This window comes from Sphingomonas sp. M6A6_1c, assembly GCF_053345135.1.
Window position 1 is genome coordinate 503160 of record NZ_JBKEZO010000002.1, and the last position, 108818, is coordinate 611977.

Here is a 108818-nt window from a genome sequence, read left to right on the forward strand (position 1 = left end):
GCGATGACGCCGGGGCAGACCCCCGCGGTCAGCCACGTCGCCGCGATGCCCAATCGCGCGGTGCTGGTGCGGCTGCTGCTCAACCAGGCGACGCGTGCGGAGGCGGCGGGCCAGGGCCGGCGCGCGCTGACGCTCTACCAGCGGATGACGGCGATGGCGCCGGCCTATGGCCATGGCTGGTGGGAGCGGGCGCGGCTCGAACTGGTCGACGGCGATGTCGCCAGCGCCCGGCGCAGCCTCACCGCGATGCTGGAGATCACCCGCGAACCGGGCCTGCGCGCACGCATCTCCGGCCTGCTGTCCTCGCTGGCGGCGGCGGCCTAGATTCGTCGGCGCCGCGACGTCGACACCTTCGGTCCGTCACCCCGGACCCGATCCGGAGTCCCGCTACGTCCTTTGAGGGTGCCGGTCGGGAGGAAGCGGGACCCCGGGTCGAGCCCGGGGTGACCAAAGGGCGGTGCGCCGCCGACCATCATCGTTCCGAAACGGGCGCGCGAAGGCGAGCAGGACGCCCCGTGGTGGCGGCAGTCGCGGCTTGCCTTTTCCGGGATGATGTAACATCGCGCGACGCAGAAGGAGCCTCGTTCTGCCAGAGACCGTTTCCGCGCGCGCCGCTGCCCCGGCGCGAGCGCCCCGCATCCTGTCGATCGACGCCCTGCGCGGTCTGGTGATCCTGCTGATGCTGGTCGACCACAGCCGCGAATTCTTCTTCCTGCACGCGCAGGTCGGCGATCCCATGGATCTGCGCACGACCGCGCCGGCGCTGGTCGCCACCCGGCTTGCCGCGCATCTCTGCGCACCGGTGTTCGTCGCGCTGACCGGGCTCGCCGCCTGGCTGTATGCCGCGCCGCGTGGCGGGCCGGCGGCCGCGTCCGCCTTCCTCGTCAAGCGCGGGCTGTTCCTCGTCGCGCTCGAATGGACCGTCGTCAGTTTCGCCTGGACCTTCGACGTCACGCCGGCGACCGTCTTCCTGCAGGTGATCTGGGCGATCGGCCTGTCGATGATCGCGCTCGCGGCGCTAGTCCATCTGCCGCGGGCGACGCTGGTCGCGGTCGGCCTCGTCATCCTGCTCGGCCACAATCTGCTCGATTCCGTCAGCATCGCGCCGGGACAGCCGGGACATGACCTGTGGGCGATCCTGCACGATCGCGGCTTCATCGACCTGCCGTGGGGCGGGCGGGCGCGGACCTCCTATCCGGTGCTGCCGTGGATCGGCGTGATCGCGCTCGGCTATGCGATCGGGCCGTGGTTCGCGCGCGACGTCGCGCCGGCGTGGCGGCGGCGACGCCTGCTGGCGACCGGGCTGGCGATGCTCGCCGGCTTCGTCATGCTGCGGCTGGTCAACGGCTATGGCGAACCCGTGCCGTGGCAGGCGGGCGACGACGCACTCGTCACCGCGCTGGGCTTCGTCAATCTGACCAAATATCCGCCGTCCGCCGACTTCCTGCTGCTCACCCTCGGCCTCGGCGCGGGGCTGCTCGCCGGGCTGGAGGCGCTGCCGCGGCGACCGGCCGCGATCCTGGCGGTGTTCGGCGGCGCGCCGTTGTTCTTCTACCTGCTGCACCTCTACCTGCTCCACGCCAGCAACCGCATCGTCGCGATCGCGATCGGGCAGGACGGGCTGGTCAGCGTGCCCGCGGTCGGCTGGCTGTGGCTGATCGCCGCCGCGGTCGCCGTGCCCTGCTGGTTCGCCTGCCGCCGCTTTGCCGCGGCGAAGCGGGCGAGCGACGCCTGGTGGATGCGCTACCTCTGATCTCTCAGCGCAGCGGCCCGTTCGCCACCGGCGGGTCGAACACCGGCGTGCCGTCGTCGCGATAGGTGATCGGCTGGATGCGGGTGTGGCGATTGGGGTCGAACAATGGATCGCCCTTGATCGCATCATAGTCGCGCGCATGGAACACCAGCATGTCGCGGCCGCGCTCGTCGACGGTGAAGCTGTTGTGTCCCGGCCCATAGACCTTGTGCGCGGGCGAAGAGGTCATCACCGGCACGGGGCTCTTGCTCCACGCCGTGGCGTCCATCAGATCGGCGTCGGCGCTGGCGGTCAACATGCCGAGGCAATAGCGTGCATCGGTGGCGCTCGCCGAATAGGTCATGAACAGCCGCCCGTGCCGCGCCAGCACCGCTGGCGCCTCGTTGACCCTGTAGCCGCGGGTTTCCCAGTCGAGTTCCGGCACCGACAACCGCACTGGCTTCGCCGCCAGCGTCAGCGGCGTGGCGAGCGGCGCCAGATAGAGGTTGGAATTGGTCGCGATCCCCGGCTCCTGCTGCGCCCAGGCGAGATAGCGCGTGCCGCGATGGACGAAGCTGGTCGAATCGAGGTTAAACGTGTCCCACGGCGTTTTGAGTTGGCCGAGCACCGACCAGCCGCCGGTCATCGGATCGGCGCCGTCGCAGACAATCGCATAGGTGCGGATATGGAAGACGTCGCCGCCGCCGCCGCTCGGCCCGGCGGCGAAATACATGATCCACTTGCCGTCGATCCGATGCAATTCGGGCGCCCACAGGAAGCCGGAGATCGCCCCGCTCGCCTGATGCCGCCACAGCACCTTCTCGCTGGCGGTCGACAGCCCGGCGAGCGTGCGCGACCGGCGCAGCACCAGCCGATCGTATTCGGGCACCGAGCCGGTCATGTAATACCAGCCGTCGCTATGCCGGAAGACCTGCGCATCGGCACGCTGGCGGACGAGCGGGTTGACGATCGGCGCGGCGGCGGCCTTCGCCAGTGCCGGGGCGGCGACCGCCAATGCGGCACCGGAGAGGAACAGGCGGCGGGACGGTTCGGTCATCGGGGCTCTCCTGGCGGCAGACGGTCCGGATCGCGGCACCCGCAAGCGCAGCATCGTCCGATCTGGACGGATCGTCGGGCACCGGCCCCATGCGTGTCAAGACGGCGACGGGCCGGTCATTCCGCCGCGCGCGTCCAGGCGTCGCGTTCGGCGAAGACGCGCGCCACCTCCGCCATATTCTCCGAACCCCAGACGCACAGAGGCGCCAGCGCCGCCGCCAGGCTGTGCCCGAGCGGGGTCAGCGTATAATCAACGCGCGGCGGCACCTCCTGATGATCGTGGCGCTCGACGATCCCGTCCGCCTCCAGCTCCTTGAGGTGCTGGATCAGCATCTTGTCGCTGACCCCGCGAACCGCGCGGCGCAGCTCGCCGTACCGGCTCGGCGACTGGCACAGGAAATAGACGATCAGCGGCTTCCACTTGCCCGCGATGATGCGCAGCGTCGCGTCGAGGCCGCAGGAGAAGGCGGGGGGCGAAGAAACATCAGTCATATCCGGGTACTTACCAAAAGGTGCATACTTGTCGATAGGTTTGCGCGCCGCCAGTTCTGCCGCACCTCGAATGGAGACACGCTATGAACAGATTGCAGGGCAGGACGGCGGTGGTGACCGGTGGCGGTAGCGGCATCGGTCTGGCATCCGCCAAACGCTTCATCGACGAAGGCGCGTTCGTCTATATCTTCGGGCGGCGGCAGGCGGCGCTCGATGCTGCGCTGGCGACGCTCGGCGAGAATGCGCGCGCGGTCCGCGGGTCGGTCGACGACCTCGCCGATCTCGACACGCTCTACGACACGATCCGGGCGGAACGCGGCCAGCTCGACATCCTGCTCGCCAATGCCGGCACCGGCGCCTTCGCCGCGCTCGGCGACATCACCCCGGAGCATTACGACCGGATTTTCGACGTCAACGTGAAGGGTCTGCTGTTCACCGTGCAGAAGGGCCTGCCGCTGATGCGTGCCGGCGGGTCGATCATCCTGACCGGATCGACCACCGGCGTGATGGGAACGCCGCAGTTCAGCGTCTACAGCGCCACGAAAGCGGCGGTGCGCAATTTCGCGCGGAGCTGGGCGCAGGACCTGCGCGGCAGCGGCATCCGCGTCAACGTGCTCTCGCCCGGACCGACGCGCACCGAACTGGCGCTGGACGTCGTCGGCGAGGCGGCGTTCGAGGCGATGGGCGCGACCACCCCGCTCGGCCGGCTCGGCGAGCCCGTCGAAACCGCGGCGGCGGCGGCGTTCCTGGCATCGGACGACAGCAGCTTCATGACCGGCAGCGAGCTGTTCGTCGACGGCGGCATGGCGCAGATCTGATTCCGCGCGGCCCGGGCGGGCTGCGTCCGGGCCGCGACATGCGGGCGATCGATATGCGCCGGCATGTCACACCCGCGCTGCCTGTCTCGTCTTTTCTGCGGCGCGATCCCGCGCCGAGGGAGATCGACGATGACACCGCGTATCCGCAACCCCCACGCTCTCGCCCCCGAGGCGGTCAAGGCGATGGTCGCGCTGGAACAGAGCCTGACGCACAGCGGGCTCGACCACAACCTGCTCGAACTGGTCAGATTCCGCGTGTCGCAGATCAACGGCTGCGCCTTTTGCCTCCACATGCATTCGGGCGATCTGCGCCGCCACGGCGAAACCGAATTGCGGCTCTACATGCTGACGGCGTGGCGGGAATCGACGCTCTACACCGATCGCGAACGTGCGGCGCTCGGCTGGGCGGAGGCGTTGACGCGCTTGCCCGAGACGCAGGCCCCCGATGTCGATTATGATGCGCTGGCGGCGGCATTCACGCCGGGCGAGCAGGTCTGGCTGACGATGGCGATCGGGGCGATCAACACCTGGAACCGCGTGCAGGTCGGCTTTCGCGTGCCGCATCCGGTGGACGATGGCTGACGCGACCGCGTTCGAGGCGGAACGGCCGCGGCTGCTCCGCCTCGCCTATCGCATGACCGGCTCGTTTGCCGAGGCGGAGGACGTGGTGCAGGACGCGTGGCTGCGCTGGGCGCGGGCGGATGCGGTGGTGGCGCCGGCGGCGTGGCTGACGCGGGTCGTCACGCGCCTGTGCCTCGATCATCTCAAATCGGCGCGGGTGCGGCGCGAGACCTATGTCGGCGCGTGGCTGCCCGAGCCGCTGCTCGGTGCCGCCGGGGCGGAGGACGTGGCGGGGGACGTTTCGGACGATCTCACGCTAACGCTGATGCTGGCGCTCGAACGCCTGTCGCCGCTGGAGCGGGCCGCCTTCCTGCTCCACGACGTGTTCGACGTGGCACTGCCGGCGATCGCGGAGACGCTCGACCGGACGCCGGCGACGGTGCGCCAGCTCGCCGCGCGCGCCCGCCGGCACGTCGCCGAGGCCCGCCCGCGCTATCCGCTCGATCCTGCCGAGGGCACGCGCATCGCCGGCGCCTTCTTCGCCGCGGCGCGCGACGGCGACGCGGCGGCGTTGTCCGCGCTGCTGGCGCAGGACGTCGCGATCCACGCTGATGGTGGCGGGCGGGTCCCGGCGTTCCGCAACGTGATCCGCGGGATCGATCGCGCGCTGCGGCTGTTCGCGGGGTTACGGCGCAAGTATCGCGATGCCCCCGTCGCGCTGCTGCGCCTGACGACGATCGACGGCCTGCCGGGCTATGTCAGCCGCGAACGCGGCGGCGTGCTGCAAACCACGGCACTCGACGTGCGCAATGGCCGGATCGCGGCGATCTACATCGTCCGCAACCCCGACAAGCTGCGCCACGTCGCCGCAGCCTTCCGCCAAGCGGCGGAACAATCAGGAAAAAATGGTGCTGCCGGTGAGGATTGAACTCACGACCTCAGCCTTACCAAGGATGCGCTCTACCACTGAGCTACGGCAGCACTCGACCCGTTCGGGCGAGGTGCGCCTAGAGACGACCCGGAACGCATTGTCAAGCGCTTGTCGTCGCGGCTAGGCAGATCGGCATGGCGGACAAGGACGAACGGGCGCAGCGGCTGGCGGCGCAATTGCGGGCGAACCTGCACCGGCGCAAGGCGCAGGCGCGCGCCGCGGCGCAAACCGCGCCTGCCGCCGATGCCCCGGAAAAACCCACGCAGCCCGACGAATAGCCGCTCAGCCGATCGGCGCGCATTTCGCCGCGAGCCAGCCGCGGTCGTCCGCGTCCAGCTCCGGGCCGATGCGGGCGAGCACCTCGGCATGGTAGACGTCGAGCCACTCGCGCTCGTCGCGAGTCAGCAGCGCCGAGTCGATCAGCGTCCGCTCGATCGGTGCGAAGGTGAGCGTCTCGAAGCCGAGCATGCGGCGATCGGGGTCGCCGCCGGCGATCTCCACCGGGATGACGAGCAGCAGATTCTCGATGCGGATGCCGTATTCGCCCGCCTTGTAATAGCCCGGCTCGTTCGAGAGCATCATGCCCGCGCGCAGCGGCTCGAGCGAGGCGCCGCCGGGGTAATTGGGCGCGGCGATCCGCTGCGGACCCTCGTGGACCGCGAGATAGCTGCCGATGCCGTGACCGGTGCCATGGCCGAAATCGAGCCCCGCCTCCCACAACGGCCGGCGCGCGAAGCCGTCGATCTGCGCGCCGCAGGTGCCGTCGGGGAAGATCGCGGTGGCGATCGCGATATGGCCCTTGAGCACGCGGGTGAAGCGGTCGCGCATCTCGGGCGTCGGCGCGCCGATCGGCATGACGCGGGTGACGTCGGTGGTGCCGTCGCGATACTGGCCGCCCGAATCGATCAGGAACAGCTCGCCGCTGCGGATCGGTGCGTTCGACTCCTCGGTAACATGATAATGCGGGCTGGCGCCATGCGCGCCGGTCGCCGAGATCGTGTCGAACGACGTGTCGAGCAGCAGGCCGGTCTCCGCGCGCAAGGCGAACAGGCGGGCGGCGGCGGAGAGTTCGGTCTCGCCGCCCTTGGGACATTCGGCCTCGACCCAGCGCAGGAAACGGGTGAGCGCGGCGCCGTCGCGGAGCGAGGCGGCGCGGTGGCCGGCGACCTCGACGGGGTTCTTGCGCGCCTTGGCGAGGACGACGGGATCGCGCAGCGGCAGCACCTTGGCGCCCGCCGCGCCGAGCGCGTCGAAGATCGCGGCGACGGCGCGTTCGGGATCCGCGGCGACGCGCTTGCCGGCATAGTCGCCCAGCGCCGCGGCGAAGGCGTCGCGATCGTGCAGGCGGACGGCGTTGCCGAGATGCTGGCGGACCGCATCGTCGATCTTGCCGGGCGCGACGAACAGGTCGGTGGTGCCGTCGCTGCCGACGATCGCATAGGACAGGGTCACCGGCGTGTGCGCGACGTCGCCGCCGCGGACGTTGAGCGTCCAGGCGATCGAATCGAGCGCGGTGAGCACGACCGCGTCGGCGCGCTGTTCGGCCAGCCAGTCGGCGATGCCGGCGCGTTTGGCGGCGGAGGATTCGCCGGCATAAGCGTCGTCGTGCGGGGTCAGCGGCGCGGGCGAGGGGGCAGGGCGGTCATGCCACACCGCGTCGATCGGATTGGCCTCGACCGGGACGAGCGCCGCGCCGCGGTCGGCGAGCGCGGCGGCGGTGTCCTTGACCCAGCCGCTGGTGTGCAGCCACGGATCGTAGCCGATCCGCGCGCCGTCATCGACATTGGCGGCGAGCCAGCCGGCGACGCTCTCCTGCGGCACCGGGACATAGGCCCAGTCGTCGCCGGACACCTGCTCGCGCACCTGCAACGTATAGCGGCCGTCGGTGAAGATCGCGGCGCGGTCGGCGAGCACCACCGCGCTGCCCGCCGAGCCGCCGAAGCCGGTCAGCCAGCCGAGCCGCTGCGCATAGGCGCCGACATATTCGCTCATATGCTCGTCGGTGAGCGGCACGACGAAGCCGTCGAGGCCGATGCGGGCGAGTTCGGCGCGGAGCGCGGCGAGGCGGGCGTTATGGGGCGTCATGGGTCTGTCCATAGGTTGGGGCATCTGGCCCTCCGCTGAAACGGCAAGGGGCGGCTGGGCGCGGCGAGCAGCGCTCAGGCGATCCGGTCGGGGACCTCGGCGGCATCGTCGGCGAGCGACTGCTGCGGCGCGACCGCTTCCCACGGGAAGACGAACCAGTCCTTGGTGTCGCGCCGGTCGATCGTGCGGGCGGCGTAATCGACGCACTCGGCCGAGCTGACATTGTCGATCAGCGTCGCGAAGCGCAGCACCGCCGCGGTCGCGCCGGCGTTCGCCAGCGTCGTGCGGATATGGCCGATCGTCCGGCCCGAATCGTTGATGTCGTCGACGAACAGCAGTTTCTCGCCGGCGCGTGTGCGTTCGGCGAGGCGGACCAGCGGCGCTTCGGCGAAATCCTCGACCTGGCTCGAATAATCGACCGAGAGCATCGGCAGGCCGGTGGCGTGGCTGAGATACACCGCCGGGGCGAGGCCGCCGCGGCCGATACCGATGATGAAATCGGGCGTCCAGCCGCCGTCGCGCACCGCGCCGGCGAGCGTATGGACCGCGGCGACGAACTCGTCATGCGGGATATGGGTGAAGACCGGCATCACTGCGCCGCCACATAAGCGTCGAGCGTGGCGAGATGCGCCGCCACCGTCTCGTCGGGCAGGAAGGAGCCGAGGAAGCTGTTGCGTGCGAGCAGCGCGAGGTCGGCGCGGCTGAGGGCGCGTGCCTCCGCGGCGGCCTGGTAATTGGCGGCGACATAGCCGCCGAAATAGGCGGGATCGTCCGAATTGATCGTCGCGCGCAGCCCCTCGCGCAGCATGCGGTCGATGGGATGATCGGCCATCGCGTCGACGACGCAGAGCTTGAGGTTGGACAGCGGGCAGACGGTGAGCGTCATGCCGGTGCGCGCCAGCCGTGCGGTGAGCACCGGGTCCTCGAGGCTGCGGTTGCCGTGGTCGAGCCGGTCGATGCCGAGCACGTCGAGCGCCTGATAGACATAGTCGGGTGGCCCCTCCTCGCCGGCATGCGCCACCAGCCGCAGCCCGGCGGCGCGCGCCGCGGTGAAGACGCGGGCGAATTTCTCGGGCGGGTGGCCGAGTTCGGACGAATCGAGCCCGACCGCGGCGATCCGGTCGAGCCACGGCTGCGCCGCCGCCAGCGTCGCGAAGGCGTCCGCCTCGTCGAGATGGCGCAGGAAGCAGAGGATCAGCGCCACGCTCATGCCATGGCGCGCCCCGGCGTCGGCGATGCCGTCGAGCAGGCCGGTGATCACCGTCTCGAACGCCACGCCGCGGGCGAGATGCGTCTGCGGATCGAACATGATCTCCGCATGGACGACCCCGTCGGCGGCGGCGCGGTCGAAATAGGCGATCGCGAGGTCGCGGAAATCCTCGCGCGTCAGCAGGACGTTGGCGCCCTGATAATAGATGTCGAGGAAGTCCTGCAGGCGGGTGAAGCTGTAGGCGGCGCGCACCTCCTCGACGCTGGCGAAGGGGATGGCGACGCCGTTGCGCTGCGCCAGCGCGAACATCAGTTCGGGTTCGAGGCTGCCCTCGATATGCAGGTGCAGCTCCGCCTTGGGCAGGCCGGTGATGAAGGTGGCGAGATCGGGCATCCGCTTATCATCGTGACATTGCCGCATCGGGGCAAGGCGGGTTCGGGAAGTCGAAATGGGAGATTCGCGCGAAGACGCGAAGGGGTTGCGCGCGCCGCGGGCGTGGCCCGTTCCCTCTTGGACGGAGAAAGTGAGGAAGCCTGGCGCAACCTCTTCGCGTCTTCGCGCCTTCGCGTGATTCCATTTTTGCGCAGAGGCGCAGAGAGCGCGCGCCCTCTGCGTCCTCTGCGCGCACCACTCTACGCGCCGCCGCGCGCGCCGGTCAGATCGCCGCGAGCGCCTGATCGAAGTCGGCGATCAGATCGTCGGCATCCTCGACGCCGATCGAGATGCGCACCAGATTGTCGGTGATGCCCAGCGCCGCCTTGCGCTCCTCTGGCACCGACAGATGCGTCATCGCCGCCGGGTGGCTGGCGAGCGTCTCGGTGCCGCCGAGCGACACCGCGAGCTTGGCGATGCGCAGCGCGTCGAGGAAGCGGAACGCCTCCGCCTCGCCGCCCTTGACGATCAGCGAGAAGGTCGAGCCCGCGCCGGTGCAATGGCGGGCGTAGATATCGGCCTGGCGCTCCATCCCCGGCGTGTCGGGCAGGAAGCCGAGATAGCCGACGCGCTCGACCTTGGGATGGTCGCGCAGGAAGGCGCAGACCTTGACCGCATTCTCGCCGGCGCGGCTCATCCGCAATTCCAGCGTTTCGAGGCTGCGCAGCAGCATCCACGCGGTATGCGGATCGCAGATCGTGCCGATCGTGTTGCGCATCGAGCGGATCGTGTTGATGTGCGCCTTGCTGCCGAGCACGCCGCCGGCGACGAGGTCGCTATGCCCGCCGGCATATTTGGTCAGGCTGTAGACGACGATATCGGCGCCGTGGCGCAGCGGCTGCTGCCACAATGGGCCGAGGAAGGTGTTGTCGATCGCGATCGGCGGCTTTTCGTCGGCATCGGCGAAGATCGCGTCGCGGCTCGCCGCCACCGCCTCGATATCGACCAGCGCGTTGGTCGGGTTGGCGGGGCTTTCGAGGTAGATCAGCGCGACATGGCCGGTCTTCGCCTCGGTCATCACCGCGTCGATCTCCTCGCGCGTCGCGCCGGCCGGGAAGTCGAGCCACTTGACCCCGAACTTGCCGAGGATGCGGCCGATCAGCGTCTCGGTCGCCGCATAGAGCGGGCCCGAATGGACGATCGTGTCGCCCGGCTTGGTCATCGCGAGGAACAGGGTGGCGATCGCCGACATGCCGCTGGAGAAAGCGAGCGCGTCCTCCGCTTCCTCCCAGATGCCGAGCCGGTCCTCGAGAATCTCCTGGTTCGGGCCGTTGAAGCGCGAATAGACCAGGCCGTCGGCGCCGCCCGGCCGCTTGCCGGTGACGCCCTCGAAATGGCGCTTGCCCGCGGCGGCATTGGGGAAGACGAAGGTCGAGGTGAGGAAGATCGGCGGCTTGAGCGCGCCTTCCGACAGCGCCGGGTCGAAACCGTGGCCCATCATCATCGTCGAGGGGCGCAGCTTGCGGTCGCCGATCTTCTCGACGCCGATATCGCTCGCGGCCGGGCTCTGGGTGCCGCCGGCGCCGGTCAGTTCTGCTTCGTCGGGCATGGTCTTCTCCTTGATGACCGGAGCATAGCCGCGGATCGTAACGGATGACACCAGTTTGCGGTTGGCGGTGAGGGATGGCGGGTGGCCGCCCCCCAGTTCGTTATCGCGACGAAAGTCGGGACCCATGGCACGGTGTCGCCGACGGTGGCGCGTATCATTGGCCGCCCGCAACCATGGGTCCCGGCGTTCGCCGGGATGACGACGGGGGGTGGGCGAGGGCATTAGAAACGTTACCCCAATCCGATCACGCTGATCTGCCGTCCGTAATCCGCCTCGCCGCGATGCGTCGCGCGGCGGAAGCTGTAGAAACGGTCGGCATCGGCATAAGTGTCGAGCCCCAGCGCCTCGATCCGCGTCACCCCTGCGGCCGCGAGCCGGTGCGCGACATAGGCTTCGAGATCGAACTGGTGATGGCTCGCGCGCCCATCGGCGAAGAAGCGCTCGTTCGCCGCATCCGCTGCGGCGAAAATGCGCAGGAAGCCGTCGTCCACCTCATAGGAGGCGCGCGCGATGCACGGCCCGATCGCGGCGACGATCCGCTCGCGCCGCGCGCCCAGCGACTCCATCGCCGCCAGCGTCGCGTCGGTGACGCCGCCGAGCGCGCCCTTCCACCCGGCATGCGCCGCGCCGACGACGCCCGCGTCGCGATCGGCGAACAGCACCGGCGCGCAATCCGCGGTGAGGATGCCGAGCAGCAGACCCGGCCGGTCGGTGACCAGCGCATCCGCCCGCGGTCGCGCGTCGTCCGCATAAGGCGCGGTGACGACCACCGCCTCGGCGGAGTGGATCTGGTAGAGGCCGAGCAGCGCCGCATCCGGCAGCACCGCGGCACCGGCGCGGCGGCGGTTCTCGGCGACCGCGGCGGGATCGTCGGCCGAGCCCAACCCGACGTTGAGCCCGGCGACCACCCCCTCCGACACGCCGCCGCGCCGGCCGAGGAAGCCGTGGGGCACGCCGTCGAAGCGCCGCGCCCGGATCGTCTCGACGCTCACCTCGACGCTCACAGCGCCAGCCGCATCAGATGATCCTCGTCGGCATGGTTGCCGACCATGAAGGTGTAGACGCCGATCTCCTCGAAGCCATAGCGTTCGTAGAAGCGCCGCGCGCGATGGTTGTCGACATAGACCGACAGGAACAGCTCGCCCGCCCCGCGTGCCCGCGCGGTGGCGATCACCCAATCCATCATCCGTGCCGCCAGCCCGCTGCCCTGCTGCGATCCGCGCAGGTACAATTGGCGCAGCTCGATCATCGCGCCGGCGGGCGTCACCGGCAACGAATGCGGCCCCAATTTGGCGAACCCCACCGCCGCGCCATCGTCCTCGGCGAGCAGGAAGGCGAAGGCGGGATCGGCCAGCTCCGCACGCCACCGCTCCACCGTCAGCGCATCGAGGAAGCTCGCGAGATCGGCGGGATCGTAGAGCGGGCCGAAGGTCGCGGTGAAGCAATCCGCCATCAGCGCGGCGATCGCCTCGGCATCGGCAACCGTGGGGTTGCGCAGCGTCGCGGTCATGCGCCGAACGCCGCCGGCGTCGGCCAGTCGTGGTGCGTCACCGCCAGCGCCTTGAACAGCATCCCCATCTCTCCCATCAACCGCGCGCGATCGGCGAGGATCGCCTCGGTCCGCTCCGGCGCATGGCGCGCGAGCGCGGTGGCGCGCCCATCGATGCCGAGCCCGCCCAACAGGTCGCGCTGCGTCACCGGCCTCCAGGCGACCGCGCCTGCCGCCTGCGCGGCGGCGGCGAGCGTGGTGAAGTCGACATGCGCGGACAGGTCGTTGTCGCCCGGCGTCTCGAACGGATTGGCGAAGCCGTGGCCGCGCACCGCCTGCAACGTCTCGCCGAGCGCCGGCCCCTCGTAACCGTAATCGACCGCGAGCATCGCGCCGCCCTGCGCGGCGATGCGGCGGCCGAGCGCCTGCATCACCGCAACGCTCGCCGGCGAAATCTCCAGCACCGATCCGGCGGGGGCGTCGCGCAACGGCTCGGGCAGCAGCTCGACCGGCACGGCCTTGCCCGCGATCGGCAGGAACAACGTGTCCTGACAGGCGACGAGCCGTTCGTGCCACCCCTCTCCGCGACGAACGAGCTGGCGGATCGGCAGCGCGTCGAAGAATTCGTTGGCGACGACGAGCAGCGCGGCGTCGGTGGGCAGCGTCTCGACGCCGTCGTGCCAGGTCGCGCCCGGTACGCGCTCGGTCTGCGCGGCGCGCAGCACCGGACTGGTCTCGACGAAATGTACCGCGGGGACGAGGCCCGCCTTGGCCATCGCGCGCAAGGCGTCGGCGGCGAGCGTGCCGCGACCGGGGCCGAGCTCGACCCAGGCGACCTCCGGCCGGCCGGCGCGGTCCCACAGATCGGCGCACCACAGGCCGATCAGCTCGCCGAACATCTGGCTGATCTCGGGCGCGGTGACGAAATCGCCGCGCGGGCCGAACGGATCGCGGGTCGCGTAATAATGCGCGTTGGCGGCGGCCATGAACTGCGACACCGGCATCGGCCCGGCAAGGGTGATGGCGCGCGCGAGACGGTCGGGGAGGGGGGCTTCGGTCACCCGCCCGAAATGACGGCGGGGGCGGGACGGCGCAAGGGTTTAGGGGGGGCGATCCCCCCAAACCCCATCGTCATCCCGGCGAACGCCGGGACCCATGGTCGCGAGCGGTCGATGGTACGTGCCAACGCCCGTTGCACCGTATCCATGGGTTCCGGCTTTCGCCGGAATGACGAGGGAAGGAAGGGGTGACGGGCCTACGCCACGCTTTGCGTCCCCGCGATCGGCTCCACCCGCGTCCGCCGCTTGGGCGCGGTCAGCACCAGATACAGGCCGCCGACGATCATCGGCATGCACAGCCACTGGCCCATATGGATATGCGTCGCCTCGATGAACGAGCCGCGGAACTGCGCATCGGGCTCGCGGAAGAATTCGACGATGAACCGCGCGACGCCATAGCCGAGCACGAAGAGGCCGACGAGCTTGCCCGGCTGGTAGCGCGCCTTGGTCCGCCAGAAGGCGAACCACAGGATCGCGAACAGCACGATCCCCTCCAGCCCCGCCTCGTAGAGCTGGCTCGGGTGGCGCGCCGGTTCGGGCACGTCGAACGGCACGGTCCGCTCGAACACGATCGCCCAGGGAACGTCGGCGGGCTTGCCCCACAATTCGCCGTTCACGAAATTCGCCAGCCGGCCGAAGAACAGCCCGAAAGGTACGACGCAGGCGATGTAATCGTGGACCCGCAGCCAATCGAGCTTGTGCTTGCGCGCGAACAGGATGATCCCGATCGACGTGCCGATCACCCCGCCGTGGAAGCTCATCCCGCCGTCCCACAACCGCAGGATGCGGATCGGGTGGAGCAGCATCTCGGGCGCGTAGAACAGCACATAGCCGATCCGCCCGCCGAGGATGATGCCGAGCGTCGCGTAGAAGACGAGGTCGTCGGCATGGCGCCGCGCCATCGGCGCGCCGGGCTGGGCGAGCAGCTTGAGCAGATACCACCAGCCGACCAGGATGCCCGCGATATAGGCGAGGCTGTACCAGCGCAGTGTGAAGAAGCCGATCGAGAAGATGTCGGGGTGCAGCCCCAGATCGGCGAAATGGATGTGGCCGCCGCCCGCCGGGACGGCGGTGGGGGCGGCAGCGGCGAGCAACGGCAGGATCAAGGCTTTCCCCCAGGGTTTGGCGTCTGCATAGTGGGCCAAAGGCACAAGACCAAGCGGAGAGAGATATGAGGACGACGCTCGACGAGCGCATGGACGCGACCATGGCGGCGCTGACCGCGCCCGGCGGCATGCTGCCGCTCGGCACCACGCAGCGCGACGGGCGCGACTATCCGATCATCACCGCCGCGCCGCCCTCGCTCCCTTATTATTTTGCCCATTATTGTCAGGAACATGCTGACAAGACCTTTCTGGTGTCCGGGGCCGAGCGGCTGACCTTCGCGCAGGTCCATGCGGTCGCCACCGGCGTCGCGCAGGCGCTGGTCGCCGACCACGGCATCGCCCGCGGCGACCGCGTCGGCATCGCGATGCGCAACTCACCGGCGTGGATCGTGCTCTACATGGGCGTGGTGATGGCGGGCGGCGTCGCCACCCTGCTCAACGGCTGGTGGCAGGCGGAGGAGCTGGCGGCGGCGATTCGCGAGGTGGATTGCGCCTTGGTCTTCGCCGATGCGCCGCGGGCGAAGCGGCTCGGCGGCGTCGACGCGCCGGTGGTCACGATCGACGACACGCTGCCGCTCGCCCAGGCGCTCGCCGCGGTGACCGCCGCCGGCCAGCCCGACATGCCGCTTCCGGCGGTCGCCGCGGAGGATCATGCGACGATCCTGTTCACCTCGGGCTCGACCGGCCAGTCGAAGGGGGCGCTGTGCGACCATCGCAGCGTCATCCAGGGCGTCTTCAACTATCTCGCGCAGGCGCTCACCATGCTCGGCATCGCCGCGCAGGACGGCAACGCGCCGACCGAACAGCCCTCGACGTTGCTGACGCTGCCGCTGTTCCACGTCACCGCCGAGGTGCCGGTGCTGCTGCAGAGCTTCGCGATGGGGCGCAAATTGGTGCTCATGCCCAAATGGGACGCAGGCGAGGCGATGCGGCTGATCGCGCAGGAGCGGATCAGCTATTTCGTCGGCGTGCCGCTGATGAGCTTCGAGATCCTGACCCATCCCGATCGCGCGCATTACGATCTGTCGACCGTCACCGATTTCGCCGCCGGCGGCGCGCCGCGGCCGGTGGAGCATGTGCGGCGGATCGATGCCGAGATGGGCGGCGGTGCGCCGCTGATCGGCTATGGCCTCACCGAAACCAATGCGGTCGGCACCGGCAATTGGCGGACCAATTATCTCGCCAAGCCCAATAGCGCCGGCCGCGCCTCGCCGCCGCTGGTCGATCTCGCCATCCTCGACGATGCCGGCGTTTCGGTGCCGCAGGGCGCGCGCGGCGAGGTCGCGATCCGCTCGATCTGCAATTTCCTGGGCTATTGGAACCGGCCCGAGGCGACCGCGGCCTGCATGACCGCCGACGGCTATTTCCGCACCGGCGACATCGGTTATCTCGACGCGGACGGCTATCTGTTCATCGTCGACCGCAAAAAGGACATCATCATCCGCGGCGGCGAGAATATCTCGTGCCATGAGGTCGAGGCGGCGCTCTACTCGCATCCCGCGGTGGCGGAGGCGGCGGTGTTCGGCCTGCCCGACGCGCGCTTCGACGAGGTGCCCGGCGCGGTCGTCCAGCCGCGCGACGGCGAGACGCTGACCGAGGGCGCGCTGCAGGCGTTCCTCGCCGACCATATCGCCGCCTTCAAGGTGCCGACGCGCATCTGGATCGCCGACGCGCCGCTGCCGCGGCTGGGCACGGAAAAGATCGACAAGGTCGCGCTGCGCGAGACGTATCGGGCGCTGGCGGCGACCTGAGCGGCCGCTCAGTCGGTCAGCCCATGCATCAGCAGCAGCGCGACGAAGGTCAGCAACGCCGCCCAGGCGAAGACGAGCAGCGCGGCGGTCCGCCACAGCGCCGACAGCGTGCGCAGCGTATAGGCGCCGCGTAGCTGGCGGTACATGTGCAGCGGCGGCAGCGCGAAGACCGCCAGCACGATCCAGCCGCTGCCTAGACCTGCGACGCCGAGCAGCATCAGCGCGATCACCATCAGCATCATGAAGGCGAGGCTGTAGGTGACGAAGATCGCATGGTCGTACAGGCCGAACCGCCGCCGCCAGAGGAACAGCAGCGCGACGAACGGCGTCGAGATCGGGATCAGCAGCCAGCTGTATTTGTACGCGCTCGATTGCAGCTTGTAGAGCGCGAGCCCCGGGTTCTTGCTCGCCTTCTGCAATCCGTGGTCGAGTTTTTCCCATCCCGTCTTCGCATTGGTCAGCGCGAGGGGGATGTCGCCGGTTCCGCCGCCGTCGACGCGCCTGAGCGCGGCGATCGCGGTGCGCAGCGAGGCGATGTCCTTGTCGACCTGCGCCGTCGGCCGGCCCGCGGCGACCAGCTGCGCGCGCTGCGCCTCCGCCCTGTCGAGCCCCTGCTGCGCCTTCTCGGCTCCGCGCGCCAGGCCGACGACGTTGCTGTTCATCCGCTCGGGCGTGACCAGTTCAGCGATGTCGCCGCCGAGCGCGCTGATCGCCGCGAACATCAGGAAGACGGTGAACAGGAACAGCGCGAGCGGCGAGACGAAGCGGGCGCGCTCGCCGGCGACGTAGCGGCGGGTGAGGTCGCCGGGCCGCCACAGCAGCATCGGCAGCGTCCGCCAGATCTTGCCCTCGAAATGGAAGACGCCGTGCGCGATCTCGTGGCCGATCGCGCCGACGCTGCGGTGGACATGGCCGCTCTGGCCGCAGGCGTGGCAATGCGCGCCGATCAGCCGCGTCCCGCAATTGAGGCACAGGTCGCCGGCATGCCCGTGCCCCGCGCCGTCCCCCGCATGCGGCTCGACCGCCCGTGCCCCGAGCGCCCCGGTGATGAGGTCGCCTGCTGCTGTGATATCCCCCGACATGGCATGGACGTAGCAAGAGTGCGATCGTGGCGCGAGGGGGCAGTTCGTGGTAACGAACCTGATGGCCGACGCAGAGAATCCGACCGAATTGATCGCCGAGATGGGCCGCCGCGCCCGCCGTGCCGCCGCCGCGCTCGCCGGCATGCCGACCGCGACCAAGGCCGCCGCATTGCGCGCCGCCGCCGCGGCGCTGCGCGATGCCGAAGCGCCGATCCTCGCCGCCAACGCGCGCGACATGGCGGCGGGCGCGGCGCGCGGGCTGTCGGCCGCGCTGCTCGACCGGTTGCAGCTCGACGCGGGCCGGATCGCCGGCATGGCCGCGGGGGTCGAGGCGGTGGCGGCGCTCGCCGATCCCGTCGGGCAGGTGATCGACCGCGCCGAACGCCCCAACGGCCTGCAGCTCAGCCGCGTGCGCGTGCCGATCGGGGTGATCGGCATCATCTACGAATCGCGGCCCAACGTCACCGCCGACGCGGCGGCGCTGTGCGTGATGGCGGGCAATGCCGCGATCCTGCGCGGCGGGTCGGAGGCGGTGCACAGCAACCGCGCGATCCATGCGGCGCTGGCGGCGGGCTTCGCCGCGGCGGGGCTGCCGGCGGATGCGGCGCAACTGGTGCCGACCACCGATCGCGCCGCGGTCGGCGCGATGCTGGCGGCGGACGGCGTCATCGATCTCGTCGTGCCGCGCGGCGGCAAGAGCCTCGTCGCGCGCGTCCAGGCGGAGGCGCGGGTGCCGGTGCTCGCGCATCTCGACGGCATCAACCACGTCTATGTCGACGGCTCCGCCGATGCCGCGATGGCGCGGGCGATCGTCGTCAACGCCAAGATGCGGCGCACCGGCATCTGCGGGTCGATGGAGACGCTGCTGATCGACCGTGCCTTCGCCGCGCCCGACGCGCTCGTCCACGCGCTGGCCGACGCCGGCTGTGCGGTCCGCGGCGATGCCGATATCGTCGCGGCGACCGGCGTCGCGCCGGCCACCGCGGAGGATTGGGACACCGAATATCTCGACGCGATCGCCTCGGTCGCGCTGGTCGACGGCGTCGAGGGCGCGATGGCGCATATCGCACGGCACGGTTCGCACCATACCGACGCGATCGTCGCGGCGGACGAGGCGGTGGCGGAGCGTTTCCTCGCCGGCGTCGACAGCGCGATCGTGCTGTGGAACGCCTCGACCCAATTCGCCGACGGCGGCGAATTCGGCCTCGGCGCGGAGATCGGCATCGCCACCGGCCGCCTCCACGCCCGCGGGCCGGTCGCGCTGGAGGGGCTGACGACGTACAAATGGATCGGGCGGGGGACGGGGCAGGTGCGCTGACGAGTTGAGAACCGGTCGCGCCGCGCCTATACTCGCGGCATGGCCAGCCTTCTGCCGATCACAACCGAAGTCGATGCCGATACGATGGCGCTGGTCGACAGCGTCGCGCTTCGCCGTGGTATGAGCAGCCGTGAATTCGCGGCCCAGGCAATCCGCCGTGCGGCGGAGAGCGACGCGGATTTCGACTCCTTCATTCGGGCCGGCATCGACTCGCTTGATCGCGGCGAAGGCGTGCCGCACGAACAGGTCATGGCCGAACTTGATGCGATGATCGCCAAGCATCGGGACCGATGCGGATAATCTGGTCGCCGCTCGCGCGCGACGATTTGGCGACGATCAACGGTTGGCTCACGCGCGAGGCGTCCCCGGCGGTCGCGTTGCGGATGCTCATCGCGATCCGCGACCGGGCGCGTTTCCTCGAGAATTTTCCCCTGAGCGGGCGGCCACATCGTCATGGCCATCGAATCCTGCGTATTTTCGACACGCCTTATTTGCTGCGTTACCGTATCCGCGACGAGCGGTCGCAGTGATCCGCGATCATCATGAGCGGGAAGATTGGCAAATCGAATTTTGACCCCCACCGGCATTCTCGGCGGGTCGTTCAACCCCGCGCATCGCGGACATCGCGCGATCACGCTCGCCGCGATCCGCGCGCTCGATCTCGACGAGACGTGGTGGCTGGTGTCGCCGGGCAACCCGCTGAAGGACGGGGCCGGCGACATGGCGCCGCTTGCGATGCGGCTCGCCTCGGCGAAGCGGCAGGCGCGCCGCGCGCCGATCCGCGCCACCGATATCGAGTCGCGGCTGCACACCCGCTATACGCTGGATACGCTGCGCAAATTGCAACGTCGCTACCCGCACCGGCAGTTCATCTGGCTGATGGGCGGGGACAATCTAGTGCAATTCCATCGCTGGCGCGGCTGGCGTGAGATCGCGCGTACGATGCCGATTGCGGTGATCGCGCGTCCGGGGTATGAGCGGGCCGCCCGGGCGAGCGTCGCCATGGGTTGGCTGCGGCGCTTCCAACGGCCCGCAAGCCACGCGAAGCATTGGACGATGTGGAGATTGCCGGCACTCGTGCTGTTGCGCTTCCGCCCCGACCCTACCTCCGCTACCGCGGCCCGTGCGGCCGATCCCGACTGGCACCGGCGCCACCCGGCCCAGCAACCCAGGAGTCCCCTTGGCGACTAACCCCCAAGCCGTGCGTCCGGCCGATCCGGCCGAAGTCGAGGCTCTGCACCGGCTGATCATGGCGTCCCTCGAAGACGATCAGGCCGAGGAAGTGATCACCATCCCGCTCGCCGGCAAATCGACGATCGCCGATCATATGGTGATCGCCAGCGGCCGTTCGACGCGCCAGGTCGCCTCGATGGCGAACAAGCTCGCCGAGAAGATCAAGGCCGAGTTCCGGCGCAGCGTGCGGATCGAGGGTCTGCAGACCGCCGACTGGGTGCTGATCGATGCGAACGACGTCATCGTCCACCTCTTCCGGCCCGAAGTGCGCACCTTCTACAATCTGGAGCGGATGTGGCAGTTCGGCGATACCGTGTCGTCGTCGCTGAAACCGCTGCCCGTCCCCCCCGCCTCGTCGACGCCAGAGGCCTGACATCCTTCTGCACGTCGTGGCGCGCGGACGGATCGGGCGCTCGCCCGAGGCCGATCTGGTGGCGCGCTACCTCAAGCGGATCGTCTGGCCGACGCGCGTCACCGAGCTGCCCGACACCGGCGGCAAGCTGCCCGCGCTCGAACCGCAGACGATCCGCGTCCTGCTCGACGAAAAGGGCGAAGTGCTGGGGTCGCTGGATTTCGCGCGCCGGCTGGAGCGCTGGCGCGACACCGGCACGCGCGAGGTACGCTTCCTGATCGGCGCGGCGGACGGGTTCGGCGATGCCGAGCGCGCCGAGGCCGATCTGCTGCTGTCGTTCGGCCGTGCGACCTGGCCGCACATGCTGGCGCGGGCGATGCTGGCGGAACAATTGTTCCGCGCGACGTCGATCCTCGCGGGGCATCCGTACCACCGGGAGGGGTGATGGCGGGCGTATCGCTCTCACCCTCACGTGCCCGCTTCGGCGACTTCTCCCTTTCCAGTCGGCAGAGGGGACGAGCCTCGCAGCCGCGAAGCGGAGAGGGCAGGGGAATCGCATTCTGCCTCGCGCTGCTCGCGCTCGCGCTTCCCGCCCACAGCCAGACCCTCCCCGATCAACGCCAGCGCCTCGCCGCCGCCCGGCGCGACGCGACGCTCGCCGCGCGCCGCGCCGACGATCTCGCCCGCGACGCCGCCGCCGAGCGCGACGCCGCCGACAAGGCGCGCGCCGAGGAGGCCGCGCTCACCGCCCGTGTCGCCGCCGCCGAAGCGAACCTCGCCGCCGCCCGCGCGCGGCAGGCGATCGTCGCGCATCTGCTCGCCGACCAGCAGGGCCGGCTCGCCGCGCAGCAGCAGCCCGTCGCGCGGCTGCTCGCCGCACTGACCGCACTTGCCCGCCGACCGACGCTGGTGGCGATCGCCCAGCCCGGATCGGTCGACGATCTCGTCCATGTCCGCGCGGTGCTCGGCGGCGCGCTGCCGGTGGTGCGCGCGCGCACCGATGCGGTGCGACAGGCGATCGCACGCACCCGCGCGTTGCAGGCCGACGCGGCGCTCGCCGCCACCGCGCTGCGCGACGGCCGGGTGCGGCTCGAAGCGGATCGCACCGCGCTCGCGCGCCTCGAGGCGACGCACCGCCAACGCAGCCAAACGCTCGGCCGCACCGCGATGAGCGAATCGGACCGCGCGCTGGCGCTCGGCGAGCGCGCCCGCGATCTCGTCGATTCGCTCGGCGCGGGCGATGTGGCGCGGGCGCGCGCCGCCGATCTCGCCGCTCTGCCGGGGCCGCTGCCGCGCCCGCTCGCACCGGGCAGCGTCGCGCCGGCGCGCGTCCGCGGCGTCTATCGCCTGCCGGTGCGCGGCCGGCTCGTCACCGGGCTCGACGAGATTTCCAACGCCGGCGTCCGCGCCCGCGGCCTGACCTTCGCCGTCGCCCCCGACGCGCTCGTGGTCGCGCCGGCGGGCGGCATCGTCCGTTACGCCCGCGCCTTCCGCGGTTATCGCGGCATCGTCATCATCGATCATGGCGATGGCTGGACCAGCCTCATCACCGGGCTCCGTGCGTTGCGGGTCCGCGCCGGCCAGCGCGTCGCCGTGGGCATGCCGCTCGGCTGCGCCGCCGCTGGCGAGGAGCCGCAGGTTACCGTCGAACTGCGCCGCCGCGGCCGGCCGATGGACATCGCCGGCCTGCTTGGCTGAGCCGTCCGCCAAGTCAGCCTGCGTTCAGCCGCGCTGCGCTTTGCTCCGGCCCGAGAATGCGGCTAAACGAGCCCTGTCTCTCCGCCTTCAGGATGTTCGATGGCCCGTCCGCTACTTACCGCGACTGCACTCCTCGGCTCGCTGTCCCTCATCCCGCTTGCGACGCAGGCGATGGCCGCGGTCGACACCGATACCTATCGCGAATTCGATCAGTTCCTCGACGTGTTCAACCGGATCAAGTCGGATTATGTCGACAAGGTCGACGACCAGAAGCTGATCAAGGGCGCGATCCAGGGCATGCTCGCCAGCCTCGATCCGCATTCGAGCTACGTCGACGCGCTCGATTATGACAATCTGCGCATCCAGACCGAGGGCAATTACGGCGGCCTCGGCCTCACCGTCCAGATGGAGGACGGCGCGGTCAAGGTCGTAGCGCCGCAGGAGGACGCGCCTGCGCAGCGCGCCGGGGTCAAGTCGGGCGATTACATCACCCATATCGACGGCAAGCTGATCTACGGCGAGACGCTCGACGAGGCGGTCGGTCTGATGCGCGGCAAGCCGGGCACCAAGATCAGCCTGACGCTCGTCCGCCCCGGCCAGGACAAGCCGGTCGAGGTGACGATGAACCGCGAGGTGATCACCCAGAAACCGGTGAAATGGGAGGTCCGCGGCGACGTCGGCTACGTCAATATCAACACCTTCTCGGAAAGCACCGGCGCCGACACCCGCGCCGCGATCATGGCGATCGACAAGAGCCTCGGCCATCGCCCGCTCGGCTATGTCGTCGACCTGCGCGACAATGGCGGCGGGCTGCTGACGCAGGCGATCGCGGTCAGCGACGCCTTCCTCGACCATGGCGAGATCGTCTCACAGCGCGGGCGCGAGAAGACCGATATCGAGCGCTATTTTGCCAAGCCCGGCGACGACGCGCACGGCCTGCCCGTCGTCGTGCTGACCAACCCCGGCACCGCCTCCGCCTCGGAGATCGTCGCCGGCGCGTTGCAGGACCATCACCGCGCGCTCGTGATGGGCGAGCGCAGCTTCGGCAAGGGCTCGGTGCAGACGCTGCTCCAGCTCGGGCCGCAGACCGCGCTGCGCCTCACCACCGCGCGTTATTACACCCCGTCGGGACGCAGCGTGCAGGAGGGCGGGATCGAGCCCGACATCAAGGTGCCGCAGATCAGCGACCCCGACTTCAAGTCGCGCCCGGTGTTCCGCGAGGCCGATCTGCGCCGCCATCTGATCAACGAGGTCAAGGCCGACAACAAGATCCTCGAGGAGGACACCAAGGACGATCCGCGCTTCGCGATGACCGCCGACCAGCTCAAGAAGCAGGGGATCGACGACTTCCAGCTCTATTACGCGCTGAAGACGGTGGCGCGGCTCGGCGGCGCGGCGCAGGTCGCCGCGGCGACCAAGCCCCGCCCGATCCCGGCGGCGACGCCGCAGCCGAAATGACCCGTCACGCGCGCCTCGCCCGCTGGATCGCGCTGCTGCTGCCCGCGGCGCTGCTCGCCGGCGCCTGGGGCTCGCAGCTCGTCGGCCATCTCTACCCGTGCGAGATGTGCCATTGGCAGCGCTGGCCGCATTATGCCGCGCTGCCCTTCGCGCTGCTCGCCTTCGTCGTCCCGCAGCGGAGCATCGCCAACGCCTTCGTCATCCTGGCTGCCTTGCTGATCGCGGTGTCGGGCGCGATCGGCGTCGCGCATGCCGGGGTCGAATATCATTGGTGGAACGGCTTCACCGCCTGCACGCAGACCGTCGACCTGCGCGGGCTGGGACCCGACGAGCGGCTGGCGGCGTTGATGAAGGCGCCGGTGATCCGCTGCGACGTCGCGCAATGGCGCCTGGCCGGCATTTCGCTCGCCGGCTTCAACGCGATCCTTTCGCTGGGCGGTGCCGGGCTTATCTTGTGGCTGATGAGGAAAGCGCGATGATGGCAGAGACGGCGACCCCGCAGCCCGCCCGCCGGTGGAAGCCCGGCGACCGGCGCGAACCGACCGAGGCGATGATCCGCGTCGATCAGGCCGGCGAATTCGGCGCGATCCGCATCTATGCGGGGCAGCTCGCGGTGTTCGGCGACCGCCATCCCGCAAGCCGCGCGATCCACCATATGGCGAGCCAGGAGGAGCGGCACCGCGCCTTCTTCGACGATCTGATCGTCAGGCGCGGCGTCCGCCCGACGCTGTTCCAGCCGTTGTGGGACAAAGCGGGGTTCGCGCTCGGCGCGATCACCGCGGCGATCGGCCCCAATGCCGCGATGGCCTGCACCGCGGCGGTGGAGACCGAGATCGACAAACATTATCAGGATCAGCTCGACGAACTCGGCACGACCGAACCCGAACTCTCCGCCGCGATCCTGGATTTCCAGGCGGAGGAACTGGAACATCGCGACCACGCGCTGGCCAACGGTGCCGAAAATGCGATCGCCTATCCGGTGCTGAGCGGGCTGATCCGGCTCGGCTGCAAGGTGGCGATCGCGGCGGCGAAACGGATTTGAGAGGAAGACCGATGCGTATCTTGATCGCGACCGCGCTGATGCTGGCCGCCGGCCCGGCGCTGGCGCAGCAGGCCGCGCCCGGTGCGGCGCGGATCACGCCGACCCCGGCCGGCCCCGCCGCCGCCAAGCCGGTGGTGATCGCCACGCCGGGCGAGGTCGCCAAGCGCGCGCCGGTCAACGGCGTCCTCGTCCTCTACGGCAACGAACGCTGCCCGACCAACAACGACGGGCAGGAGATCGTGATCTGCGAACGGCGCAGCGCGCGCGAGCAATATCGCGTGCCCAAGGAGCTGCGCGAATTCCAGGTGACGCCGCAGAACGAAAGCTGGGCGGCACGCGCGCAGGGCACGCTCGACGCCGGCGTCGGCGTCAACGGCACGGGCAGTTGCTCGACCGTCGGCGCGAGCGGCCAGACCGGCTGCTTCCTCCAGAGCGCCCGCGCCGCACGCAAGGAGAATCAGGCGCGCAAGGCCGAAGAGGCGCGCGTTCCCTGATGCCCGGCCGGCCGCAGCGCTAACCGGGCCTCACGCCGACCCATGCGCGACCTCCGCATCGTCCTGTTCGCGCTCGTCTGGTTTAGTTGCGCCTGGTTCGGCTCGTGGGAACTCAACCCCAATAATGCGACGCGGATGTTCGCCGCGATCAGCCTGGTCGAGGACGGCGACGCGACGATCGACCAGTTCGCCCCGCTGACGATCGACAAGGCGAGCTTCGACGGGCACGCCTATCTCGACAAGGCGCCGGGCATGACGTTGATGGCGCTGCCCGCGGTGTGGATCGCCGATGCGGCGACCGGGGTGCGCGCGTCGCGGTTCGGCACCGCCCCCGCCGGCCCCGATTTCGAACGCTACCTCCGGCTGCGCACGCGCATCGCCGCCGCGACCGGCCCGGCGCTGCTCACCGCGCTCGCCGCGGTGCTGCTGTTCGATCTCGCCGCCGCGCTGACCGGCAGCGCCGCCGCGGGCCTGTTCGCCGCGTTGGGCTATGCGCTGGGAACGCCGGTCTGGGGCTGGTCGACGACCCTGCTCGGCCATGCCGTCGTCGCCGATTGCTATGCCATCGCATTCTGGTCGATCTGGCGCGGCAGCCGGCCCGGCGCGCGCGGGGCGGGCGCGGCGGCGCTCGCCGGCGCGGCGCTCGGCTGGGCGGTGGTGGTCGAGCATCAGGCGGTGCTCGCCGCGCTGCCGATCGCCGGCTGGGCGCTGTGGCGATTGCGCGAGCGACCCGATCGCCTGCGCCTCGCCGCCATCGCCGTCGCCGCCGGGCTGATCGCGCTGCTCCCCCTCGCGCTCTACAATCTCGTCGCGTTCGGCACGCCGTTCCGCGTCGGCTATTCGGGCGTGGTCGGCTGGGAGGGGATGCATCAGGGGCTGTTCGGGCTCGGCTGGCCGCGGCTGCGCGTGATGCGCGCGGTGCTGTTCGGCTTCCAGGTCGGGCTGATCTGGGTCGCGCCGGTGCTGCTGCTGGCGCCGCTCGGCCTGTGGTATTGGCTCCGCCGTCCGCCGCTGCGGCCGGTGGCGCTCGCCGCGATCGCGACCGCGCTGATCGTGCTGCTGGTCAATGCGGCCTATATCTATTGGGACGGCGGCAACACCACCGGTCCGCGCTTCCTGATCCCGGCGGTCGCGCCGCTCGCGCTCGGCCTGGCGGCGGAGTGGATGCGCGCCGGCGGCCGCGGCGAGCGGATCGCGATGAGCGTCCTGCTCGGCCTCTCGATCGCGATCAACGCGGTGATCGCCGCCGCCGAGATCTTCGCGCCACCGCTCGTCGCCTTCCCGGTCTGGCAATGGGTCGGCCGGGCCTTCGCCCATGGCTATTTGCGTACGGTGCCGAGCGAATGGTCCGGCTGGAGCGCCTGGAGCGGCTTCACCCTCTGGGCGCTGCTCGCGCTGCCGGCGCTGGCCTGGCTTGCATGGCGGGTGCGCCGCCCTGCGGCTCAGGGGTGACGCTTCAGTCCGCGCACGCGGTGCCAGATGTAGAAGGCGACCAAGGCGATCAGGACGATGCCGATCAGCAGATCGGCCTGGTGGAAGGCAGCCTTGACGCGCGGGTCGCTGTTCCATTTGTCGCCGAGCTTCATGCCGACCCAGGCGAGGCCGAAGCACCACGGCCATGAACCGAGGAAGGTATAGACATGGAACGGCACCAGCCGCATCCGCGCGACGCCGGCGGGGAAGGCGATGAAGCTGCGGATCACCGGCAGCAGCCGGCCGATCAGCACCGCGAGGCTGCCCCAGCGCGCGAAGAAGCGATCGGCGGCGTCGAGCTCGCCCGGTCCGATCAGCACGTAGCGACCCCAGCGTTCCGCCATCGGCCGCCCGCCGCGCTTGCCGACCTCATAGCCGACGATCGAGCCGATGTTGCAGCCGATCGCCCCCGCGGTCGCGGCGAGGATCAGGTCGAACTGCCCGGTGGAGACCAGATAGCCGGCGAACGGCATGATGATCTCGGAGGGGAGCGGGATGCACGCGCTTTCGATCGCCATCAGGATCGCGATGCCGACATAGCCGCCGCTGGAGATCACCCAGATGGTGAAGGTGGCGAGAACGCCCAGGATTTTCTCGAACATGGGGCCGGGACTTGGCGGATCGCGGCGCGCAAGGGAAGGGGGAACCGGGCGGCGGCCCCATGCGCTCGTGCCATTATGGATGATCTCACCTTCAACGACGGCCGCACGATGCCGCGGCTCGGGCTCGGCACCTGGAAACTCCCCGACCCGCAGGCGCCGTTGGTGGTGCGCCGCGCGCTCGACCTCGGCTATCGGCTGATCGACACCGCCGCGATCTACGGCAACGAGCGCGGCGTCGGCGAGGGCGTGCACGGCAGCGAGGCGTTCCTCACCACCAAATTGTGGAACGACCGGCAAAGCGATCCCGCCGCGGCGCTCGACGAGAGCCTCGCGTTGCTCGGGGTCGATGCGGTCGATCTGTACCTCATCCACTGGCCGGCGCCGGGGCAGGGAGAATATGTCGATGCGTGGAAGGCGCTCGTCGGCTTGCGCGACGCGGGCAAGACGCGCTCGATCGGCGTGTCCAACTTCCTGCCCGAGCATCTCGACGCGATCATCGCCGCGACCGGCGTGACGCCGGTGCTCAACCAGATCGAGCTGCATCCCTATCACCAGCGCCGCGACGAGCGCGCCTATCACGACGCGCACGGCATCGTGACGCAATCGTGGAGCCCGCTCGGTCAGGGCGGCGACCTGTTGCGCGACGCGGCCATCGTGCGGGTGGCGGAGAAACACAGCCGCTCGCCGGCGCAGGTGGTGATCGCCTGGCACCTCGCCCACGGCCTGTCGGTGATCCCCAAGGCGGCGGACGCCGACCATATGAGCGACAATTTCGCCGCGCTCGACCTGACGCTGGACGAGGACGACGTCGCGGCGATCGACGCGCTGGAAACCGGCGCGCGCATGGGGCAGGACGCGCGGGCGATGTGATCCCAATTCCTCCCCCGCCAGGGGGAGGGGGACCGTTCGGCGCCAGCCGAATGGTGGAGGGGGAGGACAGGGCGGAGCGGTGTTGCAAGGCTCCCGCCCTGTCCTCCCCTCCGTCACCGCTTCGCGGCGCCACCTCCCCCTGGCGGGGGAGGAATTGCGGCATAGTCCTCCCCGGCACGGGGAGGTGTCACGGCGCAGCCGTGACGGAGGGGGCCTTCCGCGCGCGCAGCATCCGCGGCGATCCCCCTCCACCACCACGCCGACGCGTGGCGGTCCCCCTCCCCGTGCCGGGGAGGAGTTAGGCGCCCGCCGCGGCCTTCGCCTTCTTCAGATCCTCGACGAAGCGCGCGAATTCGTCCTCCTTCTGCGTCGGGTCGGGCAGGCGCAGCAGATAGCTCGGATGCACCGTGATCCACGCCTCGCCGCCCTCCGGCAGGCGCAGCGCCTGCCCGCGCTCGCGGCCGATCGTCACCGTCCGCCCGAACAGCGAGCGGCCCGCGCTCGCGCCGAGCGCCACCGTCACCTTCGGGCGGACCAGCATCTGCTCCTGCTCGATCCACCAGCGGCACGCCTGGATCTCGCCGGTGTCGGGCTTGGCGTGGATTCGGCGCTTGCCGCGCTGCTCGAACTTGAAATGCTTGACCGCGTTGGTGACGTAGACGCGCGCGCGGTCGATCTCCGCCGCCGCCACCGCGCGGTTGAACACCTGTCCCGCCGGGCCGACGAACGGCGTACCGGCGAGATCCTCCTGGTCGCCCGGCTGTTCGCCGACGAACATCATCTGCGCATCGACCGGCCCCTCGCCGAACACCGTTTGCGTCGCATGTTTGTAGAGGTGGCAGCGGGTGCACGTCGCCGCCTCGTCGCGCAGCGCCGCCCAGGCCGCCTGTACATTGTCGCCGATCGCCGGCGCCTCGCGCGATTGGGTGATCATCCCGCTCTCCCGTGCCTGCGCGCCGGCGATCAACTGCCCGACGAGCGCCGTCTCCGGCATGTTCTTCCAATATTTGCGCGGCATCTCCTTGAGCATCGCGCCGATCTTGACGCGCGCCGGGTTGAAGATGCTGGCATAATAGGTCTTCCACACCTCTTCGGTGGGATCGCCGTCGGGGGCGTCGCCTTTTTCCGCGCCGGGGCCTTCGGACAGCGCCTTGCCGTCCCAGTGCAGGGAGACCTCGGGCGTCAGGATCGACCAGCGCATGCTGGCGAAGCGATTGACGAAGAAGGCGGCGTTGGCGCGGACGATATGATGTTCGGGCTCGAACCAGGCGACGTAGCGGCTCGCGCCGTCATCGTCGGCGACCTCGCGGAAGCGCAGGAAGGCGCGCATCTTGTGGATGTCGCGGCGGACGTTCTTGGCGATCACCTCCAGCTTGCGGATCAGCGGATCGGCATGATCCTCCATCAGCTTGGGCTCGCGGCGCAGCCGGTGCAGCACGGTATAGAGCAAGGCGAACCGCTCGGGCTCCGCCGCCATCACCACGCTGCGCGCGAGATCGATGAACGCGCGCGGCACCGACAGCGTCCCGACCGGCGGCGGCGGGGCGGATTCCTCGGCGGCGGCGGCGAACAGGTCGGCGGGGGTATCGCCGACCTGCCACACCACGTCGTCAGGCGGCACGTCCCCCGCCGCGAGCGCCCGCGCGGTGTCGCGCCAGGCGTCGAAGTCGTCGGGCGCGGGGAGGGTCGCCAGCCGCATGCCGGATCAGTCCCGCTCGTCGCCGCCCGGGGGATTGTCCTTGGCGATCTCCAGTTCCTCGGGCTTGCGCTCCTCGTAGATCGTCGCCAGCTCCGCCTCGGTGGCGTCGTCGAGCTCCTCGGCGGCGGCGGGGAACATCTCTTCCTCTTCCTCGGTAATGTGATGCTCGTAGCGGCGGCGCATGTGGAAGAATTTCTCGCTCCACGCGTCCGAACCGAAGTCCTCGTCGGCCATCTCGCCGAGCAGGTCGTCGACCTCCTTATGCTCGCTGACCGAATGGCGCGCGTCGTCGCGCAGCTCGGGGTCGCGCAGCATCGTCGCGTACAGCGATTCCTCCTCGGCGGCGGCGTGGCTCTGGATTTCGAGGCGGAACGCCTCGAACAGCCGTTGCCGTTCGTCGCTCGCGCCCTGCAACTCGGCGAGCTGCTTGAGCATATCGCGTTGCTTGTCGTGATCGCGTTTCAGGTCCGCGTAGATCTGTGCCAGCGCCATGATCGTATCTCCTTCGCGGCATCCAACCGGCGAGGGGGCGCGGCGTTTCACCTGTGAGTCATTCTCATGCCGCGAACAGTTCGAGCTGCTGCCGCTTGGGCGCGACGAGCGGCTTGAGATCGGCGCGATCGGTGAGCAGCACGGGGCGCCAATCCTCCGCGACGATGAACGGCCGCACTTTCGTGACGCTCACCGTCAGCCGCGCGACATCGTCGAGCCGCAGCCGCCGCCACCGCCGGCTGGCGACGATCCGGTCGACCGCCTTCACGCCCAGCCCCGGCACGCGGAGCAGCATCTCGCGCGGCGCACGATTGACGTCGACCGGGAAACTCTCGCGAAATTTGAGCGCCCAGGCGAGCTTGGGGTCGATGTCGAGCGGCAGCATGCCGGTGGCGTCGTCCGCCGCAGCGACCACCTCGTGCGGGCTGTAATCGTAGAAGCGCATTAGCCAGTCGGACTGGTACAGGCGATGTTCGCGCATCAGCGGCGGGCGTTGCAGCGGCAGCACCGTGCTCGCATCGGGGATCGGGCTGAACGCGCTGTAATAGACGCGGCGCAGCCCGAACCGGTCGTAGAGCGTCGAGGCGCGGGTGACGATCTCGCCGTCGGTCGCGGCATCGGCGCCGACGATCATCTGCGTCGACTGGCCGGCGGGGGCGAAGCGCGGCGCGGATTTGTACTTCTTGCGCGCGTCGCCATTGTCGATGATCGACGTCTTGACGTCCTTCATCGCGCCCTCGATCCGCGCACCGTCCTTCTCGGGCGCGAGCCGCTTCAGCCCACTGACCGTCGGCAGCTCGACGTTGATCGACACGCGATCGGCGTACAGTCCCGCCTGATGCACCAGCTCGGGATCGGCGTCGGGGATCGTCTTGAGGTGGATATAGCCGCGGAAATGATGATCCTCGCGCAAGCTGCGCGCGACCTCGACCATCTGCTCCATCGTATAGTTCGATGACTTGATGATCCCCGAGGAGAGGAACAGCCCCTCGATGTAATTGCGCTTGTAGAAGGAGATGGTGAGGTTGACGACCTCCTGCGCGGTGAAGCGCGCGCGGCGGACGTTGCTGCTCTTGCGGTTGATGCAATAATGGCAGTCGAAGATGCAGCTGTTGGTCAGCAGGATCTTGAGCAGGCTGATGCAGCGGCCGTCGGGCGCATAAGCGTGGCAGATGCCCATTCCCTCGGTCGATCCCAGCCCCTTGCCGTCGCGGCTGTCGCGCTTGGCGGTACCGGACGAGGCGCAGGACGCATCGTATTTCGCCGCATCGGCGAGGATCGCCAGCTTTTCACGGGTGTCGAGCTGGGCCATCCGTTCGATATACGTTCCGCACCCATCCGCGACAAGGGGCGGTGGAAACACGATTTTCATCGCCGGCAACATCGCCGCAATCCGCGTCGTGCAGAACGGACGGGCAGGGGGATGGAAGAGGAACGCGCCATGACCCACGACGATACCCCCTATCTGTCCGACCGTTCGTTCGTCGAAGCGGTGCGCGCGATCCAGGCGGATCATCCCGCCGCCGCCGCGGTGCATCAGGAAATGTGTTTGCTCTACACGGGGCGGGTGCTCGCCGACCTGCTGCGCGGGTCACGCGCCTGACCGGGGAACGCGCGCCGCCTATTCCGCCGCGAGCAGCGACGTCGCGCCGCCGAGGTCGACCGACACCAGCCGGCTGACGCCGCGCTCGACCATCGTCACGCCGAACAAACGGTGCATCCGGCTCATCGTCACCGCATTGTGCGTGACGATCAGATAGCGCGTCCGGGTCTCCTGCGACATGCGGTCGAGCAGGTCGCAGAAGCGCTCGATATTGGCGTCGTCGAGCGGCGCGTCGACCTCGTCGAGCACGCAGATCGGCGCGGGATTGGTCAGGAACAGCGCGAAGATCAGCGCCACCGCGGTCAGCGCCTGTTCGCCCCCCGACAACAAGGTCAGCGATTGCAACCGCTTGCCCGGCGGCTGTGCGAGGATCTCCAGCCCCGCCTCGAGCGGATCGTCCGAATCGACCAGTTCGAGATGCGCCGCGCCGCCATCGAACAACGTCGTGAACAATCGCCGGAAATGGCCGTCGACCGCCGCGAAGGCGGCGAGCAGCCGCTGCCGCCCCTCGCGATTGAGCGTGCCGATCGAACCGCGCAGCCGGTTGACCGCCTGCCCCAGTTCGTCGCGCTCGGCGGCATTGGTCTTGCTCGCCCCTTCCAGCTCGGCGAGTTCGCGCTCGGCGACGAGATTGACCGGCCCGATCCGCTCGCGATCCGCGGTGAGCCGGTCGTGCGCCGCGGCTTCCTCGGCCGGGCCGCGCACCTCGGCGACCGCGAAGCCGAGCCGTTCGGGCAGCACCGGCGCCGGACATTCGAACCGTTCGCCGGCCAGCCGGCCGAGCTCGACCCGCCGCTGCGCGTGATTCTCCAGCCGCGCCGCGGTGCCGGCGCGCGCCTCGCGCGCCTGGCTGAGCGTCTCGATCGCGCGGCGCTGCACCTCTTCGGCGTGGCGTAGCGCCGCCTCGGCGTCGCGTTCGGCGGCGGCCGCGGTGTCGGCGGCGGCGCGCGCGGCGGCATGATCCGCCGCCTGTGCGACAATCGCCGCGTCGAGCGCCGCGGGGCGATCGGCGACCTCCGCCGCGCTGGCGGCGAGCGCGGCGTCGCGCTTGTCCATCTCGGCGATCCGCTTGGCCGCCTCGCCGGCGCGCGCGCGCCAGCTCCGTCCGTCCGCCTGCGCCGCGGCGAGCCGTTCGCGATCCGCCTGCACCGCGCGGTCGAGCGTCGCGCGGCGTTCGCGCGCCTGCGCCACCGCGGCACGCTGCTGGTCTGCGGTGCGGGCCAGCGCGGCGACCGCCGCGGCGCTGTCCCGCCCATCGGGCAGCGCATCGCGCGTGGCCTGCGCACGCGCCCGGTCGGCGACCGCCTCGGCCAGCTCGTCGGCGATCCGCGCGGCGCGTGCGTCGAGATCGGCACGCTGGCCGGCGAGCCGTTCGAGCGCGGTCGCCGCGCGGTCTTCGGCGCGCTCGGCGTCGCGTCCGGCGGTGTCCGCCTGTGTCAGCGCAATCCGCGCCGCCTGCGCCGTGGTCCGTGCCGCCGCGATCGCACGATCCACCGCCGCCCGCGCCGCCTCCGCCGTCTCCAGGGCCTCTACCGCCGCCGGACGCGCCGCGGTCAGCGCCTTCAACCGGTTGAGCCGTTCGAGCCGCTCCGCCGCCGCCGCGCCGTTGCCGCGGGCGACGAACCCGTCCCAGCGCCGCAGCCGCCCGTCGCGCGTCACCAACCGCTGCCCGACCGCGAGCGGCTGGCCGGAATCCGCGCCGACGAAGGTTTGCGTCAGCCGCCGCGCGAGCGCCGCCGGCGCCTCGACCCGCATCGCCAGCGCTTCGGTGTCGATGGGGGGGGGCGGGTCCGCCGGCTGCGCCGCCGCGCCCGTCCACGCATCGAGCCCGACTTCGAGATCGTCGCCCAGCGCCGCCGCCAGCGCGCGCTCGTAGCCCGCCGCCGGGGCGACATGGTCGAGCAGCCGGTCGCGCCCGCTGCGCTGCGTCGCCTTGGTCAGCGCCGCCGCCTCGCTGTCGAGCGCGGCGAGATCGGCGCGCGCCGTCGCCCGCGTCGCCTCGGCCGCGTCCCGCCCGGCGATCGCCTGCCGCTCCGCCGCCTCGGCTTCGGCCAGCGCTGCCCGCGCGCGCTCGGCGGCCTGTGCCGCGTCGCGCCGCGTCCCGGCCGCCTCGTCGCGCGCGGCGGCGAGCGGGGCGGGATCGCCGAGCGCCGCGATCGCCTGCGCGATCTGCGCCGCATCGCGCTGCCCCCGGTCCGCCCGCGTCCGCGCCGCGGCGAGCGCGGCGTCGGCGACGCGCGCCTCCGCTGCCTCGCTCGCCTGCCGCGCCATGCCCTGCGCCAGCGCCACCTCGGCATCGCGCGCGTCGCGCTCCGCGTCGGCGAGCGTCGCGGCCAGCATCGGCGCCTCCTCGGCGGCGGCGGCGATCGCGCGGTCGAGCGCCTTGCCCTCCTCGGCGAGCCGCGCCAGCGCCGCCGCGGCATCGGCGGCGAGCGTCCCCTCGCGCGCGCGATCCTCGGCGATCCGCGCGCGCGCCTCGGCGAGGTCGGCGACCCGCCGTGCCGCCGCATCCCGCTCGGTACGCAACGCGGCGAGCGCGTGGCCCGCTTCGCTCGCCCGGTCGCGCGCGGCCAGCGCCGCGGCGCGCGCGCCGGCGACCGCGGCGGCGGCGTCATGCTGCGCGGCGGCGGCGGTCCGTTCGGTGGCGGTGGCGGCGGCGACCGCCTGCTCGGCCGCTTCCGCCTCGGCGCTGGCGGCGTCCGCGGCGGCCACCGCTTCGCGCCAGCGCGCGAAGATCATCCGCGCCTCGGCGACGCGGATCTGCCCGGACAGCGTACGATAGCGTTCCGCCGCGCGCGCCTGCCGGCGCAGCGCCGCGGCGCGCGCGTCCTGATCGGCGATCAGCTCGTCGAGCCGGACCAGATTGGCCTCGGTCGCGCGCAATTTCTGTTCGGCGTCGCGGCGGCGGACGTGGAGCCCGGCGATCCCCGCCGCTTCCTCCAGCAACGCGCGGCGTTCGGCGGGCTTTGCGGCGATCACCGCGCCGATGCGGTTCTGGCTGACCAGCGCCGGGCTGTGCGCGCCGGTCGCGGCATCGGCGAACAGCAGGCCGACGTCCTTGGCGCGCACGTCGCGGCCGTCGATGCGATAGGCGCTGCCCGCGCCGCGCTCGATGCGGCGGACGATCTCGCGCTCCTCGCCGTCGGCGCCGTCGAGCAGGATCGAGACTTCGGCGAAATCGCGCGGCGGCCGCGTCGCGGTGCCGGCGAAGATCACATCCTCCATTCCCGCGCCGCGCAACGATTTCGCGCTGTTCTCGCCCATCGTCCAGCGCAGCGCCTCGAGCAGGTTGGACTTGCCGCAGCCGTTCGGCCCGACGACCCCGGTCAGCCCCTGCTCGATGGCGAGGTCGGCCGGATCGACGAAGCTCTTGAACCCGGCGATGCGGAGCCGCTTGATCTGCACGGCTGCGGGGTGCCGCTTATGGCGCGGCGTTGCAAGAGGCGCGCGAAGCCGTGAAGCCGCGAAGCGCAGTGGTTCACGCGGAGGCGCGGAGAAGAAGGTGGTTCGCGCAGAGGCGCAGAGGCGCAGAGAGGGCGCGCGCCGCGAAGCGTCCTCGATCTCCGCTTCCGTTTGCGAGGAGGGGGGGCGCTCCGCGCCGGGTGCGCGGCCTCCGCGCCTCCGCGTGAACCCACCTCTTCGCGCCTTCGCGTCTTCGCGCGAAAACAGAATGCCCCGACTCGCCTACGCGTGTCGAAGCGCAGGCGAGACCAAGGCCTTTGGGCGGGCGCGGCGCGGACCGGGGTGGGGCGCCCGCAGGAGCAGCCGACGCCTCGCCGCGCGAAAGGTTACGCCCCCGCCGCCTTCAGCAACGGCTCGAGCTGACCCCAGCTCAGCGCATCGATCTTCTTGCCGTTGAGGATCAGCGTCGGCGTGCCGGTGACGGTGCCGTCGGCGCTCTTGTCCTGCGTCTGCTTGGTCCAGCGGTCGATCTGCTTCATGTCGGCGAGGCAGGTGCGTGCCTTGGCTTCGGGGATGCCGCGCTGCTTGGCGAAATCGACCAGGCCCATCTGCTCGGCCATGATGCGGATCGCGTCGACCGGCTTGGCGGTCTGCAATTGCTGCTGCACCGGCTGCGGCATCGCCTGCAGCTTGGTGTTGAAGCCCTCCTGCGCCTGATACATCTGCTCCAGGATCGGGAAGAAGGTCGACGGATCGGTGCAATTGCCGAGCAAGGCCGGCGGCAGATCGGGCGCGCCGTGGACCAGGAACTCGCGATATTCGAAGCTGACCTTGCCGGTCTTCACATATTTGTCGAGCAGCGGCGCGAAGCCTTCGCGCGCCAGCGCGCCGCAGGTCGGGCACAGGCGCGAGCCATATTCGACGAGCTTGATCGGCGCATTGGGGTTGCCGACGATCGTCCCCTCGGCGGTGCGCGCCGCGGTTTCGGCCCAGCTCTGCCCGGTGGGCGCGGCGACCGCGGCGGCGGGGCTGGCGGGCGCGGTCGGCGTTCCCGCCTCCTTCGAACAGCCGGCCAGCGCCAGCGGAAGGACGAGAAGCGACGCAAGCATTTTCATCGGGTTACGCTCCATTTCTATGGCCACTTATCTGGCGCCTTTGGCGCGCAGGACGGGTTCGAGTTTGTCCCAGCCGGCGGGCGGCTGGAGGTCGCCGTTGAGGTAGAAGGTCGGCGTGCTGCGCACCTCGACCGGTGCGTCGCCGGTCATCGCGGTGATCCGCGCCACCTCGGCCTTGTCGGCGAAACAGGCGTTGATCTTCGCCGGGGTCAGGCCGCGCGCGCGCATCGCCGCGGTCAGCCCGGCGGCATCCATATAGCTGCGCGCCTGCACGATCAGCGGCTTGGCGTCGATGTCGGGATGCGCCTGCTGATAGCTGCCCACCTTGCCCAGCCACGTCGCCTGCGTCGCGAAGATCATCGCATGCGCCGCGCCGAAGCCGTGCGGCCCCGCGCAGCGCGCGAGGATCGCCGCGCCGAGATCGGCGGGATCGCGGATCAGATGGCGATATTCCAGGCTGACCTTGCCCGACCGGATCATCTGCCCCTTGAGCACCGGCGCGCTTTCGTTGGCGAAATCGGCGCAATGCGAACAGGTGTAGCTGCCATATTCGACCAGCTTCACCGGCGCGGCGGGGTTGCCGAAGACATAGGCGCCCTTGGCGGTCGGCCGCGCGACCTGGCTCCAGTCGGTCGCCGGCGCGGCGGCGAGCAGCAAGGCGGCGGCGGGGAGGTAGCGCAGGACGGAAGGCATGACGGGGCTCATCCTATCTTGGGGATGCCGCGGGTGGCGTGCACCCCGGCGGCGAGCGATTCGAGCACCGCGCGCAATTCGGGATCGGCGATGCCCTTCAACCCCTCGCCGATCTCGGCGGGCGCGGGCTTGAGCGCGGTGGGCGCGCTGCGCGGCATCGGCTTGGCGATCTCGCCCTGGCGGATCGTCAGCCGCGCCACCGCGGCATAGCCGAAGAAACGGTTGACCCGTTCGACGATCTCGGGCGCGATATGCTGCATCATCGGTGCATGCGCGCCGCGCACGACGATGGTCAGCACGCCCTCGGCCTTCTTGCCCGGCGGAAAGCGCAGCGATTCGGGCGCGGAGGCGGCGGCCCAGCGCGTGCCGACGATCTCCGGCCAGCGCGTCACCAAGGCGCTCTGCACGAAGCCGAATCGCTTGAAGGCGGCGCCGTGGATCGCGGGCAGCAGTTCGCTGACCGCGCGGGCACGGTTCTGGCGGGGGGGCTCGACATCGGGGGCGCGGACGCGCTTGCTCATCGCCGGGTCCATGCCATAGCCAAGTCGTGGACGCTACTCGCTCTTATCCCGATCCCGCGGCGATTTCGCCGGCGCTGCTCGCCTGGTACGATCGCCATCGCCGTACGCTGCCGTGGCGCGCGCTGCCCGGCGAAACGCCCGACCCCTATCGCGTCTGGCTGTCGGAGGTGATGCTGCAGCAGACCACCGTCGCCGCGGTGCGGCCGCGGTTCGACGCGTGGGTGGCGCGCTGGCCCGATTTCGCCAGTCTCGCCGCCGCGGAGGATGCCGCGGTGATGGCCGCCTGGGCCGGCCTCGGTTATTATGCCCGCGCGCGCAATCTGGTCGCCGCGGCGAAGGCGGTGGTCGCCGATCACGGCGGCGTCTTCCCGCAGGACGAGGCGGTCTTGCGCACGCTGCCGGGGCTCGGCGCCTATACCGCGGCGGCGGTGGCGGCGATCGCCTTCGGCCGGCGCGCGGTCGTGGTCGACGCCAATGTCGAGCGTGTCGTCGCGCGGCTGTTCGCGATCCGCACGCCCTTGCCCGGCGCGCGCGTCGCGATCCGCGCCGCCGCCGATCGCGTCACGCCCGACGCGCGCGCCGGCGATTTCGCGCAGGCGATGATGGACCTCGGCTCGGGCATCTGCACACCGAAGACGCCGTCGTGCCTGCTCTGCCCGCTCGAACCCGAATGCCGCGGCGTGCGCGAGGGCGCGCCCGAGGCGCTGCCGGTCAAGGCGAAGAAGAAGGCCAAGCCGCAGCGCTACGGCACGATCTTCTGGGTCGAGCGCCAGGGCAGGGTGCTGCTCGTCACAAGACCGGGCAAGGGGCTGCTCGGCGGCATGCGCGCGCTGCCGACCGGGCCGTGGATCGAGACGCCGCCGGGGCTCGCCGAGGCGCCGCTCGCCGCCGATTGGGAGATGCGCAACGTCACGGTGGCGCATGGCTTCACCCATTTCGACCTGCAACTGGCGCTTGCCGTGGCCCGGACGGACGCGCATCAGGCGGGCGAATGGTGGCCGATCGCGGAGCTCGACCGCGCCGGCCTGCCGACGGTGTTCGCCAAGGCCGCGGCGGCGGTGTTGAGGAGAGACGGATGACGCGCAAGATGTTCGCCGGACTGGGCTTTATCGCTCTGGCCGCCACCGCCGCGCTCGGCGGGCAGGTGCTGCGACAGCCCACCCCCGCAACGCAGACCGCAGCGCTGCCGCAGACGCAGGCGCTGTTCGACGGCTATGTCCGCGACGGCAAGATGCCCGGCATCGTCGCCGCCTTCGGCGTCGGCGACCGGCCGACCTGGTTCGTCTCGGCGGGCCGCCTGTCGACCGAGGCGGACGCCGCGCCGGCGACGCCGGACAGCCTGTGGCGCGTCTATTCGATGACCAAGCCGGTCACCGCGATGGCGGCGATGATCTTGATCGAGGAGGGCAAGATCGGCCTCGACGACCCCGTCGCCAAATATATCCCCGCCTTCGCGACGATGAAGGTCGCGACGAATCCGGAGGCGAGCCTCGCCAGCGTCCCCGCGCTGCGGCCGATCACCATCCGCATGCTGCTGACGCACAGCTCGGGCCTCACGTACAACATCATCGCCAAGGGCGCGCTGCTCAAGGAATACGAACGGCTCGGCATCCTCCCCGCCGAGGTCAGCGCGAGCATCGAGCCGGCGATGCGCCGCACCCGCCCCGCGACGCTCGCCGACTTCGCCGACCGCGTCGCGCAGGCGCCGCTGATCGCCCAGCCCGGCACCGCGTGGAATTATTCGGTCGGCCTCGACGTGATGGGCCGGGTGATCGAGATCGCCAGCGGCATGCCGTTCGACCGGTTCGTCGACACCCGCATCCTCGCGCCGCTGCGCATGACGTCGAGCTATTGGACCGTGCCGCGGTCGCAGGCGCGCCGGCTCGCGACCAATTACGCCTTCACCGGCGATGCGCTCGTGCCGCTCGATCCCGCCGCGACCTCGGTCTATCTCCAGCCGCCGAGCTTCCCCTACGGCGGCGCCGGGCTGGTGACCTCGGCGCGCGATTACGACCGCTTCCTCCACATGCTCGCCGACGAGGGCACGCTCGACGGCGTGCGGATCCTGAAGCCCGAGACGGTGCGGCTCGCCATGTCCAACCTGCTCCCCGCCGACGTCACCTACGGCGGGGTGGCCGGAGGGACCGGCGGCGGCGCCGCGCGCGCGACGCCGATGGGCTATGGTGCGGGCGGTTCGGTCTATCTCGCCGACGGGCCGGGCGGCATGCCGTCGAAGGGCACCTATGGCTGGGGCGGTGCCGCCGGCACGATCGCCTTCGTCGATCCCGTGAAGAAGGTACGTGGTACGATCATGGTCAATTATTTCCCCGCCGACCGCTGGCCGCTGCGCCAGGAGACGGTCGCCGCCTTCGTCGCCGACATGGCGCGGTTCCGCCGATGACCCCCGGCTTCACCGGCGGCACGTTCGATCGTGCCGATGCGCTGCGCCACGATCCCGCCGCGCTCGCCGCCAAGCTCGACGGCATTGCCCGCGTGCTCGCGCTCGACGGGCTGATGCCGGAGGTCACCGCCGACGGCCTGCTCGCCTGGACCTCGCTCGCCGCGCTGCCCGAGGGGGCGGAGACGATCCTGCTCGGCCTCGACGGCGCCGGCCGCGCGCATGTCGTCCTCGTCCCGCCGGCGGGGACCGAGGGCACCGCCCCGGCGATGCGCTCGCCCGCGCTGATGGCGGTGCTCGCCGCGTTGCAGCCGGGCGAGGCGGCGACCTATGCCGCGGCGCGCAGCCTGCTCGACTGGCACGCGCGCCATCGCTTCTGCGCGCGCTGCGGATCGACCACGCACCTGTTCCGTGCCGGCTGGGGCCGCCAGTGCGACGCCTGCGGCACCGAACATTTCCCGCGCGTCGACCCGGTCGTCATCATGATCGCCGAACATGACGGCCGCGCCCTGCTCGGTCGCGGCAAGGGCTGGCCGGAGGGGCGCTATTCGGCGCTCGCCGGCTTCCTCGAACCCGCCGAATCGATCGAGGAAGCGGTCGCGCGCGAAATCCACGAGGAGGCCGGCGTCCGCGTCGGCAACGTCCGCTACGTCGCCAGCCAGCCCTGGCCCTTCCCCTCGTCGCTGATGATCGCCTGTATCGGCGAGGCGGAGGACGATGCGATCACGCTCGACACCAACGAGCTGGAGGATGCGATGTGGGTCCCGCGCGACATGGTTCGCGCGGTGCTGGCGGGCGAGCCCGGCCCGTTCCTGCCGCCCCCGCCCTATGCGATCGCCCACACGCTGCTGACGGTGTGGGCCAACCCATAAGTCCTCCCCCTGGCGGGGGGAGGTGGCGCGCCGAAGGCGTGACGGAGGGGGCGGAAAGGGCGGAGCGTCGTAACCGCGCTCCCACCCTATCCTCCCCCTCCGTCAGCGCTTCGCGCTGCCACCCCCCCTGGCGGGGGAGGAATTGGACTCACCGCATCGCCGCGACCAGTTCGTCGAGCGACGCGACCGCGAAGCTCGTCATGTCGTCCGCCAGCGCATAGGGCAGCAGCAACGTCCGCCCGCGCACCAGCGCGCCGCAGGAATAGACGACGTTGGGCACATAGCCGTCCCACGTCTCGCCATCGGGCGCGATCAGCGGTTCGGGCAGCCGCCCCAGCACCTTGGTCGGATCGTCGCGGTCGAGTAGCGCGGCACCGATGCAATAGCTGCGCACCATGCCCACGCCATGGGTCAGCACCAGCCAGCCCTCCGCGATCTCGATCGGCGAGCCGCAATTGCCGATCTGGATGAACTCCCACGGATATTCCGGCGTCATGATCCGCACCGGATCGGCCCAGGCGAGCGGCGTGTCGCTCTTGGCGAACCACAGATTCTCGTTGTCGTGGCGGAACAGGGCGGCGAACTGGCCGCCGATCTTGCGCGGGAACAGCGCCATGCCCTTGCCGCTCGCCACCGGGCCGTCGACGGGGTGCATGTGGAACAGGCGGAAATCGTCGGTCTGCAACACCTCCTGCCGCGCGCCCTGGCCGCCGACCGCGGTATAGGTACCGATATAGGTTTCGCGTCCGTCCTCGTCGTGGAACCGGACGAGGCGCAGATCCTCGATCCCGCGATTCTGGCTCTCGACCACCGGGAACAGCACCGTCTCCGACGGCTCGCGCGCATCGCGGCAATTGAGCTGGACGAGCGCCTTGGCGCCGATCTCGCGGACCAGCTCGATCGACGGCTCCTCGATCACCGGCGGCACGCCCTGCCGGCTCGGCGTGTCGATGACGAGGTCCTCGTCCCCGGGTCCCCAGGTGCCGGTGCGGAAGGTGACCGACGACAGATGCCCCTCACCGATGCCGCGCAGCGACAGCACGAAGCGGATCGCGCCCTCGGCACAGCCGCTCTGGTCGGGATGCGGCACGATGCTGGGGTTGAACAGCGCCGCCGCCTCGAACGAATATTCGGCGCTGAAATAGGCACCGATCAGCATCTTGCGCGAATCGGCCAGTCCGGAATCGAGCTTCAGCGCGTCGGCGACCTCGTCGAAGCGGCGCAGCAACAATCCGGGAATCTCGCGGTGCCGCGATCCCAGCCCGTCGACGACGACCGCGATCAGCTCCTCGATCTCGGCATCGGGCATCGCCAGCATCCGTTCGACGATCCGGTCGCCGCGCGGCGCGCCCTCGACGCGGAACGGATCGGGGTCCTCGGGCAGGAACGGCCGGATGACGGTGCGCTTGGGATCGGGAAGCAGCGTCGGCTCGAGATGACGCACGAAGGAAGCGGCCAAGGGGGACCCTCCGGATGGAGATACACCGGCGGCTGCCGGCTTCGCGCACCAGACGCGCGAAGCCGCAGCCGGGGTCCAAATATACTACTCGCTTGCGTTAGGAATCATTGCCCGCGGTCAGCAGCGCGTCCCAGCGCCGCTCGTGCGCCGCGGTCGCCGCCGCGGCGATCGCGGCGAGCAGCGGCGGATCGCCCGCGACCTGCGGCGGCAGCCCGAGCCCCGCCTCGGCGAGGCGGCGCACCAGCGTCGCCGGATCGGCATCGTGCGCCGCGGCGGCGAGCCGCGCGCCGGCGGGATCGGCGATCACGACCCCCGCTTGCGCGCGCGCGATCAGGAACGCGACCCAGCCGCCCAGCGCGGCGACGACATGCGCCGGCATCCGCCCGCCCGCGCGATGCGCGGCGAGCGTGTCGCCGAGCCGATACGGCAGCTTCTGCGAACCGTCGGTGGCGATCTGGTCGAGCCGGTGGACGATCGCCGGATTGCGGAACCGCGCCAGCACCGCGAGGCGGTAGGCATCGAGGTCGAGTCCCGCGACCGCGGGCAGCATCGGCACGATGTCGCGCCGGATCATCGCGTCGACGAAGCCGGCAAGCGCGGCATCGGCCATCGCCTCGGCGACGCTGGCATGGCCGCGCAGCAGCCCGAGATAGGCGAGCGTCGAATGCGCGCCGTTGAGGATGCGCAATTTGGCTTTCTCGTAACCGGCGACGTCCCCGGTCAGCGTCGCGCCCGCGCCGGCGAGATCGGGGCCGAGCGGCACACCGATATCCTCGATCACCCATTGCGCGAACCGCTCGCGCTGGACCGCGGCGCGATCCTCCAGCCCGATCGTCGCGGCGACCGCGTCATACAGCGCCTCGTCCGATGCCGGGGTGATCGAATCGACCATCGTCGACGGCACCCGCACCTCGCCCGCGATCCAGTCGGCGAGGCCCGCATCGCCGGCCTGCGCGAAGGCGACCAGCGCCGCGTGCAGCTTGGCGCCGTTGCTGGCGAGATTGTCGCACGGCATCGGCACGAACGGCCGCACGCCGGCATCGCGTCGCGCGGCGAGCCCGGCGACGATCCAGCCGATCACGCTGCGCGGCACCGCGGCGCCGGCGAGGTCGTGGACGATATCGGCATGGCCGAGGTCGAGCGTGCCGTCGCCGGCGAGGCAATAGCCCTTTTCGGTCACCGTCATCGTCACCAGCGTCACCGCGGGATCGGCGAGCAGCGCATGCGTCTGCGCCGCGGCATCGGGGGCGAGGAAGCGGCGGTGCGCGCCGATCACCCGCATCGCCGGCTCGGCGTCGCGGATCGCCAGCGTATACAGGCCGTCCTGCTGCTCCAGCGCCTCGACCGTGCCGCGGCTGCGCATCGACACCGCCGCGATCCCCCAGCGCGGATCGTGCTGCAGCACCGTGTCGACATAGGCCGCCTGATGCGCGCGATGAAAGGCGCCGGGGCCGAAATGGACGATGCCGATCGCGGTCCCGACCGCGGTGCCGACCCCGGTGCCGACGTCTGATAGCGGCCGGCCGATCGGGCTGGCAACGGTGGCGGGCAGCCGGTCGAGCGTGCTGCGGGTCAATCGGGTCACGGGCATCGTCCCTCGGTGGTGCGGATCGACGTCTTGCCGCTGCGCGCGGTCGTTGTCTACCGGTGTCATCAGCGCTGGCGGAGCCGCGGGCGGACGGCTATCGTCGTCGTCATGCGCAAATCCGGCCAGCCGACGATCAATGACGTGGCCCGGATCGCCGGCGTGTCGAAGAAGACGGTGAGCCGCGTCATCAACCGCTCGCCGCTGCTTCACGCCGACACCCGCGCGCGGGTCGAACAGGTGATCGGCGACCTCGGCTATATTCCCAATCCGCAGGCGCGCGCGCTGGCGTTGCGCCGCAACTTCCTGATCGGCCTCGTCCACGACAATCCCAATGCGCAGACGGTGATGAACGTCCAGCACGGCCTGCTCGCCGGCCTGCGCGGCACCGAATTCGAACTGGTCGTGCGCCCGGTCGATCGCGCCTCGCCGACGATGCTCGAGGATCTGCGCCATTTCCTCGAACGCCAGCGCCTGTTCGGGGTGCTGCTGATGCCGCCGATCAGCGAGGACGACGGCGTCGCGCGTTTGTGCGCCGCGATCGGCTGCCGCTACGTGCGGATGGGCTCGGCGATGCTCGACGTGCCCGCGCAGATGGTCGCCTCCGACGATCGCACCGCGGTGCGCGAGGCCGCCGCCTGTCTGGTCGCGCACGGTCATCGCCGCATCGGCTTCATCGGCGGCCCCGCGGGTTTCCGCTCGGCGCACGAACGCCGCGCCGGCTTCGACGCCGCGCTCGCCGCCGCCGGCCTCGATCTGCCCGACGATCGCGTCGCCGAGGGCCATTATACCTTCGAATCGGGGCTGGCGGCGGCCGAACGCCTGCTCGACGCGGACCCGCGGCCGACCGCGATCTTCGCCGCCAACGACGAAATGGCCGCCGGCGTCGTCCACGCCGCGCGCCGCCGCGGCCTCGTCATGCCCGACGATCTGTCGATCATCGGCTTCGACGACACGCCGATCGCCGCCCACCTCTGGCCGCCGCTGACCACGGTCCGCTGGCCGAGCATGGCGATGGCGCACGCCGCCGCCCGCAAACTGATCGGCGAGGACGGAGACCAGCCCGCGCATTTCCCCTCGACGCTCATCCACCGCGCCTCCGTCGCCGCGCCACCTTCCATTCCTCCCCCGCCAGGGGGAGGTGGCAGCCCACAGCGCTGACGGAGGGGGAGGAAAGGGTGGAGCTTCGTAACCGGACGTCCGCCCTTACCTCTCCCTCCGTCACGCCTTCGGCACGCCACCTCCCCCTGGCGGGGAGGACTTCGCGAAGCTCCGCCACCCCCGCAAACCACGGTTGCACCCCGTCCTGACACCGGTTACCACCCGCGCAACGCGAGAGGACAGCGCATGACCCGCAGCCTGGAATTGCACCCCGACCGGCTCTTCCCCGCCGATCCCACGACGCGCGGCATCGCCCGCACGCTCTATGCCGGCATCGCCGATCTGCCGATCGTCAGCCCGCACGGCCACACCGACCCGATCTGGTTCGCCGACGACCGGCCATGGACCGACGCGACGACGCTGCTGCTCGCCCCCGACCATTATCTGTTCCGCATGCTCTACAGCCAGGGCATCGATCTCGACGCGCTGGCGATCCCGCGCGCCGACGGCACGGTGAGCGCCGACCGCCGCGGCGCGTGGCGGCTGCTCGCCGATCATTATCATCTGTTCCGCGGCACGCCCTCGCGGATGTGGCTCGACCACGTCTTCGCCGAGGTGTTCGGCATGACCGTCGCGTTCGAACCCGCCACCGCCGATCTCTATTACGATGTGATCGCCGAAAAGCTGGCGACCGACGCCTTCCGCCCGCGCGCGCTGTTCGACCGGTTCCGCATCGACTTCCTCGCCACCACCGAGGGCGCGCACGACAGCCTCGACGCGCACCACCGCATCCGCGCGAGCGGCTGGGCCGGGCGCGTCGTCACCACCTACCGCCCCGACGGCGTCATCGACGTCGAGCACGAGCAATTCACCGGTGCGCTGCGCCGCTTCGCCGAACTGACCGGCGAGGACGTCTACAGCTGGCAGGGCTATCTCGCCGCGCACCGCAAGCGCCGCGCCGATTTCCGCGCCGCGGGGGCCACCGCCACCGACCACGGCCACCCCACCGCCGCCACCGCCAACCTCTCGACGGCGGCATGCGAGGCGCTGTTCGCGCGTATCACCGGCGGCGACTGGACACCCGCCGATGCCGAGCTGTTCCGCGCGCAGATGCTCACCGAAATGGCGGGGATGAGCGTCGAGGACGGCATGGTGATGCAGATCCATCCCGGCAGCGTCCGCAACCACAATGCCGGCCTGTTCGCCAGCCACGGCCGGGACAAGGGCGCCGACATTCCCGGCCGCACCGATTACGTCCACGCCCTCAAGCCGCTGCTCGACCGGTTCGGCACCTCGACCGAGCTGTCGATCATCCTCTTCACGCTCGACGAGAGCGTCTACGCGCGCGAGCTGGCGCCGCTCGCCGGCCATTATCCCTGCCTCAAGCTCGGCCCGGCCTGGTGGTTCCACGACAGTCCCGAAGGCATGCGCCGCTTCCGCGAGATGACCACCGAGACCGCGGGCTTCTACAATACCGTCGGCTTCAACGACGACACCCGCGCCTTCCTGTCGATCCCCGCGCGGCACGACGTCGCGCGGCGGATCGACTGCGGCTTCCTCGCCCGCCTCGTCGCCGAGCATCGCCTTGCCGACTGGGAGGCGGCGGAGCTGGCGCAGGAGCTGACCAGCGGCCTCGTCCGCCGCGCCTATCGTATCGATCGCTGAGGAGGCGCGCATGACATTCCTGGCATTCGGCGAGATCATGCTGCGCCTGTCGCCCCCAGGCCGCGAATTGCTGTTGCAGACCCCCCGGTTCGACGTCTGGGTCGCCGGCGCCGAGGCGAACGTCGCCACCGCGCTCGCCCGGCTCGACCATGACGTCGCGCTCGCCAGCATCGTCCCCGACAACGACCTCGGCCGTTCGGCGATCGCCACGCTGCGCGGCCATGGCGTCGACACCCGCCGCATCGCGCTCACCGGCGAGCGGATGGGCCTTTATTTCGTCACCTCGGGCGCGGGCATGCGCGCCACCGAAGTGATCTACGACCGTGCCTATTCCAGCTTCGCGGCGGCGCCGGTATCGGCGTGGGACTGGGACGCGTTGCTCGACGGCGTCGACTGGTTCCACCTCTCCGGCATCACCCCGGCGCTCGGCCCGGTGCCGGCGCAAAGCGCGATCGCCGCCGTCCGCGCCGCCGCGGCGCGCGGCATCCCGATCTCGTTCGACGGCAATTACCGCGCCAAATTGTGGGAACGCTGGGACGGCGATCCCCGCGCCATCCTGACCCAATTGGTCGAGCATGCCGACCTCCTGTTCGGCAACCACCGCGACATCGCGCTGCTGCTCGACCAGGACTTCGCGGGCCATGACGGCGAGGATCGCCGCCGCGACGCCGCCGAGGCCGCCTTCGCCGCCTTCCCCAAATTGCGCACGATCGCCTCGACCGCGCGCCATGTCGAGAACGTCGACCTCCACCGTATCTCGGCGCGCGTCGACACCCGCGACGGCCACGCCCAGACCGGGGAGGTGACGCTGGCGGGCATCGTCGACCGGATCGGCGGCGGCGACGCCTTCGCCAGCGGCGTGCTGCACGCGCTGCGCCGCGGCGGCGACATCGGTGCCGCGGCGGCGACCGGCCTCGCGCTCACCGCGCTCAAACATTCGCTGCCCGGCGACGCCTCGCTGTTCCGCCAGGCGGATATCGACGCCTATCTCGCCGGCGGCCTCGACGTCCGCCGCTAGGCGGGAAGCGCCCGCGCCGCGCGGATGCTGCTCCACGCATAGAGGCCGCAGCCGAGCCAGATCAGCGCGAAGGTGGCGAGCTGCGTCGCGCGGACCGGCTCCTGATAGACCAGCACCGCCAGCAGGAACTGCAACGTCGGCGCGATGAACTGGAGCAGCCCGACCGTCGTATAGCGCAGCCGCCGCGCGCCCGCGGCGAACAGCAGCAGCGGCGCCGCGGTCACCGGCCCGGCGAGCACCAGCAGCAGGTCGAGCGTCCGGTCGTGCCCGAACGCCGCCGTGCCGCTCTGGTTCGCCTGCACCAGCACGACGAGCGCGAACGGCGCGAGGATCAGCGTCTCCATCGTCAGCCCGCCGAGCGCGTCGATCGCCGCCACCTTGCGGATCAGCCCGTAGAAGCCGAAGCTCAGCGCCAGCACCAGCGACACCCACAAAGCCCCGCCGCCGCCTGCGGCGAAGATCGCGACGCCCAGCGCCGCCACCGCCACCGCCGCCACCTGCAACCGGTTGAGCCGCTCGCCGAGCAGCAGCATGCCGAGCGCGACGTTGAGCAGCGGGTTGATGAAATAGCCGAGACTCGCCTCCACCAGATGCGCGTTGGTCACCGACCAGATATAGACGAACCAGTTGATCCCGATCAGCACCGCGCTCGCCACCAGCATCGCCAGCACCCGCCCGCGCGCCGCCGCGACCAGCGGCCGCAGCCGCCGCGTCGCCGCGACGATCGCGAGCAGCAGCAGCAGCGACCACAGGATGCGGTTGGCCAGCACCTGCGCCGGCGGCACCGCGGTCAGCAGATGCAGATACAGGGGCAACAGCCCCCACAGGGTATAGGCGCCGATGCCGTAGAACAGGCCCGCGCGCGCGTCGGAGGAATGCGCCATCCGCTGTCCCTGCGACGTCCGTTGCGGCAACGCAACAAAGCCGTGCTTGGCGGCGGCGCGGTCGCGCCTTGCCCGGGCGCTTTTCCTCGCCGGCGCGGCCGGCTAGGGCGGGCGGCATGACCAGCGCCATGCTCCACGACCTCTTCCTCTCGACGCTGGTGAAGCAGGCCGGCGGCAACCGCCGCCGCTGGCGCCTCGTGCTCGGCGAGATCCGCCTCTACGACCCGGCGACGCATCCGCATTGCAACTGGTCGGTGACGCCGACCGGCGCGGCCGGCGAGAACGACACGATCGAACGTATCGCCGACGACCTCCGCCTCCGCCACCCCATCGTTACCGCCGGCTGACCCGCGGCCGCGGCGCGCACGATCCGTCGCCGTGGCCGCTACAATGATCCCGGGGAGCCGGCAGGGATCAGGTCGTCGTGAATGTGGGCAAGGTCTTGAAAGACGTCGTCTTCGGTATGGCGTCGGTCGGCATCGCCGGTCTGGTGGTCGTCTATTCGACGGAACGATACGAGTGGATGATCGGCGACGCCGATACCGATGGCAGCCGGCTGACGATATGCACGATCCCGACGGACCCGGATTCGCCCAGGCTGATGTTGTCCGTCGCGGTGCTGATACCGATGTTGATCCTGACGGCATTCGCCTGTCATCCGGCGCGACGCCGGTGGCGCATGGTGATCAGCCTAACCGTGCTGGGGCTGTGGCTCTATTGCTTCTTCGTCAGGTTCAGCGGCTGCATTGCTTCTTCGTCAGGTTCAGCGGCTGCCCGACGTGACTACGAGGCGCAGCCGCGACTGTAAAGCGCCGCACGGGTCGCGCATCCGACCTACGCCGGATGCGCAGCGACGCTGCGGCAATCAGCGGTCCAGCGACTGGCGCAGCGGCAGCGCGGCGATCTCGCCGAGCCAGGTGCGGATCGTGGTGCGGCCCTGCGGGCTCAGCGCCAGCATCGTCACGCGGCGGTCGCTGACGTCGTCGCTGCCGTCGACCAGACCGCGGTCCTGCAACAGCTTGATCCAGCGCAGCGCGGTGGTGCGCGGCACGCCGGCGGCGGCGCAGCAGGCGTTGGTCGTCACCGTCGCGCCGTTGATCCCCTCGGCGAACAGGAACAGCATGATGTCCAGCCCCGGATTGGCGAACAGCGAGGCTTCCAGATGCGTGCCGAGCTTGCGGCGGGCGGCGGCAATGCTCGACGCCAGCGACGCCAGCGCGGCAGCCTCGGGATCCTGTCCGTCGATCACGGGCGGCACCGGCAGACCGGCGAACGTCTTGCTAGCGGCGTCCGAACCCGAAAAAGTGAAATCGTCGCGTAACCCGGCACCCATCGTGTTCGTCGCTCCCGTAGACGCAGCAGGGCATAGCCGGAGCAATTCCGAAATCAAGCCGCTACGTCGCTGTCCGGCCCGGCGACCGCCACCCATGGCGATCCGTCCCGTACGACTCGCAGTGCTAACGCTACCAGACGCCGCTGTCACGGCCTTGCTGGACTGGACGCGACCGATGATGTGCCATTATCGCATCACAGGCAAGCCGTGTCGCATCGACCGCGGCGGGGGGAGGCGATCGATGGCCTGTTACGCATTGGGCGATGTCGCGCCGCAGCTGGGCGAGGCGGCCTATGTCGCGCCGGGCGCTGCGGTGATCGGCTGGGTCGTGCTCGGCGCCCGCGCCTCGGTGTGGTTCGGCGCGGTGCTGCGCGGCGACAACGACCCGATCACGATCGGCGACGAGAGCAATATCCAGGACGGTGCGATGATCCACGCCGATCCCGGCGTGCCGACGACGATCGGGCGCGAGGTGACCGTCGGCCATCACGCCATCGTCCACGGCGCCAGCGTCGGCGATCGCAGCCTGATCGGTATGGGCGCGACCTTGCTCAACCGCGCGGTGATCGGCGCGGATTCGATCGTCGGCGCCAATGCGCTCGTCACCGAAGGCAAGGTCTTCCCCGACGGATCGCTGATCGTCGGCGCACCCGCGCGCCTCGTCCGTCCGCTCACCGAGGCGGAGATCGCCGGCCTGCGCCTGTCCGCCGCCACCTACGTCGCCAACGCCCGCCGCTACGCCGCGGAGCTGACGCCGGTGTAACGCCCCGGCGGTATGGGCGCTGTCCTACACCCGGCGCTTCATGCTAGCGGATGGGAGTATGGAGAATGGCGTTCAGCCCAGCCCCGCAGATCATCCCCAAAACGGAAACGATGATCCCGGATCGTTTCCGTTCAGGTGTCCAACTTGTCCAAGTTGCCCCAATTCAGCCGCAATTCGCGTAGGCCTCGCGCACGAACCCCGCGGTCGCTTCCGGCGCGGTGATCGGGATCATATGACCGCCTGGGACGATCTCGATCCGCGCGCCCGGGATGATCGCCGCGGTGCGCTCGCCATGGCGAACCGGGTCGAGGATCGCGTCGTCGCGGCCGAACAGGATCGCGGTCGGCACCGTCAGCGCGGGGTAATGCGCCGCAATCCCCTCGATCTCCTGCGCCGCGGCGGCGAGGTCGGCGGCGGCGGCGGCGATATTGGCGGGCCGCTGCGACAGCGCGCCGCCGCCGCGGCTGACGAAGTCGGCGGGCGGCGGCTCCGGCGCGAACACCGCCGCCAGCGTCCGCTCGGCGGTCAGCCGGCTGAGCGGCGTCGCGATCGTCTGCGCGAACAGCCGCCGTACCCCCGCCGGGATCGCCGCCAGTCCCTTGAACGCCTCGGGCACGTCGTCCTGCGGCTGGGTGAGCGGGGCGATCAGCGCGAGGCCGCGGACCAGTTCGGGCCGCTGGATGGCGAGCGACAGCGCCAGCGCGCCGCCCAGCGAATGACCGACGACCAGCGGCCGCTCGATGCCGAGCAGGTCGATGAACCGGCCGAGGATCGCCGCCTGCGCGGCGATGCCCGGCTCGCCATCGTCGTCGGCCTGCGAATAGCCCGATCCCGGCCGGTCGACCAGGATGACGCGATGGTCGGCCGCCAGCGGCGCGAGCATGCCGTAACTGAAGTTGCGCAATTGGCCGCCCAGCCCGTGGACCATCACGATCGCCGGCCCGCTGCCGCGGTCGACATAGTGGAGCCGGGCGCCTTCGACCTGAAGGTGGCGGCCGTCCTGCGGCACCAGCCGCTCCGCCGCGCGCGCCACCCGCTCCGAATAGAGCGACAGGCCGATCCCGCCCGCGCCGAGCGCGGACGCGCCGATCAAACCCGCCAGGCTCCAGCGTGTACCGCCGATCATCTCCGTGCCTCCTCAACCCCCGCGCAAGCGGCGGAGTGTAGCATCGGCGATCGATTTGTCAGGCGGTCGTTACGACCCCGTCGACCACCGCGACCGGCCAGGCGCCGAGCCGCTGGCCGAGGCACGGGCCGCCGACGCACAGCCCCTCGTCGAGCGTGAACAATGCGCCGTGCCAGCTGCACGCGATCAGATCGCCGGTGGGGGTCAGATAATCGTCCAGCGTCTGCGCCAGCGGCACGCCGGCATGCGGGCAGCGGTCGACATAGCCGACGACGCCGTCGCCGCGGCGGACGACGAAGCCGTGGAACCGCCCGGCGCGCATCTGGAGCACGAAATTGCGAGCCTTGCCGTCGGCGATCGCGGCGAGCGGCGCCAGCGCGACGCCGGCGGGGGTGGCGGACAGGCGCTCGCTCACGCGTCGGCGTCGGGCTGGCGGCTGGGGTGGGCGGCTTCAGCGCGCGCCGCGGTCCGCGCGCCGCTGGCGACGAGGCGGGGGTAGGGGCCGGTATCCACCCCGAACCGTACCGCCGAATAGAGCGCCGGCACGGTGACGCAATCGGCGAGCGTCAGGGTGTCGCCGTAGGCGAAATCGCCGCCGTGGCGGGCGATCAGCGCCTCGATCGCTGCGAAGCCATCGGTCATCCACCGCGCCATCCAGGCGTCGACCTGCGCCTCCGCCGCGTCGAAATCCTGCCGCAGCGCCTTCAGCGTGCGCAGGTTGTGGAGCGGGTGGACGTCGGTGGCGAGCGTCGCCACCATCGCCCGGACGATCGCGCGGCCATCGGCATCGCCGGGCAGCAGCGGCGGATCGGGAAAGCGCTCCTCCAGCCACTCGAGGATCGCGACGCTCTGCGTCAGGACGAGGCCGTCGACCTCCAGCGCCGGCACCAGCCGCTGCGGGTTGAGCGCGACATAGGCCGGGTCGGCCTGCCCGCCGGTGCGCAGGTCGTAATTGACCTGGTCGTAGGCCACGCGCTTCAGCGCCAGCGCGATCCGCACCCGATAGGCGGCGCCCGAGCGCCAATAGCCGTGAAGGATCACGCCGCGGGGCTTTGCGGCAGCACCGCCTTGGGGAAGTCGGCCCATACCGCGTCGTAATCGAGCTGGGCATGGTCGAGCGCGTGGCTGGTCGGCCGGTAGGGCCAGCAGCTCTCCAGCATGAACGCCATCGTGCCCTCGATCTTGTGCGGCGTGAGCTCGGCGGCCGACGCGCCCTGCCAGCTCGCCAGATCGGGGCCGTGGCCGGCCATCAGATTGTGGAGGCTGATCCCGCCGGGCGCGAAACCGTGCGCCTTGGCGTCATAGGCGCCGGTGATCAGCCCCATCGCCTCGGACATGATGTTGCGGTGGAACCACGGCGGCCGGAACGTGTCCTCGGCGACCATCCAGCGCGGCGGGAAGATGACGAAATCGGCATTGGCCCGGCCCGGCACGTCGCTCGGGCTGGTCAGCAGCGTGAAGATCGAGGGGTCGGGATGGTCGAAGCTCACCGTGTTGATCGTGTTGAACCGCGCGAGGTCGTAGCGCCACGGCGCCAGATTGCCGTGCCACGCCACCACGTCGAGCGGGCTGTGGTCGAGCGTCGTCGTCCACAGCGATCCCATGAACTTCTGGATCACCTCGGTCGGCTCGTCGCGATCCTCGAACCAGGCGACCGGCGTCTCGAAATCGCGCGGGTTGGCGAGGCCGTTGGCGCCGATCGGGCCGAGATCGGGCAGCCGGAATAGGCTGCCGTGATTCTCGCAAACATAGCCCCTGGCGCTGCCGTCGGGCAGCAGCGCGCGGAAGCGCACGCCGCGCGGCACCAGCGCGATCTGCCCCGGCGCGACCACGATGCGGCCGAGCTCGGTGCGCAGCTCCAGCCGCCCCGCCTGCGGCACGAACAGCAATTCGCCGTCGGCATCGGTGAAGACGCGCGCGGTCATGTCGGCATTGGCGGCATAGACGTGGAGCGCCACGCCTTCGAGATCGGCGGGATCGCGGTTGGCGAGCATCGTCGTCATGCCGTCTATCAGGTCGGTGCCCGCCGGCGCGTCGGGACAGGGGTTCCAGCGCAGCCGGTTGGGGGCGAGCGGCGCACCGTCGGTGCCGGGGGCGAATCGCGCCGCGCCGTCGTAGCGCACGTACGGCGGATGCTCGGCGGTCGGCCGCATCCGGTAGAGCCACGAGCGGCGATTCTCGTGCCGCGGCGCGGTGAAGGCGGTGCCGCTGAGCTGCTCGGCATAAAGGCCGAAGGCGGGCCGCTGCGGCGCGTTGCGCCCGATCGGCAGCGCGCCGGCGACCGCCTCGGTGGAAACGTGATTGCCGAAGCCGGGGATATAGTCGGCCTCGTTCCCGGGGTGGTGGACTGTCATTGTTTTAGCGTCCTCTCCTGCTCCACCACCCCGTCCGCAAACTCATGCGTCGACGGTGATCACCCCGCGACGGATCTGGTCCAGCTCGATCGACTCGTACAGCGCCTGGAAATTGCCGTTGCCGAAGCCCTCGTTGCCCTTGCGCTGGATGATCTCGAAAAAGATCGGCCCGACCATCGTCTCGGTGAAGATCTGCAACAGCAACCCCTCCTCGCCGACGTTGCCGTCGATCAGAATGCGGTTGGCGCGCAGCCGTTCCAGATTCTCGCCATGATTGGGCACGCGCTTGTCGACCAGCTCGTAATAGGTCTCGATCGTGTCCTGCAGCTTGACACCGCGCGCGCGCAGCTTCTCCACCGTCGCGTAGATGTCGTCGGTGGTGAGCGCGAGATGCTGGATGCCTTCGCCGTTGTAATCGCGGATGAACTCCTCGATCTGGCTCTTGTCGTCCTGGCTCTCGTTGAGCGGGATGCGGATCGCGCGATCGGGGGCGATCATCGCCTGGCTGAACAGACCCGTCGCCTTGCCCTTGATGTCGAAATACTTCTGCTCCTCGAAGCCGAAGATCTGGCCATAGAAGGCCGACCACGTCCGCATCTGGCCGCGGCGGACGTTGTGGGTGAGGTGATCGAGCATGTCGAGCCCGACGGAATTGGCCGCCTCCGCCTCGGCGGCGCCGGGGACCTGATCCCAGTCGTCGTACACGCTGCCCGTCGCGCCATGCCGATCGACGAGATAGAGCAGCGAGCCGCCGATCCCCTCCAGCGCCGGCAATCCCTCCAGCGCCGCACCGGCCGGCGCCGGCTTGGCACCCCGCGCGATCGCCGCGTCATAGGCCGCCTGCGCATCCGCAACGCGGAACGCCATCGCGCTCGCCGACGGACCGTGCGCCGCGCGGAATTCGGCGGCGTGGCCGGTCGCCTCGCGGTTGAGCAGCAGGGTGATGCGCCCCTGCTTGTAGCGGGTCAGCGCCTTGGTCGGATGCGTCGCGGCGGCGACGAAGCCCAGCGCCTCGAACTGCGCGGCGAGCGCGTCGGGATCGGGCGAGGTGAATTCGCAGAATTCGAAGCCGTCGAGCCCCATCGGGTTGACGTCGATCTGGTCGGCCGAATGGTCGGACATGGCAGCAGCTCCGAAATGGTATCGTCTGTTACCAAATCTTTTGCGGCATTGCCAAACTGGTGTCAACTGATACGAAACCGCATGGCCCCGTCGTCCGCCCGCCTCGTCCTCGACGACTTCATCCCCTATCGACTGTCGGTGACGTCCAATCTGGTCAGCGACTCCATCGCGCGGGCCTATGAATCGTTGTTCGGGCTGACGATCGCCGAATGGCGGCTGGTTGCGGTGATCGCCGAAACCGGCGGCATCACCCAGCAGGCGATCGGTGCCAAGACGCTGATGGACAAGGTAACGGTCAGCCGCGCCGCGATCGCCTTGGTTGGCCGCGGCCTGCTCGCGCGGCGCGACAATCCGGAGGATCGGCGATCGCACCTGCTCGAACTCACCGATGCCGGGCGCGACCTCTATGCCGCGATCGCGCCCAAGGCGCTCGATCTCGAAAGCCGCATCTTCGCCGCCTTCGATCCCGACGAGGTCGCGCAATTCGTCGCGATGCTGCGCCGGATCGAGAGCGTGACGCTGGATATCGGCCGATAAGCCACAGTCGACCGCCCGCCCGGCACATTTATGCGACAATTGCCGATTAGCAGCATCCCGGGCGTTCAAAGGGTGATCGGTATGCGTGTGGCGGTGGTGATGATGATGGCGGTGAGCTGGCCCGCGCTGGCGACGGCGCAGCAGGCGCCCGCGCCGGCCCCGATTCCAACCCCGGCGCAATCCGAGGCCGCCCCAACCTCGGTCGAGGCCACGACGACGGCGCAAACCGCCACCCCGGCGGCGACGACCGCCATGCCCGCCGCGCAGACGACGCCGGCGGCGGAGAGCGAGGAGGAGGAAGGCGACATCGTCGTCACCGGCCGCCGCCCGCCCGGTTCGGTGGTCGGCGACATCCCCGCCGAACAGGTGCTCAGCCCGGCCGACGTGCGCAGCTACGGCGTCAGCAGCGTCTCCGACCTGCTCACCGAACTCGCACCGCAGACGCGCAGCGGCGCGGGCGGCGCACCGGTGGTGCTGCTCGACGGCAAGCGCATCTCTGGGTTTCAGGAAATCCGCGACATCCCGACCGAGGCGATCCTGCGCGTCGACATCCTGCCCGAGGAGGTGGCGCTCAAATACGGCTATACCGCCGACCAGAAGGTGGTGAATTTCGTCCTGCGCCGCCGCTTCCGTTCGACCACCGTCGAACTCGCCGACCGGGCGCCGACCGAGGGCGGGTCGAACAGTCCGCAGGGCGATCTCGACCTGTTGACGATCCGCAACGGCTCGCGGCTCAACATCCACAGCAAATATACGCAGAGTTCGGCGCTGACCGAGGCGGAACGCGACATCAGCGTCGAGCAGACCGAAGGCGCGACGCCCGGTTACGACCAGCGGCCGTATCGCACGCTCCAGCCGTTCAGCCGCAACTTCGGCACCAACGCCACCTATGCGCGCCCGATCGGCGACGTCAGCGCCACGCTCAACGGCGAGCTGACCGCGACGCAGACCGTCGGTCAGTTCGGCCGGCAACTCGACGCGTCGGGCCAGCCGATCAGCGACGCGCTGACCCAGCGCAGCAACGGCATCACCGCGCATCTCGGCACCAGTCTCAACGGCCGGTTGAGCCCGCGCTGGCTCTGGACGGTCACCGGTGCCTACGACCGCGCCGAAAACCGCACCGACACGCAGACCGGCGTCGCCACGCCCGACAATCGCGCGCGCTCGACCTCGAACACCGGCGACCTCGAAGCGCTCGCCAACGGCCCGCTGTTCACGCTGCCCGCCGGCGACGTCTCCACCGCGATCCGCATCGGCGCGCAGACCAGCGATTTTTCCAGCGCGTCGTTCGGCGAACGCATCAGCAGCGGCAGCGTGTCGCGCGATGCGGTCAACGGCCGCGTCAATATCGACGTGCCGATCGCCAGCCGCTCGCGCGCCGTGCTCGGCTGGCTCGGCAATCTGTCGGTCAACGGCAATGCCGCGATCAACCAGCTTTCCGATTTCGGCACGCTGACCTCTTACGGTTATGGCGTGAACTGGGGGCCGATCGACAGCCTGCGGGTGATCGGATCGATCAACCAGCAGGATGTCGCGCCAACCGCGACGCAGCTCGGCAACCCGACGGTGGAGACGCCCAACGCGCGCGTCTTCGACTATGTCAGCGGCCAAACGGTGACGGTGACGACGATCAGCGGCGGCAATCCCGACCTGCGGTCGAGCAGCCGCCGCGTCACCCGCCTGGGCGTGACGCTGAAGCCGTGGAGCGACAAGGACCTGACCCTGATCGGCAATTACACCAAGCAGGATACGCGCAACCCGATCCAGAGCTTTCCGTCGCCGACCGCGGCGATCGAGGCGGCGTTTCCCGATCGCTTCACCCGCGACGCGGCGGGCGATCTCACCCGGCTCGATGCCCGCCCGATCAATTTTGCACGGGCGGTGAGCGAGCAGTTCCGCTGGGGAATCAACTTCTCCAAGCCGATCAAGTCGAAGGTGCAGCGGGAGCTGGAGGCGTTCCGTGCCGGCACCGGGCCCAATCCTTTCGCCGGCATGCGCTTTCCCGGCGGGGGCGGGCGGTTCGGCGGCGGCGCGCGTGCCAGCGCCGATGGCGGTCCGCCGCCGCCGGGCGCGGAGGGCGCGCCGCCGCCGCCGCCATCGGCCGCCGATGGCGCACCGCCGCCGCCGCCGCCCGGTGCCGACGGTCCGCCGCCGGGTGGCGGTGGCGGGCGCGGCTTCGGCGGCGGTGGTGGTCGCGGCTTTGGCGGCGGCCGCGGCGGGCAGGGTGGCGGGCGTATCCAGTTCGCGCTCTATCATACCTGGCACCTCACCGAGCGCGTCACCGTCGCGAACGGCGGGCCGTTGCTCGACCTGCTCAACGGCGATGCGACCGGATCGAGCGGTGGCCAGCCGCGGCACGAATTCGAGGCGCAGGCGGGCTATTCCAACAATGGCATCGGCGTACGCCTGTCCGCCGATTACGCCACCGGCACGCGCGTCAACGGCGGGACGTCGGCCAATCCGCAGACGTTGCGCTTCTCGGGTCTCGCGACCGCCAATCTGCGGCTGTTCGCCGACCTCGGTCAGCAATTGAAGCTGGTAAAGGCGCATCCCCGGGTTCGCGGCGCGCGGGTGACGTTGTCGGTCGACAATATCCTCAACACGCGCCAGACCGTCCGCGACGCCGCGGGCATCACGCCGATCAGCTACCAGCCCGATTACCTCGACCCGCTCGGCCGCACGATCCGGCTGAGCCTGCGCAAGCTGTTCTTCTGAGGATCTAGAGCCCCAGCCGCCGCGCCAGCCAGTCCGCTGCCTGCTCCGGCGTGCGCTTGCGGTCGTCGCGATCGACCTGGTAATTGGCCTCGCGCATCGCGGCGACCGGGATACGCCCGACCAGCGGCGCCAGCGCGGCGGTAAAGGCGGCGTCCTTGGCCCGCGCCGGCGCGACGAGCAGCAGGGCATCGTAACTGGGGATCGCGTGCCTCGGATCGGTCAGCACCGTCAGGTGATCCGCCGCGATCCGCCCGTCGGACGAGAAAGCGGAGATCACGTCCGCTTCGCCGCTCGCCAGCGCGCGGTACATGAAGGTCGGCGCATAAGGCGTCGCTCTCTGGAAGCGCAGCGGATAGACGCGGCGCACCGCCGCCCATTCCGGCCGTTCGAGGAATTCGAGATCGCTGCCGAAGCGCAACGCGGGCGCCGCCGCGACGAGATCGGACAGGCTGGCGATGCCGTGCCGCCTGGCATCGTCGCCACGCATCGCAAAGGCATAAGCATTTTCGAAGCCGAGCGAGCCGATCAATCGCACGCCGCTGCTCGCCTGCGTCCAGCGGCCAATCGCGGCGGTCATCGCCTTGGGATCGGGCACGTCGCTACGCCGCATCGCCCCGGTCCACAGCGTGCCGGCATAATCGACATAGACGTCGATCGCGCCGCTGGTCAGCGCCCCGTACACCACCGCCGAACCGAGGCCATCGCGATAGCGGACGGTATAGCCGGCGCGAGTCAGCCGGTCGCCGATCAGCCGGGCGAGGATATATTGTTCGGAGAAATTCTTGGCGCCGACCGTCACCACCTTGCCGCCCGTCGCGCGCGGCCAGAGCGGCGCGGTGGCGGCGAGCAACGCGGCGACCAGCGTCACGGTGGCGCCGAGCCAGAGCAACCGGCGCCGGTGCGCGATGCCATGTTCGATCATTCCGATCAGCGCGTCGACGCCGAGCGCCAGCCCGGCCGCGGCGAAACAGCCGGCGAGCACCAACGCCCAATTCTGCGTCTGCAATCCGGCGAAGATCATGTCGCCGAGGCTCGGCTGGCCGACGGTGGTCGACAGCGTCGCCGCGCCGATCGTCCAGACCGCGGCGGTACGGATGCCGGCGATCAGCACCGGGGCGACCAGCGGCGCCTCGACCAGCCGCAGCGTCTGCACGGGCGTCATGCCGACCGCCTTGGCCGCCTGGCGCACCGCGGGGTCAATCCCGGTCAGCCCGGCGACGCCGTTGCGGATGATCGGCAGCAGCGCATAGAGCGTCAGCGCGATCAGCGACGGCAGGAATCCCAAGGCCGGGATGCCGCCGCCGATCAGCGCCGACAGCCACAGCAGCAGCGGATAGAAGAGCGCAAGCAGCGCGAGGCTGGGGATGGTCTGGACGAGGCTGGCGACACCCAGGATGACGCGCCCGGTACGCGGCCGCCGCGCCGCGAGGATGGCGAGCGGCAGGCTGATCGCGATGCCGAGCAGCAGCGCCGCCGCCGACAGCAGCACGTGCTGCGCGAGCAGCGGCGGCACCCGGCCGAGCGCGTCGAGGAAGGCGCTCATGCCGCCGCTCCGTTCGCCAGCGCGTGCAGCCGCTCGGTCTGGTGGCGCGGCACCGCCACCAGCGCCTGCGCCGCCTCTCCCCCACCACCGTTGAGCAGCGCGGTCGGCGTCGCATCGGCGACGATCCGGCCGGCCGCCATCACCAGCACGCGGTCGGCGAGCAGCAGCGCCTCGGCCATGTCGTGGGTGACGAGGATCGTGGTGAGGCCCAGCCGCTCGTGCAGCCGGCGGATCTCGCTGCCGAGCGCGTTGCGGGTGACCGGGTCGAGCGCGCCGAACGCCTCGTCGAGCAGCAGCAGCTTGGCGCCGGGCGCCAGCGCGCGGGCGATCGCGACCCGCTGCCGCTGGCCGCCCGACAGCGCATCGGGCAGCCGGTCGGCGATCGCGGGTGGCAGCGCGACGAGCTCGAGCAACGCGGCGACATCGGCGGGGGGCTCGCCGGCGATGCGCGGGCCGATGCCGATATTCTCGCCGACGGTCATATGCGGGAACAGGCCGATCCCCTGGAAAACATAACCGATCCGCCGCCGCAACGCCGGGGCGGGGCCGGCGGCGATATCCGCGCCATCGAGCAGCACGCGGCCGGCGCTGGGATCGATCAGCCGGTTGATCATCTGGAGCAGCGTCGACTTGCCCGATCCGGACGCACCGACGAGCGCGACGAAGCTGCCCGCCGGGATGTCGAGCGAGACGCCGTCGACCGCCAACGTATCGCCGAACCTCTTGGTAACGGCGTCGAAACGGAGCGATTCTGCTGGCATCGCGCACGAGGATGCGGGATGCCGCTGCGAAAGTCCAACAATGGACGCGAGGAGGGCAGGATGACCGACGGGCGCGCGATCTTCATCACCGGCGGCGGATCGGGCATCGGCCGCGCCGTCGCCCGGCTGTTCGCCAGCCGCGGTTGGCGGGTCGGTATCGCCGACGTCGACCGCGCGGGGCTCGACGCGACCGCGGCGATGCTGCCCGCGGGCATGGTCGAGCGCTTTGAGATGGACGTGCGCGACCGCGACGCCTGGACCGCGAGCCTCGACGCCTTCACCCGCGCCAGCGGCGGCCGGCTCGACGTATTGTTCAACAATGCCGGCATCGGCACCGGCGGTCCGCTTGCCGAGGCGAGCTTCGCGGACATCGACCGGACGGTGGCGATCAACTTCACCGGCGTGCTCAACGGCGCGCGGATCGGCCATGCCTATCTGGCGCGGACTCCCGGATCGGTGCTGCTCAACACCTCCTCGGCCTCGGGCATCTACGGTTCGTCGGGGCTGGCGGCCTATTCGGCGACCAAATTCGCGGTGCGCGGGCTCAGCGAGGCGCTCGACGGCGAATGGCATCGCGAGGGGATCAAGGTCCGCTGCCTGCTGCCGAGCTTCATCGAGACGCCGCTGCTCGACGGCGTCGCCGGCGGCACCAACCGCACGATCCGCGAATCGGTGACCGGCGCGGGGCTCGAGCTGACCCCGGTCGAGACGGTCGCGGAGGCGGCGTGGAAGGCAGTGCACGGCGACGCGCTCCACACGTATGTCGGCAAGACCGCCGAACGGCTGCGCTTCGCCGCGCGCTGGTTCCCCGGCGGGCTGCGCAAGCGGATGCGGCGGTCGCTGCGCTGAAGGCCGCTTATTCGTCGACGATCGCGTCGATCGCCTCGGCCATCTCGATGTCGCGGCCCGACAGGCCGGCGGCGTCGTGCGTGGTCAGCAGGATTTCGACGCGATTGTAGACGTTGCGCCATTCGGGGTGATGGTTGGCCTTCTCCGCCATCAGCGCGACCTGCGTCATGAAGCCGAACGCCTCGACGAAATCGGCGAAGACGAGGCTGCGGGTGATCGCGTCGCGTGCCTCGTCATAATCCCATTCCGGCAGGCCATCGAGGGCATCGGCACGTTCGGCTTCGCTAAGGGCCTCGATCATCGGCGGTCTTCCTTGCTGGACGGGAAAGGGACGCGGTATGGCGACACGCATGAACGGGCAAGATGCTTATGGACCGGCACCCGATGCCGCGGCGATCGAGGCCATCGCCCGCGACACGATCGCGCGGCTGCCGGCGGCGTTCGCCGCGCATCTCGGCGACGTGCTGCTGCTGATCGAGGAAGAGGCGGATGACGAGACGCTTGCCGCTCTGGGGATTGAGCATCCGCTCGACCTGACCGGCCTGTATCACGGCCGTCCGCTGGGCGAGAAATCGTCGATGAAATCGGGCGCGCTGCCCGATCGCATCCATCTGTACCGGCAGGCGATCCTCGTCGAATGGGTGGAAACGGGGGTGCGGCTCGACGATCTCGTCCGCCACGTCACCATCCATGAGATCGGTCATCATTTCGGCCTGTCGGACGACGATATGCACGCGCTGGAAGACGCGGTGGTGGATTGACGCGGCTGCTGCTCGACCGGGTCGCCTGTACGCGCGGCGGGCGGCTGCTCTTTGAGGGGGTCGAGGTCTCGCTTGATGCGGGGGCTGCGGCCGTGGTGACCGGGCCGAACGGCGTCGGCAAGTCGAGCCTGATCCGCATCGCCGCCGGGCTGTTGCATCCCGCCGCCGGCACGGTGACGCGCGACGGGGCGGTGGCGCTGCTGGGCGAGGCGCATGCGCTCGATCCGGAATTGCCCCTGGCACGGGCACTGGCCTTCTGGATCGGCGACCGCGCCGGGGCGGCGATGGCCGCGGTCGGCCTCGCGGATCTCGCCGCGGTACCGGTGCGCATCCTGTCGACCGGCCAGCGTCGTCGCGCCGGTCTGGCGCGGATAGTCGGGGCGGATGCACCGATCTGGTTGCTCGACGAGCCCGCCAACGGCCTCGACAGCGACGGCGTGGCGCAGGTCGAGGCGCTGATCGCCGCGCATCGCGCCGCCGGCGGGATCGCGGTCGTCGCGACGCATCAGCCGATCGCGCTGCCCGGCGCCATTGCGGTCGCGCTCGGCTGATGCGCGTCGCTGCGATCGTCGCGCGCGACCTGCGCCGCGCCTGGGCGGGCGGCGGCGCGCTGTGGCCGGTCGCCTTTTTCCTGCTCGCGGCGATCCTGTTTCCGTTCGCGGTCGGCCCCGACACGGCGCTGCTCGCTCGGATCGGCGGCGGGGTGATCTGGGCGGCGGCGCTGCTCGCCGCGTTGCTGCCGATCGAGCGGCTGGTCGGGCCGGATGTCGAGGCGGGGGTGATCGACCAATATGCGGTACGGCAGGTGCCGCTCGCGCTCGTCGCCTTCGCCAAGATCGTCGCGCATTGGCTCGGCTTCGCGCCGCCGCTGATGCTGGCGGCGGTGATCGCGGCGGGGCTGTTCGACCTGTCGGCGGCGACGCTGCTGCGGATCGAATTGGGGCTGCTGATCGGCACGCCGGGATTGGCGGCGCTCGGCGTCGCCACCGCCGCGCTCGTCGCGGGGCTGCGCGGCAGCGGCGCGGTGGCGGGGCTGGTGATGCTGCCGCTGGCGATCCCGCTGCTCATCTTCGGCGCGGGATCGCTCGATGGCGGGGCGGGGGCGATGAAGCTGCTCGCCGCGGTCAGCCTGGTGCTGACCGCGGGGGCGCCGTGGATCGCGGCGGCGGCGATCCGCAGCGGGATGGATTAGGAATTGTGATCCGAAGCGTAGACCATCGCCGCGGCGGTGCCGGTCGCGGGCTTCAGGTGAAACCATTCCGGCCGGTCGATCGCAGTCAGGAACGCCAGCACGGTCAGGCCGAACATCAGCAGCGCCAGCCGGCCCCACAGCGGGTTCGGCTCGGCATCGTCCTGCGGGGTATTGGCGAGATCGTCATTGGGTCGCATCATATGCCTCCGGGTGCTGATCTACCGATATAGACGCCAAAGCCTTCTGATCGACGAGCGTTCCGTAACGTTTGTTTGCTGCGGCGCACCAAATGCGGTCAGCGACTCCAGCGCGCCCAGATCGCGGTAGGCAGCGTCAGGCCGCGCGCTTCCTCGCGCACGCCGAGTTCGCCCGCCTCGACCTTGCCGGGCAGGTCGCCGAACAGCTGGCGGACCAGTTCGCCGATCGCCAGCGCCGACATGCGCACCGCATAGACGGTGAGGAACAGGAAGCGGCTGTCGGCATCGATCAGCTTGCGGCAGTCGGCGATCAGCCGCGGCAGATCCTCCTCCAGCCGCCACAATTCGCCCTCCGGCCCGCGGCCGTATTTGGGCGGGTCGAGCAGGATGCCGTCATAGCGGCGCTGGCGGCGCACCTCGCGCGCAACGAACTTGACCGCATCGTCGACGATCCAGCGGATCGGTGCCTCGGTCATGCCGGACAGGACGGCATTGCCGCGCGCCGCCTCGACCGATTTCTTCGAGGCGTCGACATGGACCATCTTGGCGCCCGCGGTGGCCATCGCCAGCGTCCCGACGCCGGTATAGCCGAACAGATTGAGGCATTCGGGCGTATCGAGATCGGCGACCTGTTCGCGCATCCAGCTCCACACCGGCGCCATGTCGGAGAAGAAGCCGAGATGGCGGAACGGCGTCGGCTGTGCGGTGAAGCGCACCTCGTTCCATTTGAGCGGCCAGCCCTCGCGCGGCACCGGCTCGGCGAAAACCCAGCGGCCGCCGCCATCCTCGTCGCTCGCCGGTACGAACTCGCCCTGCGCGCGCCAATTCTCGGTCGCGGGCGCCCACATCGCCTGCGGCTCGGGGCGGATAAAGCGGTAGCGGCCGTAGCGCTCGAGCTTGCGGCCGTTACCCGAGTCGACCAGGCCGTAATCCGCCCAGGGCTCGCCGATCAGCGTGTCGAGCTTCATGGCTTCGGCACCGCGCGCTCGGCGACATAAGCGGTGACCGCGTCGAACGTGCCGGGCAGGATGGCGTAGCGCTCCTCGCGGTCGAACAGGTCGCCGATCCGGCCGGGCAGGGTGGGGCGCTGGCCGGTGGCGCGCTCGACCGCGTCGCGGAATTTGGCGGGATGCGCGGTGGCGAGCGTCACCACCGGTACGTCGCTGTCGTGGCGGCGCGCGGCGGCGAGCGCGATCGCGGTATGCGGGTCGATCACCTGCCCGGCACGTTCGTACGCCCAGCGCATCGCCAGCGTCATGTCGTCGAGGTCGACGCGATCGCTCGCGAACAGCGCCGCGCCGCTATGCTGCACGTTGGTCAGCCGCATCGCGCCCGATGATTCGAAGCCCTGCATCTGCGCGGCGAGGGCAGCGCCATCGCGCGCGCCGAGATCGTACAGCAGGCGTTCGAAGTTCGAGCTGACCTGGATGTCCATCGACGGGGTCGGCGTCTGCTGGACGACACCCTTGCTGTAATCGCCCGCCGAGATCGCGCGATGCAGGATGTCGTTGACGTTGGTCGCGACGATCAGCTTGGCGACCGGCAGGCCCATCTGCGCGGCGACATAGCCGGCGAAGACGTCGCCGAAATTGCCGGTCGGCACCGAGAAGGCGACGGTGCGCTCGGGCGCCCCGAGACGGACGGCGGCGTAGAAATAATAGACCACCTGCGCCATTAGCCGCGCCCAGTTGATCGAATTGACGGCCGACAGCGCGAACCGGCCCGAAAAGCCGGGATCGTTGAACATCTGCTTCACCAGCGCCTGCGCGGTGTCGAAGTCGCCGTCGATCGCGATATTGTGGACGTTGGGGGCGAGCACCGTCGTCATTTGGCGGCGCTGCACGTCCGACACCCGGCCGGCGGGGTGGAGCATGAACACGTCGACACCGGCCCGGCCGGCAAGCGCGTCGATCGCCGCCGAACCGGTATCGCCGCTGGTCGCGCCGACGACGGTGAGATGCCGGTCGCTGCCGGTCAGGAACCGTTCGAACAACAGGCCGAGCAATTGTAGCGCGACGTCCTTGAACGCCAGCGTCGGGCCGTGGAACAGCTCGAGCAGCCATTGGTCGTGGTCGAGCTGGACCAGCGGCGTCACCGCGGCGTGGCTGAACCGGCCATAGGCCTGCGTGCAAAGGTCCTTCAACTCGTCGGGCGTGAGCGCGTCGCCGACGAAGGGCGTCATCACCGCGACCGCGGTATCGACATAGGAGAGGTTGGCGAGCCCGGCGATCTGTTCGCGCGTCAGGCTCGGCCAGCTTTCGGGCAGGTAGAGGCCGCCGTCGGACGCCAGCCCGGCAAGGGTGACGTCGCGGAAATCGAGCGCGGGCGCGGCGCCGCGGGTGCTGACATAACGCATCGCGGCTGGGTAGCGGGAGCGGGCGTGGGGGGCAACGGCGGGTTTGCTTGGGGCCGTATGGCGTCGCGCTATCGGGCGGAGCGCACAATCATTCCTCCCCCGCCAGGGGGAGGTGGCGCCGCGAAGTGGTGACGGAGGGGGAGGATACGGCGCACTCGCGATTGTGGAAACACCCCCTCCACCATGGCCTTCGGCCCCTTGCACTCCCGCTAACGCGAGGGAGGATTTGGGGGAGCGACCCGCCGCCGCAGCGCCAGCACATAGATCACCGCCGCGATCGCGGCGAAGAAGAACCATTGCACCGCATAGGACAGATGGTTGTTCGGCACCGACGACAAATCCGGCCTGCCGTTCGCCGCGAGCCCAAGCGGCGGCGTGTCGGCGACCAGCAGCAGGCGTTGCGGACTGTGATCGAACAGCGCACCGATCAGCGACCGGCCGTCGGGCGCATGGCTGATATAACCCTTTACCGCGCCGCCCGACCAGCGCGGCGTGAACATCGGATCAGGCGTCGTGCCGAGCTGGACGACCAGCCCGCTGCCGCAATCGGCGATCAGGCGGAAACCCGCGGCCCCCGCGCCGACCAGCCGCTGCGCAACCGGATGGCTGCACGTCGCGGTCGTGCGGCGGAAGAGCAGGCGGTCGTCGGGCGTCGTCGGAAAGGCGATCGGCGGCTTGGCGGGATTGGCGGCGAGCTGCGCCAGATACGCCTCTTTCTTCGGCGCGCGGTCGAGCAATTGCCACAGGCCCAGCGCGATCATCGCCGCCACCGCGAGCGCGACGACGAGGGTCGGGATCAGCGGTACGCGCCTCATGGTCGCGGATCGATGCGCCCTTCGCGCGCGGCGTTGCGGAACTCGGCGGACATCAACGCACCCTTGGCGAGGCGCAGCGACCAGATCACCCCTGCGAGTGTCACTGGGATCCAAATCAACATATGTAGCCACAGTGGCGGGTGCAGCGTCAGTTCGAGCATGATCGCGCCGATGACCACGATCGTGCCGAGAATCAGCGTCAGGAAGGCGGCGGGGCCGTCGCCGACGTTGAACCGGGTAAAGTCGAGCCCGCATGCCGAACAGCGGTCGGCGAATTTGATCATCTTGGCGAAGAGGGTGGGCTTGCCGCAGCGCGGGCAGAGGCCGCGCAGGCCGGCCTGGACGACCGAGGGCATGCCATTCGCCGGCGGCAGGGGCGTCGGATCAGTCATAAGCGACGCCCTATCCTTCATCAGCCGCCGTGGATCGGCGCGCCCCAGCCACCCCAGACGTAGATGGTGACGAACAGGAACAGCCACACCACGTCGACGAAATGCCAATACCACGCCGCCGCCTCGAAGCCGAAATGCTGGCGCGGCGTGAAGTCGCCCTTGTAGGCGCGGATCAGGCAGACGGCGAGGAAGATCGTGCCGATGAGCACGTGGAAGCCGTGGAAGCCGGTCGCCATGAAGAAGGCGGCGCCATAGTTCAGCCCCTTGAACGGGAAGGGCGCGTGCATGTACTCATAGGCCTGGATCGAGCTGAACAGCACGCCCAGCGCGACCGTCAGCCACAGGCCCTTGAGCACGCCGTCGCGATTGCCGACGCCGAGCATGCCCCACAGGCCGGTCTTCTCGCCGCCGCGCTGGTTGTGGATCAGCGCGTGGTGCGCCCAGGTGACGGTGGTGCCGCTGGTCAGCAGGATCAGCGTGTTGAGCAACGGCAGTTCGAAGGCGTTGATGACCTCCAGCCCCTTGGGCGGCCATTGCGCGGCGATCGCCGCGGCGCCTTCGGCGGCGCGCTCGACCTGGCCGTCGACGAAGCTCATCGCGGTCGGGAACAGCGCGAAGTCGAAGAAGGCCCAGAACCAGCCGACGAAGAACATGACTTCGGAGGCGATGAACAGGATCATGCCATAACGGAAATGGAGCTGGACGACCGGCGTATGATCGCCGTGATGCGCCTCGCGCACCACCTCGGCCCACCAGCTGTACATCGTGAACAGCACGCCCGCGAGACCGGCGAGGAAAATCCAGCCGCCGCCATTGGCCTTGTCGGCGGCGAGATGGCCGCCGTGCATCCACATGATCGCGCCCGACGCCATCACCAGCGCCGACAGCGATCCGAACAGGGGCCAGATGCTGGGGGGCAGGATATGGTAATCGTGGTTCTTGGCGCCGGCCATGGTCGTTTCCCTGTTCTCTAATCCTCTTGGGTCAACGCTTAGCCCGCCGATTTCGCGGAATCCACCGGGTAAAACGTATAGGAGAGCGTGATCGTCTCGACGTCGCGCGCGTCGGGGTCGTCCATGATCTTGGGGTCGACGAAGAAGATCACCGGCATGCGCTGCGTCTCGCCCGGTCGCAGCGTCTGCTGGGTGAAGCAGAAACACTGGATCTTGGTAAAATATTTGCCCGCCTGGCTGGGTGTGACGTTGAACGTCGCGGTGCCGGTGATCGGCTTCGTATCGGTGTTGGTCGCGGTGAAGAACGCCATGTCGCGCGCACCGATCTTGACGGTTTCCGATCCCGCTTCGGGGCGGAAGCGCCATTTCATGCCGGGCGCGACATTGCTGTCGAAATCGATGCGGATCAGCTTGTTGACCGCGCCCGGCGCCTCCAGCCCGCGCTGCGTCGTGCCGTTGAGCCCGGTGACCTGGCAGAACAGGCGATAGAGCGGGATGCTCGCCCAGGCGACGCCGGTCATGAAGCAGATGCCGAGCACCGCGAACAGCGCGGTACGCAGCTGGCGCCGGGTCGCGTCGGCATCGGGACGCGCCGGCGCGGTCATATCATGCCCTGCCGGATCTTGGTGATCGCGATCGCGAAGATCAGGATGACGAAGGCACCCAGCAGCAGCGCCATCACGCGCGCGCGCGACCGCTGGCGCTGGCGGATCAGATCCTGTTCGTCGGGGGTCATGCGAACACCCAGCGATCGACGACGAGCGCGCCGAACACGACGAAGAGGTAGAGGATCGAATAACTGAACAAGCGCTTCTCCGGCTTCATCGTGTCGTCCGCGCCGGTGGTCCGGGTCGCGACGACGAGCGCGAGCGCGGCGAAGATCGCGGTGGTGACGCTCGCAACCCCGCCATAGAGCGGCCCCGTCAGGCCGAGCGGCCACGGCAGGATCGCGACCAGCGCCATCGGGATCGTGTAGAGGCCGATCTGGCGCCGCGTCACCCGCTCGCCCGCAACGACGGGCAGCATCGGCACGCCGGCATTGGCGTAATCGGTCTTCACGAACAGCGCGAGCGCCCAGAAATGCGGCGGCGTCCATAGGAAGACGAGGCCGAACAACAGCAGCGGCAGCGTGGCGACCTGTCCTGTCGCCGCCGCCCAGCCGATCAGCGGTGGGAAGGCGCCGGCGGCGCCGCCGATGACGATGTTCTGCGGCGTGCGGCGCTTGAGCCAGACGGTGTAGACGAGGACGTAGAACAGGATCGAGACGGTCAGGATCGCCGCGGCGGCGAGGTTGATCGCGAAATACATCAGGATCACGGAAAAGGCGGCGAGCCCGACGCCGAAGTGCAGCGCCGATTCGCGGTCCATGCGGCCGTCGGGCAGCGGGCGCTTCTGCGTCCGCCGCATCTTGGCGTCGATATCCGCCTCATACCATTGGTTGAGCGCCCCCGCCGCGCCCGCGCCGAGCGCGATGCACAGGATCGCGGTGAAGCCGAGCACCGGAGGGATGCCGACCGGCGCCGCCAGCATGCCGCACAAACCGGTGAAGACGACCAGCGTCATCACCCGCGGCTTGGTCAGCGCGAGGAAGTCGCGCCAGTCGGCGGGGGGCAGCAGAGGCGTCGCGACCGTCATCATCGACCGGCTATACGCGCGCCGGGCGGCTTGGGGAAGCAGCGCCATCGCCCAACGACTATCGTCCTGATGCATATCAACCGACTCGGAGGCGCAAGGAACGATAAACAGATCAAGCGGTTGGCCAGCCCACTAGGAGATTCGAATGGCTACCCGCATCGTTGACGCCGAACTGCGCGCGTCACAATTCCTCACCGACAGCTTTCAGCGCGGATTGGCGCACTGGAACCGGGAGCGATTGGAACCCGGTTTCCCGACCACCGACTGGCAGCGCGTGCTGGACCGCGACGTCCGCATGCAGCGCCTCGAAGGCGGGTTCCTGGAGGAATTGCGCGAGGAAGTGGCAGCCGAGGCGGCCGCAGCACCGACCGACGTCGAGGGCTTCGTCGCCTGGTTCGAGGAGCTGAAGCAGAGCGGGCCGGGCCAGCACGACCCGCTGTTCCCGTGGCTCGCCGAAGAGGCAGACCTCGACCAGCTGCGCTGGTTCTTCGAGCAGGAAGCGGCCGGCGAGGCGGGCTTCGACGATCTCGTCGCGATGACGCAGGTCAAGCTGCCGACCTATCCCAAGCTCGAACTCGCCCGCAATTATTGGGACGAGATGGGTCGCGGCAACGCCAAGGGCATGCACGGTCCGATGCTCGACGCGCTGGTCGAGACGCTGGCGGTCAATCCGGTGATCGAGAATACACTGTGGCAGAGCCTTTGCCTCGCCAATGCGATGACCGCGATGGCGACCAGCCGCCGTTATGCGTGGCATTCGGTGGGCGCGCTCGGCGTGATCGAGCTGACCGCGCCGGATCGTTCGGCCGCGACGGCCAAGGGGCTGCGCCGCCACGGCTTCTCCGACAAGGAGCGGCGCTATTTCGATCTGCACGCGGTGCTCGACATCAAGCATAGCGAGGATTGGAACCGTGAGGCGATCCGGCCGGCGGTGGAAGAAGATCCGCGCCGCGCGACCGCGATGGCCGAGGGTGCGCTCATCCGGCTGCGCTGCGGCGAGCGCTGTTTCGAGGCGTACCGCGGCGTGTTGATGGGTTAATTTCAATTCCTCCCCCGCAAGGGGGAGGTGGCGCGCCCGAAGGGCGTGACGGAGGGGGAGGACAGGGCGGGAGTTCGGTAACCGGGCTCCCGCCCTGTCCTCCCCCTCCACCATTCGGCTGACGCCGAACGGTCCCCCTCCCCCTGGCGGGGGAGGAATTTGGCGGGCGCGATCCGCTGATATGGCGGCGTTTCTATTGCGGCGTGTCGACGGGACCAATTCCTCCCCGGCACGGGGAGGTGGCACCGCGCAGCGGTGACGGAAGGGGGCTTCCACCAGCGGAACGTTCGCCGAGGCCCCCCTCCACCATTCGCTGCGCGAACGGTCCCCCTCCCCGTGCCGGGGAGGAACGAGATCAGACGAAACCCAGGTTCCAGTTGGACGCATTGTAATTGCCCATGTTGGGCAGCACCGTCGTCAGGTCGCCGTTGCCGACCCCGAACCAGCTCGCCAGCGTCGCGGCATATTGGTCGACCGCGATCGTCGGCAGCAGGCGGCCCTGGCCGACATCGTCGGGGGTGCCGTTGCCGACCTGCGGCGCGGTGCCGAAGAATCGCTTGCCGCGTACCGCGCCGCCCATCACCAGATGATGGCTGCCCCAGCCGTGATCCGAACCGTCGTCGTTCGACTGGAGCGTCCGGCCGAAGTCGGATGCGGTGAAGCTCGTCACCTTGTCCGCAACGCCCAAAGCGACGGTGGTGTCGTAGAAGGCGCGCATCGCATCGGCGACCTTGCCGATCAGCCCCGGCTGCACCGCGACGAGATTGTCGTGCAGGTCGAAACCTCCGATCGAGACGAAGAACACCTGCCGCTTGGCGCCGAGCTGCGACGACACGGAGATCAGCCGCGCGACCATCTTGAGCTGGTCGGCGAGGCCGTTGCCGGTCGGAAACAGCGTGAAGCCGCTCGCCGGGGCGGAGGCGAGGGCGCCGCTGACCTGCGCATAGGTGTCGAGCGCGCGCTTGCTGACGCGGGCGTGCTCGTTGCCGAGCAGATGCGTGCTGCCGCCGGTCATCAGGCTGCGGAGCGTCGCGCCCGCGGTGCTCGACCCGTAGAGCGTCGATCCGCCGGCGAGCGCGATCGGGCCGCCGGTGCCGATCGCATATTGCACCGCCGATTTGCCGGTGAGGTAGACGGCATTGCCGCTGGCGTTGATGCAGGTCAGCGTCGCCGCGCCATTGCCCGACTGGAACAGATCGCCGATCCGCCCGCCCCAGCCCGAGGTCGCGCCCTCCGGATTGGACGCCTGGAAATAGCTCTGCTGGTCGTTGTGGCTGAACAATTTGGGCGGCAGCCTCACCGCATTCTGCTGGAACTGCGCCTTGGTGGTCGGCTGGACGAGCGTGCCGACGTTGAGCGTCACCGCGAGCTTGCCCTGATCGAATAGCGGCAGCAGCGAGGCCATCGTCGGCGCGAGCGCATATTGACGGCCGCCGGGCAGGCCCGCGGTCGGGTTGAGCACGGTGGCGGCGAGCGATTCGCGGGTCAGCGCGATGTTCGAGCGCGCGGCGAGATAGGCGGCGTAGCTCGCCTGATCGTATGCCGCGACGGTGTTGGCGTAATCGTTGCCGCCGTAGAGGAAGATGCAGACCATCGCCTTGTAGTCGGTCGCGGTCGCCGCGGCGGCCTCGCCGATCGCCGCGAGGCTGGTGACGAAGGGCGTCGCCACCCCCGCCACGCCGAGCGCGGCGGAGCGTTTGAGGAAGGCGCGGCGCGAGGAATCCCGGGTAAAGTCCATGATGGTCACCGCAGCGTCAGGAAATCGGGGGAGGCGAGCGTCAGCAGCAAGGCGATGCCGACGCGGTTGATCGGGCCGTTGGTCGCGGTCGTCGCGACGCTGTCGACCGAGGTGCGGATCGCCGTGACGGTCGCGCTGCCGAGTTGGCCCGCGGCGAGGACAAGGTTGATCTCGTCGACCAGCGCGGCGCTGTCGCCCGCTTTGGCGACCAAGTCGGTGTAATCGGGCTTGGCGTCGCCGGCGCCGTTGGCGACCAGATTCTGCATGTAATTGACGTAGGCGACGACGCTTTGTTCGTTGGTGATCTGGAATTCGGGGGCGACCAGCCCGGCGTTGCCGATCGCGCTCGCCGGCGGGCTGTAGGCGGGGCGGAAGAAGTTGAAGACGGTCTGGCTGCGCCCCATCGACTGGCCGAGCCGGTTCGACTGGCTCGACGTATCGCCGAAGCTCCACGCGTTGGACGGCGAGGCGACCTTGGCGAAGCGCGCCCAGGCGGTCAGCCGCATCACCGGCTCGCGCAACTTGCCCGCGGTGGTGCTGGCGAGCGCATCGTCGCTGCGCGCCTCGGTATCGAGCAGGATCGCCTTGATCACCGCCTTCATGTCGCCGCGCACGCCCGATCCGTTGTTGGCGAAGGTCGCGGCGACGCGGCCGACGTAACCGGCGCTCGGGTTGCTGGTGACGAGCCGCTGGATGAGCTGTTTCGACACGAAGGGCGGCAGGTTCGGGTGGGCGAAGATGGTATCGAGCGCGACCTTGACCGCCGCCATGCCGCCGCCGGTCGTCGAGGCGCCGAGGAAGCTCGCCGCGCCGGTCTCGTTGATCGCGGCGTTCATCACCAGCGGCTGGCGATAGCGGTCGGGCGTGGTGTTGTCGGTGGTCGCGAGGCTGAGCCCGGTGAACACCCGCGCGAGGCCGGAGACGTCGGCGGGGCCATAGGTTTCCAGCGGGACGCCGCCGCTCGTCTTGACGCTACCGTCCATATCGAGCTGGTAGAGGCCGAGCGTGAAGAGCTGCATCAGCTCGCGCGCGTAATTCTCGTCGGGCTGCGCGCCGGTCTTCGCATTCGCCTTGCGATTGCCGAGGAAGGTGAGGAACGAGCCCATCGCCGCATTGGTGGTGATCGCGTCGAGCAAGCTGCGGTAATTGCCGAACGCATTGTCGAGCAGCACGTCGACATAAGCGGCGGTGGCGAACTGCTTCCAGTTGAGATTGACCCCGCCGATACCGACGACGAGCATGTCGAGCAGCGCCATGCCGATCCGCTGGCGCAATTGGTCGGGCTCGACGATCATCTGGCGCCAGAGCGTCGTGTCGAAGCCGGTCTCGCTGTTGATGTTGGCGGCGACGCCATAGCCATTGGCGACCAGCCAGTCCCAGTGCGAGGTGGCGCGCGGCAGCGCGAACTGGTCGTCGATCCAGCCTTCGTAGCGGCGGCTGACGACGCTCTCGATCATCGTGCGCGTGCCGCCCAGCGTCGTCTGCGCGAGGAAGCGGCTCGCCTGCGTCGCGGTGATCGCGGCGGGGACGACGACGACGGGGGCGCTCGACGTCGGCGGTGCGGCTGCGGTGCCGCCGCCGCTGCCACCGCCGCCGCCGCAGGCGGCGAGCAACAAGGCGGGCGCGATGACGCCGCCCGCCTTGAGCGATGCGGTGATGCTGCCCGCCTCATCCAGATCGGCGAACGCCCCCGCGTCCGCCCGTTCTTCGTCCAGCACTGATGTGATCCCCGGCCCCGATACGCCCTGCGCGCTTCCTGCAAGCGCCGCGTATCCGGCCGAAATCTAGCCGTTACGGTCTTAACGAAGCGTTCGTGGCGTCGCTCGGGTCGGCGCGGAAAACGGCGCGCTGGTCGCCAGCGTAACGATCCGGCCGACCGATCCTTCGCTTGCCGGGAGGGGGATCGGGCGCGCCCCAACGAAAAACCCCGGGGTTTCCCCCGGGGCTTCGTGCCTCAGTCGATCTTCGGCAGCGTCTCGAACTGGTGGTAGGGCGGCGGCGAGGACAAGGTCCATTCCAGCGTCGTCGCGCCTTCGCCCCAGGGATTGTCCGGCGCCTTCGGCCCGGCGATCAGCGAATAGATCACGTTGACGAAGAAGATCACCATGCCCGCGGCCATGACCTCATAGCCGTGGCTCGCCAGCGCGTTCCAGGTCGCATAAGCGTCCGGATAATCCGGATAGCGACGCGGCATGCCCTGCAGCCCGAGGAAGTGCATCGGGAAGAACAGCAGGTTCACGCCGACGAAGAAAACCCAGAAATGCGCCTGACCGAGCGCCTCGTTATACATCTTCCCGAACATCTTCGGGAACCAGTAATAGAAGCCGGCGAACAGGCCGAACACCGCACCGAGCGACAGCACGTAGTGGAAGTGCGCGACGACGTAATAGGTGTCCTGCATGTAATCGTCGATGCCGCCGTTGGCGAGCACGACGCCGGTGACGCCGCCGACCGTGAACATGAAGATGAAGCCGATCGCCCAGACCATCGGCGTCTTGAAGGTCAGCGAACCGCCCCACATCGTCGCGATCCACGAGAAGATTTTGATCCCGGTCGGCACCGCGATGACCATCGTCGCGGCGGTGAAATACATCTTCACGTTCACCGACAGGCCGGTGACGAACATGTGGTGCGCCCAGACGACGAAGCCGACGACGCCGATCGCGACCATGGCATAGGCCATGCCGAGATAGCCGAAGACGGGCTTGCGGCTGAACGTCGCGATGATCTGGCTGACGATGCCGAAGCCCGGCAGGATCATGATGTAGACTTCGGGGTGGCCGAAGAACCAGAACAGATGCTGGTAGAGGATCGGATCGCCGCCACCGGCCGGATCGAAGAAGGTGGTGCCGAAATTGCGGTCGGTGAGCAGCATCGTGATCGCCGCGGCGAGCACGGGAAGCGCGAGCAGCAGCAGGAAGGCGGTGACCAGCACCGACCAGACGAACAGCGGCATCTTGTGCAGCGTCATGCCCGGCGCGCGCATGTTGAAGATGGTGGTGATGAAGTTGATCGCGCCGAGGATCGAGCTGGCGCCGGCGAGGTGGAGCGACAGGATCGCCATGTCCACCGAGGGCCCCGGTTCGCCATAGGTCGACAGTGGCGCATAGACCGTCCAGCCGGTGCCGGCGCCGCCGAAGAAGGGCGAGGCGAGCAGCAGCGAGAAAGCGGGGATGAGCAGCCAGAAGCTGACGTTGTTCATCCGCGGAAAGGCCATGTCGGGCGCGCCGATCATGATCGGCACGAACCAGTTGCCGAAGCCGCCGATCATCGCCGGCATCACCATGAAGAAGACCATGATGAGACCGTGCGCGGTGATCAGCACGTTCCACAGATGGAGCGCATGATCGAGCCCGCCGTCGCCGCCGGGCAGGAAATTCGCCCAGCCGACGAGATACTGGATCCCCGGCTGCGCCAGCTCGGCGCGCATCAGCCCCGAGATCGCGCCGCCGATGATCCCCGCGATGATCGCGAAGATCAGGTAGAGCGTCCCGATGTCCTTGTGGTTGGTCGACATGAACCAGCGGGCGAAGAAGCCCGGCTTGTGGTCCGCATCGCTGTGCGCGTGATCGTCGTGCGCGACGAATGCGGAGGGGTGGAGGGCGGTATCGGTCATCTTACTGTCCCGCGTTGCCGGTGGCCGGATTGCCGGTCGCACCCTGGCTGGAGGTGGGGGCGGTCGTCGTCACGTTCTCGACCGGGCCGGTGGCGGCGTCGGCGGCATTGCCTTCCGCCTGTTTGGCGGCCGAACCCTCGGCGCCGGGCTGCGGGATGACCTTGTCGGACGGCGTGCCGGGGCGGGGCATCGTGCCGCCCTTGGCGCGGACCCAGGCGGCGAATTGCGCCTGCGGCACCGCTTCGACCGCGATCGGCATGAAGGCATGGCGCGCACCGCACAGTTCCGAACACTGGCCGAAATAGAGTCCGGGCTGCTTGATCGTGAAGCTCGTCTCGTTGAGGCGGCCGGGCACCGCGTCGAGCTTGATCCAGAAGGCGGGGACCGCCCAGCTGTGGATCACGTCCTGCGAGGTGGTGATCAGGCGGATCGGCACGCCGACCGGCAGCACGATGCGATTGTCGGCGGCGAGCAGGCGCGGCCCGTCGGCATCGGTGCGGAACCGCTCGCCCTTGGCGACCTGGTCCTTTTCCTTGAGCATGTTGGCGGTGACTTCGAAACCGCCGTTATCGGGATATTGATACGACCAATACCATTGGTTGCCGATCGCCTTCAGCGTCACCGCACCCGCCGGCGCGGGCTTGAACTGCGCCTGCAGCAGGCCGATCGACGGCACCGCGATCAGCACCAGGATGATCACCGGCGCGAGCGTCCAGACGATCTCGATCGCGGTGTTGTGGCTGGTCTTCGACGGCACCGGATTGGCCGACTTGCGGAAGCGGAAGACGACCCAGAGCAGCAGCAGCAGCACGAACACGCAGATCGCGACGATCAGCGGCACCAGGATCGAATCGTGGAACCAGTGCGCGAACTGGCCATTCGTGGTCACCTGCGGCTGGATGCCGATGCGGCCGTCGACGGGATGGCCGATGCCGGGCTGGATCGTCGTCGCGGGCGCGCCGTCCTGCGCCAGCAGCGGCGAGGCGGGGGCCGCCGGCGCGGTGGCGTTGGCGGTGGTCGGTGCGATGTTGGACACGCCGGCCGGTGCGGCGGCACCCTGCGGCGCGGCCTGCGATGCCGCGCTAAGACCGGCGAGCGCGAACCCGGCGGCGAGTGCGAACCCCTTGAACCCTTTGCGCATGCGTTTCGTCACCCCGTCCAGATTCCCTCGCCTGCCCGGCGAACGGGCCGTTATGGCGTATGACTACGCCCCTTTTGCCATGACCTATACGCGGGCGCCGGCCCGGCCTCAAGCACCTGGCCCATGTTTATCGCCTTGGCCCGCTTGGCGGCGGCGCGGCGACTACCTATGAGCGGCGACATCCGACCGACTTATCCGGGACCGCCGATGACCGACGACGACGTGCTGGCCGAATTCCGTGCCGCCGATGCCCTGCTCGAGGGGCATTTCATCCTCTCGTCCGGCCTGCGCAGCTCGCGCTACCTGCAATGCGCGCGCGTGCTGATGGACCCGCGCCGCGGCGCGCGCCTCGCCGAGGCGCTGGCGGCGCGCATCCCCGACGAGATCAGGACGCGGATCGCCGCGGTCGTCTCGCCCGCCATGGGCGGCGTGATCGCCGGCCACGAGATGGCGCGCGCGCTCGGCGTCGAGGCGATGTTCGTCGAGCGGCCGACCGGCACGTTCGAGCTGCGCCGCGGTTTCCGGCTGGAACCGGGGCAGGCGGTGCTGATGATGGAGGACGTCGTCACCACCGGGCTGAGCTCGCGCGAGGCGATCAAGGCGATCGAGGCGGCGGGCGGCAGGGTGATCGCCGGCGCCGCGCTGGTCGACCGGTCGGGCGGCACCGTCGACCTCGGCGTGCCGTTCTTTCCGCTGATCCGGCTGGACGTGCCGACCTACGAAGCCGACGCGCTGCCGCCCGAGCTGGCGGCGATCCCCGCGATCAAGCCGGGGAGCCGGGCGGCGTGACCCTGCGGCAGACGGAGGACGATCGGCTGCGGCTGGGAGTCAACATCGATCACGTCGCGACGGTGCGCAACGCGCGCGGCGCGGGCTATCCCGATCCGGTGCGCGCCGGGCTGCTCGCGGCCGAGGCGGGGGCGGACGGGATCACCGCGCATCTGCGCGAGGACCGGCGGCACATCACCGACGACGATATCGCGCGGCTGTCGGCGGCGCTGACCATCCCGCTCAACCTCGAAATGGCGGCGACCGACGAGATGCTCGCGATCGCGCTGCGTCATCGGCCGCATGCCGCGTGCATCGTGCCGGAGAAGCGCGAGGAGCTGACCACCGAGGGCGGGCTGGACGCGGCGGGGCAGCACAACCGGCTCGCGCCGCTGGTCGGCGAACTGGCCGCGGCACGGATCCGCGTATCGCTGTTCATCGAACCCGATCCGCGGCAGATCGAGGCGGCGATCCGGCTCGGCGCGCCGGTCGTCGAACTGCACACCGGCCGCTATGCCGAGCTGGACGGCGAAGCGCGCACCGCCGAGCTGCGGCGACTGTCGGACGCGGCGGCGCTCGCCGCGAAGAACGGCATCGAGGTGCATGCCGGCCATGGCCTGACGTTCGACAATGTCGGGCCGATCGCGGCGATCCCGCAGGTGCGCGAGCTCAACATCGGCCATTTCCTCGTCGGCGAGGCGCTGTTCGTCGGGCTGGGCGACGCGGTGCGGCGGATGCGCGAGGAGATGGATGCCGCGCGTGGGTGAACCTTATTCCTCCCCGGCACGGGGAGGGGAACCGCCGCGCAGCGGTGGTGGAGGGGGGCTTCCGCATATGCTTCCGCCAAAGAGGGGGACGCGCTCGTGGAGCCCCCCCTCCACCACCGGCCTGCGGCCGGCGGTCCCCCTCCCCGTGCCGGTGAGGAATGGGGTATGATCGTCGGGCTCGGTTCCGACCTGTGCAACATCGAGCGGATCGCCGCCTCGCTCGACCGGTTCGGCGCGCGGTTCGAGGCGCGCGTCTTCACCGATGCCGAGCGGGCGCGGGCCGCGCGGCGGCCGTTCACCAAGGCGGGCACGCTTGCCAAGCGCTTCGCCGCCAAGGAGGCGTTTTCGAAGGCGGTCGGCACCGGGTTCAAGGCGGGCGTGTTCATGAAGGACATCGGCGTCGTCAACGCCCCCTCGGGCGCGCCGACGCTGGCGCTGACCGGCGGCGCGAAGGAACGGCTTGACGGCATGATCCCCGAGGGCCACGTCGCTCGCATACATTTGACTTTGACCGACGATCATCCCTGGGCGCAAGCCTTCGTGATCATCGAGGCGATCCCGGACCCCAAGGCATGAAGGAAGCGGTGTTGGACGGCAGCAACCCCAGCGAGGCGGCGGTCCCCGCGCCCGCGCCACCGGCCGTCGCACGCAAGAAGACCGACTGGTGGGGCGAGATCAAGGGCATCTTCTGGCTGATCCTGATCGTCCTCGGATTCCACAGCTTCATCGCCAAGCCGTTCTACATCCCGTCCGAATCGATGCTGCCCGGACTGCGCATCGGCGACCGGCTGGTGGTGTCCAAATTCGCCTACGGCTGGTCGTTCGTCTCGCCGACGATCCCCAATCCGGTCGCGATCTTCAAGGGCGTGGTGATGCGCCAGCCCGAGGAGAGCTGGAGCGTCGGCCTGCCGTTCATCCACGGCCGGTTGCTCGGCAGCCTGCCGCAGCGCGGCGACGTCGTCATCGTCACCCCGCCGGGCACCCGCAACGACTATATCAAGCGCGTCATCGGCCTGCCCGGCGATACGCTGGCGGTGCAGGGCGGCACGGTGATCCTCAACGGCAAGCCGATCCCGCGCGGGCCGCTGCATTACGTCGACCTGCCGGTCGACACCAACAGCCCGTGCAGCGACCGCGACTATTTCGGCGCGCGTCGTCCGGCTGCGGGTGGCGGCTATGTCTGCCATCTGCCGATCGTCACCGAGACGCTGCCCGGCGGCCGCCATTACGACACCGTCGATCTCGAACCCGACAGCCCCGGCGACAATTATCCGCAGGTCACCATCCCCGCCAACCACGTCTTCCTGATGGGCGACAATCGCGACCGCTCGGCGGACAGCCGCTTCCCGCTCGCGCAGCTCGGCCTCGGCGGGCCGGTGCCGTATGAGAATCTCGGCGGGCGCGCCGAATTCCTCACCTTCAGCCTCGACGGCGACGCGACGCTCAACCCGCTGACCTGGTGGGGATCGCTACGCTCGGGCCGCGCCGGCCTGTCCCTCCACCCGGCCACTGGACAGTGACGTGAGCGAGACGCCGGCGATCCAGGATCCCAGCCCCAACGAGCTGCGCGATCCCTTCGTCCGGCGCGAGCTGACGCGCGCGGCGGTGTGGCTCGGCCTCGCCGCGGCGATGGCGCTGGCGGTGATCCTCGTCCAGCCGCTGCTGATCATCTTCGCCGGCCTGGTGTTCGCCGGCCTCCTCGACGGCGGCGTGCGCCTGCTCGGCAAGGTGCTGCCGATCGGGCGCGGCTGGCGGCTGCTGATCGTCGTGCTGCTGACGATCGCCTTCCTCGCCGGCACCTTCTACCTCACCGGCGTGCAGGTCGCCGATCAATTCTCGCAATTGCGCGCGACGCTGGAGACGCAGGCCAACCGGCTGGCGCGCTGGCTGAGCGGGCAGGGGCTGATGCCCGGCGCCTCCGACGTCAGCGGCATCGCGCGCCAGGCGTTGAGTTCGGTGGGACGGATCACCTCCTGGGTGGGCACCGCCTTCGGGGCGCTGACGACGATGTTCATGATCATCGTCATCGGCCTGTTCGTCGCGATGGACCCCGGCACCTATCGGCGCGGGCTGGAATGGATGGTGCCGCGGCGCAACCGGGGCGAATTCGCGACGGTGATCGACCGGATGGGCAAGGTCTTGCGCCGGCTGCTCGCCGGGCGGCTGCTCGGCATGCTCGCCGAGGGGGTGTTGACCGGCATCGCGCTGTCGATCGGCGGCGTGCCGATGGCGATGATCCTGGGCATCCTCACCGGGCTGCTCGCCTTCATCCCCAATATCGGCGCGTTCATCAGCGGCGCGCTGATGATCGCGGTCGGCTTCTCCGCGGGCACGCACATCGGCTTCTGGGCGATCGGCACCTATGTCATCGTCCAGGGCTTCGACGGTTACGTGCTGCTGCCGATCGTCGCCAAGAAGACGGTCGACCTGCCGCCGGCGCTGACGCTGGGCGCGCAGATCATGGCGAGCGCGCTGTTCGGCATCCTCGGGCTAGCGCTCGCCGATCCGATGACCGCGATGATCAAGACCGCGCTGGAGCGCAGCGCCGAACGCGAGGCCGAGCGCGACGAATCAGGCGAGGGTGTCGAACAGGCGTAGGTAGCGCGCGGCCGAATCGCCGCCGGGCTGTGGCACCGGGGCGGGGCGGGGCGCCACCAGCCAGTGGTTGAGCGCGGCGGCGAGGCCGGCGGCATCCTCCGGCGCGACGACGGTGCCGAGGCGCGCATCGCCGACGATCTCGCGCACCGCCGGGCTCGACGCGGTGGCGACCACCGGCGTCCCCACCGACAGCGCCTCGCGCAGCACCCCCGGCACGCCCTCGTAATCGGAGGGCAGCGCCAGCACCGCGGCCCCCGCCATCGCCGGCAGCGGATCGCCGACATGGCCGGGCAGGTGGACGCGCGCGGCGAGCCCCGCCGCGGCGACCTGCCGCTCCAGCGCCCCCCGCAATTCCCCTTCGCCGAGGATCACGACGCTGACGTCGGCGGGCAGCGCGGGGATCGCGGCGATCAGCCGGTCCCAGCGTTTCTGCGGCACCAGCCGGCCGACGCCGAGCACGATGCGGCCGGGCGGCAGCACCGTGCCGCCTGCGGCCGCCGCCGTCGCGCGCGGCGCCGGCGGATTGGGGATGACGCTGGTCCGCCGCTCCATCCGCATCGCGCGTGCCGCCAGCGCCGCGGTCGCCGGCGTCATCGCGACGAGATGATCGAGGAAGCGGCCATGCTGCGCCAGCCACAGCCGGTGCCCGGCGCCCATGATCCGGCCATGATCGGCGCGGTCGATCGCGTTGGACAATTTGGCGACGATCGGCGGGCAATCGTCGCCGAGTCGCCAGCGCAGCCACGCGGCGACCAGGGTATAATGGTTGCCGGGGCAGAAGATGAGGTCGGGCCGCAGCCGCAGCGTGATCGCCGCCAGCCGGCGCTGCGCGACGTAGCGGCGGTCGCCGAGCGGCTCGAGTCCCAGCCCCGCGGGCAGATCGGCGGCGAGCGGCCCGCCGGCGTCGCCGACCCCGAGCGTCACCCGCCGCCCCGCGGCGAGCCATTCCGCCGCCAGCCGCAATTGCGCGCGCTCGACGCCGCCACCGGACAAATCTTGTGCGAAGGTAAGGATATGGTCGGCAGACATGGTCGCGGACCGCTGTGCCACAGAGCTTCGTGACACGACAGTGAAACGAAATTCATGTGCAACACCGGGTCGATATGGCTAAGCGACCCCATCGTCATCGTTCGGATCAACGGGTGCAGATCGATCACAGTGCAGGCCGTCCTCTCGTCGAGATCGTGCCGCCCTCCCCCGACATCGCGGGACTCCAACCCTTGAAAACCATCAAGAGCCGCTGGCCTGCGATCATCGGCGCGTTGGTGACGTTGGCGATGCTCGCCGGCCTCGCGCACGAGCTGCTGAGTTCGGGACTTGCCGGGCTGGACCGGGCGACGCCGCGCAACCCCTTGTTCTACATCGCCTTCGCCGCGCTCTATTTCGTGCCGCCGCTGGCCGATTACTGGATCTTCCGGCGGCTGTGGCACATCCCGCTCGGCGGGCTCGTCGCGCTGATCAAGAAGCGGATCGCGAACGACGTCGTCATGGGCTATTCGGGCGAAGCCTATTTCTACGCCTGGGCGCGAGCGCGCGCGCAGCTCGTCGCGGCGCCGTTCGGCGCGGTCAAGGACGTGTCGATTCTGTCGGCGATTGCCGGCAATGCGGTGACGCTGGCGATGATCGCGGTGGCGCTGCCGGTCGGGCGCGAGCTGATCCCGCCCGAGATGATGCGCTACGTCTACGGCTCGCTGGCGGTGATCTTCGGCACTTCGCTGCCGTTCCTGATCTTCTCGCGCAAGGTGTTCTCGCTGCCGCGGCGCGAATTGTGGGCGATCTTCGGCATCCACTGCCTGCGGCTGATCCTCGGCGGCTTCTTCCTCGCGCTCGCCTGGGCGCTGGCGATGCCGAGCGTCGCGATCGGCACGTGGCTGTTCCTGTCGGCGGGGCGGATGCTCTTCTCGCGCCTGCCGCTGCTGCCCAACAAGGATCTGCTGTTCGCCAATTTCGCGATCCTGATGATCGGCGAGGACCAGGCTTTGTCCGAGCTGATCGCCTTCACCGCGGCGGCGGTGCTGCTGATCCACGCGCTGCTGATCGTCGCCTTCGGCATCCATCACCTGCTGACGAGGACGCCGTCATGACTCCTTCGGCGATCCTCGCCGCGCTGCTGCCCGTGGCCTTGCTGATCGCGGTGCCGGCCGGGGCGCAGGTGCTCGGTAGCGACGCGGCGGCGTGCAACCCCGGCGGCGGGCCGGCGATCCTCGCGCAGATCGCCGGGCTCAAGGATCGCAAGGGGCGGATCAAGCTGGAGCTGTATCCCGCCAACGAGACCGATTTCCTCGCCGACGATTCGGTGCTGCTCGCCGCGGGCAAGACGTTCCGCCGGGTGTGGACGGCGATCCCGGCGAGCGGCCAGGTGCAGGTGTGCATCCGCGTGCCGCGTCCCGGCCGCTATGCGCTGTTCGTCACGCACGATCGCGACGGCAAGAACAAGTTCAATTTCTTCGCCGACGGCGCCGGCTTCCCCGGTCCCGGCAAGATCGGCATGTCGCGGCCCAAGGTCGAGCGCGCGCTTGTCGACGTCGGCACCGCCACCGCCGAACGTACCGTCCAGATGCAATATCTGCACGGCCTCGGCGGCTTCTCGCCGACCAAGGACGAGTGATGCGGATCGTCGACGTCAACGAGATTTACTCGCCGACTGGCGGCGGCGTGCGCACCTATATCGATCGCAAGATCGAGGTGCTGGCGAACATGGGCCATGAGCTGATCGTGCTCGCCCCGGGCCGTGAGGACCGGATCGAGGAGCGGCCCGGCGGCGGCGCGGTCCATTACATCAAGGCGCCGGGCATGCCGTTCGACGCCAATTACGGCCTGTTCTGGGATGCCGAACCGATCCACCGCCGGCTCGACGCGCTCGACCCCGACGTGGTCGAGAATTGCTCGCCGTGGAAATCGGCGTGGATCGTCGCGCAATGGCGGGGTGGGGGGAAAAGGCGCGCGCTGCGCTCCTATTTCATGCACAACGACAATCTGGAGGCCTATCCGAAGCGCTGGTTCAAGCCGGTCGCCTCGGCACCGCGGATCGAGCGCGCCTTTTCGTGGTACGACCGCTACCTCAACCACTGTCTCAATCAATATGACACGGTGGTCACCAACGGCCCGTCGCTGACCAAGCAACTGGCGGCGCGCGGCATCCGCGTCGATGCGACGATGCCGCTCGGCATCGAGCGCGCGCATTTCTCGCCAGACCTGCGCGACGAGACGCTGCGCGCCGCGCTGCTGCGCCAATGCGGCCTGCCGCCCGAAGCGCAATTGCTGCTCGGCGTCGGCCGCCATCATCCCGAAAAGCGCTGGCCGACGGTGATCGACGCGGTGCAGCGGATCGGGACGCAGGCGCCGGTGGGGCTCGTCATCCTCGGCCAGGGGATGGATACCAAAACGCTCGAACGGCATATCGGCGCCAATCCGCACATCCGCCTGTTCCGTCCGGTCTACGACCGGCGGCGGCTGGCGACGATCATGGCGAGCGCCGACATCTATATCCACGGCTGCGGCACCGAGACGTTCGGGTTGGTCCCCGCCGAGGCGCTGGCGAGCGGCACGCCGCTGATCGTGCCGGACGGCGGCGGCACCGCGGAGATCGCCGATCCGCTGTTCGCCGAAGTCTATGCGCAGCGCGACGCGCACAGCTGCGCCGACGCGATCCAGCGGATGCTGTCGCGCGACCGCGCGATCGTGCGGCGCGCCGCGCGCGTGGCGTCCGCGAAGGTCCGCAACGACGAGGAACATGCCGCCGATCTGGTGGCGCATTACGCCGCCGCGATCGCGGCGCGAGACGGGGTGCGGAAGCGGGCGTGACCTTATTCCTCCCCCGCAGCGCGAGGGAGGAATTGGCTCGCTACCCCGCCAGTTCCGCATAGGCTGCGGGGCGATGCCGCCCGAACGCGGCGAAGGTCGTCGTGATGCTGTCCAGCAGCGCCGGCACGGTCGTATCGCCGGGATGGACCGCGATCCGCACGTTGCGCGTCGGCTGCAACACGTGGCGCAGCGCCCCCGCCGCGGCGAGCGAACTCAGCTGCCGCATCCGCGTCCGGCTCGCCCAGGTGATCACCGGCCCGCGTGCGACGACGCCGCCGCCCGGCCGCCACACCCGCGCGTGATCCTCGGCGAGCGCGAAGCCGGCGTCGGCGAGCGCCGCGCGCGCGCCTTCCGAATAGAGCCACGCCGGCGCGATGAACCCCGTCGCCGCGCGCCCGGTGATATCCTCGACCAACGCCTTGCCGCGCCGCATCCGCGCCAGCGCCTCGGCGTGGCTGAGGCCGAGGAACTCGCCCTCGCCGGCGGTCATGTGTTTGGCCTTGAGCGCCGCGGCGCGGCCGGCATGCGCGCTGTCGTCGCGATGCGTCCAGCCGTGGACGAACATCTCGACGCCCTCGTCCGCCCAGCCGCGCAGCCGGCCGGCGAAGGCGGGGGTGATCGGCGCGCTCGACCAGTGATCGGGGACGACGAGCATCGCCAGCCGCCGCCCGACATGCGGGGCGAGATGGTCGAGCAGGCGGTCAACCTCGCCCTCGAACCGGGGCGAGACGTCGTGGATGGAGGCGAACAGGCGTTTCATCGCGCGCGATGATAGACGCGCAGGAGCTCGTTGCCCATCGGTAGCGTCGCGGTCAGCCGGTAATCGCGCGCCATCGCCGCGGTAACGATCGCATGCGCGGCGGGGCGTTCGCCGCGATATTGCGGACGGATCACGACTGCCTCCGGCCCGGCGGCGAGGATGCGGCGGATTTCGCTGTCCTGATCGACCCCGGTCGCCCCCGCCTCGCGGAAGCGGATCAGATGCGAGGGCACGAGATAGCGCGACAGCGCGCAGCGCCCGGTCGCGCTGTAGAGCATGTCGGTGCCCGAATAGACGTACAGGCACCCCGAGCCGTGGCCGACCGCCTGCGCCAGCGCGGCGAGTTCGCCGGCATCGCCGCGGCCGGCGCGTTGGACGATCAGCACGATCTGGCCGGCGAGCGCGGCGGTGAGCAGCAGCGCGGGGGTGCGCCAGCGCTGCCAGGCGGTGGTACCGAGCATGCCGGCGGCGGCGGCGCAGGCGGGGAGCAGGACGGGCAAGGCGTAATGATCGAACCACGGCCGGAAGATCGCGACGCTGCCGATCGACACCGCCAGCCAGAGCGCGACGAAACGCCGCGCGCGCCGCTGTGCGCGATCGCCGCGGCCGCGCCAGAGCGCGAGGATCGCCAGCGTCGCGATCGGCGAGACGATCAGGATCATCTCGCCGATATTGCCGGCAAGCTCCGACAGGGGATCGGGATTGCGGTGGAAGATCGACAGGAAATTGGCGAAGACGAAGGCGTCCCACTGGCCGACCGCGGCATAATAGCCCGCGGCAAGCGCGGTCGGCAGCAGCGCGACGACGACCAGCGCCGCGCCATAGCCGATCACCCGCAGCGGCCGGCGCGTCGCGTGCCAGTGATCGGCGAGCAGCCACAGGCCGAAGAAGATGCCTTCGAACACCACCGAATATTTGATCTGCAAGGCGATTCCGACCAGCGCCATGACGAGCAGCCCGCGGCCTGCGCGCTGCGGCGCGGGGCGCAGGACGAGCAGCGCGGCGGCGAGCATCAGCAGATTGTAGAAGACCGGCGACTGGCCGCTCTGCCCGCCGAGCAGGTCGAGCCAGAGGATATAAGCGAGCGCGCCCGCGGGCGCCCCCGCGCCGAAGCCGAGCCGCTCGGCGAGCCGCGCGATCCACCAGGCGGTGGCGACGGTGCCGGCGAGGGCGAGCAACTGATAGCCCCAGATGCCGGCGGGGAAGCCGAGCGCGGCGGGGACGGCGTAGAGCAGGAACAACCCGATCGGTTTGCGATCCCAGACGTCGACGAAGGGCAGCGCGCCCTGCCACATCCGGTGCGCGGTGACGAAATAGAATTCCTCGTCGACATGGACGATCGGATTGCCGAACGTCAGCGCCCGCGCCGCGATCGCGACGAGCAGGAGGATCGGCAGCCGCAGCCGCGGGTTGGCGAGGAGATGCATCGCGCCGGGCGGTAGCGGCGCCCGGGTGGGTTGGGAAGGCGGCCTGGGTTCCCCCCCTTGCGGTCGGGGCTGTCGCCTATGATGGGTTGTTGGATCGGACGTGGTTCCAAATCCACTCCGTCACCCCGGCCTTGCGCCGGGGTCCCGCTTCTTCGGATGGCGCGACGAAGCGGGATGCCGGATCACGTCCGGCATGACGAGGAATTCGAGTGCCGTTAGACGCGTTTCGCCGTCACGAAATAATCGAGCTGCGTCGAATTGCTCAGCACGAAGCCGGTCGCCGGTGAGAAGCCGAGCCCCTGTACGTCGGTCACCTTCAGTCCGGCGCGCTCCAGCAGGTCGGTGAGCTCCTCGGGGGTGAGGAACTTGTCCCAATCGTGCGTGCCGTGCGGGATGCGGCCGGTGCCTTCCGCCAGCGTGATCAGCGCCAGCCGCGACAGCGGCGTGCGGTTGGGCGTCGACAGCACCAGCAGGCCGCCGTCGGCGAGCGACTCCGCCAGACCGCGCACGAAGCCGGCGGGATCGGCAACATGCTCGATCACCTCGAGGCTGGTGACGAGGTCGAAGCGGCCGGTCATCGCCTCGACGCCGACCGCGCGATAGTCGATGGCCAGCCCCGCCTGCGCGGCATGCGCCTGCGCTACCGCGACATTCTCCGCCGCCGCATCGATCCCGGTCACCGCCGCGCCGAGCCGGGCGAGCGGCTCGCACAACAGCCCCGCGCCGCAGCCGACATCGAGCGCGGTCTTGCCGGCGAGCGGCGTGAAGCTGGTGTCGTCGCCGTCCCAATGCAGGTCGATGCGGCCCCGAATATAGCCCAGCCGGACCGGATTGAGCTTGTGCAGCATCGCCGAAGAGCCCTTCGGATCCCACCAGTCCTTCGCCATCGCACCAAAGTGTTGCGCCTCGCGCGGGTCGATCGTGCTGCTTGCCATCATCATGGCCGCTACCTATCAGGGCGGCCCCTTTACCCCAAGGAGTTTGGCGACGCAGATGGCACGCATCGTGATGAAGTTCGGCGGCACGTCGATGGCCGGGATCGAGCGCATCCGGAGCGTCGCCGCGCGCGTCAAACGCGAGGTGGAGGCGGGCAATCAGGTCGCGGTGGTCGTCTCGGCGATGGCGGGCGAGACCGACCGGCTGGTCGGCTTCTGCCGCGAGGCCTCGTCGCTCTACGATCCGCGCGAATATGACGTCGTCGTCGCCGCGGGCGAACAGATCACCAGCGGGCTGCTTGCGATCGCCTTGCAGGCGGCGGGCGTGCCGGCGCGTTCGTGGCTCGGCTGGCAATTGCCGATCCATACCGACGATGCGCACGCCAAGGCGCGGATCGGCACCATCGAGGTCGAAGCGCTCAACGCCAGCATGGCGGCGGGCGAGGTTGCGGTGATCCCCGGCTTCCAGGGCGTGTCGGACGACGGGCGCGTCACCACGCTGGGCCGCGGCGGTTCGGACACGTCGGCGGTGGCGGTGGCGGCGGCGATGAAGGCCGATCGCTGCGACATCTATACCGACGTCGACGGCGTCTATACGACCGACCCGCGGATCGTGCCGCGCGCGCGCAAGCTCAACAAGGTGACGTACGAAGAGATGCTGGAACTCGCCAGCGTCGGCGCGAAGGTGTTGCAGACCCGCTCGGTCGGCCTCGCGATGAAGGAACAGGTCCGCGTGCAGGTGCTCTCGTCCTTCACCGGACCCGATGCGCCGATGGCGGATACGCTGCCCGGTACGATGATCGTGGGCGAAGACGAAATTGGAAAGGATACCGGGGACGTGGAACGCCAGCTCATCACGGGGATCGCGCACGACAAGAACGAGGCGAAGATCACGCTGACCAGCGTTCCCGACCAGCCGGGTGCGGTGTCCGCGATCTTCGAACCGCTCGCCGCGGCGAACATCAACGTCGATATGATCATCCAGAATATCGCGCACAATCACGGCTCTACCGACGTCACCTTCACCGTGCCGTCGGCCGACCTCGCGCGCTCGCTGGAGGCGCTAAACCAGGCGCGTGCGGCGATCGGCTTCGCCGAGCTGGTCCACGACACGCGCGTCGCCAAGGTCTCGGTGGTCGGCGTCGGCATGCGCAGCCACGCCGGCGTCGCCAGCACGATGTTCACCACGCTCGGCAAGCGCGGCATCAACATCCAGGCGATCTCGACCAGCGAGATCAAGGTCAGCGTGCTGATCCACGAGGACGAGACCGAACTCGCCGTCCGCATGCTCCACACCGCCTACGGCCTCGACGCCGCGGACGCCGCGGCATGACCGTCGGACAGGAGCGCCTGCAGCGCCGCATGGCGCGCGGCGCCGCCTTCCTCGGCGCGGACGTCGCGATCATGGCGGGCGCGATGTCGTGGGTGTCGGAGCGCAACCTCGTCTCGGCGATGTCGAACGCCGGCGGCTTCGGCGTGATCGCCTGCGGCGCGATGACGCCCGACCTGCTCGATGCCGAGATCGCCGCGACCAAGGCGCTGACCGACAAGCCGTTCGGCGTGAACCTCATCACCATGCATCCGGCGCTGTTCGACCTGATCGCGGTCTGCACCAGGCATGAGGTCGGCCATGTCGTGCTCGCCGGCGGCCTGCCGCCCAAGGGCTCGCTCGAGGCGATCAAGGCGGGCGGCGCCAAGGTGATCTGCTTCGCGCCGACGCTGGCGCTCGCCAAGAAGCTGATCCGCTCGGGCGTCGACGCGCTGGTGATCGAGGGGATGGAGGCGGGCGGCCATATCGGCCCGGTCTCGACCAGCGTACTCGCGCAGGAGATGCTGCCCGAGATCGCCGAATCGGTGCCGGTGTTCGTCGCCGGCGGCATCGGCCGGGGCGAGGCGATCGCCGGTTATCTCGACATGGGCGCGGCGGGCGTCCAGCTCGGCACGCGTTTCGTCTGCGCGACCGAATCGATCGCGCACGCCAATTTCAAGAAGGCGTTCATCCGCGCCTCGGCGCGCGATGCGGTGGCGAGCGTGCAGCTCGACCCGCGTCTGCCGGTGATCCCGGTGCGCGCGCTCAAGAACGCCGGCGGCGAATTGTTCACCGCCAAGCAGCGCGAGGTGGCGCTGAGCCTCGACGAGGGCGCGGTGGCGATGGGCGAGGCGCAATTGCAGATCGAACATTATTGGGCTGGCGCGCTGCGCCGCGCGGTGGTCGACGGCGACGTCGAGCACGGCTCGGTGATGGCCGGCCAGTCGGTCGGCATGGTGACGAAGGAAGAACCGATCGCCGAGATCATCGGCGCGCTGGTCGCCGAGGCGGCGGCGGCGCTGGAGAAAAGGGCGGGGTAAACGCATATTCCTCCCCGGCACGGGGAGGTGGCGCCGCGAAGCGGTGACGGAGGGGGCTTTCCACAAGCGCGGCGGTCGCGGCCACCCCCCTCCACCAGCTACGCTGGTCCCCCTCCCCGTGCCGGGGAGGAATTGTTCTTCGCTTACCCCGCGTTAACCATTTCCGCCGCAGAGTCGCACCGGCCGGGGGGCAGGGAAGGACGATCTGGCGATGCGCAATACCATAGCTCTCACTGCCGTCGGTCTCGCGCTGCTCGCCGGTTGCGCGATCAAGCCGAAGACGGTGGCGGTCGCACCGCCGCCGCCGACCGCAGCACCCGCGCCGGTCGCGCTGGCGATGCCGAAGGGCGCCTATGTCGGGATGCAGATCCCGGCGTTGATGGGCGACGGCCGCTACGCGACGCCCAACCGCAACCTGTCCGCCGACGGTGCCGTCTGGCATCTGCGCGCCGCGCTCAACGTCGCCGCGCTCGCCTGTCGCGGGCCGGACGAGGCGGCGATCATCGCCGGCTACAATGCGCTGATCGCGCGGCAGAAGACGCTGCTCAACGGCGCGCAGACGCGGCTCACCGCCGAATATAAGGCGGCGGGCGGTGACTGGCAGGATCGCTACGACGACCAGATGACGCGGCTCTACAATTTCTTCTCGCAGAGCCAGGCGCGCGAGCCGTTCTGCAACGCCGCGGCGGCGACGCTCGCCGACAGCACGACGGTCGACGCCGCCGGCCTGCCCGCCTTCGCACAGGGGCGGCTGGCGGTGCTGGAGAAGCCGTTCACCGATTTCTATGCCGCCTATGACGCGTGGCGTGCCGAACGCGCCGCCGCGACCCGCATGGCGTCGGCGAATACGACGCCGCCGCGCGCGCTGGTGGTGCAGGCGGTGCCCGCCGCCGCGCCGCCGCCACGCCCGCGGCTCGAACTCGACCCCAGCGTCTTCGCCGAGACCGGCGCCGCCGTCACCCACTGAGACCATCGACAGGGTTCCCCCTGCGCGCAGGTTCGGTTAACGCCGGCCGTGATGAGGGACGAGGACCAGCCGCAGGCAGGACGCTTCTTGGGAGCCGAGCATCGCTTCGCGGTGCGCGTCTACTTCGAGGACACCGACCTGTCCGGCGTCGTCTACCACGCCAATTATCTGCGCTATATGGAGCGCGCACGTTCCGACATGCTGCGCCTCGCCGGCATCGACCAGCGCGCCACGCACGAGGCGGGCGAGGGCGCCTATGCGGTCGCCGATCTGGCCGTCCGCTATCGCGCGCCGGCGCGGCTCGACGATGCGTTGCTCGTCGTCAGCCGGGTGATGCAGGTGCGCGCCGCCGGCGTCGTCATTCATCACACAGTCAGGCGCGGTTCGCTTGTCTTGGCGGAGGCCGAGGTCACGGTGGCGCTGGTCGCGCCGTCGGGGCGGCCGAAGCGTCAACCGGCCGCCTGGACGGATATCTACCAAAGCCTGATCTGGCAGGGGACCAATTCATGAATCCGGTGTTCAACATGGATGCGGCGACGCTGTCGCCCGTCGCGCTCTTCCTCCAGGCCGATCTCGTGGTGAAGTTCGTGATGGCCGGGCTGCTGCTCGCCAGCATCTGGACCTGGGCGCTGATCATCGCCTTCTGGCGGCGGCTCGGCCGCATCCGCAAGGGCATGGCCGGGTTCGAACGCGATTTCTGGAAGGCGGAGGATATCGACGCGTTCTACAAGGCGGAGGCGGACAAGGACCTGCCCTCGGCGCGGGTGTTCGTCGCCGGCGTCAAGGAATGGCGCCGCTCGACCGCGGGCGGCGCGATCGACAAGGGCGGCACGCGCGAGCGGCTGGCGACGGCGATGGGCGCGGCGGCGGCGCTGGAGATCGACAATATCTCCGACCGGCTCAACATCCTCGCGACGATCGGCTCGGTGGCGCCGTTCGTCGGGCTGTTCGGTACGGTCTGGGGCATCATGCGCAGTTTCACGGGCATCGCGCAGGCGCAGAATTCCTCGCTGGCGGTGGTCGCGCCGGGCATCGCGGAGGCGCTGTTCGCGACCGCGATCGGCCTGTTCGCGGCGATCCCCGCGGTGATCGCCTACAATCGCTTCAGCCACGGCGTGAACCGCATCGAGGCGGCGCTGAACCGTTTCGCGGACGGCTTCCACACGACGCTGTCGCGCCAGCTGGACAGCGGCCGATGAGCGCGGCGAACGCATTCCTCCCCGGCACGGGGAGGTGGCGCCGCGGAGCGGTGACGGAGGGGGGGCTCCCCGAGCGGTGCGCTGCGGGGAAGCCCCCCTCCACCACGCCGCGATGCGGCGCGGTCCCCCTCCCCGTACCGGGGAGGAATCGATGAGCATGAATCTCCCCTCCAACCGGGGTCGCGGGCGGCGTGCGCCGGTGGCGGACATCAACGTCACGCCGCTGGTCGACGTGATGCTGGTGCTGCTGATCATCTTCATGGTCACCGCGCCGCTGCTCACCGCGGGCGTGCCGGTCAATCTGCCCGACAGCCGCGCCAAGGCGCTCGATCAGGACCAGAAGCCGGTGCAGCTCTCGCTCGACGCGAGCGGCAAGCTCTTCCTCGACGACGAGGAGATCGGCGAGGCGGCGCTGCCGCAGCGGCTCGAACAGATCGCCGCGGTGCAGGCGGGCGGGCAGCCGCCGCAGATCTTCCTGCGCGCCGACCGCGCGCTCGATTACGGGCGGGTGATGCGGGTGATGGGCGAACTCAACCGCGCCGGGCTCAACCGCGTCTCGCTGCTGACCGTCGAAGGCGCCGGCGCGGGCGGAAGCGCGCGCTGATGGATCGCGCGGAGAAGGTCGGACTGGGCGTCGCGGTCGTCGGGCATATCGTGCTCTTCGGCCTGCTGTCGGTCGGCTTCCTCGCGACTCCCAATCCGCAGAAGCTCGCGCAGACCCCGATGGAGGTCAGCCTGGTCAAGGACGTCGCGCTCGAGGCGACCGCGCCGCAGGCGGTGACGCCGCCGGCGCAGTCGGTCGCGCCCGAGGAAGGCGAACCGGAAGACGCCGCGCCGCCGCCCGAGCCCGCCGCCGAACCGGCGCCCGAGCCCGAACCCGCGCCGCCGGCACCGCAGCCCAAGCCCGCACCTGCCAAGCCGACCCCGCTCAAGCCCGCGCCGCCGAAGCCGGCCCCCGCGCCGGCGCCCAAGCCCGCGCCGGTCAAGCCGCAGCCCAGGCCGAAGCCGGCGGCGGAAGCCCCGGCCAAGCCGTCGCCCAAACCCGCCCCCGCGAAACAGCCGGCCAAGCCCGCGCCCGCCGCGCCCGCCAAGACCGCGAGCAAGGCGCCGTCCGCGCCGGCGAAGACTACGGGCAAGCCGTCGAGCGCGTCCAAGCCGGCGGCGGCGAAGGGATCGGGCAGCAGCGAGACCGCGAAGACCGCCAAGCCGCGCGGCTCGCGCCTCGGCTCGGACTTCCTTGCCGGGCTGACCAGCGATCCCTCGCCGAGCAAATCGACCGCGCCGCGCGCCGCCAAGATCGACGGCCGCGCGATGGCCTCGATCGTCCAGGCGATCGCGCGCCAGATCCAGCCCTGCGCCGACCGGCAGGTCAATCCGGGGCCGGGCGCGAACGAGATCGTCACGACGCTCAACCTGCGCCTCAACGAGGACGGCACGCTCGCCGCGACGCCGCGGATGGTCCGCCAGTCGGGCGTCACCGACGAGAACGAACGCTACAAGCAGCGCGTCGTCGATCTCGGCGTGGCGGCGTTCAAGGGCTGCGCGCCGCTCAAATTGCCGGCCGAATATTATTCGACCCCGTCGGGCGGGTGGAACAACATCAACTTCCAGTGGAAGCTGCAGTGATGGCTATCCTCGCTCGTGCGGAGCCTGTCGAAGCACCGGCGCGCCATTGCACCCGTGCTCATGGGGGACACTTTCTTCGACCGGCTGCGGGCGAACGGAGGTCGAGGATCGGCACCGTCGCCCCGCCACCCGTCACCCCGGAACAAGTCCGGAGTGACGGCAAGTTTGTGCTAAGCGGTATCCATATCGCTGACGAAAAGGGTTTGAGGTCATGATCCGGTCGTTGCTCATCGCGCTCAGCGTCACCACCGCCGTCCCGGCGCTCGCGCAGGATGCGCCCGCACCCGCGTCGCAGCAGCAGCCGGCGGCCCCCGCCGGACAGGAGGCCGCGCCGCTCGAAGTATCCGTCACCGGCGGCGTCTCCGCGCCGATGCCGATCGCGATCCCGGCGATGCCGACCGCGCAGGTCGTCTCGACCCCGGCGGGACCGACCGACGTGCTCGGCCGCCAGATGGCCGACATCATCGCCAACGACCTCAAGAATTCCGGCCTGTTCACGCCGCTCGGCGCCGGCCAGCTCCGCCCCGTCGGCTTTCAGGAGGTCAACGCCCCCGCCTTCGATTATTGGGGCGGCACCGGTGCGCAGGCCTTGGTGCAGGGCTTCGTCCGCGCCACCGGCGACGGTAATCTGACGATCGGCTGCTATCTCTACGACGTCTCGTCCAAGGTCGAGCTGACCCGCTCGGGCTTCGTCGTGTCGCCGTCCGACTGGCGCCGCGCCGGGCACAAATGCGCCGACATGGTCTATGCGCGGCTAACCGGCGAAGGCCCGTATTTCGACAGCCGCGTCGTCTACGTCTCGGAAACCGGGCCGAAGGGCAAGCGCATCAAGCGCCTCGCGATCATGGATCAGGACGGCGCCAACCACCGCTTCCTGACCAACGGCCAGTCGATCGTGCTGACGCCGCGCTTCGCGCCGAACCAGCAGTCGATCGTCTATATGAGCTACGAGAACGACAAGCCGTCGATCTACGTCTACGATCTCGGCTCGGGCCGGCCGCGCCGCGTCGTCCAGAATGCCGCGCTGACCTTCGCGCCGCGCTTCTCGCCCGACGGCCGCTGGATCCTGTTCTCGATGGCGCAGGGCGGCAACACCGACATCTACCGCGTCTCCGCGCAGGGCGGCACGCCGCAGCGGCTGACCAGCTCGCCCGGCATCGACACCGGCGGCAGCTATTCGCCCGACGGCGCGCGCATCGTCTTCGAGAGCGATCGCTCGGGCGGCCAGCAGATCTACGTCATGAACGCCGACGGCTCGGGCCAGCAGCGGATCAGCTTCGGCGGCGGCCGCTATGCGACGCCGGTGTGGAGCCCGCGCGGCGACCTCATCGCCTTCACCAAATTGGGTGGCGCGTTCCGCATCGGTACGATGTCGCCCTCGGGCGGCGCCGAGAAAATCCTCACCGGCGGGCAGGACGAGGGGCCGAGCTGGTCGCCCAACGGCCGCGTCATCACCTTCTACCGCAGCGGCCAGGGCAGCGGCGGCAAGGCCGATCTGTGGATGGTCGACCTCACCGGGCAGGTCGAGCGCAAGATCCCGACGCCGCTCGACGGCTCGGATCCGGCATGGGGACCGCTGCGGCCGTAACGCACGGGTTTCGGGGCGAAACGAACTTACTCACGGGAGATACGACGATGGCCAAACTGACCACCACGCTACTGACCGCAGCCGCGCTCGCCTCGCTCGGCGCCTGCGCGCACAAGCCCAAGCAGCTGCCGCCGCCGCCAGTCGACAGCAACGCCGGCCTCAACACGCCGCCGCCCGCCACCGCCGGCAACGGCGACGGCGCGATCACGCCGGGCTCGGACGCCGACTTCCGCCGGTCGGTCAGCTCGAACACCGTCCTGTTCGGCCTCGACCAGAGCGACATCGATGCGGAGGCGCGCGCGATCCTCGACAGCCAGGCGACGTGGCTGCAGCGCTATCCGCAGGTCCGCGCGACGGTCGAAGGCCATGCGGACGAGCGCGGCACCCGCGAATACAATCTCGCGCTGGGCGACCGGCGTGCGAATGCCGCGAAGAACTATCTCGTCGCCAAGGGCATCGACCCCTCGCGCCTGACCACGATCAGCTACGGCAAGGAACGCCCGGTCGCGCTGGGTTCGGACGAGGCGAGCTGGGCGCAGAACCGCCGCTCGGTGACGGTGGTGCTGAACTAGGCCACATCCGTCATCCCGGCATCTGCCGGGATGACGGTCGGGGGCGATCCGCGTGACCCCTTCAAATCCCTTGCATCGTCTGAAATCCGATATAAATGTGATATCACATTAAATGGAGGACAGGGTGGTGGAACAGGGGAGTCTCACACGGTCACAGGAACGCCGCGCGCATACGACGAGCGGCTATCCGATGCTCGCCATTGGGGCGGTGCTGGTGGTGATCGGCGCCGTCGCGATCTGGCGACTGGCGAACGACCTCGCGGCGCCGATCCTTGCGGTGGTACCGCTTGCCTGCGCAGTCGGTGCGGCGTTCATCGCTGCGGGCTTCTACATGCTGCAACCCAATCAGGCGGCGGCGGTCACCCTGTTCGGCAGCTATACCGGTACCGATCGCGTATCGGGCCTGCGCTGGGTGCTGCCCTGGTTGATGCGGCGCACGATTTCGGTGCGCGCCAACAACGTCATTTCCGACAAGATCAAGGTCAACGACCTGCGGGGCAATCCGATCGAGATGGCGGCGCAGGTCGTCTGGCGCGTCACCGATACCGCGCAGGCGCTGTTCGACGTCGATGATTACAAGGCGTTCGTGATGGTTCAGATCGAGGCGGCGGTGCGGACGATCGGCTCGCGCTACCCTTATGACGATTACGAGCATCAGGAGGTGACGCTGCGCGGCAATCACGATCAGGTCGGCGCCGAGCTGCGCACCGAGTTGATCGCGCGGCTGCTGGTGGCGGGGATCACCGTCGACGAATGCGGCTTCACGCACCTCGCCTATGCGCAGGAGATCGCGGGCGCGATGCTGCGCCGGCAACAGGCGCAGGCGGTGGTCGCGGCGCGCACGACGCTGGTCGAGGGCGCGGTCGGGATGGTCGAGCTGGCGCTGGCGCAATTATCGGCGAAGAACGTCGTCGAACTCGACGACGAGCGACGCGCGGCGATGGTATCGAACCTGATGGTGGTGCTGTGCGGCGAGCGCGACACGCAGCCCGTGGTCAACGCCGGCTCGCTGTACCAATAGCGACCGGCGGCGAACGTATGGCGGCACCCCCCAAAAAGGCGTTTCCCTTGCGCCTCGATCCCGCGCTCTATGCAGCGATCGAGCGGGCGGCGGCGGGCGACCTGCGCAGCGTCAATGCGCAGGTCGAATGCCTGCTGCGGGAGGCGCTGGCGAAACGCGGGGTGAAACTCGATGCGCCCGAACCGGTGAAACGCGGCCGGCCGCCGAAGGACACGAGTTAATTCCTTCTCCCTTGCGGGGCAGGGCTATCGCATATGGCTGCGGTAGGCTTGGACGACGACGGGCTCGCACGAGCGTCCATATGCGAGAGCCCTCCCTTGCGGAGGAGGATCTGCTCAGCCCAGCGCCTGATCGAGCAGCTTCGCCAGCCGCAGGCCGCCGCGTTCCACTTCCAGCCGGGCGACGGGGACGATCTGTTCGATCGTCGCCTCGTCGAGCGTCACCTTCGCGGGCGACGGCGCGCAGGGATCGCCTTGCAGGGCGGACGTGTAGACGACGTCGTGCGCGACCTGCCACGATTCGCGGCTCCAGTCGGTCACCGTCCCCGCCGCGATCCGCCGCTTTTCCGCCGCGGGATAGCGCCGCACCAGCGACGGCCCACTGGTGATCGCGCGCTCGGCGAGCGTGCCGTCCCACACCGAATGGAGGTTGAACCGCTTGGGGCCGTAGCTGCCATAGACCGCGGCGACGTCGTTGCCGCCCTTGTCGTTCTTCTCGCCGGCGTGCAGCGGCTGGTGCAGGTCGCCGACGAAATGGATCAGGAACACCAGCGCCTGCGCGCGTTCCTTCGCGGGCGCACGCTTGTTCTTGAGGATGGCGACGTCGCGGGTGATCTGCGCGGAGACGCAATTGCCGTCCTTGCACGCCTCTTCCAGCGTGAACGGCTGGCAGATGTTCACGTCCTGGAAGTGCCAATTGTACGCGTAGCCGAAGCGCGACTTGCCGTCGGGCCCCTTGAGCGGCTTGATGCAATCGGCCCAAGTGCTCGCGCCCTCGATCGTCGTCGCCGGGCATTCGGGCGTGTCGAGCCGCGGCGTCTCGGCGAGCAATCTGCGGATCGCCGCCTGCGTGTGCGGCGTGACATTGGCGTAAGCGATCCTGGCGATCGTCTGATGCCCGAACTCCCAATAGGCCTGCGCCGGCGCGGCGAACAGCAAGGCCGGCAGCGCGGCGGCGACAAAAGGAAGGATTTTCATGGAGCTGGCCCTTAGCGTCTCACCGCGCCCGCTCCAATGAAAAGCCCGTCATTCGTCGCCGTAGACCGCCACCTCGCGCAGGCCCGCCGCGGTCGCGCGGGCGCGGTACATGCCCGGCGTGGTGAAGCTCCACACCGCCTCGCCGCCCGGTGCGGTGACGATGACGCCGCCGGTGCCGCCGAGCGCGCGCACCTCCGCCATCACCGCGTCGGCGGCGGCCTGCGGCGTCTCGCCCGACAGGCGGATGCGCGCGCCGATCTCGTGGCCGACGCCGGCGCGGATGAAGAATTCGCCCGAGCCGGTGCAGGAGATCGCCGCGGAGCGATCGTCGGCATAGGTGCCCGCGCCGATCAGCGGCGAATCGCCGATCCGGCCCCAGCGCTTGCCGGTGACGCCGCCGGTCGAGGTCGCCGCGGCGAGATGCCCCGCCATATCGCGCGCCACCGCGCCGACGGTGCCGTATTTCATGTCGATGTCGAAGGCGTCGGCATTGCGTGCGAGCAATTCGTCGAGCTGGCGGCGGCGTTCGTCGGTGGCGAACCATGCCGGGTCTTCCTCCGCGATCCCCTGGTCGCGCGCGAAGCGTTCGGCGCCGTCGCCGCTGAGCAGCACGTGCGGGCTCGCCTCCATCACGCGGCGGGCGAGGCCGACCGGCGAGCGCGTCGCGGTGAGGCCCGCCACCCCGCCGGCGGCGCGGGTGCGGCCGTCCATGATCGCCGCGTCGAGCTCGATCGTGCCTTCGCGGGTGAAGGCGGCGCCGCGGCCGGCGTTGAAATGCGGGTCTTCCTCCAGCACGCGCACCGCCGCCTCGACCGCGTCGAGCGCGCCGCCGCCGGCGGACAGGATGGCGCCGCCGGTGTCGAGCGCGAGCGCGAGCGCGGCACGGACGCCGCGGTCCTGCGCCGCGGTGAGGCGATGGCGCTCGATCGATCCGGCGCCGCCGTGGAGGACGAGCGACCAGTCGGGCGTATCGGTCATGATGCAGCCTTATGTGTGGGATGGGGCAGGGGCCGCAGCCCGATCAACGGCCGCAGCGGCGCGATCCGCCGCCCGACCAGATAGAAAGCGAGGCAGCCGAGGATCGTCGCGGCAATCAGCAGCGCGAACTCGACGCCGCCGGACAGGCCGGCCGGGATCAGCCAATACGCGACGACGACGATGATCGTCTGGTGGACGAGGTAGAAGGGGAAGACCGCTTCGGTGAGCAGCGGGCGCCAGCGCGCATCGCGGTTCCAATGGCGTTCGGCGAAACCGACCAGCGCGAGGATCGTCCCCCATTGCTGCACCGCATGCGCCGCGCCGTAGAGCGGATAGAGCCATCGCGGCGCATCGCCGTTCAGCCCCAGCTCGACCGCGAGGATGAAGCCATAGCCGAGCACGCCCATCGCCGCGCCGGTCCAGCGCCAGCGCACGCAGGCCGCGAGCACCGGCGCCGATCCCGCCAGCGCGAAGCCGAACAGGAAGGCGGGCAGATAGATGAGGTGCGCCATCGCATCGGTGAACGGGTTCTGCGTCTCATAGCCCATCGGGAACCACCAGCCGTGGATGCACACCAGCCACAAGGTCGGCACGACCGGCAGCATCGGCCCGGCGAACAGCCGGTCGAACGTCGCCTGCGCGCCGCGCCAGCGGACCAGCGGCACCAGCAACGCGAGCACGACGGTATAGAGCCACAGGTACAGCACGAACCACAGATGGTTGAGCGCCGGCAGCACGATCCCGCCGAGCGTGCCGAAGCGGAAGTAGTCATGTGTCCAGAAGGTGAGGAAGCCGCCGGCATAGCCATGCTGCGTGACCAGTTCGACCCAGGATTGCGGCGGCACCACCAAGGCGACGCCGAAGGCGAGCGGCACGAGCAGCCGCAGCGTCCGCTGGCGCAGGAAGCCGCCGACCCCCGGCGCGCGGGTCAGCAGCGCGCGGCTCGCATAGCCCGAGACGACGAACAACAGGCTGAGCCGCCACGCATTGACCGCGAGCATCGGCAGCACCGCCCAGGCGGCGCCATGCACGCTCTTGGCGTGGAAGCCCCACGGCACGAAGACCATGCCGACGTGATAGACAATCAGGATCGCGAAGGCGGCGACGCGCAGCCAGTCGAGGCCGTAATGGCGGGGGATCAGGTCGCGCGGCATCGTAAGTGGATATCGCCCTACACCAGCGCCTTTGAACCGCAACCCGGCTGCTGTATATAGGGGGTATGTCCTTACGTCCGTGGCGCGATATCGTCCGCCGTCCGAGCCGCCAGATCATGGTCGGCAACGTTCCCGTGGGTGGCGACGCCCCGGTCACCGTGCAGACGATGACCAATACGCCGACGCCCGATATCCGTGCGACGCTCGACCAGATCCGGCGGTGCGAGGAGGCGGGGGTCGACATCATCCGCGTCTCCTGTCCCGACGTCGAATCGACCGCGGCGCTGAAACAGATCGTGCGCGGCTCGAACGTGCCGATCGTCGCCGACATCCATTTCCACTACAAGCGCGCGCTGGAAGCCGCCGATGCCGGCGCGGCCTGCCTGCGGATCAACCCGGGCAATATCGGCAGCAGCGAGCGCGTCGCCGAGGTGGTGCGCGCCGCCAAGGCCAATGGCTGTTCGATCCGCATCGGCGTCAACGGCGGCAGCCTCGAGAAGGACCTGCTCGAAAAATACGGCGAGCCGTGCCCGGACGCGTTGGTGGAAAGCGCGCTCGATCACATCAAGCTGCTCCAGGACCACGACTTCCACGAATATAAGGTGGCGGTGAAGGCATCCGACCTGTTCCTCGCGGTCGCCGCCTACCAGCAGCTCGCCGAGGCGGTGGATTGCCCGCTGCACCTCGGCATCACCGAGGCGGGCGGCTTCGTCGGCGGCACGGTCAAGTCGGCGATCGGCATCGGCAGCCTGCTCTGGTACGGGATCGGCGACACGATCCGCGTCTCGCTCTCGGCGGAGCCCGAGGACGAGGTGCGCGTCGGGTTCGAGATGCTGAAGGCGCTAGGTATCCGTAACCGCGGCGTGCGCGTGGTGAGCTGCCCGAGCTGTTCGCGACAGGGGTTCGACGTGATCCGCACCGTGCAGGCGCTGGAGGAGCGGCTCCAGCATATCCGCACGCCGATGAGCCTCTCGGTGCTCGGCTGCGTCGTCAACGGCCCCGGCGAGGCGCGCGAGACCGACATCGGCATCACCGGCGGCGGCAACGGCAAGCATATGGTCTATCTGTCGGGCGTCACCGATCATCACGTCCAGGATGCGGGGATGATCGACCATATCGTCCGGCTGGTCGAGGCCAAGGCCGCGGAGATCGAGGCGGCGGATGCGGCGGCGCAGGCGCCGCAGGTTGTGGCTGCGGAGTGATATAAGGGGCGAGAGATGATCGTTCACGCGAGGGTTGGAGACAATGGCGAGCTGGTGCTGCCCGCCGCCGTTGCACGTGCGATGGGGTTGAGCCCCGGCGATCGTCTTCGCATCGATCAGCAGGGTCCAGAGATCACGTTGGCGACCGACGATGATGTGATCCGGGCTGGGCAACGGGCATTCAGGGCGACGATCAAGCGCCCCTTCAGCGTCGACGACTTTCTCGCCGATCGGCATGCCGAGGGCGCGCGCGAATGATGTACGTCCTCGACGCGTCCGCGCTGCTCGCCGTCCTGTTGGACGAGGACGGCGCGGACGTCGTGGCGCCGCATCTACGCGGGGCGGAGGTTTCGATCATCAATGTCTGTGAAGTCCTGACCAAGGCCGCCGAACAGGGTGGCGATGTCGACAGCGTACAGCAGATACTCGACAGCTTCGGCTTCCGGACACGCGCTTTTCGCGAGGGCCACGCACAGCAATCCGCCCGGCTGCGACCGTTGACCAAGCGCTTCGGGCTGGGCTTCGGCGACCGCGCCTGCCTCGTCCAAGGGATGTTCAGCGGCCGTCCCATCCTGACCAGCGACCGCGACTGGAAGAAGATCGATCTCGATCCGGCGTTGGGCATCGACATCCGGATGATCCGCTAGCGCGGATCGGCATCCACGGCGTCTTGAACCGAATAGCTGAAAAGAAAAGTGTGTCCGCGCAAAGCCGCAGAGGTGTTGCGCTTGCGGCCTCGGCAGCGCTCGTTGCCGAGCCTTGTTGTGACAGGGCCACGCTGACCCTACGCGATGCGTCTCTGCGTCCTCCGCCCCGCTGAAGCCGATCCGTCCTTGGACGGGTGACGATGGATAGATGCGTATCGGCGTGACGCTCGAGCTCTGCGTCGTTATGCGACAACTATGCCGACACCCCGTACCGCCTTCGCCGTCGCGGCGGCCGGCATCGCCGTCTATTCGGCGATGGATGCGCTGATGAAGGGGCTGTCGATCGCGAGCGGCGCCTATGCGGCGGTGCTGTGGCGGTCGCTCGCCGGGGTCGCGCTGCTCTTGCCGGTCTTCCTGGCGCGACGGATGCGCTGGCCCACGGCGAAGGCGCTGCGGCTGCATGTCGCGCGCGGGGCGACCGGCGGGGCGTCGGTGTTGCTGTTCTTCTGGGGGCTGGCGCGCGTGCCGATGGCACAGGGCGTCGCGCTTACCTTCCTCGCGCCGCTGATCGCCTTGTTCCTCGCCGGGCTGACGCTGGGCGAGCGCATCCGCCGCGCCGCGATCGGTGGGTCGCTCGTCGCCAGCCTCGGCGTGCTGATCATCGCCGCCGGGCAGGTGCAGGCGCATGCCTCCGATGCGGTGGTGATGGGCAGCGTCGCGATCCTCGCCGCCTCGGTGATCTATGCGGTCAGCCTGATCCTGCTGCGCCAGCAGGCGCAGGCCGCCGATCCGCTCGAAGTGGCGCTGTTCACCAGCGTCGTGCTGAGCGGCCTGCTGCTGTTCGCCGCGCCGTGGTTCGGCGTCCTGCCGACGAGCGATCAGCTGCCCGTCGTGTTCGGTGCGGCGGCGCTCGGCTCGGTCTCGGCGGTCGCGCTCGCCTGGGCCTATGGCCGTGCCGAGGCGCAGGTGCTGGCGCCGACCGAATATACCGCCTTCGTCTGGTCGGCGCTGTTCGGCTGGCTGGCCTTCGGCGAGCGCGTCTCGCCCTACACGGTGGCCGGCGCGCTGTTCATCATCGCCGGCTGCCTCGTTGCGATCCGCAAGCCCGTGCCCGGTCCGCAAACGGAAGCCGCCTTATGATCCGCCCCGCCACGCCCGCCGACATCGCCGTCATCCTGCGCTTCATCCGCGAGCTCGCCGCGTTCGAGCGCGAACCCGATGCGGTGGAGGCGACGGAGGCGACGCTGCACGAGGCGCTGTTCGGCGCGCAGCCGGCGGCGGAGGCGGTGATCGCCGAGGATGCCACCGGGCCGCTCGGCTTTGCGGTGTTCTTCCACAATTTCTCGACCTGGGCGGGGCGGCGCGGCCTGTATCTGGAGGATCTGTACGTCACGCCCGATGCGCGGGGAAAGGGCGTCGGCGGTGCCCTCCTGCGTCATCTCGCCGCGCTGGCGGTGGCGCGGGGCTGTGCGCGCTTCGAATGGTCGGTGCTCGACTGGAACGCCGATGCCATCGCCGTCTACCGCCGGATGGGCGCGGTGGGGATGGAGGAATGGACGATCCAGCGGGTCAGCGGCGATGCGCTGCGGCGGCTGGCGGAAAGCGGGGGCTGACGCGAGGCGCCCTGCGGCCGCGTCGGTCGATCCCGACGATTGTTCGGGCTGGCCTGTCGAAGCCTCATGCTCGCGATCGTAAACCACCCTTAGACAAGCTCGGGGCGAACGGTCGCAAGGTGGTACGGGTCGCCCCCCTCGGGGGGCAGGTCGGGGCGCGACCGCTGGCGCGCCCCGTATCCCTCAGTCGCGGCCGGGGACGTCGTATTCGTGCGGCTCTTCGCCCTGCGCCTTGGCCTCGTCGTAGCGTTCGATCGCCTCGCGGACGATGCGGCGCGCCTCGTCGCGGTCGCCCCAGGTGCCGACGCGCACCCACTTCTTCTTTTCCAGGTCCTTATAGTGCGTGAAGAAATGCTCGATCTGCTCGAACACGATCTCCGGCACATCGGCGCGGCCGCCGACGTTCGAATAATAAGGAAAGACCTCGTCGACGGGGACGCAGACGAGCTTCTCGTCGCCGCCGGCCTCGTCCTCGAGGTTGAGCACCGCGATCGGCCGGGCGCGCACGACGCAGCCGGGGATGAACGGCGAGCGCGCGATCACCAGCGCGTCGAGCGGGTCGCCGTCGGGCGACAGCGTGTGCGGCACGAAGCCGTAATTGGCCGGATAGCGCATCGGCGTGTGCAGGATGCGATCGACGAACAGCGCGCCCGACGCCTTGTCGAATTCGTACTTCACCGGCTCGCCGCCGGTCGGCACTTCGATGATGACGTTGAGGTCGTCGGGCGGGTTCTTGCCGACCGGAATGAGATCAATACGCATGCATGTCCTTCACAATTCTTGGCCGCCGCCCCTCAGCGCGGCGCCAACAGCTTGTCGAGCCCGGTCTCGCCCGTGCCGGTCTTCTGCAAGCGCGGATACCGCGGGCCGCCGTGATAGTCGATGGCGACTTCGCGGTAACGTGGCCCATTCTTGAGCAATAATCGGATCGGTTGCTTCGACGTCTGGGCATTGACGATCGCTGCTTTGATCGCATCGCCGCTATACGCGCTGTCATTCACCGCCTGGATCACCGTGCCGACGTCGATCCCCGCCTTGAACGCCGGCGAATCCCAGATCGTCTGCGCGACTTCGCCGTCCTTGCCGATCGACAGGCCGATCGAATAGGTCACGTTGACCGTGCCGCTCTTCTCGGCGTTGGTGAAATATTTGGTCGGCTCCGGCCCGTAGACCAAAGTGTAGCCGTTCATCGCGAAGCCGGCGACCGGCGCGGGCTGGCCCGTCTCGGTGATCCGCTTGCGCAGGAAACCGGCCCAGTCATAGGGCTGGATCGCGTTGAGCGTCGCGGCGACGTCCTCGAAGCGATAGGTCAGCTCGCCCCAGTCGCCGTCGCGCACGCCGAAGAAGGCGCGGGCGAAATCGTCGATCGACTTGGTCCCGCCCGATTGCTGGCGGAGCATCGCGTCGACCTCCATCCAGATCATCAGCCCCTCGTTGTAATAATCCTCCGAGCGCTGCCAGCTCGTCCAGCCCTTGGGCCGGCGGGCCGAGATCACCGGATCGTTGGTGGTGTCGACCATGCTGCGCCACTGGCGCGCGGGCGCGAGATCGTAGCTGCCGGCGATGCCGGCATAAGCGTCGAGCGTATCCTGCTTGCTGACCAGGCCGGAACGCGCCTGCAGCACATAGCCCCAGAATTGCGTCTGCCCCTCGTAGACCCAGAGCAGCGAGCCGCGCATCGGCGTGCGATAATCGGGCGTCCACAGGTCGGCGCCGCGGCGGAACTTGCCGTCCCAGCTATGCGTGAATTCGTGCGGCAGCAGGTTGCGCGCCGCGACGTTGCTGTCCCATTCGGTGAAATAGGTCGGGCGCGAGCCGTTTTCCGAACTGCGGTGATGTTCGAGGCCGATGCCGCCGAGCTGGTCGGAGAGCGACAGCAGGAATTCGTAATGATCGTAATGCTGCGCGCCGAAGGTCTTCACCGCTTGTTCGACCAGCCGCTTGTGCGCGTCGATCTGTTCGGGCTTGGCGGCGAGCAGTTCGGGCGAATCGGCGAAGACGTTGAGCTTGACCCGGTCGCTGAGCGGCCAGGTCTTGCCGTAGCGGCCGGCGAGCATCGGCGAATCGACCAGCACCTCGTAATTGGTCTTGTCGTAGGCGTAGGTCGAACCCGCCACCTTGGCGGGCACCGCGCCGGCGGCGGTCCAGCCGGTCGGGAATTTGACCGTCATCTGGATCGGGATCTGGCGGGTGAAATAGCCGGCCGGATAGAGGCTGACCGAATTGGGCTGCAGGCTGATGAGGTTGGGCGTCACCGCGATGCGGCCCTGGTCGGGCTTGGTCGCCGACAGGAACTGGAATTCGACGTCGAGCGTGCGCACGCCCGCGGGCACGTCGATGTGGAAGGCGAAGACGTCGACCGGATCGCGCGTCCACGGCAGGATGCGGCCGTTGCCGCGGATCACCAGCCCGGCGAGCTTCTCGATCTCGCCGCGCGGCGAATGCGCGCCGGGCAGCCATTTGGGGAACAGCAGCGCCATCGCGCCCGCCTTGGCGACGGGGATGCTCTCCTTGACGCGGAAGATGCCGCGTTCGGTGTCGGTCGCGTCGACCTCGACCTTCAGCGTGCCGGGATAGGGCACGTCGCGCGGCGCGGGGATCGTGTCGACGAAGGGCGACGGCTGCGGCGCGCTGTTGCCGGCGGGCACCTGCGCCAGGGCCGGCGCGGCGGCGGACAGGAAGAGGGACGCGACGACGAGCTTGCGGATCATGGAGGGCTTTCGGCGAAAGAATGTTGCGGCAATGTGTAAGCGGGCGAAAGGTCACCCGTCCAGTCCTTTACCCGCCGCCGCCGCCCAATACGTTGACGGTGAACGCCACCACGCCGAGATTGAACACGAACGCGGCGAGCGTATGGCCCAGCACCACCCGCCGGATCCGCCGCGAGCCGATCTGCACGTCCGAGGTCTGGAAGGTCATGCCCAGCGTCGCGCTGAAATAGAGGAAGTCCCAATAATCGGGCTCCTTGCAATCGGGGAAGTCGAGTCCGCCCTCGTCCTTCCCGTCCTCGCGCGCGCTGTAGAACAGATGCGCGTAATGCATCGCATAGACCATGTTGACGAACAGCCAGGCGAGCACCAGCGTCGCGATCACCAGAGCGATCGCATAGGCATCGTTGCGCCCCTTCAACTCGCCGGCGACCGCGGCCAGGATCACCACCATCGTCGCCGCGGTGATCGCGAGCAGCGCGGCGCGATTGGCGTCGTTGTCGCGCGCCGCGCGCCGCATCCGCGCCGCCTCGCCGTGGCGGAACAGCGTCGAGACCGCGACGAGGAATACGATCGCCGCGATGTCGAACGCCGCCATCAGTCCGCGGCTGCGGCCGAGCAGGGGAATCAGCCCGGCCAGCGCCGCAACGAACACGACGGCGAACAGCGCGAACCGCGGTGGGGCGATGCGGCTGCCGATACCCCAATAAGCCTGTCGATCGGTCATGTCAGGGTGCTAGCGCTTGGCGGCCGCCTCGCCTAGATAGCGCCCGCATATGGCCCGTATCGAAACGCCGCGCCGGGTGCGCGGAACCCAGGACATCTTCGGCGACGACCAGCGCCGTTTCGCCCATGTGCTCGCGACGTTCGAGCGCGTGCGGCGGCTCTATTGCTTCGGCCGCGTCGACCTGCCCGTCTTCGAGGCGACCGAGGTGTTCGCGCGCTCGATCGGCGAGACGACCGACGTCGTGTCGAAGGAGATGTACACCTTCCCCGACCGCGGCGGCGATTCGCTGACGCTGCGCCCGGAATTCACCGCGGGGATCGCGCGCGCCTTCCTGACCGAGGGCTGGCAGCAATATGCGCCGCTCAAGATCACGACGAGCGGCGCGGTGTTCCGCTACGAACGCCCGCAGAAGGGCCGCTATCGCCAGTTCCACCAGATCGACGCCGAGATCCTCGGCGCCGCCGCGCCGGCGGCGGATGTCGAATTGCTGGTGATGGCCGACCAGCTGCTGCGCGAACTGGGCATCGCCGACGGCGTGACGTTGCAGCTCAACACGCTGGGCGATGCCGAGACGCGCCAGGCGTGGCGCGCCGGTCTGGTCGCGCATTTCGAGGCGCATCGCGGCGAGCTGTCCGAGGACAGCCTGACCCGGCTCGACAAGAATCCGATGCGCATCCTCGATTCGAAGGACCCGCGCGACCGGCCGATCGCCGATGCCGCGCCCGACATCGACGCCTATCTCACCGACGAGGCGCGCGCCTTCTTCGACGCGGTCACCGCGGGGCTCGACGCGGCGGGCGTGGCGTGGACGCGCAACGCCCGGCTGGTGCGCGGTCTCGATTATTATCGCCACACCGCGTTCGAATTCGTCACCG

Annotated in this window: 115 protein-coding genes, 1 tRNA gene and 1 pseudogene (2 of these 117 cut by a window edge); 62 read left to right on the top strand and 55 right to left on the bottom strand. The window is 69.7% G+C overall.

Going from position 1 to position 108818, the window contains the following annotated elements; genetic code table 11:
• Together ACLBWH_RS05470 and ACLBWH_RS05475 are read left to right on the top strand one after the other, a co-directional pair.
• Positions 1-324, top strand: the final stretch of a protein-coding gene (locus ACLBWH_RS05470) for a SirB1 family protein (protein ID WP_447797325.1). 483 nt of this gene lie to the left of the window's left edge; 324 of the gene's 807 nt are visible here — the last part of the coding sequence; its start codon lies beyond the left edge, outside the window; the stop codon is at positions 322-324.
• A gap of 322 nt (positions 325-646) precedes the next feature.
• Entirely contained in the window at positions 647-1753 is a 1107-nt protein-coding gene (locus ACLBWH_RS05475) for a DUF1624 domain-containing protein (protein WP_447797495.1), read from the top strand.
• A gap of 10 nt (positions 1754-1763) precedes the next feature.
• Here the strand turns inward: ACLBWH_RS05475 and ACLBWH_RS05480 are convergent.
• Both ACLBWH_RS05480 and ACLBWH_RS05485 read right to left on the bottom strand, forming a co-directional pair.
• Positions 1764-2789 (bottom strand): annotated as a pseudogene (locus ACLBWH_RS05480) (glycoside hydrolase family 43 protein); the annotation flags it as partial.
• Positions 2790-2905: 116 nt separating this feature from the next.
• The gene (locus tag ACLBWH_RS05485) at positions 2906-3280 is read right to left on the bottom strand and encodes a winged helix-turn-helix transcriptional regulator (protein ID WP_322848173.1); all 375 of its coding nucleotides are present in this window, start codon (positions 3278-3280) and stop codon (positions 2906-2908) included.
• 83 nt (positions 3281-3363) lie between these two features.
• Between ACLBWH_RS05485 and ACLBWH_RS05490 the strand changes: the two genes are divergently transcribed.
• The 3 genes from ACLBWH_RS05490 to ACLBWH_RS05500 all read left to right on the top strand — a co-directional run bounded on the left by ACLBWH_RS05490 (position 3364) and on the right by ACLBWH_RS05500 (position 5587).
• A complete protein-coding gene (locus ACLBWH_RS05490) occupies positions 3364-4098 on the top strand; it encodes an SDR family NAD(P)-dependent oxidoreductase (protein ID WP_447797328.1) in 735 nt (244 codons plus the stop codon).
• Positions 4099-4227: 129 nt separating this feature from the next.
• The gene (locus tag ACLBWH_RS05495; RefSeq protein WP_447797330.1) at positions 4228-4680 is read left to right on the top strand and encodes a carboxymuconolactone decarboxylase family protein; all 453 of its coding nucleotides are present in this window, start codon (positions 4228-4230) and stop codon (positions 4678-4680) included.
• A complete protein-coding gene (locus ACLBWH_RS05500; RefSeq protein ID WP_447797332.1) occupies positions 4673-5587 on the top strand; it encodes a sigma-70 family RNA polymerase sigma factor in 915 nt (304 codons plus the stop codon). Before ACLBWH_RS05495 ends, ACLBWH_RS05500 begins: the two co-directional genes overlap by 8 nt.
• On the opposite strand, the gene ACLBWH_RS05505 is transcribed toward ACLBWH_RS05500, so the two are convergent.
• Positions 5566-5640 (bottom strand) — tRNA-Thr (locus ACLBWH_RS05505). The two genes, ACLBWH_RS05500 and ACLBWH_RS05505, sit on opposite strands and share 22 nt — an antisense overlap.
• A gap of 84 nt (positions 5641-5724) precedes the next feature.
• Here ACLBWH_RS05505 and ACLBWH_RS05510 point away from each other — a divergent pair.
• Positions 5725-5868 (top strand): hypothetical protein, encoded by a 144-nt coding sequence (locus ACLBWH_RS05510; RefSeq protein ID WP_322848169.1) that lies wholly within the window; start codon positions 5725-5727, stop codon positions 5866-5868.
• A gap of 4 nt (positions 5869-5872) precedes the next feature.
• Here ACLBWH_RS05510 and ACLBWH_RS05515 read toward each other — a convergent pair whose 3' ends face one another.
• From ACLBWH_RS05515 to lgt, 8 genes are all read right to left on the bottom strand, one after another.
• The gene (locus ACLBWH_RS05515) at positions 5873-7675 is read right to left on the bottom strand and encodes an aminopeptidase P family protein (RefSeq protein ID WP_447797334.1); all 1803 of its coding nucleotides are present in this window, start codon (positions 7673-7675) and stop codon (positions 5873-5875) included.
• A gap of 74 nt (positions 7676-7749) precedes the next feature.
• Positions 7750-8265 (bottom strand): phosphoribosyltransferase, encoded by a 516-nt coding sequence (locus tag ACLBWH_RS05520; RefSeq protein WP_447797336.1) that lies wholly within the window; start codon positions 8263-8265, stop codon positions 7750-7752.
• The gene (locus ACLBWH_RS05525; protein ID WP_447797337.1) at positions 8265-9278 is read right to left on the bottom strand and encodes an adenosine deaminase; all 1014 of its coding nucleotides are present in this window, start codon (positions 9276-9278) and stop codon (positions 8265-8267) included. The genes ACLBWH_RS05520 and ACLBWH_RS05525 overlap by 1 nt, the downstream gene beginning before the upstream one ends.
• A 262-nt stretch (positions 9279-9540) precedes the next feature.
• Positions 9541-10866 (bottom strand): cystathionine gamma-synthase family protein, encoded by a 1326-nt coding sequence (locus ACLBWH_RS05530; protein ID WP_322848165.1) that lies wholly within the window; start codon positions 10864-10866, stop codon positions 9541-9543.
• Between the two features lie 230 nt (positions 10867-11096).
• The gene (pgeF, locus tag ACLBWH_RS05535) at positions 11097-11870 is read right to left on the bottom strand and encodes a peptidoglycan editing factor PgeF (protein ID WP_447797339.1); all 774 of its coding nucleotides are present in this window, start codon (positions 11868-11870) and stop codon (positions 11097-11099) included.
• Positions 11867-12376: an N-acetyltransferase family protein gene (locus tag ACLBWH_RS05540; RefSeq protein ID WP_447797341.1), complete on the bottom strand. Its 510-nt coding sequence runs from the start codon at positions 12374-12376 to the stop codon at positions 11867-11869. The genes pgeF and ACLBWH_RS05540 overlap by 4 nt, the downstream gene beginning before the upstream one ends.
• A complete protein-coding gene (locus ACLBWH_RS05545; protein WP_447797497.1) occupies positions 12373-13359 on the bottom strand; it encodes a class I SAM-dependent methyltransferase in 987 nt (328 codons plus the stop codon). Before ACLBWH_RS05545 ends, ACLBWH_RS05540 begins: the two co-directional genes overlap by 4 nt.
• Before the next feature lie 251 nt (positions 13360-13610).
• Positions 13611-14519 (bottom strand): prolipoprotein diacylglyceryl transferase, encoded by a 909-nt coding sequence (gene lgt, locus ACLBWH_RS05550; protein WP_322848162.1) that lies wholly within the window; start codon positions 14517-14519, stop codon positions 13611-13613.
• 65 nt (positions 14520-14584) lie between these two features.
• On the opposite strand from lgt, the gene ACLBWH_RS05555 reads away from it, so the two are divergent.
• Entirely contained in the window at positions 14585-16270 is a 1686-nt protein-coding gene (locus ACLBWH_RS05555) for a class I adenylate-forming enzyme family protein (protein WP_447797343.1), read from the top strand.
• An 8-nt stretch (positions 16271-16278) separates the two neighbouring features.
• Here ACLBWH_RS05555 and ACLBWH_RS05560 read toward each other — a convergent pair whose 3' ends face one another.
• Entirely contained in the window at positions 16279-17352 is a 1074-nt protein-coding gene (locus ACLBWH_RS05560; RefSeq protein WP_447797345.1) for a DUF3667 domain-containing protein, read from the bottom strand.
• 61 nt (positions 17353-17413) lie between these two features.
• Between ACLBWH_RS05560 and ACLBWH_RS05565 the strand changes: the two genes are divergently transcribed.
• The 12 genes from ACLBWH_RS05565 to ACLBWH_RS05620 all read left to right on the top strand — a co-directional run bounded on the left by ACLBWH_RS05565 (position 17414) and on the right by ACLBWH_RS05620 (position 26399).
• Entirely contained in the window at positions 17414-18670 is a 1257-nt protein-coding gene (locus ACLBWH_RS05565) for a glutamate-5-semialdehyde dehydrogenase (protein WP_447797346.1), read from the top strand.
• A 39-nt stretch (positions 18671-18709) separates the two neighbouring features.
• Positions 18710-18970, top strand: a complete 261-nt coding sequence (locus tag ACLBWH_RS05570; protein ID WP_447797347.1) for a CopG family ribbon-helix-helix protein — start codon at positions 18710-18712, stop codon at positions 18968-18970.
• Positions 18961-19200, top strand: a complete 240-nt coding sequence (locus tag ACLBWH_RS05575; RefSeq protein WP_322848157.1) for a type II toxin-antitoxin system RelE/ParE family toxin — start codon at positions 18961-18963, stop codon at positions 19198-19200. Before ACLBWH_RS05570 ends, ACLBWH_RS05575 begins: the two co-directional genes overlap by 10 nt.
• A 25-nt stretch (positions 19201-19225) precedes the next feature.
• A complete protein-coding gene (locus ACLBWH_RS05580) occupies positions 19226-19861 on the top strand; it encodes a nicotinate-nucleotide adenylyltransferase (RefSeq protein WP_322848156.1) in 636 nt (211 codons plus the stop codon).
• A gap of 58 nt (positions 19862-19919) precedes the next feature.
• On the top strand, positions 19920-20276 hold the full coding sequence (rsfS, locus tag ACLBWH_RS05585) for a ribosome silencing factor (RefSeq protein ID WP_322848155.1): 357 nt from the start codon (positions 19920-19922) through the stop codon (positions 20274-20276).
• A gap of 1 nt (position 20277) precedes the next feature.
• Complete coding sequence (locus ACLBWH_RS05590) at positions 20278-20700, top strand: 23S rRNA (pseudouridine(1915)-N(3))-methyltransferase RlmH (protein ID WP_447797499.1); 423 nt, start codon at positions 20278-20280, stop codon at positions 20698-20700.
• Entirely contained in the window at positions 20700-21953 is a 1254-nt protein-coding gene (locus tag ACLBWH_RS05595; protein ID WP_447797349.1) for a murein hydrolase activator EnvC family protein, read from the top strand. The genes ACLBWH_RS05590 and ACLBWH_RS05595 overlap by 1 nt, the downstream gene beginning before the upstream one ends.
• 99 nt (positions 21954-22052) lie before the next feature.
• The gene (locus ACLBWH_RS05600; protein ID WP_322848153.1) at positions 22053-23411 is read left to right on the top strand and encodes a S41 family peptidase; all 1359 of its coding nucleotides are present in this window, start codon (positions 22053-22055) and stop codon (positions 23409-23411) included.
• On the top strand, positions 23408-23890 hold the full coding sequence (locus tag ACLBWH_RS05605; protein WP_447797350.1) for a disulfide bond formation protein B: 483 nt from the start codon (positions 23408-23410) through the stop codon (positions 23888-23890). The genes ACLBWH_RS05600 and ACLBWH_RS05605 overlap by 4 nt, the downstream gene beginning before the upstream one ends.
• The gene (locus ACLBWH_RS05610) at positions 23887-24453 is read left to right on the top strand and encodes a demethoxyubiquinone hydroxylase family protein (protein WP_416222379.1); all 567 of its coding nucleotides are present in this window, start codon (positions 23887-23889) and stop codon (positions 24451-24453) included. The genes ACLBWH_RS05605 and ACLBWH_RS05610 overlap by 4 nt, the downstream gene beginning before the upstream one ends.
• 11 nt (positions 24454-24464) lie before the next feature.
• Complete coding sequence (locus ACLBWH_RS05615) at positions 24465-24947, top strand: hypothetical protein (RefSeq protein ID WP_322848151.1); 483 nt, start codon at positions 24465-24467, stop codon at positions 24945-24947.
• A gap of 42 nt (positions 24948-24989) precedes the next feature.
• A complete protein-coding gene (locus ACLBWH_RS05620) occupies positions 24990-26399 on the top strand; it encodes a hypothetical protein (RefSeq protein ID WP_447797352.1) in 1410 nt (469 codons plus the stop codon).
• Here the strand turns inward: ACLBWH_RS05620 and ACLBWH_RS05625 are convergent.
• A complete protein-coding gene (locus tag ACLBWH_RS05625; RefSeq protein ID WP_447797354.1) occupies positions 26390-27022 on the bottom strand; it encodes a DedA family protein in 633 nt (210 codons plus the stop codon). The two genes, ACLBWH_RS05620 and ACLBWH_RS05625, sit on opposite strands and share 10 nt — an antisense overlap.
• Before the next feature lie 75 nt (positions 27023-27097).
• On the opposite strand from ACLBWH_RS05625, the gene ACLBWH_RS05630 reads away from it, so the two are divergent.
• A complete protein-coding gene (locus ACLBWH_RS05630; protein ID WP_447797356.1) occupies positions 27098-27892 on the top strand; it encodes an aldo/keto reductase in 795 nt (264 codons plus the stop codon).
• 298 nt (positions 27893-28190) lie between these two features.
• Here the strand turns inward: ACLBWH_RS05630 and ACLBWH_RS05635 are convergent, their stop codons facing one another.
• The 3 genes from ACLBWH_RS05635 to ACLBWH_RS05645 form a co-directional block, all read right to left on the bottom strand.
• Positions 28191-29591, bottom strand: coding sequence for a UdgX family uracil-DNA binding protein (locus tag ACLBWH_RS05635; RefSeq protein WP_447797357.1), 1401 nt, complete (start codon positions 29589-29591; stop codon positions 28191-28193).
• 6 nt (positions 29592-29597) lie between these two features.
• The gene (locus ACLBWH_RS05640; RefSeq protein WP_322848146.1) at positions 29598-30083 is read right to left on the bottom strand and encodes a hemerythrin domain-containing protein; all 486 of its coding nucleotides are present in this window, start codon (positions 30081-30083) and stop codon (positions 29598-29600) included.
• A gap of 64 nt (positions 30084-30147) precedes the next feature.
• Positions 30148-31395 carry a putative DNA modification/repair radical SAM protein gene (locus ACLBWH_RS05645; RefSeq protein ID WP_322848145.1) on the bottom strand — a complete coding sequence of 416 codons (1248 nt, stop codon included), beginning with the start codon at positions 31393-31395 and terminating at the stop codon, positions 30148-30150.
• A gap of 129 nt (positions 31396-31524) precedes the next feature.
• On the opposite strand from ACLBWH_RS05645, the gene ACLBWH_RS05650 reads away from it, so the two are divergent.
• On the top strand, positions 31525-31686 hold the full coding sequence (locus ACLBWH_RS05650) for a hypothetical protein (protein WP_322848144.1): 162 nt from the start codon (positions 31525-31527) through the stop codon (positions 31684-31686).
• A gap of 18 nt (positions 31687-31704) precedes the next feature.
• Here ACLBWH_RS05650 and ACLBWH_RS05655 read toward each other — a convergent pair whose 3' ends face one another.
• The 4 genes from ACLBWH_RS05655 to ACLBWH_RS05670 form a co-directional block, all read right to left on the bottom strand.
• Complete coding sequence (locus ACLBWH_RS05655) at positions 31705-35091, bottom strand: chromosome segregation SMC family protein (RefSeq protein ID WP_447797359.1); 3387 nt, start codon at positions 35089-35091, stop codon at positions 31705-31707.
• A gap of 383 nt (positions 35092-35474) precedes the next feature.
• Positions 35475-36203, bottom strand: a complete 729-nt coding sequence (locus ACLBWH_RS05660; protein ID WP_447797361.1) for a thioredoxin domain-containing protein — start codon at positions 36201-36203, stop codon at positions 35475-35477.
• 27 nt (positions 36204-36230) lie between these two features.
• Positions 36231-36896: a DsbA family protein gene (locus ACLBWH_RS05665; RefSeq protein ID WP_447797363.1), complete on the bottom strand. Its 666-nt coding sequence runs from the start codon at positions 36894-36896 to the stop codon at positions 36231-36233.
• A gap of 8 nt (positions 36897-36904) precedes the next feature.
• Positions 36905-37417, bottom strand: coding sequence for a DUF721 domain-containing protein (locus ACLBWH_RS05670; RefSeq protein ID WP_322848140.1), 513 nt, complete (start codon positions 37415-37417; stop codon positions 36905-36907).
• A 26-nt stretch (positions 37418-37443) separates the two neighbouring features.
• Between ACLBWH_RS05670 and ACLBWH_RS05675 the strand changes: the two genes are divergently transcribed.
• From ACLBWH_RS05675 to nudC, 3 genes are read left to right on the top strand one after another with little or no spacing between them, the layout of a single operon-like run.
• On the top strand, positions 37444-38496 hold the full coding sequence (locus ACLBWH_RS05675) for an A/G-specific adenine glycosylase (protein WP_447797365.1): 1053 nt from the start codon (positions 37444-37446) through the stop codon (positions 38494-38496).
• Entirely contained in the window at positions 38493-39818 is a 1326-nt protein-coding gene (locus ACLBWH_RS05680) for a serine hydrolase domain-containing protein (RefSeq protein ID WP_447797367.1), read from the top strand. Before ACLBWH_RS05675 ends, ACLBWH_RS05680 begins: the two co-directional genes overlap by 4 nt.
• Positions 39815-40687, top strand: coding sequence for an NAD(+) diphosphatase (nudC, locus tag ACLBWH_RS05685; protein ID WP_447797369.1), 873 nt, complete (start codon positions 39815-39817; stop codon positions 40685-40687). Before ACLBWH_RS05680 ends, nudC begins: the two co-directional genes overlap by 4 nt.
• Positions 40688-40835: 148 nt before the next feature.
• Here nudC and ACLBWH_RS05690 read toward each other — a convergent pair whose 3' ends face one another.
• Entirely contained in the window at positions 40836-42146 is a 1311-nt protein-coding gene (locus tag ACLBWH_RS05690) for a glycoside hydrolase family 130 protein (protein WP_447797371.1), read from the bottom strand.
• 97 nt (positions 42147-42243) lie between these two features.
• Complete coding sequence (locus tag ACLBWH_RS05695) at positions 42244-43731, bottom strand: mannitol dehydrogenase family protein (RefSeq protein ID WP_447797373.1); 1488 nt, start codon at positions 43729-43731, stop codon at positions 42244-42246.
• Between the two features lie 111 nt (positions 43732-43842).
• Between ACLBWH_RS05695 and ACLBWH_RS05700 the strand changes: the two genes are divergently transcribed.
• The 3 genes from ACLBWH_RS05700 to ACLBWH_RS05710 all read left to right on the top strand — a co-directional run bounded on the left by ACLBWH_RS05700 (position 43843) and on the right by ACLBWH_RS05710 (position 47515).
• Positions 43843-44892: a LacI family DNA-binding transcriptional regulator gene (locus ACLBWH_RS05700; protein WP_447797375.1), complete on the top strand. Its 1050-nt coding sequence runs from the start codon at positions 43843-43845 to the stop codon at positions 44890-44892.
• A 186-nt stretch (positions 44893-45078) separates the two neighbouring features.
• Positions 45079-46497: a glucuronate isomerase gene (gene uxaC, locus ACLBWH_RS05705; protein WP_447797378.1), complete on the top strand. Its 1419-nt coding sequence runs from the start codon at positions 45079-45081 to the stop codon at positions 46495-46497.
• Between the two features lie 10 nt (positions 46498-46507).
• A complete protein-coding gene (locus ACLBWH_RS05710) occupies positions 46508-47515 on the top strand; it encodes a PfkB family carbohydrate kinase (protein ID WP_447797380.1) in 1008 nt (335 codons plus the stop codon).
• Here the strand turns inward: ACLBWH_RS05710 and rarD are convergent.
• The gene (rarD, locus tag ACLBWH_RS05715; RefSeq protein ID WP_447797382.1) at positions 47512-48399 is read right to left on the bottom strand and encodes an EamA family transporter RarD; all 888 of its coding nucleotides are present in this window, start codon (positions 48397-48399) and stop codon (positions 47512-47514) included. The two genes, ACLBWH_RS05710 and rarD, sit on opposite strands and share 4 nt — an antisense overlap.
• Positions 48400-48515: 116 nt before the next feature.
• Here rarD and ACLBWH_RS05720 point away from each other — a divergent pair, with 116 nt between their 5' ends.
• Complete coding sequence (locus ACLBWH_RS05720; RefSeq protein ID WP_322848130.1) at positions 48516-48746, top strand: hypothetical protein; 231 nt, start codon at positions 48516-48518, stop codon at positions 48744-48746.
• Positions 48747-48823: 77 nt separating this feature from the next.
• The gene (locus ACLBWH_RS05725; RefSeq protein ID WP_447797384.1) at positions 48824-49207 is read left to right on the top strand and encodes a DUF2645 family protein; all 384 of its coding nucleotides are present in this window, start codon (positions 48824-48826) and stop codon (positions 49205-49207) included.
• 57 nt (positions 49208-49264) lie between these two features.
• Here the strand turns inward: ACLBWH_RS05725 and ACLBWH_RS05730 are convergent, their stop codons facing one another.
• A complete protein-coding gene (locus ACLBWH_RS05730) occupies positions 49265-49732 on the bottom strand; it encodes a hypothetical protein (RefSeq protein ID WP_322848128.1) in 468 nt (155 codons plus the stop codon).
• Between the two features lie 241 nt (positions 49733-49973).
• Between ACLBWH_RS05730 and ACLBWH_RS05735 the strand changes: the two genes are divergently transcribed.
• Positions 49974-50495 carry a gamma carbonic anhydrase family protein gene (locus ACLBWH_RS05735; RefSeq protein WP_447797386.1) on the top strand — a complete coding sequence of 174 codons (522 nt, stop codon included), beginning with the start codon at positions 49974-49976 and terminating at the stop codon, positions 50493-50495.
• A gap of 163 nt (positions 50496-50658) precedes the next feature.
• Here ACLBWH_RS05735 and ACLBWH_RS05740 read toward each other — a convergent pair whose 3' ends face one another.
• From ACLBWH_RS05740 to hppD, 5 genes are read right to left on the bottom strand one after another with little or no spacing between them, the layout of a single operon-like run.
• Positions 50659-51621 (bottom strand): alpha/beta fold hydrolase, encoded by a 963-nt coding sequence (locus ACLBWH_RS05740; protein ID WP_447797387.1) that lies wholly within the window; start codon positions 51619-51621, stop codon positions 50659-50661.
• Between the two features lie 58 nt (positions 51622-51679).
• The gene (locus ACLBWH_RS05745; RefSeq protein ID WP_447797389.1) at positions 51680-52036 is read right to left on the bottom strand and encodes a Rieske (2Fe-2S) protein; all 357 of its coding nucleotides are present in this window, start codon (positions 52034-52036) and stop codon (positions 51680-51682) included.
• Positions 52033-52662, bottom strand: a complete 630-nt coding sequence (maiA, locus tag ACLBWH_RS05750; RefSeq protein ID WP_447797391.1) for a maleylacetoacetate isomerase — start codon at positions 52660-52662, stop codon at positions 52033-52035. Before maiA ends, ACLBWH_RS05745 begins: the two co-directional genes overlap by 4 nt.
• The gene (hmgA, locus tag ACLBWH_RS05755; protein WP_447797393.1) at positions 52659-53975 is read right to left on the bottom strand and encodes a homogentisate 1,2-dioxygenase; all 1317 of its coding nucleotides are present in this window, start codon (positions 53973-53975) and stop codon (positions 52659-52661) included. Before hmgA ends, maiA begins: the two co-directional genes overlap by 4 nt.
• A 42-nt stretch (positions 53976-54017) precedes the next feature.
• The gene (hppD, locus tag ACLBWH_RS05760; RefSeq protein ID WP_322848122.1) at positions 54018-55097 is read right to left on the bottom strand and encodes a 4-hydroxyphenylpyruvate dioxygenase; all 1080 of its coding nucleotides are present in this window, start codon (positions 55095-55097) and stop codon (positions 54018-54020) included.
• 81 nt (positions 55098-55178) lie between these two features.
• Here hppD and ACLBWH_RS05765 point away from each other — a divergent pair, with 81 nt between their 5' ends.
• Together ACLBWH_RS05765 and ACLBWH_RS05770 are read left to right on the top strand one after the other, a co-directional pair.
• Positions 55179-55634, top strand: coding sequence for a MarR family winged helix-turn-helix transcriptional regulator (locus ACLBWH_RS05765; RefSeq protein ID WP_322848121.1), 456 nt, complete (start codon positions 55179-55181; stop codon positions 55632-55634).
• Between the two features lie 81 nt (positions 55635-55715).
• On the top strand, positions 55716-58349 hold the full coding sequence (locus ACLBWH_RS05770; protein WP_447797501.1) for a TonB-dependent receptor: 2634 nt from the start codon (positions 55716-55718) through the stop codon (positions 58347-58349).
• Between the two features lie 4 nt (positions 58350-58353).
• On the opposite strand, the gene ACLBWH_RS05775 is transcribed toward ACLBWH_RS05770, so the two are convergent.
• Together ACLBWH_RS05775 and ACLBWH_RS05780 are read right to left on the bottom strand one after the other, a co-directional pair.
• A complete protein-coding gene (locus ACLBWH_RS05775; protein WP_447797395.1) occupies positions 58354-59892 on the bottom strand; it encodes a glycine betaine ABC transporter substrate-binding protein in 1539 nt (512 codons plus the stop codon).
• Positions 59889-60653: an ATP-binding cassette domain-containing protein gene (locus tag ACLBWH_RS05780; protein ID WP_447797396.1), complete on the bottom strand. Its 765-nt coding sequence runs from the start codon at positions 60651-60653 to the stop codon at positions 59889-59891. Before ACLBWH_RS05780 ends, ACLBWH_RS05775 begins: the two co-directional genes overlap by 4 nt.
• Before the next feature lie 60 nt (positions 60654-60713).
• On the opposite strand from ACLBWH_RS05780, the gene ACLBWH_RS05785 reads away from it, so the two are divergent.
• Complete coding sequence (locus ACLBWH_RS05785) at positions 60714-61502, top strand: SDR family oxidoreductase (protein ID WP_447797398.1); 789 nt, start codon at positions 60714-60716, stop codon at positions 61500-61502.
• Between the two features lie 7 nt (positions 61503-61509).
• On the opposite strand, the gene ACLBWH_RS05790 is transcribed toward ACLBWH_RS05785, so the two are convergent.
• On the bottom strand, positions 61510-61803 hold the full coding sequence (locus tag ACLBWH_RS05790; RefSeq protein ID WP_038664984.1) for a 4a-hydroxytetrahydrobiopterin dehydratase: 294 nt from the start codon (positions 61801-61803) through the stop codon (positions 61510-61512).
• Between the two features lie 49 nt (positions 61804-61852).
• Between ACLBWH_RS05790 and ACLBWH_RS05795 the strand changes: the two genes are divergently transcribed.
• The 3 genes from ACLBWH_RS05795 to ACLBWH_RS05805 are packed head-to-tail and all read left to right on the top strand — an operon-like array spanning position 61853 to position 63455.
• Positions 61853-62263 (top strand): metallopeptidase family protein, encoded by a 411-nt coding sequence (locus ACLBWH_RS05795; protein WP_447797400.1) that lies wholly within the window; start codon positions 61853-61855, stop codon positions 62261-62263.
• Positions 62260-62814, top strand: a complete 555-nt coding sequence (gene ccmA, locus ACLBWH_RS05800) for a heme ABC exporter ATP-binding protein CcmA (RefSeq protein WP_447797401.1) — start codon at positions 62260-62262, stop codon at positions 62812-62814. The genes ACLBWH_RS05795 and ccmA overlap by 4 nt, the downstream gene beginning before the upstream one ends.
• Positions 62814-63455: a heme exporter protein CcmB gene (locus ACLBWH_RS05805; protein WP_447797403.1), complete on the top strand. Its 642-nt coding sequence runs from the start codon at positions 62814-62816 to the stop codon at positions 63453-63455. Before ccmA ends, ACLBWH_RS05805 begins: the two co-directional genes overlap by 1 nt.
• Here the strand turns inward: ACLBWH_RS05805 and ACLBWH_RS05810 are convergent.
• The 9 genes from ACLBWH_RS05810 to ACLBWH_RS05850 form a co-directional block, all read right to left on the bottom strand.
• On the bottom strand, positions 63452-63655 hold the full coding sequence (locus tag ACLBWH_RS05810; RefSeq protein ID WP_322848114.1) for a hypothetical protein: 204 nt from the start codon (positions 63653-63655) through the stop codon (positions 63452-63454). The two genes, ACLBWH_RS05805 and ACLBWH_RS05810, sit on opposite strands and share 4 nt — an antisense overlap.
• Positions 63656-63750: 95 nt before the next feature.
• Positions 63751-64620: a class I SAM-dependent methyltransferase gene (locus ACLBWH_RS05815; protein ID WP_322848113.1), complete on the bottom strand. Its 870-nt coding sequence runs from the start codon at positions 64618-64620 to the stop codon at positions 63751-63753.
• Positions 64617-66008, bottom strand: coding sequence for a threonine synthase (gene thrC, locus ACLBWH_RS05820; protein ID WP_322848112.1), 1392 nt, complete (start codon positions 66006-66008; stop codon positions 64617-64619). Before thrC ends, ACLBWH_RS05815 begins: the two co-directional genes overlap by 4 nt.
• 209 nt (positions 66009-66217) lie before the next feature.
• Positions 66218-66823 (bottom strand): SURF1 family protein, encoded by a 606-nt coding sequence (locus ACLBWH_RS05825; RefSeq protein WP_447797406.1) that lies wholly within the window; start codon positions 66821-66823, stop codon positions 66218-66220.
• Positions 66820-67215 carry a DUF983 domain-containing protein gene (locus ACLBWH_RS05830; RefSeq protein WP_322848110.1) on the bottom strand — a complete coding sequence of 132 codons (396 nt, stop codon included), beginning with the start codon at positions 67213-67215 and terminating at the stop codon, positions 66820-66822. The genes ACLBWH_RS05825 and ACLBWH_RS05830 overlap by 4 nt, the downstream gene beginning before the upstream one ends.
• 20 nt (positions 67216-67235) lie before the next feature.
• Positions 67236-68168 (bottom strand): cytochrome c oxidase subunit 3, encoded by a 933-nt coding sequence (locus tag ACLBWH_RS05835; RefSeq protein WP_322848109.1) that lies wholly within the window; start codon positions 68166-68168, stop codon positions 67236-67238.
• Between the two features lie 38 nt (positions 68169-68206).
• The gene (locus ACLBWH_RS05840) at positions 68207-68773 is read right to left on the bottom strand and encodes a cytochrome c oxidase assembly protein (protein WP_322848108.1); all 567 of its coding nucleotides are present in this window, start codon (positions 68771-68773) and stop codon (positions 68207-68209) included.
• Entirely contained in the window at positions 68770-68904 is a 135-nt protein-coding gene (locus tag ACLBWH_RS05845) for a hypothetical protein (protein ID WP_281177470.1), read from the bottom strand. Before ACLBWH_RS05845 ends, ACLBWH_RS05840 begins: the two co-directional genes overlap by 4 nt.
• Positions 68901-69803: a heme o synthase gene (locus tag ACLBWH_RS05850; RefSeq protein WP_322848620.1), complete on the bottom strand. Its 903-nt coding sequence runs from the start codon at positions 69801-69803 to the stop codon at positions 68901-68903. The genes ACLBWH_RS05845 and ACLBWH_RS05850 overlap by 4 nt, the downstream gene beginning before the upstream one ends.
• A 145-nt stretch (positions 69804-69948) precedes the next feature.
• On the opposite strand from ACLBWH_RS05850, the gene ACLBWH_RS05855 reads away from it, so the two are divergent.
• The gene (locus ACLBWH_RS05855) at positions 69949-70842 is read left to right on the top strand and encodes an iron-containing redox enzyme family protein (protein ID WP_447797409.1); all 894 of its coding nucleotides are present in this window, start codon (positions 69949-69951) and stop codon (positions 70840-70842) included.
• Positions 70843-71197: 355 nt separating this feature from the next.
• Here the strand turns inward: ACLBWH_RS05855 and ACLBWH_RS05860 are convergent, their stop codons facing one another.
• The 4 genes from ACLBWH_RS05860 to coxB all read right to left on the bottom strand — a co-directional run bounded on the left by ACLBWH_RS05860 (position 71198) and on the right by coxB (position 77337).
• Positions 71198-72580, bottom strand: coding sequence for a DUF1501 domain-containing protein (locus ACLBWH_RS05860; RefSeq protein WP_447797411.1), 1383 nt, complete (start codon positions 72578-72580; stop codon positions 71198-71200).
• A gap of 5 nt (positions 72581-72585) precedes the next feature.
• The gene (locus ACLBWH_RS05865; protein WP_447797413.1) at positions 72586-74298 is read right to left on the bottom strand and encodes a DUF1800 domain-containing protein; all 1713 of its coding nucleotides are present in this window, start codon (positions 74296-74298) and stop codon (positions 72586-72588) included.
• A gap of 236 nt (positions 74299-74534) precedes the next feature.
• Positions 74535-76196 (bottom strand): cytochrome c oxidase subunit I, encoded by a 1662-nt coding sequence (ctaD, locus tag ACLBWH_RS05870; protein WP_322848104.1) that lies wholly within the window; start codon positions 76194-76196, stop codon positions 74535-74537.
• Between the two features lies 1 nt (position 76197).
• Positions 76198-77337, bottom strand: coding sequence for a cytochrome c oxidase subunit II (gene coxB, locus ACLBWH_RS05875; protein ID WP_322848103.1), 1140 nt, complete (start codon positions 77335-77337; stop codon positions 76198-76200).
• Between the two features lie 207 nt (positions 77338-77544).
• On the opposite strand from coxB, the gene pyrE reads away from it, so the two are divergent.
• From pyrE to ACLBWH_RS05900, 5 genes are all read left to right on the top strand, one after another.
• Complete coding sequence (pyrE, locus tag ACLBWH_RS05880; protein WP_447797416.1) at positions 77545-78126, top strand: orotate phosphoribosyltransferase; 582 nt, start codon at positions 77545-77547, stop codon at positions 78124-78126.
• Positions 78123-78872, top strand: coding sequence for a pyridoxine 5'-phosphate synthase (locus tag ACLBWH_RS05885; protein ID WP_447797417.1), 750 nt, complete (start codon positions 78123-78125; stop codon positions 78870-78872). Before pyrE ends, ACLBWH_RS05885 begins: the two co-directional genes overlap by 4 nt.
• Positions 78873-79037: 165 nt before the next feature.
• Positions 79038-79448 carry a holo-ACP synthase gene (gene acpS / locus ACLBWH_RS05890; protein WP_038665027.1) on the top strand — a complete coding sequence of 137 codons (411 nt, stop codon included), beginning with the start codon at positions 79038-79040 and terminating at the stop codon, positions 79446-79448.
• Complete coding sequence (lepB, locus tag ACLBWH_RS05895) at positions 79445-80392, top strand: signal peptidase I (protein ID WP_322848100.1); 948 nt, start codon at positions 79445-79447, stop codon at positions 80390-80392. Before acpS ends, lepB begins: the two co-directional genes overlap by 4 nt.
• A 1-nt stretch (position 80393) precedes the next feature.
• Positions 80394-81470, top strand: a complete 1077-nt coding sequence (locus tag ACLBWH_RS05900) for an AI-2E family transporter (protein ID WP_447797420.1) — start codon at positions 80394-80396, stop codon at positions 81468-81470.
• Here the strand turns inward: ACLBWH_RS05900 and ACLBWH_RS05905 are convergent.
• Entirely contained in the window at positions 81444-82499 is a 1056-nt protein-coding gene (locus ACLBWH_RS05905; RefSeq protein ID WP_447797422.1) for a glycosyltransferase, read from the bottom strand. The two genes, ACLBWH_RS05900 and ACLBWH_RS05905, sit on opposite strands and share 27 nt — an antisense overlap.
• 191 nt (positions 82500-82690) lie before the next feature.
• On the opposite strand from ACLBWH_RS05905, the gene ACLBWH_RS05910 reads away from it, so the two are divergent.
• The 3 genes from ACLBWH_RS05910 to ACLBWH_RS05920 are packed head-to-tail and all read left to right on the top strand — an operon-like array spanning position 82691 to position 85274.
• A complete protein-coding gene (locus ACLBWH_RS05910; RefSeq protein WP_322848097.1) occupies positions 82691-83554 on the top strand; it encodes a hypothetical protein in 864 nt (287 codons plus the stop codon).
• Positions 83551-84078: a DUF2141 domain-containing protein gene (locus ACLBWH_RS05915; protein ID WP_447797425.1), complete on the top strand. Its 528-nt coding sequence runs from the start codon at positions 83551-83553 to the stop codon at positions 84076-84078. The genes ACLBWH_RS05910 and ACLBWH_RS05915 overlap by 4 nt, the downstream gene beginning before the upstream one ends.
• Positions 84078-85274 carry a glycosyltransferase gene (locus ACLBWH_RS05920; RefSeq protein ID WP_447797427.1) on the top strand — a complete coding sequence of 399 codons (1197 nt, stop codon included), beginning with the start codon at positions 84078-84080 and terminating at the stop codon, positions 85272-85274. Before ACLBWH_RS05915 ends, ACLBWH_RS05920 begins: the two co-directional genes overlap by 1 nt.
• A 40-nt stretch (positions 85275-85314) precedes the next feature.
• Here the strand turns inward: ACLBWH_RS05920 and ACLBWH_RS05925 are convergent, their stop codons facing one another.
• The 3 genes from ACLBWH_RS05925 to ubiG form a co-directional block, all read right to left on the bottom strand.
• On the bottom strand, positions 85315-86034 hold the full coding sequence (locus ACLBWH_RS05925; protein WP_447797429.1) for a DUF2334 domain-containing protein: 720 nt from the start codon (positions 86032-86034) through the stop codon (positions 85315-85317).
• Positions 86031-87461: a hypothetical protein gene (locus ACLBWH_RS05930; protein WP_447797430.1), complete on the bottom strand. Its 1431-nt coding sequence runs from the start codon at positions 87459-87461 to the stop codon at positions 86031-86033. Before ACLBWH_RS05930 ends, ACLBWH_RS05925 begins: the two co-directional genes overlap by 4 nt.
• A 215-nt stretch (positions 87462-87676) precedes the next feature.
• Complete coding sequence (gene ubiG, locus ACLBWH_RS05935) at positions 87677-88402, bottom strand: bifunctional 2-polyprenyl-6-hydroxyphenol methylase/3-demethylubiquinol 3-O-methyltransferase UbiG (RefSeq protein ID WP_447797432.1); 726 nt, start codon at positions 88400-88402, stop codon at positions 87677-87679.
• 52 nt (positions 88403-88454) lie between these two features.
• On the opposite strand from ubiG, the gene ACLBWH_RS05940 reads away from it, so the two are divergent.
• The 11 genes from ACLBWH_RS05940 (at position 88455) to ACLBWH_RS05990 (ending at position 97939) form a co-directional block, all read left to right on the top strand.
• Positions 88455-89729 carry an aspartate kinase gene (locus tag ACLBWH_RS05940; protein ID WP_322848091.1) on the top strand — a complete coding sequence of 425 codons (1275 nt, stop codon included), beginning with the start codon at positions 88455-88457 and terminating at the stop codon, positions 89727-89729.
• Positions 89726-90745, top strand: a complete 1020-nt coding sequence (locus ACLBWH_RS05945) for an NAD(P)H-dependent flavin oxidoreductase (protein ID WP_322848090.1) — start codon at positions 89726-89728, stop codon at positions 90743-90745. The genes ACLBWH_RS05940 and ACLBWH_RS05945 overlap by 4 nt, the downstream gene beginning before the upstream one ends.
• A 211-nt stretch (positions 90746-90956) precedes the next feature.
• Positions 90957-91712, top strand: coding sequence for a hypothetical protein (locus tag ACLBWH_RS05950; protein WP_322848089.1), 756 nt, complete (start codon positions 90957-90959; stop codon positions 91710-91712).
• A gap of 51 nt (positions 91713-91763) precedes the next feature.
• A complete protein-coding gene (locus tag ACLBWH_RS05955; protein ID WP_447797434.1) occupies positions 91764-92222 on the top strand; it encodes a YbgC/FadM family acyl-CoA thioesterase in 459 nt (152 codons plus the stop codon).
• Positions 92219-92911: a protein TolQ gene (tolQ, locus tag ACLBWH_RS05960; protein ID WP_322848087.1), complete on the top strand. Its 693-nt coding sequence runs from the start codon at positions 92219-92221 to the stop codon at positions 92909-92911. The genes ACLBWH_RS05955 and tolQ overlap by 4 nt, the downstream gene beginning before the upstream one ends.
• Positions 92912-93062: 151 nt before the next feature.
• Positions 93063-93515: a protein TolR gene (gene tolR / locus ACLBWH_RS05965; RefSeq protein ID WP_322848086.1), complete on the top strand. Its 453-nt coding sequence runs from the start codon at positions 93063-93065 to the stop codon at positions 93513-93515.
• Positions 93515-94537, top strand: coding sequence for a cell envelope biogenesis protein TolA (locus ACLBWH_RS05970; protein WP_322848085.1), 1023 nt, complete (start codon positions 93515-93517; stop codon positions 94535-94537). Before tolR ends, ACLBWH_RS05970 begins: the two co-directional genes overlap by 1 nt.
• Before the next feature lie 211 nt (positions 94538-94748).
• Positions 94749-96125, top strand: a complete 1377-nt coding sequence (gene tolB / locus ACLBWH_RS05975) for a Tol-Pal system beta propeller repeat protein TolB (protein WP_447797437.1) — start codon at positions 94749-94751, stop codon at positions 96123-96125.
• 47 nt (positions 96126-96172) lie between these two features.
• On the top strand, positions 96173-96697 hold the full coding sequence (gene pal / locus ACLBWH_RS05980; protein WP_322848083.1) for a peptidoglycan-associated lipoprotein Pal: 525 nt from the start codon (positions 96173-96175) through the stop codon (positions 96695-96697).
• 124 nt (positions 96698-96821) lie between these two features.
• Complete coding sequence (locus ACLBWH_RS05985; RefSeq protein ID WP_447797503.1) at positions 96822-97718, top strand: SPFH domain-containing protein; 897 nt, start codon at positions 96822-96824, stop codon at positions 97716-97718.
• 17 nt (positions 97719-97735) lie between these two features.
• A complete protein-coding gene (locus tag ACLBWH_RS05990; RefSeq protein ID WP_322848081.1) occupies positions 97736-97939 on the top strand; it encodes a toxin-antitoxin system HicB family antitoxin in 204 nt (67 codons plus the stop codon).
• 114 nt (positions 97940-98053) lie between these two features.
• Here the strand turns inward: ACLBWH_RS05990 and ACLBWH_RS05995 are convergent, their stop codons facing one another.
• Genes ACLBWH_RS05995 through ACLBWH_RS06005 form a run of 3 tightly spaced genes read right to left on the bottom strand, consistent with a single transcriptional unit; the run spans position 98054 to position 101046 of the window.
• Positions 98054-98914: a S1/P1 nuclease gene (locus tag ACLBWH_RS05995; protein WP_447797439.1), complete on the bottom strand. Its 861-nt coding sequence runs from the start codon at positions 98912-98914 to the stop codon at positions 98054-98056.
• A 48-nt stretch (positions 98915-98962) separates the two neighbouring features.
• Positions 98963-99892 (bottom strand): isoaspartyl peptidase/L-asparaginase family protein, encoded by a 930-nt coding sequence (locus tag ACLBWH_RS06000; protein ID WP_447797441.1) that lies wholly within the window; start codon positions 99890-99892, stop codon positions 98963-98965.
• Positions 99889-101046 (bottom strand): acyltransferase family protein, encoded by a 1158-nt coding sequence (locus ACLBWH_RS06005; RefSeq protein ID WP_447797443.1) that lies wholly within the window; start codon positions 101044-101046, stop codon positions 99889-99891. Before ACLBWH_RS06005 ends, ACLBWH_RS06000 begins: the two co-directional genes overlap by 4 nt.
• 65 nt (positions 101047-101111) lie before the next feature.
• Between ACLBWH_RS06005 and ispG the strand changes: the two genes are divergently transcribed.
• The 5 genes from ispG (at position 101112) to ACLBWH_RS06030 (ending at position 104508) form a co-directional block, all read left to right on the top strand.
• A complete protein-coding gene (gene ispG, locus ACLBWH_RS06010) occupies positions 101112-102248 on the top strand; it encodes a flavodoxin-dependent (E)-4-hydroxy-3-methylbut-2-enyl-diphosphate synthase (RefSeq protein ID WP_447797445.1) in 1137 nt (378 codons plus the stop codon).
• 15 nt (positions 102249-102263) lie between these two features.
• Complete coding sequence (locus ACLBWH_RS06015; RefSeq protein ID WP_447797447.1) at positions 102264-102506, top strand: AbrB/MazE/SpoVT family DNA-binding domain-containing protein; 243 nt, start codon at positions 102264-102266, stop codon at positions 102504-102506.
• The gene (locus ACLBWH_RS06020; RefSeq protein WP_447797449.1) at positions 102503-102895 is read left to right on the top strand and encodes a type II toxin-antitoxin system VapC family toxin; all 393 of its coding nucleotides are present in this window, start codon (positions 102503-102505) and stop codon (positions 102893-102895) included. The genes ACLBWH_RS06015 and ACLBWH_RS06020 overlap by 4 nt, the downstream gene beginning before the upstream one ends.
• 255 nt (positions 102896-103150) lie before the next feature.
• Positions 103151-104035, top strand: a complete 885-nt coding sequence (locus ACLBWH_RS06025) for a DMT family transporter (RefSeq protein ID WP_447797451.1) — start codon at positions 103151-103153, stop codon at positions 104033-104035.
• The gene (locus ACLBWH_RS06030; RefSeq protein ID WP_447797453.1) at positions 104032-104508 is read left to right on the top strand and encodes an N-acetyltransferase family protein; all 477 of its coding nucleotides are present in this window, start codon (positions 104032-104034) and stop codon (positions 104506-104508) included. The genes ACLBWH_RS06025 and ACLBWH_RS06030 overlap by 4 nt, the downstream gene beginning before the upstream one ends.
• Positions 104509-104691: 183 nt before the next feature.
• On the opposite strand, the gene ppa is transcribed toward ACLBWH_RS06030, so the two are convergent.
• From ppa to ACLBWH_RS06045, 3 genes are all read right to left on the bottom strand, one after another.
• On the bottom strand, positions 104692-105270 hold the full coding sequence (gene ppa / locus ACLBWH_RS06035; protein WP_322848072.1) for an inorganic diphosphatase: 579 nt from the start codon (positions 105268-105270) through the stop codon (positions 104692-104694).
• Positions 105271-105302: 32 nt separating this feature from the next.
• A complete protein-coding gene (locus ACLBWH_RS06040; protein WP_322848071.1) occupies positions 105303-107219 on the bottom strand; it encodes a M61 family metallopeptidase in 1917 nt (638 codons plus the stop codon).
• Between the two features lie 67 nt (positions 107220-107286).
• Positions 107287-107943: a DUF1345 domain-containing protein gene (locus ACLBWH_RS06045; protein ID WP_447797455.1), complete on the bottom strand. Its 657-nt coding sequence runs from the start codon at positions 107941-107943 to the stop codon at positions 107287-107289.
• A gap of 49 nt (positions 107944-107992) precedes the next feature.
• On the opposite strand from ACLBWH_RS06045, the gene hisS reads away from it, so the two are divergent.
• Positions 107993-108818: the 5' portion of a histidine--tRNA ligase gene (hisS, locus tag ACLBWH_RS06050; protein WP_447797457.1), read on the top strand. It continues 425 nt past the right edge of the window; the window shows 826 of its 1251 coding nt (coding positions 1-826); the start codon lies at positions 107993-107995; its stop codon lies beyond the right edge, outside the window.

Coding starts and splice junctions, on each gene's coding strand:
- nudC (WP_447797369.1), top strand. CDS start 39,815: ATGACCCCCGGCTTCACCGGCGGCACGTTCGATCGTGCCGATGCGCTG.
- ACLBWH_RS05600 (WP_322848153.1), top strand. CDS start 22,053: ATGGCCCGTCCGCTACTTACCGCGACTGCACTCCTCGGCTCGCTGTCC.
- ACLBWH_RS05950 (WP_322848089.1), top strand. CDS start 90,957: ATGCGCAATACCATAGCTCTCACTGCCGTCGGTCTCGCGCTGCTCGCC.
- ACLBWH_RS05770 (WP_447797501.1), top strand. CDS start 55,716: ATGCGTGTGGCGGTGGTGATGATGATGGCGGTGAGCTGGCCCGCGCTG.
- ACLBWH_RS05940 (WP_322848091.1), top strand. CDS start 88,455: ATGGCACGCATCGTGATGAAGTTCGGCGGCACGTCGATGGCCGGGATC.
- uxaC (WP_447797378.1), top strand. CDS start 45,079: ATGACCCGCAGCCTGGAATTGCACCCCGACCGGCTCTTCCCCGCCGAT.
- ubiG (WP_447797432.1), bottom strand. CDS start 88,402: ATGATGATGGCAAGCAGCACGATCGACCCGCGCGAGGCGCAACACTTT.
- ACLBWH_RS05650 (WP_322848144.1), top strand. CDS start 31,525: ATGACCCACGACGATACCCCCTATCTGTCCGACCGTTCGTTCGTCGAA.
- lepB (WP_322848100.1), top strand. CDS start 79,445: ATGAAGGAAGCGGTGTTGGACGGCAGCAACCCCAGCGAGGCGGCGGTC.
- ACLBWH_RS05905 (WP_447797422.1), bottom strand. CDS start 82,499: ATGTCTGCCGACCATATCCTTACCTTCGCACAAGATTTGTCCGGTGGC.
- tolB (WP_447797437.1), top strand. CDS start 94,749: ATGATCCGGTCGTTGCTCATCGCGCTCAGCGTCACCACCGCCGTCCCG.
- ACLBWH_RS05520 (WP_447797336.1), bottom strand. CDS start 8,265: ATGCCGGTCTTCACCCATATCCCGCATGACGAGTTCGTCGCCGCGGTC.
- ACLBWH_RS05710 (WP_447797380.1), top strand. CDS start 46,508: ATGACATTCCTGGCATTCGGCGAGATCATGCTGCGCCTGTCGCCCCCA.
- ACLBWH_RS05915 (WP_447797425.1), top strand. CDS start 83,551: ATGACTCCTTCGGCGATCCTCGCCGCGCTGCTGCCCGTGGCCTTGCTG.
- rsfS (WP_322848155.1), top strand. CDS start 19,920: ATGGCGTCCCTCGAAGACGATCAGGCCGAGGAAGTGATCACCATCCCG.
- ACLBWH_RS05570 (WP_447797347.1), top strand. CDS start 18,710: ATGGCCAGCCTTCTGCCGATCACAACCGAAGTCGATGCCGATACGATG.
- ACLBWH_RS05945 (WP_322848090.1), top strand. CDS start 89,726: ATGACCGTCGGACAGGAGCGCCTGCAGCGCCGCATGGCGCGCGGCGCC.
- ACLBWH_RS05860 (WP_447797411.1), bottom strand. CDS start 72,580: ATGGACTTTACCCGGGATTCCTCGCGCCGCGCCTTCCTCAAACGCTCC.
- ACLBWH_RS05845 (WP_281177470.1), bottom strand. CDS start 68,904: ATGACCCCCGACGAACAGGATCTGATCCGCCAGCGCCAGCGGTCGCGC.
- ACLBWH_RS05920 (WP_447797427.1), top strand. CDS start 84,078: ATGCGGATCGTCGACGTCAACGAGATTTACTCGCCGACTGGCGGCGGC.
- hppD (WP_322848122.1), bottom strand. CDS start 55,097: ATGTCCGACCATTCGGCCGACCAGATCGACGTCAACCCGATGGGGCTC.
- ACLBWH_RS05530 (WP_322848165.1), bottom strand. CDS start 10,866: ATGCCCGACGAAGCAGAACTGACCGGCGCCGGCGGCACCCAGAGCCCG.
- ACLBWH_RS05645 (WP_322848145.1), bottom strand. CDS start 31,395: ATGGCCCAGCTCGACACCCGTGAAAAGCTGGCGATCCTCGCCGATGCG.
- ACLBWH_RS05855 (WP_447797409.1), top strand. CDS start 69,949: ATGGCTACCCGCATCGTTGACGCCGAACTGCGCGCGTCACAATTCCTC.
- ACLBWH_RS05835 (WP_322848109.1), bottom strand. CDS start 68,168: ATGGCCGGCGCCAAGAACCACGATTACCATATCCTGCCCCCCAGCATC.
- ACLBWH_RS05660 (WP_447797361.1), bottom strand. CDS start 36,203: ATGAAAATGCTTGCGTCGCTTCTCGTCCTTCCGCTGGCGCTGGCCGGC.
- ACLBWH_RS05775 (WP_447797395.1), bottom strand. CDS start 59,892: ATGAGCGCCTTCCTCGACGCGCTCGGCCGGGTGCCGCCGCTGCTCGCG.
- ACLBWH_RS05630 (WP_447797356.1), top strand. CDS start 27,098: ATGGATGATCTCACCTTCAACGACGGCCGCACGATGCCGCGGCTCGGG.
- ACLBWH_RS05525 (WP_447797337.1), bottom strand. CDS start 9,278: ATGCCCGATCTCGCCACCTTCATCACCGGCCTGCCCAAGGCGGAGCTG.
- ACLBWH_RS05665 (WP_447797363.1), bottom strand. CDS start 36,896: ATGCCTTCCGTCCTGCGCTACCTCCCCGCCGCCGCCTTGCTGCTCGCC.
- ACLBWH_RS05790 (WP_038664984.1), bottom strand. CDS start 61,803: ATGATCGAGGCCCTTAGCGAAGCCGAACGTGCCGATGCCCTCGATGGC.
- pyrE (WP_447797416.1), top strand. CDS start 77,545: ATGACCGACGACGACGTGCTGGCCGAATTCCGTGCCGCCGATGCCCTG.
- ACLBWH_RS05930 (WP_447797430.1), bottom strand. CDS start 87,461: ATGCATCTCCTCGCCAACCCGCGGCTGCGGCTGCCGATCCTCCTGCTC.
- ACLBWH_RS05700 (WP_447797375.1), top strand. CDS start 43,843: ATGCGCAAATCCGGCCAGCCGACGATCAATGACGTGGCCCGGATCGCC.
- ACLBWH_RS05635 (WP_447797357.1), bottom strand. CDS start 29,591: ATGCGGCTGGCGACCCTCCCCGCGCCCGACGACTTCGACGCCTGGCGC.
- ACLBWH_RS06030 (WP_447797453.1), top strand. CDS start 104,032: ATGATCCGCCCCGCCACGCCCGCCGACATCGCCGTCATCCTGCGCTTC.
- ACLBWH_RS05795 (WP_447797400.1), top strand. CDS start 61,853: ATGAACGGGCAAGATGCTTATGGACCGGCACCCGATGCCGCGGCGATC.
- ACLBWH_RS06025 (WP_447797451.1), top strand. CDS start 103,151: ATGCCGACACCCCGTACCGCCTTCGCCGTCGCGGCGGCCGGCATCGCC.
- ACLBWH_RS05620 (WP_447797352.1), top strand. CDS start 24,990: ATGCGCGACCTCCGCATCGTCCTGTTCGCGCTCGTCTGGTTTAGTTGC.
- ACLBWH_RS05515 (WP_447797334.1), bottom strand. CDS start 7,675: ATGACGCCCCATAACGCCCGCCTCGCCGCGCTCCGCGCCGAACTCGCC.
- tolQ (WP_322848087.1), top strand. CDS start 92,219: ATGAATCCGGTGTTCAACATGGATGCGGCGACGCTGTCGCCCGTCGCG.
- coxB (WP_322848103.1), bottom strand. CDS start 77,337: ATGCGCAAAGGGTTCAAGGGGTTCGCACTCGCCGCCGGGTTCGCGCTC.
- ctaD (WP_322848104.1), bottom strand. CDS start 76,196: ATGACCGATACCGCCCTCCACCCCTCCGCATTCGTCGCGCACGACGAT.
- ppa (WP_322848072.1), bottom strand. CDS start 105,270: ATGCGTATTGATCTCATTCCGGTCGGCAAGAACCCGCCCGACGACCTC.
- ACLBWH_RS05640 (WP_322848146.1), bottom strand. CDS start 30,083: ATGGCGCTGGCACAGATCTACGCGGACCTGAAACGCGATCACGACAAG.
- ACLBWH_RS05670 (WP_322848140.1), bottom strand. CDS start 37,417: ATGAGCAAGCGCGTCCGCGCCCCCGATGTCGAGCCCCCCCGCCAGAAC.
- ACLBWH_RS05925 (WP_447797429.1), bottom strand. CDS start 86,034: ATGAAACGCCTGTTCGCCTCCATCCACGACGTCTCGCCCCGGTTCGAG.
- ACLBWH_RS05605 (WP_447797350.1), top strand. CDS start 23,408: ATGACCCGTCACGCGCGCCTCGCCCGCTGGATCGCGCTGCTGCTGCCC.
- ACLBWH_RS05735 (WP_447797386.1), top strand. CDS start 49,974: ATGGCCTGTTACGCATTGGGCGATGTCGCGCCGCAGCTGGGCGAGGCG.
- ACLBWH_RS05575 (WP_322848157.1), top strand. CDS start 18,961: ATGCGGATAATCTGGTCGCCGCTCGCGCGCGACGATTTGGCGACGATC.
- ACLBWH_RS05970 (WP_322848085.1), top strand. CDS start 93,515: ATGGATCGCGCGGAGAAGGTCGGACTGGGCGTCGCGGTCGTCGGGCAT.
- tolR (WP_322848086.1), top strand. CDS start 93,063: ATGAGCATGAATCTCCCCTCCAACCGGGGTCGCGGGCGGCGTGCGCCG.
- ACLBWH_RS06040 (WP_322848071.1), bottom strand. CDS start 107,219: ATGATCCGCAAGCTCGTCGTCGCGTCCCTCTTCCTGTCCGCCGCCGCG.
- ACLBWH_RS05500 (WP_447797332.1), top strand. CDS start 4,673: ATGGCTGACGCGACCGCGTTCGAGGCGGAACGGCCGCGGCTGCTCCGC.
- thrC (WP_322848112.1), bottom strand. CDS start 66,008: ATGCGTTATGTCAGCACCCGCGGCGCCGCGCCCGCGCTCGATTTCCGC.
- ACLBWH_RS05485 (WP_322848173.1), bottom strand. CDS start 3,280: ATGACTGATGTTTCTTCGCCCCCCGCCTTCTCCTGCGGCCTCGACGCG.
- ACLBWH_RS05825 (WP_447797406.1), bottom strand. CDS start 66,823: ATGAGGCGCGTACCGCTGATCCCGACCCTCGTCGTCGCGCTCGCGGTG.
- hmgA (WP_447797393.1), bottom strand. CDS start 53,975: ATGACAGTCCACCACCCCGGGAACGAGGCCGACTATATCCCCGGCTTC.
- ACLBWH_RS05720 (WP_322848130.1), top strand. CDS start 48,516: ATGACCAGCGCCATGCTCCACGACCTCTTCCTCTCGACGCTGGTGAAG.
- ACLBWH_RS05565 (WP_447797346.1), top strand. CDS start 17,414: ATGGCCGACGCAGAGAATCCGACCGAATTGATCGCCGAGATGGGCCGC.
- ispG (WP_447797445.1), top strand. CDS start 101,112: ATGTCCTTACGTCCGTGGCGCGATATCGTCCGCCGTCCGAGCCGCCAG.
- acpS (WP_038665027.1), top strand. CDS start 79,038: ATGATCGTCGGGCTCGGTTCCGACCTGTGCAACATCGAGCGGATCGCC.
- ACLBWH_RS05990 (WP_322848081.1), top strand. CDS start 97,736: ATGGCGGCACCCCCCAAAAAGGCGTTTCCCTTGCGCCTCGATCCCGCG.
- ACLBWH_RS05625 (WP_447797354.1), bottom strand. CDS start 27,022: ATGTTCGAGAAAATCCTGGGCGTTCTCGCCACCTTCACCATCTGGGTG.
- ACLBWH_RS05785 (WP_447797398.1), top strand. CDS start 60,714: ATGACCGACGGGCGCGCGATCTTCATCACCGGCGGCGGATCGGGCATC.
- ACLBWH_RS05810 (WP_322848114.1), bottom strand. CDS start 63,655: ATGATGCGACCCAATGACGATCTCGCCAATACCCCGCAGGACGATGCC.
- ACLBWH_RS05510 (WP_322848169.1), top strand. CDS start 5,725: ATGGCGGACAAGGACGAACGGGCGCAGCGGCTGGCGGCGCAATTGCGG.
- ACLBWH_RS05560 (WP_447797345.1), bottom strand. CDS start 17,352: ATGTCGGGGGATATCACAGCAGCAGGCGACCTCATCACCGGGGCGCTC.
- ACLBWH_RS05780 (WP_447797396.1), bottom strand. CDS start 60,653: ATGCCAGCAGAATCGCTCCGTTTCGACGCCGTTACCAAGAGGTTCGGC.
- ACLBWH_RS05955 (WP_447797434.1), top strand. CDS start 91,764: ATGAGGGACGAGGACCAGCCGCAGGCAGGACGCTTCTTGGGAGCCGAG.
- ACLBWH_RS06005 (WP_447797443.1), bottom strand. CDS start 101,046: ATGCCGCGCGACCTGATCCCCCGCCATTACGGCCTCGACTGGCTGCGC.
- ACLBWH_RS06000 (WP_447797441.1), bottom strand. CDS start 99,892: ATGACCGATACGCCCGACTGGTCGCTCGTCCTCCACGGCGGCGCCGGA.
- ACLBWH_RS05730 (WP_322848128.1), bottom strand. CDS start 49,732: ATGGGTGCCGGGTTACGCGACGATTTCACTTTTTCGGGTTCGGACGCC.
- ACLBWH_RS06015 (WP_447797447.1), top strand. CDS start 102,264: ATGATCGTTCACGCGAGGGTTGGAGACAATGGCGAGCTGGTGCTGCCC.
- ACLBWH_RS05830 (WP_322848110.1), bottom strand. CDS start 67,215: ATGACTGATCCGACGCCCCTGCCGCCGGCGAATGGCATGCCCTCGGTC.
- ACLBWH_RS05595 (WP_447797349.1), top strand. CDS start 20,700: ATGGCGGGCGTATCGCTCTCACCCTCACGTGCCCGCTTCGGCGACTTC.
- ACLBWH_RS05995 (WP_447797439.1), bottom strand. CDS start 98,914: ATGAAAATCCTTCCTTTTGTCGCCGCCGCGCTGCCGGCCTTGCTGTTC.
- ACLBWH_RS06045 (WP_447797455.1), bottom strand. CDS start 107,943: ATGACCGATCGACAGGCTTATTGGGGTATCGGCAGCCGCATCGCCCCA.
- ACLBWH_RS05545 (WP_447797497.1), bottom strand. CDS start 13,359: ATGCCGGTGTCGCAGTTCATGGCCGCCGCCAACGCGCATTATTACGCG.
- rarD (WP_447797382.1), bottom strand. CDS start 48,399: ATGGCGCATTCCTCCGACGCGCGCGCGGGCCTGTTCTACGGCATCGGC.
- ACLBWH_RS05815 (WP_322848113.1), bottom strand. CDS start 64,620: ATGAAGCTCGACACGCTGATCGGCGAGCCCTGGGCGGATTACGGCCTG.
- ACLBWH_RS05840 (WP_322848108.1), bottom strand. CDS start 68,773: ATGACCGCGCCGGCGCGTCCCGATGCCGACGCGACCCGGCGCCAGCTG.
- pal (WP_322848083.1), top strand. CDS start 96,173: ATGGCCAAACTGACCACCACGCTACTGACCGCAGCCGCGCTCGCCTCG.
- ACLBWH_RS05540 (WP_447797341.1), bottom strand. CDS start 12,376: ATGACCGCGACGCTGCGCAACCCCACGGTTGCCGATGCCGAGGCGATC.
- ACLBWH_RS05490 (WP_447797328.1), top strand. CDS start 3,364: ATGAACAGATTGCAGGGCAGGACGGCGGTGGTGACCGGTGGCGGTAGC.
- ACLBWH_RS05765 (WP_322848121.1), top strand. CDS start 55,179: ATGGCCCCGTCGTCCGCCCGCCTCGTCCTCGACGACTTCATCCCCTAT.
- ACLBWH_RS05680 (WP_447797367.1), top strand. CDS start 38,493: ATGACGCGCAAGATGTTCGCCGGACTGGGCTTTATCGCTCTGGCCGCC.
- ACLBWH_RS05615 (WP_322848151.1), top strand. CDS start 24,465: ATGCGTATCTTGATCGCGACCGCGCTGATGCTGGCCGCCGGCCCGGCG.
- ACLBWH_RS05805 (WP_447797403.1), top strand. CDS start 62,814: ATGCGCGTCGCTGCGATCGTCGCGCGCGACCTGCGCCGCGCCTGGGCG.
- ACLBWH_RS05740 (WP_447797387.1), bottom strand. CDS start 51,621: ATGATCGGCGGTACACGCTGGAGCCTGGCGGGTTTGATCGGCGCGTCC.
- ACLBWH_RS05555 (WP_447797343.1), top strand. CDS start 14,585: ATGAGGACGACGCTCGACGAGCGCATGGACGCGACCATGGCGGCGCTG.
- ACLBWH_RS05610 (WP_416222379.1), top strand. CDS start 23,887: ATGATGGCAGAGACGGCGACCCCGCAGCCCGCCCGCCGGTGGAAGCCC.
- ACLBWH_RS05850 (WP_322848620.1), bottom strand. CDS start 69,803: ATGACGGTCGCGACGCCTCTGCTGCCCCCCGCCGACTGGCGCGACTTC.
- ACLBWH_RS06020 (WP_447797449.1), top strand. CDS start 102,503: ATGATGTACGTCCTCGACGCGTCCGCGCTGCTCGCCGTCCTGTTGGAC.
- ACLBWH_RS05495 (WP_447797330.1), top strand. CDS start 4,228: ATGACACCGCGTATCCGCAACCCCCACGCTCTCGCCCCCGAGGCGGTC.